Annotated in this window: 123 protein-coding genes, 1 tRNA gene, 2 rRNA genes, 1 other RNA gene, 1 CRISPR repeat array, 1 riboswitch and 1 other annotated feature (2 of these 130 only partly in view); of the genes, 21 read left to right on the plus strand and 106 right to left on the minus strand. The window is 29.3% G+C overall.

What is annotated here, in order from left to right; genetic code table 11:
- The 55 genes from ACTG44_RS14590 to ACTG44_RS14860 form a co-directional block, all read right to left on the minus strand.
- Positions 1 to 524: the 5' portion of a C40 family peptidase gene (locus tag ACTG44_RS14590; RefSeq protein ID WP_479920698.1), read on the minus strand. Its footprint begins 1,447 nt before the window's first position; the window shows 524 of its 1,971 coding nt (coding positions 1-524); it begins with the start codon at positions 522 to 524; its stop codon lies off the left edge, out of view.
- Positions 517 to 1,212 carry a LysM peptidoglycan-binding domain-containing protein gene (locus tag ACTG44_RS14595; protein WP_479920699.1) on the minus strand — a complete coding sequence of 232 codons (696 nt, stop codon included), beginning with the start codon at positions 1,210 to 1,212 and terminating at the stop codon, positions 517 to 519. Before ACTG44_RS14595 ends, ACTG44_RS14590 begins: the two co-directional genes overlap by 8 nt.
- Before the next feature lie 17 nt (positions 1,213 to 1,229).
- A complete protein-coding gene (locus tag ACTG44_RS14600; protein ID WP_479920700.1) occupies positions 1,230 to 3,623 on the minus strand; it encodes a tape measure protein in 2,394 nt (797 codons plus the stop codon).
- 86 nt (positions 3,624 to 3,709) lie between these two features.
- Entirely contained in the window at positions 3,710 to 4,228 is a 519-nt protein-coding gene (locus ACTG44_RS14605) for a zinc ribbon domain-containing protein (protein ID WP_479920701.1), read from the minus strand.
- A gap of 125 nt (positions 4,229 to 4,353) precedes the next feature.
- Positions 4,354 to 5,298: direct repeats of the CRISPR family, unit length 29 nt; unit sequence CTTTACATACCACATAGTTAATATAAAAT.
- 237 nt (positions 5,299 to 5,535) lie between these two features.
- On the minus strand, positions 5,536 to 5,694 hold the full coding sequence (locus ACTG44_RS14610; RefSeq protein WP_227851781.1) for a hypothetical protein: 159 nt from the start codon (positions 5,692 to 5,694) through the stop codon (positions 5,536 to 5,538).
- Between the two features lie 54 nt (positions 5,695 to 5,748).
- Positions 5,749 to 6,567, minus strand: coding sequence for a BRO-N domain-containing protein (locus tag ACTG44_RS14615; RefSeq protein WP_479920702.1), 819 nt, complete (start codon positions 6,565 to 6,567; stop codon positions 5,749 to 5,751).
- A 121-nt stretch (positions 6,568 to 6,688) separates the two neighbouring features.
- On the minus strand, positions 6,689 to 6,871 hold the full coding sequence (locus tag ACTG44_RS14620) for a hypothetical protein (protein ID WP_021394946.1): 183 nt from the start codon (positions 6,869 to 6,871) through the stop codon (positions 6,689 to 6,691).
- 177 nt (positions 6,872 to 7,048) lie between these two features.
- Positions 7,049 to 7,678, minus strand: a complete 630-nt coding sequence (locus ACTG44_RS14625) for a hypothetical protein (protein WP_479920703.1) — start codon at positions 7,676 to 7,678, stop codon at positions 7,049 to 7,051.
- Positions 7,679 to 7,875: 197 nt separating this feature from the next.
- Positions 7,876 to 8,724: an SHOCT domain-containing protein gene (locus tag ACTG44_RS14630; RefSeq protein WP_479920704.1), complete on the minus strand. Its 849-nt coding sequence runs from the start codon at positions 8,722 to 8,724 to the stop codon at positions 7,876 to 7,878.
- Positions 8,725 to 9,462: 738 nt separating this feature from the next.
- Positions 9,463 to 9,903: a phage tail assembly chaperone gene (locus tag ACTG44_RS14635; protein WP_479920705.1), complete on the minus strand. Its 441-nt coding sequence runs from the start codon at positions 9,901 to 9,903 to the stop codon at positions 9,463 to 9,465.
- 70 nt (positions 9,904 to 9,973) lie between these two features.
- Positions 9,974 to 10,447 (minus strand): phage tail tube protein, encoded by a 474-nt coding sequence (locus ACTG44_RS14640; protein WP_223195609.1) that lies wholly within the window; start codon positions 10,445 to 10,447, stop codon positions 9,974 to 9,976.
- A gap of 16 nt (positions 10,448 to 10,463) precedes the next feature.
- Complete coding sequence (locus tag ACTG44_RS14645) at positions 10,464 to 11,774, minus strand: phage tail sheath family protein (protein ID WP_479920706.1); 1,311 nt, start codon at positions 11,772 to 11,774, stop codon at positions 10,464 to 10,466.
- A 1-nt stretch (position 11,775) separates the two neighbouring features.
- Positions 11,776 to 11,961 (minus strand): hypothetical protein, encoded by a 186-nt coding sequence (locus ACTG44_RS14650; protein ID WP_479920707.1) that lies wholly within the window; start codon positions 11,959 to 11,961, stop codon positions 11,776 to 11,778.
- Positions 11,945 to 12,382, minus strand: a complete 438-nt coding sequence (locus ACTG44_RS14655; RefSeq protein ID WP_479920708.1) for a phage tail terminator family protein — start codon at positions 12,380 to 12,382, stop codon at positions 11,945 to 11,947. The genes ACTG44_RS14650 and ACTG44_RS14655 overlap by 17 nt, the downstream gene beginning before the upstream one ends.
- The gene (locus ACTG44_RS14660) at positions 12,375 to 12,800 is read right to left on the minus strand and encodes an HK97 gp10 family phage protein (protein WP_021385813.1); all 426 of its coding nucleotides are present in this window, start codon (positions 12,798 to 12,800) and stop codon (positions 12,375 to 12,377) included. Before ACTG44_RS14660 ends, ACTG44_RS14655 begins: the two co-directional genes overlap by 8 nt.
- A complete protein-coding gene (locus ACTG44_RS14665) occupies positions 12,800 to 13,162 on the minus strand; it encodes a hypothetical protein (RefSeq protein ID WP_479920709.1) in 363 nt (120 codons plus the stop codon). Before ACTG44_RS14665 ends, ACTG44_RS14660 begins: the two co-directional genes overlap by 1 nt.
- Positions 13,156 to 13,557, minus strand: a complete 402-nt coding sequence (locus ACTG44_RS14670) for a hypothetical protein (RefSeq protein ID WP_479920710.1) — start codon at positions 13,555 to 13,557, stop codon at positions 13,156 to 13,158. Before ACTG44_RS14670 ends, ACTG44_RS14665 begins: the two co-directional genes overlap by 7 nt.
- Positions 13,558 to 13,566: 9 nt before the next feature.
- Positions 13,567 to 13,800 carry a hypothetical protein gene (locus ACTG44_RS14675; protein ID WP_254481872.1) on the minus strand — a complete coding sequence of 78 codons (234 nt, stop codon included), beginning with the start codon at positions 13,798 to 13,800 and terminating at the stop codon, positions 13,567 to 13,569.
- Positions 13,800 to 14,699 (minus strand): capsid protein, encoded by a 900-nt coding sequence (locus ACTG44_RS14680; RefSeq protein ID WP_479920711.1) that lies wholly within the window; start codon positions 14,697 to 14,699, stop codon positions 13,800 to 13,802. The genes ACTG44_RS14675 and ACTG44_RS14680 overlap by 1 nt, the downstream gene beginning before the upstream one ends.
- Before the next feature lie 11 nt (positions 14,700 to 14,710).
- Positions 14,711 to 15,274, minus strand: coding sequence for a phage scaffolding protein (locus ACTG44_RS14685; RefSeq protein ID WP_479920712.1), 564 nt, complete (start codon positions 15,272 to 15,274; stop codon positions 14,711 to 14,713).
- Between the two features lie 63 nt (positions 15,275 to 15,337).
- A complete protein-coding gene (locus tag ACTG44_RS14690) occupies positions 15,338 to 15,634 on the minus strand; it encodes a hypothetical protein (protein ID WP_479920713.1) in 297 nt (98 codons plus the stop codon).
- Positions 15,635 to 15,653: 19 nt separating this feature from the next.
- Entirely contained in the window at positions 15,654 to 16,142 is a 489-nt protein-coding gene (locus ACTG44_RS14695; RefSeq protein ID WP_479920714.1) for a hypothetical protein, read from the minus strand.
- Positions 16,143 to 16,322: a hypothetical protein gene (locus ACTG44_RS14700; RefSeq protein ID WP_479920715.1), complete on the minus strand. Its 180-nt coding sequence runs from the start codon at positions 16,320 to 16,322 to the stop codon at positions 16,143 to 16,145. It abuts the gene before it with no gap.
- Between the two features lie 73 nt (positions 16,323 to 16,395).
- Positions 16,396 to 16,644 carry a hypothetical protein gene (locus ACTG44_RS14705; RefSeq protein ID WP_021395626.1) on the minus strand — a complete coding sequence of 83 codons (249 nt, stop codon included), beginning with the start codon at positions 16,642 to 16,644 and terminating at the stop codon, positions 16,396 to 16,398.
- 1 nt (position 16,645) lies between these two features.
- Entirely contained in the window at positions 16,646 to 18,181 is a 1,536-nt protein-coding gene (locus ACTG44_RS14710; RefSeq protein WP_479920716.1) for a minor capsid protein, read from the minus strand.
- Positions 18,171 to 19,613 carry a phage portal protein gene (locus ACTG44_RS14715; protein ID WP_479920717.1) on the minus strand — a complete coding sequence of 481 codons (1,443 nt, stop codon included), beginning with the start codon at positions 19,611 to 19,613 and terminating at the stop codon, positions 18,171 to 18,173. Before ACTG44_RS14715 ends, ACTG44_RS14710 begins: the two co-directional genes overlap by 11 nt.
- A gap of 5 nt (positions 19,614 to 19,618) precedes the next feature.
- Positions 19,619 to 20,896 (minus strand): PBSX family phage terminase large subunit, encoded by a 1,278-nt coding sequence (locus ACTG44_RS14720; protein ID WP_479920718.1) that lies wholly within the window; start codon positions 20,894 to 20,896, stop codon positions 19,619 to 19,621.
- Positions 20,883 to 21,635, minus strand: a complete 753-nt coding sequence (gene terS / locus ACTG44_RS14725; RefSeq protein ID WP_479920719.1) for a phage terminase small subunit — start codon at positions 21,633 to 21,635, stop codon at positions 20,883 to 20,885. Before terS ends, ACTG44_RS14720 begins: the two co-directional genes overlap by 14 nt.
- A 60-nt stretch (positions 21,636 to 21,695) precedes the next feature.
- A complete protein-coding gene (locus ACTG44_RS14730; RefSeq protein ID WP_407815318.1) occupies positions 21,696 to 22,346 on the minus strand; it encodes a hypothetical protein in 651 nt (216 codons plus the stop codon).
- A 156-nt stretch (positions 22,347 to 22,502) separates the two neighbouring features.
- Complete coding sequence (locus ACTG44_RS14735; protein ID WP_021384859.1) at positions 22,503 to 22,778, minus strand: heavy metal-binding domain-containing protein; 276 nt, start codon at positions 22,776 to 22,778, stop codon at positions 22,503 to 22,505.
- 514 nt (positions 22,779 to 23,292) lie between these two features.
- The gene (locus ACTG44_RS14740) at positions 23,293 to 23,775 is read right to left on the minus strand and encodes a hypothetical protein (protein WP_479920720.1); all 483 of its coding nucleotides are present in this window, start codon (positions 23,773 to 23,775) and stop codon (positions 23,293 to 23,295) included.
- Between the two features lie 102 nt (positions 23,776 to 23,877).
- Complete coding sequence (locus ACTG44_RS14745; protein ID WP_479920721.1) at positions 23,878 to 24,603, minus strand: antA/AntB antirepressor family protein; 726 nt, start codon at positions 24,601 to 24,603, stop codon at positions 23,878 to 23,880.
- Between the two features lie 13 nt (positions 24,604 to 24,616).
- Positions 24,617 to 25,024, minus strand: coding sequence for a RusA family crossover junction endodeoxyribonuclease (locus ACTG44_RS14750; RefSeq protein ID WP_479920722.1), 408 nt, complete (start codon positions 25,022 to 25,024; stop codon positions 24,617 to 24,619).
- Positions 25,014 to 25,268: a hypothetical protein gene (locus ACTG44_RS14755; RefSeq protein ID WP_223195876.1), complete on the minus strand. Its 255-nt coding sequence runs from the start codon at positions 25,266 to 25,268 to the stop codon at positions 25,014 to 25,016. Before ACTG44_RS14755 ends, ACTG44_RS14750 begins: the two co-directional genes overlap by 11 nt.
- Before the next feature lie 21 nt (positions 25,269 to 25,289).
- On the minus strand, positions 25,290 to 25,505 hold the full coding sequence (locus ACTG44_RS14760; protein ID WP_479920723.1) for a DUF3850 domain-containing protein: 216 nt from the start codon (positions 25,503 to 25,505) through the stop codon (positions 25,290 to 25,292).
- Between the two features lie 84 nt (positions 25,506 to 25,589).
- Entirely contained in the window at positions 25,590 to 25,913 is a 324-nt protein-coding gene (locus ACTG44_RS14765) for a DUF1827 family protein (protein WP_479920724.1), read from the minus strand.
- Between the two features lie 17 nt (positions 25,914 to 25,930).
- A complete protein-coding gene (locus tag ACTG44_RS14770; RefSeq protein ID WP_479920725.1) occupies positions 25,931 to 26,104 on the minus strand; it encodes a hypothetical protein in 174 nt (57 codons plus the stop codon).
- Positions 26,101 to 26,826, minus strand: a complete 726-nt coding sequence (locus ACTG44_RS14775) for a phosphoadenosine phosphosulfate reductase family protein (RefSeq protein ID WP_479920726.1) — start codon at positions 26,824 to 26,826, stop codon at positions 26,101 to 26,103. The genes ACTG44_RS14770 and ACTG44_RS14775 overlap by 4 nt, the downstream gene beginning before the upstream one ends.
- Positions 26,827 to 26,830: 4 nt before the next feature.
- A complete protein-coding gene (locus ACTG44_RS14780) occupies positions 26,831 to 27,700 on the minus strand; it encodes a radical SAM protein (protein WP_479920727.1) in 870 nt (289 codons plus the stop codon).
- Between the two features lie 8 nt (positions 27,701 to 27,708).
- Entirely contained in the window at positions 27,709 to 28,707 is a 999-nt protein-coding gene (locus ACTG44_RS14785; RefSeq protein ID WP_479920728.1) for a nucleoid-associated protein, read from the minus strand.
- Between the two features lie 17 nt (positions 28,708 to 28,724).
- Positions 28,725 to 29,129, minus strand: a complete 405-nt coding sequence (locus tag ACTG44_RS14790; RefSeq protein WP_227845418.1) for a hypothetical protein — start codon at positions 29,127 to 29,129, stop codon at positions 28,725 to 28,727.
- Between the two features lie 387 nt (positions 29,130 to 29,516).
- The gene (locus tag ACTG44_RS14795) at positions 29,517 to 29,810 is read right to left on the minus strand and encodes a hypothetical protein (RefSeq protein ID WP_479920729.1); all 294 of its coding nucleotides are present in this window, start codon (positions 29,808 to 29,810) and stop codon (positions 29,517 to 29,519) included.
- Between the two features lie 120 nt (positions 29,811 to 29,930).
- Positions 29,931 to 30,164, minus strand: a complete 234-nt coding sequence (locus ACTG44_RS14800) for a hypothetical protein (protein ID WP_479920730.1) — start codon at positions 30,162 to 30,164, stop codon at positions 29,931 to 29,933.
- Positions 30,161 to 30,301 carry a hypothetical protein gene (locus ACTG44_RS14805; RefSeq protein ID WP_021359694.1) on the minus strand — a complete coding sequence of 47 codons (141 nt, stop codon included), beginning with the start codon at positions 30,299 to 30,301 and terminating at the stop codon, positions 30,161 to 30,163. The genes ACTG44_RS14800 and ACTG44_RS14805 overlap by 4 nt, the downstream gene beginning before the upstream one ends.
- Positions 30,270 to 30,650 carry an NUMOD1 domain-containing DNA-binding protein gene (locus tag ACTG44_RS14810; RefSeq protein ID WP_479920731.1) on the minus strand — a complete coding sequence of 127 codons (381 nt, stop codon included), beginning with the start codon at positions 30,648 to 30,650 and terminating at the stop codon, positions 30,270 to 30,272. Before ACTG44_RS14810 ends, ACTG44_RS14805 begins: the two co-directional genes overlap by 32 nt.
- 15 nt (positions 30,651 to 30,665) lie before the next feature.
- Positions 30,666 to 30,923 carry a hypothetical protein gene (locus tag ACTG44_RS14815; RefSeq protein ID WP_479920732.1) on the minus strand — a complete coding sequence of 86 codons (258 nt, stop codon included), beginning with the start codon at positions 30,921 to 30,923 and terminating at the stop codon, positions 30,666 to 30,668.
- 67 nt (positions 30,924 to 30,990) lie between these two features.
- A complete protein-coding gene (locus tag ACTG44_RS14820; protein WP_479920733.1) occupies positions 30,991 to 31,782 on the minus strand; it encodes a hypothetical protein in 792 nt (263 codons plus the stop codon).
- Positions 31,783 to 31,812: 30 nt separating this feature from the next.
- The gene (locus ACTG44_RS14825; protein ID WP_479920734.1) at positions 31,813 to 32,523 is read right to left on the minus strand and encodes an MBL fold metallo-hydrolase; all 711 of its coding nucleotides are present in this window, start codon (positions 32,521 to 32,523) and stop codon (positions 31,813 to 31,815) included.
- A 2-nt stretch (positions 32,524 to 32,525) separates the two neighbouring features.
- On the minus strand, positions 32,526 to 33,398 hold the full coding sequence (locus tag ACTG44_RS14830) for a recombinase RecT (RefSeq protein ID WP_479920735.1): 873 nt from the start codon (positions 33,396 to 33,398) through the stop codon (positions 32,526 to 32,528).
- Positions 33,399 to 33,400: 2 nt separating this feature from the next.
- A complete protein-coding gene (locus tag ACTG44_RS14835) occupies positions 33,401 to 35,353 on the minus strand; it encodes an AAA family ATPase (protein ID WP_479920736.1) in 1,953 nt (650 codons plus the stop codon).
- An 81-nt stretch (positions 35,354 to 35,434) separates the two neighbouring features.
- A complete protein-coding gene (locus ACTG44_RS14840; protein ID WP_227834412.1) occupies positions 35,435 to 35,605 on the minus strand; it encodes a hypothetical protein in 171 nt (56 codons plus the stop codon).
- A gap of 12 nt (positions 35,606 to 35,617) precedes the next feature.
- Complete coding sequence (locus tag ACTG44_RS14845) at positions 35,618 to 35,833, minus strand: hypothetical protein (RefSeq protein WP_227483521.1); 216 nt, start codon at positions 35,831 to 35,833, stop codon at positions 35,618 to 35,620.
- 11 nt (positions 35,834 to 35,844) lie between these two features.
- Positions 35,845 to 36,033, minus strand: coding sequence for a hypothetical protein (locus ACTG44_RS14850; RefSeq protein WP_479920737.1), 189 nt, complete (start codon positions 36,031 to 36,033; stop codon positions 35,845 to 35,847).
- 100 nt (positions 36,034 to 36,133) lie between these two features.
- Complete coding sequence (locus tag ACTG44_RS14855; protein WP_479920738.1) at positions 36,134 to 36,463, minus strand: helix-turn-helix domain-containing protein; 330 nt, start codon at positions 36,461 to 36,463, stop codon at positions 36,134 to 36,136.
- 140 nt (positions 36,464 to 36,603) lie between these two features.
- Complete coding sequence (locus tag ACTG44_RS14860; protein WP_479920739.1) at positions 36,604 to 36,801, minus strand: helix-turn-helix domain-containing protein; 198 nt, start codon at positions 36,799 to 36,801, stop codon at positions 36,604 to 36,606.
- 58 nt (positions 36,802 to 36,859) lie between these two features.
- Here ACTG44_RS14860 and ACTG44_RS14865 point away from each other — a divergent pair, with 58 nt between their 5' ends.
- Positions 36,860 to 37,012 (plus strand): hypothetical protein, encoded by a 153-nt coding sequence (locus ACTG44_RS14865; RefSeq protein ID WP_015984878.1) that lies wholly within the window; start codon positions 36,860 to 36,862, stop codon positions 37,010 to 37,012.
- Here the strand turns inward: ACTG44_RS14865 and ACTG44_RS14870 are convergent.
- The 3 genes from ACTG44_RS14870 to ACTG44_RS14880 are packed head-to-tail and all read right to left on the minus strand — an operon-like array spanning position 37,002 to position 38,168.
- Positions 37,002 to 37,187 carry a hypothetical protein gene (locus ACTG44_RS14870; RefSeq protein ID WP_479920740.1) on the minus strand — a complete coding sequence of 62 codons (186 nt, stop codon included), beginning with the start codon at positions 37,185 to 37,187 and terminating at the stop codon, positions 37,002 to 37,004. The genes ACTG44_RS14865 and ACTG44_RS14870 overlap by 11 nt on opposite strands.
- Before the next feature lie 56 nt (positions 37,188 to 37,243).
- Positions 37,244 to 37,996 (minus strand): BRO-N domain-containing protein, encoded by a 753-nt coding sequence (locus tag ACTG44_RS14875; protein WP_479920741.1) that lies wholly within the window; start codon positions 37,994 to 37,996, stop codon positions 37,244 to 37,246.
- The gene (locus tag ACTG44_RS14880; RefSeq protein ID WP_227841850.1) at positions 37,989 to 38,168 is read right to left on the minus strand and encodes a hypothetical protein; all 180 of its coding nucleotides are present in this window, start codon (positions 38,166 to 38,168) and stop codon (positions 37,989 to 37,991) included. Before ACTG44_RS14880 ends, ACTG44_RS14875 begins: the two co-directional genes overlap by 8 nt.
- 135 nt (positions 38,169 to 38,303) lie before the next feature.
- On the opposite strand from ACTG44_RS14880, the gene ACTG44_RS14885 reads away from it, so the two are divergent.
- Positions 38,304 to 38,483, plus strand: a complete 180-nt coding sequence (locus ACTG44_RS14885; protein ID WP_074438730.1) for an Arc family DNA-binding protein — start codon at positions 38,304 to 38,306, stop codon at positions 38,481 to 38,483.
- Positions 38,484 to 38,486: 3 nt separating this feature from the next.
- Here the strand turns inward: ACTG44_RS14885 and ACTG44_RS14890 are convergent, their stop codons facing one another.
- Complete coding sequence (locus ACTG44_RS14890) at positions 38,487 to 38,615, minus strand: hypothetical protein (protein WP_479920742.1); 129 nt, start codon at positions 38,613 to 38,615, stop codon at positions 38,487 to 38,489.
- Between the two features lie 102 nt (positions 38,616 to 38,717).
- On the opposite strand from ACTG44_RS14890, the gene ACTG44_RS14895 reads away from it, so the two are divergent.
- A complete protein-coding gene (locus tag ACTG44_RS14895; protein ID WP_479920743.1) occupies positions 38,718 to 38,912 on the plus strand; it encodes a hypothetical protein in 195 nt (64 codons plus the stop codon).
- A gap of 82 nt (positions 38,913 to 38,994) precedes the next feature.
- Here the strand turns inward: ACTG44_RS14895 and ACTG44_RS14900 are convergent, their stop codons facing one another.
- Complete coding sequence (locus ACTG44_RS14900) at positions 38,995 to 39,786, minus strand: ORF6N domain-containing protein (protein ID WP_479920744.1); 792 nt, start codon at positions 39,784 to 39,786, stop codon at positions 38,995 to 38,997.
- A gap of 36 nt (positions 39,787 to 39,822) precedes the next feature.
- Complete coding sequence (locus ACTG44_RS14905; RefSeq protein WP_479920745.1) at positions 39,823 to 40,032, minus strand: hypothetical protein; 210 nt, start codon at positions 40,030 to 40,032, stop codon at positions 39,823 to 39,825.
- A 175-nt stretch (positions 40,033 to 40,207) separates the two neighbouring features.
- On the opposite strand from ACTG44_RS14905, the gene ACTG44_RS14910 reads away from it, so the two are divergent.
- Positions 40,208 to 40,603, plus strand: coding sequence for a helix-turn-helix domain-containing protein (locus ACTG44_RS14910; RefSeq protein ID WP_479920746.1), 396 nt, complete (start codon positions 40,208 to 40,210; stop codon positions 40,601 to 40,603).
- On the opposite strand, the gene ACTG44_RS14915 is transcribed toward ACTG44_RS14910, so the two are convergent.
- Positions 40,600 to 40,737, minus strand: a complete 138-nt coding sequence (locus ACTG44_RS14915; protein WP_021385638.1) for a hypothetical protein — start codon at positions 40,735 to 40,737, stop codon at positions 40,600 to 40,602. The two genes, ACTG44_RS14910 and ACTG44_RS14915, sit on opposite strands and share 4 nt — an antisense overlap.
- A 463-nt stretch (positions 40,738 to 41,200) precedes the next feature.
- Here ACTG44_RS14915 and ACTG44_RS14920 point away from each other — a divergent pair, with 463 nt between their 5' ends.
- The 3 genes from ACTG44_RS14920 (at position 41,201) to ACTG44_RS14930 (ending at position 43,026) form a co-directional block, all read left to right on the plus strand.
- On the plus strand, positions 41,201 to 41,398 hold the full coding sequence (locus ACTG44_RS14920; RefSeq protein ID WP_479920747.1) for a type II toxin-antitoxin system HicA family toxin: 198 nt from the start codon (positions 41,201 to 41,203) through the stop codon (positions 41,396 to 41,398).
- A 40-nt stretch (positions 41,399 to 41,438) separates the two neighbouring features.
- Positions 41,439 to 41,840 (plus strand): type II toxin-antitoxin system HicB family antitoxin, encoded by a 402-nt coding sequence (locus ACTG44_RS14925; RefSeq protein WP_479920748.1) that lies wholly within the window; start codon positions 41,439 to 41,441, stop codon positions 41,838 to 41,840.
- A 67-nt stretch (positions 41,841 to 41,907) separates the two neighbouring features.
- Positions 41,908 to 43,026 (plus strand): site-specific integrase, encoded by a 1,119-nt coding sequence (locus ACTG44_RS14930; RefSeq protein WP_479920749.1) that lies wholly within the window; start codon positions 41,908 to 41,910, stop codon positions 43,024 to 43,026.
- Positions 43,027 to 43,192: 166 nt separating this feature from the next.
- Here the strand turns inward: ACTG44_RS14930 and ACTG44_RS14935 are convergent, their stop codons facing one another.
- The 6 genes from ACTG44_RS14935 to ACTG44_RS14960 form a co-directional block, all read right to left on the minus strand.
- On the minus strand, positions 43,193 to 43,582 hold the full coding sequence (locus ACTG44_RS14935; protein WP_479917292.1) for a YkvA family protein: 390 nt from the start codon (positions 43,580 to 43,582) through the stop codon (positions 43,193 to 43,195).
- A 103-nt stretch (positions 43,583 to 43,685) separates the two neighbouring features.
- Complete coding sequence (gene asnA, locus ACTG44_RS14940) at positions 43,686 to 44,687, minus strand: aspartate--ammonia ligase (RefSeq protein ID WP_021385601.1); 1,002 nt, start codon at positions 44,685 to 44,687, stop codon at positions 43,686 to 43,688.
- 58 nt (positions 44,688 to 44,745) lie between these two features.
- Positions 44,746 to 45,001 (minus strand) — a binding site (T-box leader).
- Between the two features lie 131 nt (positions 45,002 to 45,132).
- Complete coding sequence (locus ACTG44_RS14945) at positions 45,133 to 46,323, minus strand: MalY/PatB family protein (protein WP_479917293.1); 1,191 nt, start codon at positions 46,321 to 46,323, stop codon at positions 45,133 to 45,135.
- Between the two features lie 270 nt (positions 46,324 to 46,593).
- The gene (locus tag ACTG44_RS14950) at positions 46,594 to 47,721 is read right to left on the minus strand and encodes a M20 peptidase aminoacylase family protein (protein WP_479917294.1); all 1,128 of its coding nucleotides are present in this window, start codon (positions 47,719 to 47,721) and stop codon (positions 46,594 to 46,596) included.
- Positions 47,722 to 47,781: 60 nt separating this feature from the next.
- Positions 47,782 to 48,267, minus strand: coding sequence for a YjiG family protein (locus ACTG44_RS14955; protein ID WP_021385587.1), 486 nt, complete (start codon positions 48,265 to 48,267; stop codon positions 47,782 to 47,784).
- Between the two features lies 1 nt (position 48,268).
- Positions 48,269 to 48,937 carry a nucleoside recognition domain-containing protein gene (locus ACTG44_RS14960; protein WP_021385630.1) on the minus strand — a complete coding sequence of 223 codons (669 nt, stop codon included), beginning with the start codon at positions 48,935 to 48,937 and terminating at the stop codon, positions 48,269 to 48,271.
- A gap of 385 nt (positions 48,938 to 49,322) precedes the next feature.
- Between ACTG44_RS14960 and ACTG44_RS14965 the strand changes: the two genes are divergently transcribed.
- On the plus strand, positions 49,323 to 51,347 hold the full coding sequence (locus tag ACTG44_RS14965; protein ID WP_021385602.1) for a sigma-54 interaction domain-containing protein: 2,025 nt from the start codon (positions 49,323 to 49,325) through the stop codon (positions 51,345 to 51,347).
- 151 nt (positions 51,348 to 51,498) lie between these two features.
- Here the strand turns inward: ACTG44_RS14965 and ACTG44_RS14970 are convergent, their stop codons facing one another.
- The 3 genes from ACTG44_RS14970 to ACTG44_RS14980 form a co-directional block, all read right to left on the minus strand.
- A complete protein-coding gene (locus tag ACTG44_RS14970) occupies positions 51,499 to 52,686 on the minus strand; it encodes a DUF3798 domain-containing protein (protein ID WP_479917295.1) in 1,188 nt (395 codons plus the stop codon).
- 202 nt (positions 52,687 to 52,888) lie between these two features.
- A complete protein-coding gene (brnQ, locus tag ACTG44_RS14975; protein WP_479918802.1) occupies positions 52,889 to 54,160 on the minus strand; it encodes a branched-chain amino acid transport system II carrier protein in 1,272 nt (423 codons plus the stop codon).
- 140 nt (positions 54,161 to 54,300) lie between these two features.
- On the minus strand, positions 54,301 to 54,954 hold the full coding sequence (locus ACTG44_RS14980; protein ID WP_021385622.1) for a pentapeptide repeat-containing protein: 654 nt from the start codon (positions 54,952 to 54,954) through the stop codon (positions 54,301 to 54,303).
- A 328-nt stretch (positions 54,955 to 55,282) separates the two neighbouring features.
- Positions 55,283 to 55,384, plus strand: a riboswitch (purine riboswitch).
- A 71-nt stretch (positions 55,385 to 55,455) separates the two neighbouring features.
- On the opposite strand from ACTG44_RS14980, the gene ACTG44_RS14985 reads away from it, so the two are divergent.
- Together ACTG44_RS14985 and ACTG44_RS14990 are read left to right on the plus strand one after the other, a co-directional pair.
- The gene (locus ACTG44_RS14985) at positions 55,456 to 56,799 is read left to right on the plus strand and encodes an NCS2 family permease (protein WP_021385637.1); all 1,344 of its coding nucleotides are present in this window, start codon (positions 55,456 to 55,458) and stop codon (positions 56,797 to 56,799) included.
- Between the two features lie 156 nt (positions 56,800 to 56,955).
- Positions 56,956 to 58,320 carry an amidohydrolase gene (locus tag ACTG44_RS14990; RefSeq protein WP_479920750.1) on the plus strand — a complete coding sequence of 455 codons (1,365 nt, stop codon included), beginning with the start codon at positions 56,956 to 56,958 and terminating at the stop codon, positions 58,318 to 58,320.
- Positions 58,321 to 58,450: 130 nt separating this feature from the next.
- Here ACTG44_RS14990 and ACTG44_RS14995 read toward each other — a convergent pair whose 3' ends face one another.
- The 7 genes from ACTG44_RS14995 to ACTG44_RS15025 all read right to left on the minus strand — a co-directional run bounded on the left by ACTG44_RS14995 (position 58,451) and on the right by ACTG44_RS15025 (position 70,112).
- The gene (locus tag ACTG44_RS14995; RefSeq protein ID WP_479917297.1) at positions 58,451 to 61,795 is read right to left on the minus strand and encodes a diguanylate cyclase domain-containing protein; all 3,345 of its coding nucleotides are present in this window, start codon (positions 61,793 to 61,795) and stop codon (positions 58,451 to 58,453) included.
- Between the two features lie 236 nt (positions 61,796 to 62,031).
- The gene (locus ACTG44_RS15000) at positions 62,032 to 63,897 is read right to left on the minus strand and encodes an HIRAN domain-containing protein (protein WP_479917298.1); all 1,866 of its coding nucleotides are present in this window, start codon (positions 63,895 to 63,897) and stop codon (positions 62,032 to 62,034) included.
- A gap of 215 nt (positions 63,898 to 64,112) precedes the next feature.
- Positions 64,113 to 64,895, minus strand: coding sequence for a shikimate kinase (locus ACTG44_RS15005; RefSeq protein WP_479920751.1), 783 nt, complete (start codon positions 64,893 to 64,895; stop codon positions 64,113 to 64,115).
- A gap of 63 nt (positions 64,896 to 64,958) precedes the next feature.
- Positions 64,959 to 66,176, minus strand: a complete 1,218-nt coding sequence (locus ACTG44_RS15010) for an MFS transporter (protein WP_479920752.1) — start codon at positions 66,174 to 66,176, stop codon at positions 64,959 to 64,961.
- 143 nt (positions 66,177 to 66,319) lie between these two features.
- Positions 66,320 to 67,183: a shikimate dehydrogenase gene (aroE, locus tag ACTG44_RS15015; protein ID WP_479920753.1), complete on the minus strand. Its 864-nt coding sequence runs from the start codon at positions 67,181 to 67,183 to the stop codon at positions 66,320 to 66,322.
- A gap of 80 nt (positions 67,184 to 67,263) precedes the next feature.
- On the minus strand, positions 67,264 to 69,186 hold the full coding sequence (locus tag ACTG44_RS15020; protein WP_021385605.1) for an oxidoreductase: 1,923 nt from the start codon (positions 69,184 to 69,186) through the stop codon (positions 67,264 to 67,266).
- 77 nt (positions 69,187 to 69,263) lie between these two features.
- Positions 69,264 to 70,112 carry a sugar phosphate isomerase/epimerase family protein gene (locus tag ACTG44_RS15025; RefSeq protein WP_479920754.1) on the minus strand — a complete coding sequence of 283 codons (849 nt, stop codon included), beginning with the start codon at positions 70,110 to 70,112 and terminating at the stop codon, positions 69,264 to 69,266.
- Between the two features lie 413 nt (positions 70,113 to 70,525).
- Between ACTG44_RS15025 and ACTG44_RS15030 the strand changes: the two genes are divergently transcribed.
- Positions 70,526 to 71,407: a LysR family transcriptional regulator gene (locus ACTG44_RS15030; RefSeq protein ID WP_021385590.1), complete on the plus strand. Its 882-nt coding sequence runs from the start codon at positions 70,526 to 70,528 to the stop codon at positions 71,405 to 71,407.
- A gap of 208 nt (positions 71,408 to 71,615) precedes the next feature.
- On the opposite strand, the gene ACTG44_RS15035 is transcribed toward ACTG44_RS15030, so the two are convergent.
- The 8 genes from ACTG44_RS15035 to rnpB form a co-directional block, all read right to left on the minus strand.
- Complete coding sequence (locus ACTG44_RS15035) at positions 71,616 to 72,479, minus strand: DUF3800 domain-containing protein (protein ID WP_021385641.1); 864 nt, start codon at positions 72,477 to 72,479, stop codon at positions 71,616 to 71,618.
- A gap of 156 nt (positions 72,480 to 72,635) precedes the next feature.
- The gene (locus tag ACTG44_RS15040) at positions 72,636 to 74,570 is read right to left on the minus strand and encodes a cell wall-binding repeat-containing protein (protein ID WP_021385607.1); all 1,935 of its coding nucleotides are present in this window, start codon (positions 74,568 to 74,570) and stop codon (positions 72,636 to 72,638) included.
- 109 nt (positions 74,571 to 74,679) lie between these two features.
- Entirely contained in the window at positions 74,680 to 75,693 is a 1,014-nt protein-coding gene (gene galE, locus ACTG44_RS15045; protein ID WP_021385580.1) for a UDP-glucose 4-epimerase GalE, read from the minus strand.
- Positions 75,694 to 75,716: 23 nt separating this feature from the next.
- Positions 75,717 to 76,592, minus strand: coding sequence for a UTP--glucose-1-phosphate uridylyltransferase GalU (galU, locus tag ACTG44_RS15050; protein ID WP_044213845.1), 876 nt, complete (start codon positions 76,590 to 76,592; stop codon positions 75,717 to 75,719).
- Between the two features lie 191 nt (positions 76,593 to 76,783).
- A complete protein-coding gene (locus ACTG44_RS15055) occupies positions 76,784 to 77,104 on the minus strand; it encodes a hypothetical protein (RefSeq protein ID WP_479917302.1) in 321 nt (106 codons plus the stop codon).
- Positions 77,094 to 79,085: a hypothetical protein gene (locus ACTG44_RS15060; RefSeq protein WP_021385583.1), complete on the minus strand. Its 1,992-nt coding sequence runs from the start codon at positions 79,083 to 79,085 to the stop codon at positions 77,094 to 77,096. The genes ACTG44_RS15055 and ACTG44_RS15060 overlap by 11 nt, the downstream gene beginning before the upstream one ends.
- A 123-nt stretch (positions 79,086 to 79,208) precedes the next feature.
- Complete coding sequence (locus ACTG44_RS15065; protein WP_479920755.1) at positions 79,209 to 81,797, minus strand: SPOR domain-containing protein; 2,589 nt, start codon at positions 81,795 to 81,797, stop codon at positions 79,209 to 79,211.
- A 276-nt stretch (positions 81,798 to 82,073) separates the two neighbouring features.
- An RNA gene (rnpB, locus tag ACTG44_RS15070) (RNase P RNA component class A) lies at positions 82,074 to 82,409 on the minus strand.
- 130 nt (positions 82,410 to 82,539) lie between these two features.
- Between rnpB and srtB the strand changes: the two genes are divergently transcribed.
- Positions 82,540 to 83,223 carry a class B sortase gene (gene srtB / locus ACTG44_RS15075; RefSeq protein WP_479920756.1) on the plus strand — a complete coding sequence of 228 codons (684 nt, stop codon included), beginning with the start codon at positions 82,540 to 82,542 and terminating at the stop codon, positions 83,221 to 83,223.
- Between the two features lie 195 nt (positions 83,224 to 83,418).
- Here the strand turns inward: srtB and ACTG44_RS15080 are convergent.
- The 3 genes from ACTG44_RS15080 to ACTG44_RS15090 form a co-directional block, all read right to left on the minus strand.
- Positions 83,419 to 83,493, minus strand: a tRNA-Thr gene (locus ACTG44_RS15080).
- 82 nt (positions 83,494 to 83,575) lie between these two features.
- A 23S ribosomal RNA gene (locus ACTG44_RS15085) occupies positions 83,576 to 86,473 on the minus strand.
- A gap of 220 nt (positions 86,474 to 86,693) precedes the next feature.
- Positions 86,694 to 88,196: ribosomal RNA gene (locus ACTG44_RS15090) — 16S ribosomal RNA — on the minus strand.
- The 16S and 23S rRNA genes sit together here with 1 tRNA gene alongside, the layout of an rRNA operon.
- A 363-nt stretch (positions 88,197 to 88,559) precedes the next feature.
- Here ACTG44_RS15090 and pdaA point away from each other — a divergent pair.
- Complete coding sequence (pdaA, locus tag ACTG44_RS15095) at positions 88,560 to 89,501, plus strand: delta-lactam-biosynthetic de-N-acetylase (protein WP_479920757.1); 942 nt, start codon at positions 88,560 to 88,562, stop codon at positions 89,499 to 89,501.
- 237 nt (positions 89,502 to 89,738) lie between these two features.
- Here the strand turns inward: pdaA and ACTG44_RS15100 are convergent, their stop codons facing one another.
- The 7 genes from ACTG44_RS15100 to ACTG44_RS15130 all read right to left on the minus strand — a co-directional run bounded on the left by ACTG44_RS15100 (position 89,739) and on the right by ACTG44_RS15130 (position 97,770).
- Complete coding sequence (locus tag ACTG44_RS15100) at positions 89,739 to 91,112, minus strand: hypothetical protein (RefSeq protein WP_479920758.1); 1,374 nt, start codon at positions 91,110 to 91,112, stop codon at positions 89,739 to 89,741.
- Positions 91,113 to 91,223: 111 nt separating this feature from the next.
- Complete coding sequence (gene hexK, locus ACTG44_RS15105; protein ID WP_021385711.1) at positions 91,224 to 92,546, minus strand: sensor histidine kinase HexK; 1,323 nt, start codon at positions 92,544 to 92,546, stop codon at positions 91,224 to 91,226.
- The gene (gene hexR, locus ACTG44_RS15110) at positions 92,539 to 93,243 is read right to left on the minus strand and encodes a response regulator transcription factor HexR (RefSeq protein WP_021385681.1); all 705 of its coding nucleotides are present in this window, start codon (positions 93,241 to 93,243) and stop codon (positions 92,539 to 92,541) included. Before hexR ends, hexK begins: the two co-directional genes overlap by 8 nt.
- A 181-nt stretch (positions 93,244 to 93,424) precedes the next feature.
- Positions 93,425 to 94,489 carry an aminohexosyl-hexosyldiradylglycerol biosynthesis protein HexF gene (gene hexF, locus ACTG44_RS15115; RefSeq protein ID WP_021385730.1) on the minus strand — a complete coding sequence of 355 codons (1,065 nt, stop codon included), beginning with the start codon at positions 94,487 to 94,489 and terminating at the stop codon, positions 93,425 to 93,427.
- A gap of 2 nt (positions 94,490 to 94,491) precedes the next feature.
- Complete coding sequence (gene hexD / locus ACTG44_RS15120) at positions 94,492 to 95,190, minus strand: polysaccharide deacetylase HexD (protein WP_479920759.1); 699 nt, start codon at positions 95,188 to 95,190, stop codon at positions 94,492 to 94,494.
- Complete coding sequence (gene hexS, locus ACTG44_RS15125) at positions 95,181 to 96,278, minus strand: monogalactosyldiacylglycerol synthase HexS (protein WP_479920760.1); 1,098 nt, start codon at positions 96,276 to 96,278, stop codon at positions 95,181 to 95,183. The genes hexD and hexS overlap by 10 nt, the downstream gene beginning before the upstream one ends.
- A 247-nt stretch (positions 96,279 to 96,525) precedes the next feature.
- Positions 96,526 to 97,770: a serine hydroxymethyltransferase gene (locus ACTG44_RS15130; RefSeq protein WP_044213851.1), complete on the minus strand. Its 1,245-nt coding sequence runs from the start codon at positions 97,768 to 97,770 to the stop codon at positions 96,526 to 96,528.
- A gap of 325 nt (positions 97,771 to 98,095) precedes the next feature.
- Here ACTG44_RS15130 and ACTG44_RS15135 point away from each other — a divergent pair, with 325 nt between their 5' ends.
- Together ACTG44_RS15135 and ACTG44_RS15140 are read left to right on the plus strand one after the other, a co-directional pair.
- Complete coding sequence (locus ACTG44_RS15135) at positions 98,096 to 98,884, plus strand: threonine/serine exporter family protein (protein WP_054271303.1); 789 nt, start codon at positions 98,096 to 98,098, stop codon at positions 98,882 to 98,884.
- Positions 98,884 to 99,357 (plus strand): threonine/serine exporter family protein, encoded by a 474-nt coding sequence (locus ACTG44_RS15140; protein ID WP_021385661.1) that lies wholly within the window; start codon positions 98,884 to 98,886, stop codon positions 99,355 to 99,357. The genes ACTG44_RS15135 and ACTG44_RS15140 overlap by 1 nt, the downstream gene beginning before the upstream one ends.
- Before the next feature lie 90 nt (positions 99,358 to 99,447).
- On the opposite strand, the gene ACTG44_RS15145 is transcribed toward ACTG44_RS15140, so the two are convergent.
- From ACTG44_RS15145 to ACTG44_RS15155, 3 genes are read right to left on the minus strand one after another with little or no spacing between them, the layout of a single operon-like run.
- Complete coding sequence (locus ACTG44_RS15145; protein WP_021385684.1) at positions 99,448 to 99,888, minus strand: SoxR reducing system RseC family protein; 441 nt, start codon at positions 99,886 to 99,888, stop codon at positions 99,448 to 99,450.
- A gap of 14 nt (positions 99,889 to 99,902) precedes the next feature.
- Positions 99,903 to 100,196: a metal-sensitive transcriptional regulator gene (locus ACTG44_RS15150; protein ID WP_021385716.1), complete on the minus strand. Its 294-nt coding sequence runs from the start codon at positions 100,194 to 100,196 to the stop codon at positions 99,903 to 99,905.
- Between the two features lie 42 nt (positions 100,197 to 100,238).
- On the minus strand, positions 100,239 to 100,640 hold the full coding sequence (locus tag ACTG44_RS15155) for a hypothetical protein (RefSeq protein WP_021385692.1): 402 nt from the start codon (positions 100,638 to 100,640) through the stop codon (positions 100,239 to 100,241).
- A 233-nt stretch (positions 100,641 to 100,873) separates the two neighbouring features.
- Between ACTG44_RS15155 and ACTG44_RS15160 the strand changes: the two genes are divergently transcribed.
- The 4 genes from ACTG44_RS15160 to ACTG44_RS15175 all read left to right on the plus strand — a co-directional run bounded on the left by ACTG44_RS15160 (position 100,874) and on the right by ACTG44_RS15175 (position 106,125).
- A complete protein-coding gene (locus ACTG44_RS15160) occupies positions 100,874 to 102,994 on the plus strand; it encodes a sigma-54 interaction domain-containing protein (RefSeq protein ID WP_479920761.1) in 2,121 nt (706 codons plus the stop codon).
- A gap of 225 nt (positions 102,995 to 103,219) precedes the next feature.
- Positions 103,220 to 104,386, plus strand: a complete 1,167-nt coding sequence (locus ACTG44_RS15165) for a MalY/PatB family protein (protein ID WP_479920762.1) — start codon at positions 103,220 to 103,222, stop codon at positions 104,384 to 104,386.
- A 24-nt stretch (positions 104,387 to 104,410) separates the two neighbouring features.
- Positions 104,411 to 105,853, plus strand: coding sequence for a Na+/H+ antiporter NhaC (nhaC, locus tag ACTG44_RS15170; RefSeq protein ID WP_479919286.1), 1,443 nt, complete (start codon positions 104,411 to 104,413; stop codon positions 105,851 to 105,853).
- Between the two features lie 2 nt (positions 105,854 to 105,855).
- Positions 105,856 to 106,125, plus strand: coding sequence for a hypothetical protein (locus ACTG44_RS15175; RefSeq protein ID WP_479917309.1), 270 nt, complete (start codon positions 105,856 to 105,858; stop codon positions 106,123 to 106,125).
- Between the two features lie 168 nt (positions 106,126 to 106,293).
- Here the strand turns inward: ACTG44_RS15175 and ACTG44_RS15180 are convergent, their stop codons facing one another.
- Positions 106,294 to 107,721 carry a cell wall-binding protein Cwp14 gene (locus ACTG44_RS15180; protein WP_479920763.1) on the minus strand — a complete coding sequence of 476 codons (1,428 nt, stop codon included), beginning with the start codon at positions 107,719 to 107,721 and terminating at the stop codon, positions 106,294 to 106,296.
- A gap of 404 nt (positions 107,722 to 108,125) precedes the next feature.
- Here ACTG44_RS15180 and ACTG44_RS15185 point away from each other — a divergent pair, with 404 nt between their 5' ends.
- Together ACTG44_RS15185 and ACTG44_RS15190 are read left to right on the plus strand one after the other, a co-directional pair.
- Positions 108,126 to 108,995: a LysR family transcriptional regulator gene (locus ACTG44_RS15185; RefSeq protein ID WP_021385714.1), complete on the plus strand. Its 870-nt coding sequence runs from the start codon at positions 108,126 to 108,128 to the stop codon at positions 108,993 to 108,995.
- A gap of 62 nt (positions 108,996 to 109,057) precedes the next feature.
- Positions 109,058 to 109,324, plus strand: a complete 267-nt coding sequence (locus ACTG44_RS15190; RefSeq protein WP_479919288.1) for a TIGR04076 family protein — start codon at positions 109,058 to 109,060, stop codon at positions 109,322 to 109,324.
- 70 nt (positions 109,325 to 109,394) lie between these two features.
- On the opposite strand, the gene aspS is transcribed toward ACTG44_RS15190, so the two are convergent.
- From aspS to ACTG44_RS15220, 6 genes are all read right to left on the minus strand, one after another.
- On the minus strand, positions 109,395 to 111,182 hold the full coding sequence (gene aspS / locus ACTG44_RS15195) for an aspartate--tRNA ligase (RefSeq protein ID WP_479920764.1): 1,788 nt from the start codon (positions 111,180 to 111,182) through the stop codon (positions 109,395 to 109,397).
- A 73-nt stretch (positions 111,183 to 111,255) separates the two neighbouring features.
- Positions 111,256 to 112,518: a histidine--tRNA ligase gene (gene hisS / locus ACTG44_RS15200; RefSeq protein WP_479920765.1), complete on the minus strand. Its 1,263-nt coding sequence runs from the start codon at positions 112,516 to 112,518 to the stop codon at positions 111,256 to 111,258.
- The gene (locus ACTG44_RS15205; protein ID WP_479920766.1) at positions 112,508 to 114,067 is read right to left on the minus strand and encodes a coproporphyrinogen III oxidase; all 1,560 of its coding nucleotides are present in this window, start codon (positions 114,065 to 114,067) and stop codon (positions 112,508 to 112,510) included. Before ACTG44_RS15205 ends, hisS begins: the two co-directional genes overlap by 11 nt.
- Positions 114,068 to 114,157: 90 nt before the next feature.
- Positions 114,158 to 114,772 carry an MBL fold metallo-hydrolase gene (locus ACTG44_RS15210; RefSeq protein ID WP_021385725.1) on the minus strand — a complete coding sequence of 205 codons (615 nt, stop codon included), beginning with the start codon at positions 114,770 to 114,772 and terminating at the stop codon, positions 114,158 to 114,160.
- Positions 114,773 to 114,786: 14 nt separating this feature from the next.
- On the minus strand, positions 114,787 to 115,236 hold the full coding sequence (dtd, locus tag ACTG44_RS15215) for a D-aminoacyl-tRNA deacylase (RefSeq protein WP_021385652.1): 450 nt from the start codon (positions 115,234 to 115,236) through the stop codon (positions 114,787 to 114,789).
- Positions 115,237 to 115,260: 24 nt separating this feature from the next.
- Positions 115,261 to 115,343, minus strand: partial view of a RelA/SpoT family protein gene (locus ACTG44_RS15220; protein WP_021385682.1) — the final stretch only. Its footprint extends 2,125 nt past the window's final position; 83 of the gene's 2,208 nt are visible here — the last part of the coding sequence; the start codon falls outside the window, past its right edge — the gene reads right to left on this strand; it ends in the stop codon at positions 115,261 to 115,263.

Here is a 115,343-nt window from a genome sequence, read left to right on the forward strand (position 1 = left end):
GTTATTCTTCCAAAATCATCATACAAGGTATACATTTCCTTTTTCTCTCTTAAAGTATCATCTAGTGCTGTTAGTATCATGTCAAAGAGTGTTTTATTTTCTTCTATCCTAGATATTTTATATTTTGTATCTTCTATGACATTGTATTTCAAGTTAAAATCTTTAGCTAACATTTTTACAAGTTCACTCGCTGTTTTATTATTATACACATAAGTATCTTTATTCTTAAAATATCTTAGCTGGTCATAGGCAACTATCTTGATATGATTTTCTTTATCTCTTTTCTTTTGAAATATATATCCATAAAATATTCCAACACCCTTGTAATATAGTCTTACAGAGTTTCCCTCGCAAAACTGTAGTATATCATCCATAACTATTGTAAATTCTAGCTTTGAAGGTGTACCTCGTCTTTCAATTTCCCATGTGATTCCATCTAAAACGGCAGGTTCATAGAAATCTTCCCAATGTGCTATTACTAGTCTTACATCTCTATCATTCGCCAAAACTAAATCATCAGCCAAGTTTTAACACCTGCCCTTTATAGATAGTGTATTTACTTAAGTTTTTGCCCTTATTAGCTTTATCCATCATTGATTTATTTAACTCATATACTTTCTTATATAGCGACCCATTTCCAAGTTGTTTTTGACAGATTGACCAAAGACTATCACCACTTTTTACTGTGTACGTCTTAGAGTTTGGTGCATTGACTGAATCAACTCGTTTTGGCTCTATCTTTACGCTTGGTCTACCAGTCTCATTAGTTTTTTTAGGTGGAGCAGGAACTAACTTTTTAGTTGAATAATCTCTATATTGTTTTAATTTTATTGCAACTTTTGTATCTGAACCATTCTCTGCATCTTCTACTATGTTATATTCCTCAAGTGATACTTTCATATTAGTATTAAATAGGACCTTATTACCCATTTCCCTTGAAACAATAAATTGAAATGGCTTACAATCTGTTTTTAGTAGTTCTAGTTTACTTAAAAAGAATTGAACATCCCTAAATGCTCCACGATAGAATGGCAACTTATTGTGTGTAAATTCTGCTTCAAAACTTATTTCAGATAGCCCTTCTTTTTTTAATATGTTTACTTCTCCAGTATTTATTAGGTCTACTGTCTTATTCTTATTTGTTACTTTAATCTCTAATTTTGCAGGAGGTATTGGTAATTGCACTCCATCTAAATAAAAGTCATAAGCCACGGCTACACACCTCCTTCCTAAACTATACCTTCTGCTGATACAACCATAGCGTCATTCAGTTTCTCAGTTAAGACATTAACTATACCGTCAACATCTGTATCACTATTTATGTTGTTTGTATTGTTCATGTCAATTTTAATATTTACTCCTGTGTACCTATTGATTACTTCCTGTTCTGCAATATCTCTAAGATATTTAAGGTCTTCTTGACTTTTATCCATTGTTTTAGCCATTTTAGCAGTATTGCCTGCGGTATCTTTTGCACTTTTCCCTAAATCACTTGAACCTATGCCATTATCTAACCCATACTTATTTTTATCCCATAAATCTTTTAATCCTAATTTATCTTTTGCATCTTCTAGCATCTTGTTAATGTCAAAAGTATCTTTTAATTTATTAGTTATAGCATTTTGCCATTTAGTTCCAAGTGCATTTCCTTTTTGAAATTCTGCTCCAATATCTTTGTATCCCATTCTCTCTAATGTTATTTTTTCTGGTGCATTTCCTACCCATTTGTTTAAATCTGCAATTTGTTTTTTAATTGTGCTATTATCTGCCTTGACTGGTGTGAATGTTGCTTCTCCTACTTTCCCAATGTCTACTCCAGGAATTTTGTTTAGTAAATCAACAAGCTTATTTACTCCTCTGATTGCTATATTTGCCCCGTCTATAAAGGCTTTTCCAAGTGCATTTCCTGCACTATTTACAGAATCATTTAGAGATGCCATTTTTTCTATTATGAATATTACACCTTTTGCAATTGCTTGTTTCATAAAATATATACACTGATTCCAACCATTCGCAATAGCTTCATTTACAAATATACAACCATTGAGAAGCCCAATCATTATATTTTGTATTGTTGCAACTGCTGCAAATACTGCACCTACAATTGCTCCTAGTACAGTCAGACTTGTTCCTGCGAATTTATTTACTGCTGCTACTGCAACAAAAACTACTACTACAAATGCTATAATACCTGCTATTATCCAAAAAATTGGACAAGATAATAATGCTGCATTAAATCCCCATTGTGCTGCTGTTGCTTGTGCTGTTACCAAAGCTTCCATAGTTTGTGCAGATATTTTTCCAAATATCGCAAATTCTTGTGCTGCTAAAGCTGCACAAGCTTTATACGCAGCTACTGCATACAATGAATTTACAAAAGATGCTACTGTAGTGGCAATTGTACTTGCAAGTAATACTCCTTTATATATCGCAATTGCTGCCACCACTCCATAAATAATTGGCTTTATTATGCCCCAATTCTGAGCAAAGACATTAGCAACATTTAGTGCAGCATTAGTAATCCATCCCAATCCTTGTATTATCAGTACAGTTCCTGTTGTAATTCCTTGTACAAAACCTGAGAAAAAATCACTATTTAAAATATTTTTTATAATATTCAGCGTATCATAAAGATTTGAAGATATTGCAATCATAACGTTCCGCATAGATACAACAATCTCACTAAACCTAACGCTTTGCAAAGCTCCACTTATCTTTCCTAATGTCTCAGAGAAAATCATATAGGCATCATTTTTCATCATTGTAAGAGCTTGAGAAAAAGTTATTGGCATGCTTGCGAATTTCTTTTCTATTTCAGCACTTGCTTTAAATAGTGCCTTTCTCACTACATCTGCCGTTATAGCTCCTGTCCGAGATAAATCTTTTAGTGCTTCTTTACCCTTACCCATAGATTCAGCTATTTTAGTAGCTAGAAGTGGAGCATTTTCCATAATAGACCTAAATTCGTCACCTTGAAGCTTTCCTGCCGCCATCGCTTGTGTAAGTTGATACATTGCTGCACTCGCTTCTGATGCTGACGTTCCTCCTATTACAAATGATTTATTCATTAATTCTGCAAATTTTACAACTTCTGCACTACTTCCAAAAGCTTCTCCTGCTAATATTCCCAATTTACTGACTTGTGCTGCTGTATCTGCATAACTAGCTCTTGCACTTTGAGCAGATAAATAAATCATTTTATTAAGTTGTTCTGTTGTCTGTAACCCATCATTCATTAAAGCCAATCTTGCTTTTGTACTTGCAATTGTATCTGCCGCTTTTGTAATACTTTCTATTCCTTTTATTCCAATATATACTCCCGCTATACTTCTAAGTTTAGCAACTAATACGGAGCTTGCTTCACTTCCTTGCTTTATCTTATTATTAAAGTTTTCCTGTTCATTTGTATTTCTTCCAATTTTCTGTTCTATCCTAGTTAATATGTTTTCAATATTGTTTAAACTTTGTTGAGATGCTTGTATACCACCAGCATTGAGTGGATTATTCAATCTCCCTTGTAGCCTTTCAAGACTATTAATCGTTGTGTTAATAGATGTAGTCATATTCCTAAATGCGGGTGTCATTCCGTCGAAAATTCGGATTGATGTTTGTATTGTTGCCATTTTATCACTTTCCTTTCTTTTTAAGCATAATAAAAGCACCTACTTTTTAGTATGTGCTTCATAATTTAAAACTTATCTTTTATTATTTATGCCCAAAATTGTTTACCACAATTTAAACAAGTAACTCTAACTTTCTTTGCACCTAAGTTGCCCGCTACTAGACCAATACCTCCTGCTATAGTCGCTCCTGCTACAGCTTTTCCTATACCAAAACCTTTTTTATGTGCAGATAACGAAACAGAACCACACTTAGGGCAATGTGCAACATTATCATCTTCAAGTATATTAATTTGTTTATACTTGTCTTCTCTTAATTCATCTTTTTTCTCTTCAATATTTATTTTTTTATTTAATTCTTCAAAGGCTGGATATACAAGTTTTTTACACTCTTTTATATTTAATTCTGATAGTTCCATCACAATATCAAGAGCTAAAACTTTATCGCCATTGGTTTTTTTATAAATATCGTTCATATTTATTTTTTTTTCATCAATACTTACAAATAAATCACCATTATCAACTGTATCTGCTAATGCAGGTGTACCACAATTTGAGCAAAATTTGCCTGCGCCAATTATCTCATAACCACAGTTTGAACAAAACACAACAATCACCCCACAGAATATTTTATAGCATTATTATACTATATTCATAAAATTTTTACATTATCATCACATCCTTTCAATTAAAAAAACACCTACTATTCAAGTAAGTGTTTTTGGTACTTTTAATTTTAAGCCCACATAGTTAATATAAAATCATTAAACTTAATTCCCGGTGTAAATATAAAAACTATCTTTACATACCACATAGTTAATATAAAATGAGTGACATGCCTAAGTTGTGGCAAACAGTTTTGGGCATTTACATACCACTTAGTTAATATAAAACTAATTTATAATACACTTGCAAGCTTGGCTGAGTTTACTTTACATACCACATAGTTAATATAAAATTATGTATATGCAGTTGGCTAATACCAAGTGTTTAGTCTTTACATACCACATAGTTAATATAAAATTATAATTAGTATTAAAAAAATTCTTAATTCTATACACTTTACATACCACATAGTTAATATAAAATGTGTTATTTCAAAACCTTCTTTATTACCAAACATGTCTTTACATACCACATAGTTAATATAAAATTAGTTCGCAAGATGATAAGTTATTTACATAGTACCAGTTCTTTACATACCACATAGTTAATATAAAATGTGTCTAAGTAAGATGCACGAGACCTTTCAGCAGATCTTTACATACCACATAGTTAATATAAAATTATGTCTTTATAGTTTATGTTATTTAATTTTTCTATCTTTACATACCACATAGTTAATATAAAATTTTATTATATAATTTATAAATAGAAGAATTTTTTCGCTTTACATACCACATAGTTAATATAAAATTCTTACTCTAATCATAGTATCTTTTACACTTTCTGTCTTTACATACCACATAGTTAATATAAAATCTAAATTGTCGTGTGCGTATCTGTCACAGTATACATCTTTACATACCACATAGTTAATATAAAATAAAATGTCAACGACGTTTTCTTGTCACCGCAAAACACCTTTACATACCACATAGTTAATATAAAATTCGCGTTTCCCTGTTTCGGCGGTTCCTGTCATTACGCTTTACATACCACATAGTTAATATAAAATCCCAAAATAAACTTAGCATTTTCAATACTTACACATATACAACTCTCTCAAATTTGCAGTGAGCGGCTAGTAGTGCAATTGATAACACTTATCATATGTTCTCAATGCCTTGTATTTCAATTGTTAAACCATACTTAAACATAAAAATCGAACACTGCAAAACTCTTACCTCTATTATACCATTTTTTAACAGACAAAGCACTTGAAACAACATAATATCCAAGTGCTTTATCTATGTTATTTATTCTCTTTCTCTTCTGATTTCCTACCTTCTTCTTTCACTAAATTTACAAATCTATAAAATCTTTCTGGATTTTCATTTTTCATCTTTTCAAAGATACTTCCAAGTTCTTTAATAAGTTCTATCCTATCCATATCAAGTAAATTCTCATACATTGCATTAATCCCCCTCAAAACTAAAATAAACTAAATTATTTAATACAATATCATTTACTCAATTTTGTATACCACATGATAATTCTTCTTTTCACCTTGTATCTTAGCAGGCTTATTATTATCATCTATCCAACACTTAACCTTATCTATTACACTCTTTGTATATTTATTTACAGTACCAGTCCAAGAGCCATTTGTTTCCCAAACTCCCTTAACTTCACTATCTTCTAAATCAATCTTTTTAATAATCTCACAAACAGCCATCTGTGCTGGTTTATTACTCTTAGAATATATTTTCAGTTTAGATGCTATTTGCTTTGTATCAAAATAATGTTCTTCTTCATCTATCTCAATTGGTAAATCAATTCCCGCTTTTTTGTACAATGTCTTTGCTGTTAGCAACTTAGATTTATTGTCAAAGCCCGCATCATCTAATAGTTCTTTTAACATAGATGTACTATTATAAGCCAGTTGTAACTTTTCAATCTCACTTGCTTTTTCTCTCAACTTATCTGGATTAGCATTGTTAGTTATGTATGCACCATGTTGTCGAATTTGAGGTAGTACTTCATCACTTATCCAGTCTTGAAACTTTTCTGCTTCTTCTTTCTGAGATTTAAATATTAACTTATATACTCCACTTTCAGTTAAGAACTTTTCACCCGTATTATGTAACTTTCTAAAGTCCTTATCTAGGACATTAGAATTTTTTAATAATACAGCTTGAGTATCATTCATTTTAGATAAATGATTTCTTATTGCACTATCACTTAACTCTAAACATTTTCCACAATCATATGGATTAAATAAAACTTGCCCATTATATTCAAATATCTCAATCTCTTTTCCTTCAAAATTCATTAATTCATTCATAGTAAAATCCTCCTTGAAATTTAATTGTAAGAAGTCCCTTACTATGATAGAATATATTTCATAGAAGGTAACTTCTTTGGGAAACAGTCGCAAGTGCTTTGGTCGGTGCAGCGGCTGTTTTTTATTTGTTTTTGTCAAGCTTCTCTTTCACCAATTCAATTCCTCTAATTACAACATCTGTTTTAGATATTTTAAGATTTTCAGCACACTCATTTAATATATCAGCTTGTTCTTGATTAAGTCTAACTTCAAATCTCAGTTTTTTAGAGTCTTTTTTTGGTGGTCTGCCTAATTTACTGGACATCTAATCACCTCTCTTTTTATTGTCCGTACTTAAATTATATTATAGTACGTACGATAAATCAAGAGTTTTTACTAATTTTTTCTAATTATTTTACTCAATCGACCAAATTTGAGCAAAACAAAAGCACCTACCATAAAAGTAAGTGCCTAATTTTTGTTTCAAAACCACATTAAATCTTTATTCAAATTTTATTGTCCCTAACTCTATCCAGTTTTCTTTGTAAAGTTCTGGATATCTCTTTTTTGAATCTTCTTCAGATGCTCCATTATCCCCATAATTTATTGCTTCTTCTAAATTCGTATAATTTGTTAAATTATATTTTAATACGATTTCTTTGACATTCATCTTCTTCTCAGTTAATATTTTAACTTGTGCATCAAATTTATCATGTGCTGGAACTTCTTTATTATCTAACTTATCAGTCACTTTTATATCTTTAATTTTTTTATCCCAATCTGTACCATCTTTATTCCATCCAGCTTCAAACAGTTTTACAGGTCTATCTGTTGTATTCTCTACAGTTATATTTACAACCTTATATTCATAATCAGCAGCCTTTTTTGCATCTGACCCTACACCAAAATATTCTCCATTTTTATTAGGAGTTCCATCTTTATCATAATCGCCTTTCATTTCTTCTTTTGAAACACCTTTAACTGTAATTCTAATTCCATCTATTTCATTTGGATTAGACTTTTTTTCTATCTTAGGTACATCATCGTAGTCTTCTTCATCATCATTTGAGGAACATGCAACTACTCCTATACTTAGTAAACATAATATGATTAATAAAAAAAATCTTTTCATTTCCTAAATCCTCCATATTTTTTTATTTTATAATATATTTCAACATAAAATATGGGTTTACCTTTATTTTCATTAAATATCTAATTAATCATAATACATGTACTTAAATATATCTAATAGTACAATGTTAATATAATCTCCTCTACTTTATTGAATAACAAAAGCACCTACATATTTGTAAGTGCTTACTATATCATCTATTCTAATAATTCCTTTTTCTTTTTATTATATTCTTCCTGTGTAATTGCGCCTGAGTCTAACAACTCTTTTAGTTTCTTTATTCTATCTAGTGGGTCAATTCCACTACTTTGAATGTAATTATTGTAATTGTTTTTTTCTTGTTCTATTTTTTCTTGTTCTTGCTTCTCTTCTTGTTCAGTTTTAAGTTCAAATTCATTGAATTCTAAATTTTCAACATTATCTACATTATTTTGTATGTTTCTAAAATAATCAATATAAACAGAATTATATATACCACCATCATCTTTTGAATGAAATTCAAAGTTGGCCTTAGCTATTTTAATTTTTTTAAGAGCATTAGCAATTTCTTTTACAAACTTTTTACATTCTTCAGAATTGCTAAATTTTTCATTTTGCACAGTTAAATCAAAATACATACGATATCTTTTAAATTTTCCTACTTTTAATTCATATTTCTTTCCCTTGTATTCTTGAGGTACTAAAGCCTCTAGCTTAACTTTTAAATCCTTTTCTGATATTTCCATTCCATATTTTTCAATATATCTTTCTTTGTCTACTTCTTCTTGTATTCTTCTTCTTTCCATTTCCTTTTCTCTTTCTACAATTTCCCTTTGTACTTTAACAGTCTCAACTTTATTATCTGCTATCAAGGTTTTATCTTCCCAAGTTGCACAAAGATAAATTGAATAAGTGAAAAAAAGAACAGATACAAAACCCATAACTATTTTCTTTTCTATAAAAGAATATATAATCAACAAAAAAGCTATCATAACTAAAATATATTGCATAGAAGAAATAGCTATTATAAGTAATGCTATTGTTATTATTGGTACTAATATCCACATTGTAAAATTCCCCCACAAATTACTCATCTCACTCAATATTATAGCATAATTTGGCAAAACAAAAGCACCTACCATTTAAGTAAGTGCTTTCTTATTTACAGTTTTTACAATTAGATTTATTCATTAATTTAGATTCATTATCATTGTTTATAAAAATTAACATTAATTATTGTCAAAACTGACAATAATTAATGTTAAAATTTTTTTATTGTGGTATAATAAAAGCAAGGAAATAATAATTTACTTTATACAAGAGTAGTTATTTCCAATTCAGATTAAAAATTAATTACTTTTTTAAACCACTCTTATTGGCGTTTGAGTGGTTTTTTATTTTATCATACATGAAAGCTGATATAACACCAGCTAGTATACTCAATAAAAAATTTATCACCATATTGTTCCACCTCCTTCCGTTATGGAATTTGGCGTTTAAATATGGAAATAGCCACTCTTAGCACTTTTCAATTATTATTTTCCTTGCTACAATTATTATAACATATAACTCTTACATATTTTACCTATTATACATTTATTTTATATTTTTCTACCTTCTTCGCCCTCTCTTTTTCTCTCTTTCAGCTTCTTTCATTGCTTCTTCTTCATCTTCTATTTTAACAAGTATTGAGGCGGCTGCTAATGCTCTCTCATTAACTTCTAAATTCAAGTATTCACTAGGTTTCCACTTTAGTTTTTGAATACAATAATGAGTAATACTTGCATCAAAATCGCCACCTCTGATTAGTTTTTTGCTTCTTCTACTTTATCTTCAAATGTTGTATCAAATCCATTGACTTCATTTACTTTTACAGTGTAATTTACATACTCACCTGCTGTAAGCATTGTTTTTAATAGCTGAGCTTCTCCCATTACTCCATAACTATTTTGTAACTCAACGTCTTTCAAATCAGGAAATACAGTAGATGCTACACATAATTCAGCTACATAACTGTTATAGTCAATTTCACTAGTGTATTGACCAGTATGTTTCCCATTATTACCAATTACTTTCACTCTTTTAGTACAATCTCTTCTTAATACTTCATCTTCCTCAGAAGATAAAACTCTTAATTCCCATTCAACTGGTTTTCCTTCTTCATCTAAAAATCTATCACTTGCCACATACATTACATTCTCATTTTTTATTGCATTTTGACTTAAAAAAGCACTTAAATTACTCATATTATTCTAATCTCCTCTTATTTTATTTTTTACATAAAAAATACACATCCATAATTTATAAATGTGTATCTTACTCCATACCTAATAATATTTTAAATTCCTCTGGCATATCAAAATCATCAAAAGTAAAATCTATATCTTCCTCTAAATATTCACTATCAGCATCAAATGTAGCTAATATTCCCCCATCCATATTACATTCTTTTAATATAATGGTTTGTCTTCCAACACTTGATGTGGGGTCTTCATTAGTAATTTGCATATCAAAATATACATCTTCTCCAGTTTCCTTATATCTAAGCATAAGTTTTCTAAAGATAGAAGTATTATAATGAATGGTTGCACTTCCAGTTCCTTTCCAACCAGTAGTCTTATTTCCTTTTCCTGTTCTTCCTAAGATTGGTATTTCACTTTTAGTTTTTTCAAACTTTGCTTCTACCTTTATACATTGCATAAGATGGTATCTCTTACCTTCTATTGTTACAAAACACTCTGCTAATGATGCACTTATTGCATCTTTTGAATTCATAGTAATATTACTCATTTTTTAACACTCTCCTCTAACTAACTGAAACAGTCATATAAAGCTTACTCATAGCATTTATAACCTTAACTGCATCACTTACTATAACTGTTTTCTTATAGTTTCCAAGCTCCACCAAAACATCATCAGTTTTAAAATCTTCTATTGCTCTAATATTTTCTAATTCTTTGTGATGCTTAACAACATCATTCCAAAAACTTATTCTTCCTGCTGCATCATTCGGAACTTTACCTAAATACTTTTCATTAAATAAAGTTGCAATATCATTAGCTATTTGGTCTAACACTCTAATAGATTGATTACTTGAAAAATCGTCATTCTTATCATCTGTAAAACTAACAAAAGTGTTTATATCCTCTAATACATGGACTTCATCTCCAACTTTATGAAATATAAACTTACCAGTTTTTAAAGCTTCCTCTAACTGTATTTGAGTATAATTAACATCAACATCAAACTCGCCAGCATACTTTTTGTTAGTATTAGATTTATTTATGTCACATCCAGCTATAGCTCCAGTAGCCCAATAAATTAAGTTAGATTCTAGTAATCCAGTATCTTTAATTTTATTTTCTACAGATACTACACCTTCATAATCTGCATCACTTTTCTTATATAATACAGTTTGAAACTTAGCTCCTACCTTATCTCTCATTCTTTTTGTAAACTCTACAAACAAACTTTTAATCTCTGTTGTTGTAGCCAAACATCCTAGTGCATTAAATGAGTAACTTTCTATTTTATCTAAGAAAGCTTGATATTCTGTCCCTGTAACTGCTTCTCCATTAGTCCCACCAGTAAATACTAACCCTGCACTTGCTTCTAGTGTTGCATCCTTTTTCCAAGCAATATAGTCATTATCTTCCAAATCTGTAATAACTTTTGCTATTTGTGTATCAACTTTCTTATTATCCAAAAGTGTTACAACATCAAATTTAGTGTTATCATCAACATTGGTTGTTACTATTACCTTTAAGTCGTTACCTCTTATTCCACTATATTTAGCTATAGCAATGGTGCAACTAGCTTTAACACCTTTATTTAATTTATAGAAATAACCTAATCTTATATTTTTAAATAAATCTCTAAGACCTTTTAACTTCTCATGAGTGTAATCATATCCAAAATACTTCGTTGAATACTTTTCAAAATCATCACTACTTACTTGAAATACTTCTTCATCAATACCCCAATCAAGTTCAATTGGCATTGCAACAATCCCTCTATCACTAAGAGAACTTGTTGCCCTCTTAGCTGAGATAAAATTTATATAAGTGCCTGGAAGTATTTTATTTTGTGTTACGAATGTTCCTCCACCTAAAGCCATATTAACTCACTCCTTTCATAAAGCTATTTATTCTATCCTCTACTTCTAAGAAGGAATATAATTCATCTTCTTTTAAAATTGCATTTAATAAGTCTTTTCTGTTTACATATTTTTTAGAATTAACTATCTGCTCCTTAGTGAACTTGTAGCTATCTTCTTTACTTAATGTTTTACTCAAGTTTATCACCTCTCTTTAATCCACCAAATAATTCAACATCACTCATCTTATCCGTATTATTACTTTTTATAGTGAAGTAGTTGTAATCAACAAAGAAATGTAGTACATTATCCACGACTTCAAAGTTCATATTTGTACCCCTAACTAAATTTTCATTAATTTCTATATACTCTAATTCCTCCAGTAACATCTCAGCTATCTCATTTATTTCAAAATCCTTATCTTTTGAACGGGGTAAGTAATATACATCAAATGAATTTTTCTTCAACTCTCTGCCATTTGGATATGATGTTTTACTTGAATTTATAGGAACAATAAAAAAACAAGGTTCATTTATACCTTGCTCTACATCTTCACTATAAATTGTATAACTCTCTCCAAACGATTTGTCTAATTTTACTGATATTCCATCAATTATATTATTAAGCATCAAATACCTTCTTTAATAAATTTATTAATTTCTTTTCTATTATTACATCTACTTGACCTCTTAATTCTTGCACTGAAATAGTCATCATATATCTACCTTTAACCCAACCTTTATGATTTCTAGTTCTATGACCATATTCAATAAAACTGGCATATTTGATGGGGTTAATAATTTCTATAATGTAAGTATCTCCAGCTTTAATGACTGGAAGTGACCTTGCATAAGCTACACCATTCCAACCTTGTCGTAACACTCCTGTGTCAACTGGCGTACGTTTTATAGCTTTGCCAATTAATCTTGCTGCTAACTCTTTTGCACAGTCTCTGCAAAACTTATCGAGTTGACTCTCTTCCAACCTTTGTAAATTTCTTTGTAACTTCTTTAGTTCTTTAAAATCAACACTTCCACCTCTACCCATTATGCTTTATCCTTAAATAATTCAAGTATTACCTCTTGATGGTTTGGGTATATCGCAGATTCACCACTTCTTACATACTCTTTTGTAACATTATTTTGATTAGTTATAATAAGCTTAGAACCTGCTTTAATGCTTATATTTGGAGATATAAAGAGTTTAATTGTTTGCTCTAGCTTAGCTACTTTCCCTTCTGTAGCAGAAACTATATTTTTATATGAAATCTTACATGGTTGATTTTCTAATATGACTACTTCTTTATTGCTAGTCCTTTTACTTACAGGGTCTTTAATTGGTTGATATTCTACTATAGTGCATTTATCTCTATATAATATTTCTATTGCTTTCCTTGATTTGTTTACCATCTCAAACACCTAAAAGTTAATATTTTATCTTTACCATAAGTAGTAAGGTATGCTATAAGACTATCAAATCGTTGTTCAGGTGTTTGTGAGCCACTTCCTATAGCAAAGTCTATCTTTGTATCACCTTCTGATATAGACTTTTCTACAACTTCAAAATTGAGACTTTCTATATCTAATTGACCCATATTTTTCTTAGTAAATAGAAATTCTCCAACTATCATATCTATTTCAATATTTTTTAATTCTTTTGGAATTTCATTTATGTTACAATCTAGTTTAATGATATTCTCTATCTTTTCTTTAACAAAACCTATTAACCACTTATCTCCATCTTTTAATGTATATCCAAAGCTTTCAAGTCTTTTTTCTATATCATCAATTATATTATTTTCCATAACTCTCACCTACTTTTTAGTAAGCTTATTTTTCTCTTTAAGCTGCTTATTTTCTTCTTCTAAAGATTCAACCTTATTTCTTAAAATATTATTTTCAGCTACCAAATCTTTTATATTTAATGACTTACCATACTTTATTGCCTTACCAGTTTCATCTATTAAGTCATATCCCATTTCTAAGAAATCATCTATCCTACATTCTTCTATAGTTAATATTCTATTTAATTTCCTTACTTGTGCCATTATGCTCCAGCTCCTTCAACAACAAATTGTATTGCATCAGCTTTTTTATTTAATATAAATACATCCTCAAAACTTTCTTCAAAGTACAAGTATTTTCCTTCTGTAACTGCTCTTGGTTCGTCTAAAGTAGCGAACTGATAAGAAACTGGTGTAATTACTGCAGATGGATGTATTAAAGACATATTTATTTGTTTAGCTCCTGCTCCTGCTTTCCATCCAGTTGTAAAATCATATGCAGTTTTCATAAGTGCTGATGGAATTTTAATTATCTTTACTGTATCTATATCAGTTGTTTGACGATTAAGAGAAGTCCCTCCATCTTTTATATTTACTGTTCTTTGTATCTCTTTAGCATTTTTAATAATAGTGTTTATTACTGGTGTAACATACAATATTCTTCCATTTTCTGGGACCCTAGCTTCTGTCATCCTTTCCATCATCATGTCAAATATTTCTAAGACATTTGCAGTTGTAATAACTGTTGTATCTGCTACTTTGCCTAGTGATGTCCAATCAGCATATATTTTAGATATACAATAAGCGTCCATTTCAGGGAACTTTTGTTCTTCATTATATACTTGAGTTATATTACCTATTGAAGCTACATGGTTAGTTTGGTCAACATCCGCTGGATGAACTAATGTTGACCATTTCCTTTGGTTAGTTAATACTTTAGGTTCCCAAGCATTATCATAGTTTCTTTGAGCTACTGCAATTGTATCCCTATTTGAATCAACTCTCCCAGTTGTAGATATAGTTGGTATTTCTATTGTTTTAGACCCAGTCCATCTATATCTCCCATTATTTTCTGTTGCATACAAATCCCCGAAGTTTAAAGTATAAGGATATGCTTGTGCTAAAACATTTGAATATTCTTTTGCATAATTTAGTGCTGCCATTTTATTTCCTCCTATTTATTATTATTTTCATGAGGTCTTACCCCAGTAAAATTAAAACCAAAATCAGTTATTTTAGGTTCTTGACCTGGTGTTATAGTGTTTGTTTTAGGTTCTCCACCTTCTAGTGTTGCATTAAACAAATAATCTTTATCCACTTTTAAAGGGTTTATCTGTTCTTCAAAAGCCTTTTGTCTATCCTTGCTATTTCTTAGTGCTTCCATATCCAAATGAGCTTTTAATGCTATTTCATCCCTACATTTAACAGATTTAAAAGCATCCCCCAACCAGTAATTAAAGTCTTTTTCTTCAATTTCTTTTTTGTGAGTTTCTTCTAAAGTTTTCTTATCAGTTTCATAAGTTGTTTTTAAATTCTCTACATCTTCTTTTGTCATACCTCCTTCAAACTTTTTAATAGTTTCATTAGCTGTATTAAGTTGTGTTTCAAGATTCATATAATCTTCTTGAGTAACTGTAGTCTCTTTTATTTTATTTTCTATAGACTTTTGAAGAGAAGCTATATCAATCTTGTTATCCTCAATTTTTATTCCTTCTAGTAGTTCTTTTAACCAATCCATTTTTAATATCTCCTTTCATTTTTTTGCAAAATAAAAAAGCCTCTTAAAAGACTTTTAAATAACTTATTTACTACCAATAAAAATACCTGTTAATGATAATACAAAACAGATTATTCTTCCTACTAAATAACCTGCTATCATGCCTGCTAAATTAAAAACAAGCTTCATACAAGTAAACGTGTTAGCATCTATCATATTAGCTACATCTAATACATTTGATATAATTATACTTAAACCTACAATAAAACCCAAAGCTATCCCAACAATTATAATAAGAACTGATATAATATCTCTAACACTTGATTTATTTGGCTTTCCAATGTGTCTTTTTATATATCCTCTTGTATCTTTTTTAAACATATTTCCATCCCCCAAAAACTTATTCAATGCCTTCTCTTAGGTGTTTCACTAACTGTTTTACAATCTTATCTACATCAACTTTACAAGCATATTTATTCATTTTTTCTGTTAGTTTATCAATTTTATTATCTGCTTTTTCTAAAGTTACTATAAAAATCTCTAATTCCTTTGTGGCATTTTTAATATTTTCTTGAAAGTTTGTTGAATCTAAAGTTATCTCTGTTGATAATTTATTTTTTTCCCTATATTCAACTTTTTGATATGTCATTTCAAATATATCTGCTTTACATGGATATATTTCTCCTTTTACACCTTGTATAATATAATCCCCTTTATTAGCTCTCATAGTACCTTCTAATGTTTCTAAGTCACAACTCACATTACCACCAATACATTTTTCTTGTATAAAATTATAAGCTCTATCATTCTCAATAAACCATTTTGGTTCTACATCATAACCTAGTTTAAAAGCTTCTACTTCAACTGCTTTCTTCACAAACTTAGCCATTTATTTCTCCTCCTCAATTCTTATAAGTCTAATTTTATTTTCACTATTCTTTAATTTTATATCCTCACATGCTATATACCTTGGATACTGTAAATCCTCAATAATAGCAAATTTTATTTCTTTTTCATCTTTTATTCTATTTAATGACTTCTTTTTTTCTTTTATACAGAATTTAGTCATATTTCAAATCACTCTCTCAACTAAATTTTCACATAATAAAAGCACCTACCAATTAATCATTTAGCAAGTGCTTTTACATATTTACTATCTGTATATCTTTCCATAAATCCTTTAGTAATTTACCATCAATGTTGTAATTATCAACCATATCCTTACCATTTTTATAATACTTTGTATCTCCATCAGGACAAAGAGTAATAAATCTTGTATCATCATCTCCGATAGATATATTATATGGTTTGCTATATAAGTCAAATTCTATATCTAATCCTAAATCAATAGAATTAATTAAATGTTGCAAATTCTTAAATTTATTATCCATTTTATTCTCCTTTCAAAATATCTTTGTTAGCTATTTTATGAGCCTTTGTAAGCTCCATATCCTTCTCTCTTTTTACCCTGTCATGGTTATTTTCATCAGCTAACCAATCATGTTTATGAGGTACAATTTTGTGTTGCTTTGGGTTTCTATGGTCAGTTAAATCTAAATCTAATCTAGGTTTTCCTGTATTACCATAGTATCTTCTTTGAATTAATTTACCATCTTTGTAATTATCAAATACACTATTTGGTTTTGATTCAAATGGCACTGAATGAACACTTCCACTAGTTAAATTCCTCTGATTTTTAACTTGCCAATTTACATCTTTATAAAGCTTTTTAACTTCTTCATACCTTATAGTATCATTATACTTCATATGTTGATATTCATCAAATTTAGAAGGTATTTCATTTCCTAATACTTTTTTATATTCCTTAAATTGTTTTCTATCTTTACTCTCATTTAGTTGCATTTTTCTAAGAGTATCAGCTTTTTCTTTTCCAAGTCTATCCTCAATATGTTTCTTATACCACTCATTATATTTCATACTAGATGGTACATAATAAGTTTTACCATTTTCATCTCTTGCTGCTCTATAACCTTCTTCGTCCTCAAACCAAGGAGCTATTGTTGTCCGACAACGGCAATGAAATGGTGGAGCTGTTATCCCAACTTGATAATCTTTCATATCAAATACTTTACCATCTAATTCTCTACATATATTTGAGGTTCTTAAATCTAATGTGGCAACTATCTCATATTTTTCTACATCTAAATCGTTGAAACAATCTTTCCTAGAAGCTGATGCAAAGAAAGCTGATTCAGTCATTATTAAATTCTTAGCTTGAGATTTAGATACATTAAATCTCTTAGCAAAGTCATTTACTAGATTCTTTGGATTTTCACCTCTAATAATCGATTGAGTTAATTTAGTGTGTAGTTCATTTACTAAAGCAGGTCTATGTTTACCCCAAATTCTTTCTGAGAAATTTAACCCATCGCTGGTCCAAGGCTTAGAAATAACTTTATTTATTCTGTTAGTATCAAGACTCATTAAACTCCAACCAACGTTTAATCCTTGTTGAACATTAAAAGCTGTATGATAGTATCCACTTGTATAAATATCTTTCATTAACCTATCAATGCTATCAAGTTCATTTCCATAAAGTACTTCCACTTGTTGTTGTATTTGCAGTTTTAAAGCTTCAAGCCTCGTTATATGAACCCTTGCACTAGCATTTTCTAACTCTTTCATCCACTTTTGATTAATAGCATTTTCTTTGCCATATTTAATATATTCCTCAACACTCCACTTAAACTCTTCCAACTCTCTTGTGTTAAGTAGTTTCTTAGCTTCTAACAAAGAAATACCTTCATTTTCAGCAAATCTGTTATACCATGATAATATATCTTTTTCTATACTATTCATAGCTAATTTGTATTGCTTTTCCAATTCAAGATAATATTTTACACTTTTATTGTTTTGAGCTTCTTCTAATTGTTCAAATCTTTTCCTCCAATAATCTTTATGTTTCATCTATAACACCCTCTTGATTATTAGTAGGAATTAAATCATCATATTCTTTTTGGGTTTCTTCCTGTTTTTTAAGTCTTTCAAGTTCGTCATTAACATCTTCAACCCAAGGATGATTACTAACAATAGTTTCATCTGATATAATTCCAATTGATTTAGCTGCCATATCTATCTTTTCAGCTTCATTTATTATCATAGAATGGTTAAATGTTATTTGAACTGATTTATAATCATAGCTCTTACTGCTACTTATCTTTAAATACTCACATACAAACCATAAAAGCTCTCTAATTGCTTTTTTAAACTTCTTTTCAGTCTTAGAACATTTAAGGTCCAGTAATGAATATAAAAATTTAAGTGCTACACCCGATTTATCACCTGTATTTTGGCTTTCGGGATTGACGCCTTGACCAAAGATAATTATATTCTTTTCTAATCTGTCAAGAAGCTCCTTTTTAGCTTCGATTGGTATGCTTATCTCTAGCTTGTCAACTCCTCCTCCACCATCTACTTTAATTGATTTATAGTATCTTATATTATCTATAAACTCTTGTAGACTTGTTCCTGGATATTCTTTTAATACATAAATAACCTCTTGCATTTCATCTAAATTGTCTGCAAGTGTAGAAATGTTATTATCATATATATCAATTAAAGACTTATAGAAAGTTAAATCAGATACACACTTTTCATTATTTTTAAAAGGTATAAAAGGCACTTTACCCCATCCTTGTTCTTTGTTATTTATTCTAAAATGACCTTCTTGTATATCGGTCATTTTTCCATATTCATCATATAAAAGCTCTTGAACAAAACTATTACCTCTTTCAATAAAGTAAGTCACATCATTTTCTGTATAATATTCAACTCTTTTTATCTTGTTACCATCTATATCCTCAATGTAGTAAAACCTAATAAATGCGACTAATTCCTTCTGCCTTTTACTGTCCCAAATAGGAATAGCTTCCTCAGCAGGTATTATTACATATTTAAACTCACCTTTTCTATTAATGTATGGATGTAGCCATTCAATGCCTTTATTACTAGCATTAAGGTATAGTTCTGTTATTGTATCGTCAAATTCTTCCCCTAGCAGGTCATTTAAAAGCTTAGTGAAATTGTCATCATCTGCATTAAATACTATTGGATTTCCAACACTATAGCCCACCTTTTGGTCAACTAAAAGCTTATGGTAGTTATTAATTGCCTTATTATTAACCTTAGTAAAATCATCAACCTTAGCTCCATCTAAGAAATAATATCTTCTCTTATTGTTTATATCAGTATTACCATAATAGTATTCTTCTCCTTGTTTGTATTTCTCTGGTCTATGCTTTAAAATATAATGTTCTATAACTCTTGCTAGATTAAAAGTACTCTCTTTTTTTAGTTGAGCTTTTATCAAATCTGTTTCACTTATATAAATATTCAACACCTCCTTTACTTCAAGAAGCTTATTCCTTTTCCTCCAAATAATACTGTATGGACAAAATATCTAATAGCATCCATTGCATGGTCCATTGCTTTAACTGGTTTATCTTCTCCATACTCTAAAGCTTTTTCATCCCAAACATAAGAAAAGAACTCCTTAAATACATTAGAGCAACAATCATTAAATTTAATCATTTCTCTATTTAAAGCAGTTCCAACATTTCTTATTCCATTTAATACATCATTATTACCTTTTTTAACTCTATACTTCCCTTTATCTCTGATTAAAGTTATAAAAGAAGCTGCACTTGGGTCTATTATTATAGCTTTGGGATGTATATTGCCTAAAAAATTTACTAGTTCAGTATAATATTTATTGTCTGAATTTTGCTTTCCTTCTTTTCTTCCGTCGTAATAATACTCTTTTACTGCATACCAAACATCCTTACATTTGCCCCATAATATAAATACTGTAGCATTTTGAGTACCATAATCACATGATACATAATACTCTGTGTATTCTCTAATTCTAGTTAATACCTTGTGTATCTTTTCATTAAACATATCATAGATAACACCCTCAGCTTGACACCAAAGACCTAGAATATACCTCTTATAAAAGACACCTGTAAACATCCTTTTGAACTTATTTTTAACTTTTTCAGATAGAGATAAATTATCATCCATTGTGAAATGTAAATAACATATTAACTTTTCTTTCACTTTATCTATAAATTCAGTTTTAATAAAATGATATGGACCAGCAGGATTACAGTTCATGAATATCTTAGAACCATCAACAGAACATCTACCAATCATTTGGTCAACAAAGTTTTTAGGAAATAAAGCTACTTCATCAGCTAAAGCTCCTGCTGCTGTCAGACCTTGTAATTTATCTTGGGAAGATTCGTTATTAGCATCATACATATAATATGTGTTACTACCAATTACTAAAAAGTTTTCTGAACGATTATATTCAAATCTCCAGCCCCACGCATTGAGTATCTGTTTCATTGGTTCGATAACATTTTTCTTTAGTGAGCCAATAGTCTTTCCTGCAATTATGAAGTTTTCCCCTTCAAAATTAGTTTGTGTAAACATTAAGAAGCTGCAAATCATTGCTATAGTTTTACCACTTCTTATTGCTCCATCAGCTATTATGATGTCATGGTCCTTATATTTAGAACCTTCTCTCCACCAGTTAATAAGTTTTAGTTGTTTTCTTGAAAAAGGCTTGAACTCAAATCGTTTTTCTTGTCTTTTTTGTTTTCTTCTAAGTAGAGCCATTTTTGACCTCTCCTTCTTCTTCAAACAAAGCTTTTATACCTTCTTCACTCATAGAAGTAGCTTCTAAGAAGCTTTGTATAGCTTCTGAATTATCGTCTTTATCATCACCAAACAACTTAATTTTCTCAAGTTCTACTTTAGTTCTCATTGTGTCTATTCTTGTCTTTTGCTCCTCTGTAGCCAAATTCCAATCCTTATGAATCATTTCATCATACTGCTTTATAAGACTTCTAAGTTCACTCATAGCTCTACTCTGTGCATTAAGAAAAGATGCTTGCCTATCCCATGCAAATTGAAATTCATATTGTATTTCTTCTCCAGATTCTGTTGTTTTTTCTTTTTTAACTTCCTTTATCATTTCTTCCTTATCTTTAACATACATTATCTTTTGTGCTCTTATTATTGCTGCATATTGAATTGTTATCTGTTCCCAAAGAATATCAAATTTATCTTTATTCTTTATCTCATTAATTAGGTCTTGAGTTTCTTCGGGTAAGTATTTTGAGAAGAAACCAAATTTTTCAGCATTCTTATTACCAGGTGGACCAGTAGCATTTTTATTACCTATGGGTGCACCCCTTTTATTTTTAGGTGCACTCTTCTTTTTCTCACTAGCCCAGTTGTATCTCTTAATCCATGACTTTAAAGTATTTAAACTAATGTCATACTTTGCTGATATTTCCTTTTGTTTCATACCTTTTAGGTAATCTTGTTTTACCTTTTCTTTGACATCTTGCACATCACCACCTCGTTTGTTTGTCGTTTTGGGAATTAAAAAAAGAACTCTGGTTAGAGTTCTTTAGCTTATATAAAATCTATCATGACTTTTATCATAATCTTTTTCTCTTTTTTGTATATTTTTCATTATGTCTTTATTCTTTATAGAGTAATCATCATTAATATGCTTAAAAATATTTACTGAAAGATAGAAGAAAAAAATTGTTAAACTTATATATCCAATAAAACGCTTTATATCCTCAAAAGTCATAGTTTTGAACATAACAATCTTAGATATAAATAAATACCCTGATGCTAAAGCTCCATATGTATATAGAATACTCAGAAAAAATAGCAGCATTATAGATAGAAAATCAGTTATATCAGATATATTATCCATGACTTTGTATATATTTTTTCTTTTAGATGGATGTATTTCCCAATAATCTGCAACTAAAATTTTATGTAACAAACAAAAGTTATTTTCATCTACCAAGTAAAAAATATATTTAGGTATATAATAATCTTCTAGAGTGTACCTACTCTTTATATAATCAACTGCATTTATATTATCGTTATTTTTATATACATTAATATAAGGAACTAATAATTTATTAAAATAAGTATCTGTATGAGTTTCTATTATTTTTTGATTTTTACTAAAAAGTGTAATAAAAGTTGTTATAGTAGCTATTATTGTGCTTAAACAACTTAGAAATAAATTATCCTTCATTTTATCCCTTCCAAAGTATAAAATTCAACTTTAAAGGTCAATATCCTTCAAAAACCATTCGACAACTACAAAATAATTCTAAATAATACTCTTATTTAATTTATGGTATAAAAAAAGACCATCTATTAAGATGACCTTTTAGATTAATCTCTATTTTTACAAAGTTTTTACAGCTGTTCCATATGCAAATATTTCAACAACTTGTTTTTTGCTTGCAAAACCATCTGCCACAGCAATACGATATTCAAATTGACAATTGATTACAGCATTTCCACCTAATTGTTCACATTTTTTCTTTAATTGTTCTTTTACTCCTTTAAATGCTGAGTTTGGGTCTGCACCTCTAAATATGCCTTCCTTATGAGAGTCTATTGCAAATATAGCATCTATAACCCCATACTCCTCTTTAATATCTCCAGTACTTATAATCATGTCTATATCCTCCAATACCTTTTTCTTTAATAGTAGTCCAAGTTATATGGTATTTCAACAAAAACAATTATACTTTTATAGTACTTTTAAAATCAAAAGACTAAGTTTGTCATAACCTAGTCTTTTCAAATGGGAGATACATATTATTTAAGGGAGCAAGTTCTAGGAATCGAACCTAGATTAAACACCAGCACTCACATGGTGAGTGAGGTTACCAAGCCCCACTCGATTTTTAGACCTCTGAATTAAGATAAAATTGTATGAGATTTTAATCTCAATTCAAATACTTAATATAGTGTATCAATAGATTTTGAACATAGTTAGAATTGAACTAACAGCATCCTCATGCCCTGCCTAGTCTGTTCACATAAGCTAGAGTAATCCCTTAACCCTAGCTTAATATATATTTAGTTTTGAGAGGGAAATATTTCATTTCCACAATATTATTATCTCACGTTTTTGCCAATAAAAAGTCTCACGATAGTCTCCAAAAAGTCTCAAAATAGTCTCATTTTTAAGCTTTCCATGAAAAAATGGGCAATTCAAACTCTTTTATTTTCGGATATAACATATCCATGATTTTACAAACTATTCTTTTTCTTATTCTAAAGCAATGACTTCTATCTATGTGCATAGCATTAGACATATAATCCATGTTTATCTTTTCATTATTCATATACATTTCATTGAAGAACTCTGTTTCAAAGCTATTTAGACTTGTTAATGCACATTCTATAGTTTCTTTTTCAATCTCTAGTGTTTTCTTATCTTCTTTTAATCTATTTAAATCATCTTCTCTTTTAATAACTTCATTTTCCACACTTGAACTTATATTATAAGTAGGTCCTGTTTTTTCTTCATAACTTTGAGCCTTACATCCACAAAACTCGTTTTCTAACTTTTTAATATATATATCTTTTATTCTTATTTGACTTTCTAATTTTTTATAGTTATATAATCTACCTTCAACCTCTTGAAATAGTGTCTTTTTATTCATACTTCCACGCTCCTATCAATTATTTATGTTATAATATTTATTAAGGATAATAATTCTATATTTTTGACAAGTGGAGTGTGAAAGCACTCCTTTTTTCTTTAATTAACAGAAATTATCTTTTTCAAAGAAACTAATTTGATTTGTTTTTCTTTCAGATTTTATAATTCTTATTGACTCATCTATCAAATTTAATGAATTAAGTAACACATCCTTCGGTATATCCTCCCATTTATCAGCACCTAATACCAATAAAGTTCTTTTCTTAACAAGTTCAAATTCTTCATTAACTTTTGATATCCCTAATCTTTCTTTTATATAAGAAGATATATCGTATTTAGTTTTAGATGTTGGTCTATAGTATTCTGAACACTCTTTTTTAAGTTGCTCCATTTGTATATTATGTTTAACTTCCATTTTAAGCAATGATTCATTCACAATAGTATTAATTTGACTAAGTTGTGAATTTGACAAGGTTCTATTGAGTAACTTCTCTAATCTTATAAAGTATCTTCTTATTTCCCTTCCTTTATGATTGTTTTGTACCATAGCAAGTTCTTTTGCTACATCAAGCTTTAATACATATTCCTTAGATGGTCTACCACCATTTGAGTTTTTCACATTTTTATGAAAAACTGAATAATCCTCATTTTCCTTAAATCCATATTGTTTAATCCTATCTTCAATCCAGTCTATAAACTGTCTCTTAACTTCTAAGTTACTATGTAGCTCTCTAGCAAAAACTATTTTCTCTCCTGTATCAGTTTCATAAACTGTAACCAAATCATCTGCTACAACTCTTAAATTTTCATTTATCATAATATCGTTCATATTTATACTCCTCCTATAATATTTCTTCTAACTCAATCTCGATTCTTGGTCTATCACTATAATATTTACTAGCTACAACCTCAACTATCTGTGTATCATCCTTATAAGCTATCTCATTAAGTGCATCAGCTACAATCTTAACAACATTGTCAATATCGGGTTTCTTACTAGGTCTTAATACATTATTTCTTTTCTGCTCTTTAACTTTTTTACTGTTACTTTTAGCTATAGAATAATAGCATCTTAAAGTCATTTTTATGTATCCATCAAAATAGTATCTAACTTTAGATTGATACAGATATTTTATATAATCCTCATAATTTTTAGTTTTATTAGGTGTATAGGTCCTTTTAGCGTAAGTATTCATTCTTGGTCTTTCTTTTCCAATTGGTTCTCCATCTATTGTAAAATTAACTTTCAAAATTATCTCCCTTGAAATTAAGGCTATCTAAAAAGTTTTCTAACTTAAGTTTTTTTAATTGTTCATTTGTTTCTTTCATAGAAATTAACTTTATCATACAGTCATGTACTTCAAATATTTGCAAATAATCTAAATTCTGTACTTTATCATACAATAAATCTTCATCTACACATTTAAATTTATTATTAGTTTTTTTTAATTCTTCAAGCATTGAATTCTTCATCAAATTCATTAATTCTAACATTTACTCTTCCTCCTTAAATTTTTATTTTATTCCCAGCTCAACATACCCATTTCCCAATTTAATAAGATACTCAACCTCTTTGTTTACTTCAATTCCTGTAAATTTTTTATTTTTAAATGACTGTAATATAACTGTATCTCCTGCTTTAAAATCTACTGTATGCTCTACTTCAATTTGTTTTTTATTCTTAATTACATCTTTAAAAGTGCTAGAAGCTATCTGTAATTCATGTATCATACAATCACCTCTTTATAAGTCAAAGTAAGTCTATAGACTTCTAGTTTCATTCACAAACTTACCTTGACTATTTATTTTTACAAATTATTTACTTGGAACTGCATTATCCTCTATTTCCCAAAGATGAAAGCAATTTTCATGTAAATTTATATATTCTTGTTTTGGTGGCAATATCTGTACTATAGTCTTATTTGGTTTCATTAATTTATATCTAACATACTTAATTTCATTCCAATTAGGAAATCTTTTTTCATTTGATATAGTTAGATGCTCTTTTCCATTTTCAACTGAATATATAACATTGCTCCCAGTATCCATATTATATATTTTCACATCTTTAGCCCCTAATCTTTCAAGCGATTCTTTTGCAAGAATGGACCTATCATTTTTATTCTCAACTAATAACATTTTATTCCCTCCAAATTTTATAAATAATTTTCTGCTTCCTTCTTCAACCATATTTTATGTGCTGTATCACAATCTTCACTTTTACAATCTCTCTTAGTATTTTTGCAACTACCACAAATCTCTTTACTAAATCGCTTATAACTTTCTTTCTCTGTGATATTCTTTGACTTGCACATTTCTTTATTAGTCATATACTCACCTTCTCTGTTTGAAAGAAACTTATCTGTCTTTCATTTTCTATATCTTCATTACTAAATCGTCTTTCTAGGTCATGTACTGTTGTTCCATCAGCTTTGAAAGGTATTGGACTATCTTTATCCAACTTAAGCATACCCCCCCACAAATCAGGGTAATATTTTCTTAAAGTTCTAAGACTCTCCAAACTCTGTTTAGGACATAAGTAACAACCTGTTCGTTTGAATCTGTGATGTATTTCATAATAGAACCCTTTTTCTTCTAAATACTTCAAGCAATCTTTTTCAGTCATTTTTGCTTCGTAAAGCGGTGCTATGCAGTTTTTTTCTAGCCTTCTGTATCTGCTAGGTTCATCAAAAGCGATTCCGATATATCGCTTGTGTTCTCCAACTGAATTGAAATATTTATTAGCAGGAGCAAGTTTTAATCTACTATTGCACCATGCCCCTAAAAGATAAGGAAAGCCCCATATTTGACCTTTACGTTTTCCTTTTCCATTTACTGTATAAAAGTATTCTTCAAAAGTTTTTTCTGCTTTAATTCTTGTTATTTTAAAGTTTATTCTTTTTTCAAAATCATCTATTATATCATAAATTTCTTTAAACTCTAGTCCTGTATCTATGAAAACAATCTCGTTTAATGGAAGTCCTTTTTCTAATATTAGAAGTAGCATTGCAGCTGAATCTTTTCCTCCGCTAAAACTCGCTATATACTTCACATTCTCACCCCTTATAATCTTCAAATTTATCTACACTTCTGAAAATAATCTTATTATTAACCCATCTTTGCAACCTTCTATACTCATGATGGCATTTCCATTTTTCAAATATCATTATATAAGGGTCATAATCTAACTCTTTTAATTTATAAACACGCTCTAAATCTTCCTCAAAAGTAGTATTGAAATTAGTAAGAACATAAACACCTAGTTTTTGTTTTTTAAAGTTCAATTTACTTCTAAATTCTTTCAGCTTGTCATATGTATTAAACTCATAATTGTCCCATGCAAAATGAATCCTTTTTATTTTAATTCTATTAATCATTTCTGCCTTTTTCTCTGTCATAAGCCTTATATCAAGCCCTTGAGTGAAATCAACCCAAGCTTTGCTATTTATAAGTTGCTTTAAGAGTTCTTCCCACTTACTACAAGCTAAAATATTAGGGTCTAATAGCTTAATCTCTTTTTCTCCCCTCCAAAACTGGTTTAAATCGGCTACTTTATAGCTTTTGCTACCTTCCTTTTCTTGTACAATACAAAACTCACAACCTCTAGGACATCCTCTTGTTAAGTAGCCATAAGCAATATTTTTAATATCATATAAATCATAATCGGGATACATAAATTCAATCTGTGATGGCAATTTATTCTGTAAATCATATCCTGTGCCACCCTTTATGACTTCCTTAGCATTTATAACTGTGTAATCATCATCTGAGAAAGTAAATACTTTGGTTTTATATACTTTGTCATATTTTTTAAAGAAATTTACAAATTCCACTTTATCACCTAATTCTTTGTGGTATGCTGATATTTTCATAAGTGCTAAATTAGGAAAGTTATGCCCATCAACATCTATTAACCCTACTTTCATATGAGCACCTACTTTTCATTATAAAAACTTACATTTTTAATAATTATATCTACAGTTCCATTCCCATTATGTCTAATACCATATTTCATAAAATCCTCAAAATCATCCATTTTGCCTTTTATCTCAATCCCTGTATCTGTTTTTATATGTCTATTTTTTAGATTTTTCTCAACCCATTTTTTATCAATATTAAAACTTCCATCAAGACCTTTTTCTTCTACATGGTACTTAAAACTATCTTTTAAATCTTCCTTTATTGCTATTTCAGTAAACTCATTTATATCAAGTTTTTGCTTTTCTCTTAGCATGTAAAGTAAGATACTTCTTACGTCTTCGCCCTGCTTCATATCACTATATAAATTCTCTATAAAAGCATCTACCAAGCCTTTAAACACCTTAGTTTTATACTTATCATCTTTAATTTTAGTAGTATTTAAAAACTCTGTAACAAACTTAGAATTAGTTTCTTCCTTTTCTGCATCTTTATCTAAAACACTTAGATGATACTCATCATTAACTCCACTCAAACCAATAATTGCCCCTATTTTAATTGCTTTAGTCTCTTGTATGTTAACTTCATTAGTTGACATCTGTATATTAAATTTATCATTTTCAAACTCAATAGAATGAGTATACGACTTGTTGTAATCAAGTCTTAATATAGCAATTCCTTTTTCATCTTTTTCAGTATATAAGCATATTGCTAAGTCACAAGATTCTAATGTAGCATTCACTTTCATAATCTCAAACAAGTAAGATGCAATCTCTTTAGAGTTACTTAAAAATGAATTTTCATCATATATTATCTGTTCACAACATTTCTTAATCAGATTGTTACTATAGTCATTAAATACTGCTTTTCTGATGTCATTATCTCTTAATACTTTGTTGATTTTCTTTTGAAAGAATATGTCCATATCTTGGCTAACTTTACCTTCAAAATCATTTAGTATTGGAGTATCGCTATTCTTATCCAAAACATGTATTATAAATTTGTGTATTATCATAATTCCACCCCTTCTTTTTATGCAATCTCAAAATGTTTTTCAACTATTTCTTTTATCCTTTCATGAAAATGATGTTTTGAAATAGCCTTAGTCACGTCTTTTTTTATGTAACCTTTATACATTCTTAGCGAATCCATTTTAAATTCTTCTGATACGCATTTTAAATAATTAGCATACTCAGAGTTAATTACATATAAATCTCCTGCATCATTTATATTGTATCTTTGTCTTATTTCATCGCTCTTGCAGTAACCAAAGTCGCCTATATTTATTTCCCTTTTATCCTCTTCATTTCTTTTATACTGATACAATTCTTCTACAAAAGCTGAAAACTTATCTATAAAATTATCTTCTTCAAATTTAACAATAAAAGTATGATATGAATTATAATACTGAGATACTATTAACGAATATTTATACATTTTATTCCCCTCTCTTTTCGTTTTTGAGAGTCGCAAAACACTTCAATAGCAATTTATATTAAGATACATTTTGCAACTCTCTAAACTGTTTTAATTAGATATTTTCACTTATATTTTTTCCAACATTTCCTCAAGTTTATTTTTAATATTTCTAAATGCACAATACATTTCTTTTTTTATAAAGTGTTCTTCATCATCATCAGAACTTAAATTCAATCTGCATAATGGACAATCATTAAAATCAAATTTTATTTGTAATTATCAGAATCTAATTTTTCTAGCACTTCCTCAATAGTTTGTTTACACTTTGATATTTTTTCAAATTCTTTAGTTCTTTTTGAAGCTACCTCATATTCTTCATATTTCATAATCTATTCCTCCCTTAAATTATCTTGTTATAATAAAATTCGCACACATTTTTAATCTTTCATTCAGATTTTTAATTTCATTTTTTACATACTCATTCCATGTTTTTATTGCCTGTTCTTTATCATCTGAAATTATATAAGCCCTAAAAACATTTTCTTTGCTTAATATTTTTCTTAACTCAGCTTTATCTATCTTAAAGAACTCTGTATCTCTAAAAAGCATTCTATTGTCTTTGTATAGTTCAATAAACTTATCAGTTATATTGTAAATTTCAATTTCTTCTAACCCTTGCGAGCTGCATATATAAAGCATTATTCTTTTACCTCCACACATTGTTATCGCAATTTTCACACTCTTTTAGATTCAATCTATACTCATAAATCCTACCAGCTATAAAACTTCCTATTATAAACATTGCAACAGCTAATATATTCATTTTTTAACGTCTCCTCGATTAAATTCAAAATAAGGTTTTTTGTTTCCAGTTTCATGGTCAATCAATTTTAGAATATACTCTTTAGTCAACTTACTATTTTTACTTTTTTCAATAATACATTTTGTGAATGCTTCTTTATATTCATTGCTATATACATAGTTTGGTAAGTCATTCCACTCAAATATTGTTTTAAAAAACAAGTTTAAACCTTCTTCGACGCTGATATTCATTTTTCTAACATCCCTTCATATTCATACTTACTAAGTATTTTTATAGCTATATCAATAGCTTTATTTACAGAACACTTTTTCTTATTTAATATCTTTTCAGCTAATTTAATTACTTGCTCCACATTTGCTAATACCATCTGACACCTCTTGAATATATTCAGCTTTCCAACCTTCTCTAGTTACTCTATTTTCTCTAGCTAAACAACTAGCATAATCTCCACTAATTTTTAAGTATTTACTTGCATCCTTTGCACTTTTGAATATCCTAATTTCTCCAGTTTCAATATTAAAAACTTTTATAGCTTTGCTCTTTGTATCATTAATTGGTTTTTTTCTTAATTTTTTAAATTTCGATTCATTAATTTTAAGCTTTATTTTCTTACTTTCATTTGCTTCTCTTATTTTTCTTAAATTAAGCTCAAATAGGTCTTCCAAATCTATAGTTTTACTCAAAAACTCTCCTGCATCCATCCAAACTTTAGCCATCTTATTACCTCTCCCTTATTTTGAAATACCTAGCATTTTATATCGCATTATTTTTGCTATAACTACTGATAAATACAATATTTTAAGCCACAACATATCTTTTTTTAAACACTCATTTACAGATATAATCTCAAAAGTCCCTTTCCCTGTTAATGGTTCATATTTATCAGTTTTTCTATTACTTAACTTGATTTTTTCTGTTGAATTATTCTGTATAAATTCAAATCTTTCACCATCACACTCTAAAAAGATTTTTCCATGCTCTTCTTTCATATTTCCTCCAATATATTTTTAACTTCTAGGAAGTAATATTGTATAATTACTCCCTAGATTATTTAACTTAACTGAACTTCTCCTTCTGACTTTTCTTAATAATGTCGTCTAATTCATCGCTGGTGTACTTAGTAAATGTTTCATTAAAATTATGAAACTTAGTCTTTTTTGTCTCTGAGATATTTTTACTTTTATTTTTTCTAAAGTTATCATCATTGCTATAGACTGTTTTCAGATATTTAAAACTTTTACCATCACATTCTTTGTATATTTCTATAGCTACTAAAAGCCTTTCTATATCCCAATCTTTAATTGTATTACACATATTTTTACTTATTTTTAATTGTGTCATTTCTTCAATTATTTTCTTCTTTTCCTCCACCTCACTGGTTTGGTTACAAGGTATAGTAGAAGGATATAGTGGATGGGTTTTTCGTTCCGGATTTTTATCCGTTTGGGTCGGATTTTTATCCGTTTGGGTCGGATTTTTATCCGAGCAGTCGGATTTATTTCCGACCTGTTGATAACTATCACTAATCAACTCTATGTACCTATATCCTAATTTATAGTAACTCCATGTACCACCTTGCTTTAATGTAGCATGTTCTAATATACCTATTTTATCTAGCTTTTTGAGTACTCTATAAATAGTGTCATGCTTCTCTGTATAAAGAATTGGTAGCTCTTTAATAACCCCAGAATAATCAACCCAATAATATTCAATTCCATTAATAAGTTTTCTTGCCATCCTGCCACTACCTAGAAAATCTACAAACCATCTCAATATAAGTAAATCCTTTGTATTTAATCCTAATTCTACTGCCTTTTTCTGACTGAATCCTAATATTGTATATTTCAAGGTTTCACCTACTTAATTAACTTCTATCCTTTATAAATAAATTTCTAATCCTTTTTCAGCTACCATTACTGGTATTCCTACATTCTTTTCTATCTCTTTTATAAATAAATTCTTATCACTATTATCTTCACTTAGATGTAGCAAAGTAATTGTTTTTATATTGCTTAAATCATTAGCTTTTAAAAAATTAATTACATTACTTAACTCAAAGTGACTTTTAACTATTCTATTTCTCAAATAAATCTTATTTTTGTTGCTGTCTAATAAATCTTTACTATAGTTACATTCAATCATGATGTGATTTAAATTCTTAAAGTTATATTCACAATAGTAACTATCTGTGATGAAAAGTAGATTACCAATATCTTTATGATTTATTAAAAATCCTAATGGTTCTACTGCATCATGTTTGGTTGAGAAAGGCATTATATTAAAATTGCCTATCTTAAATAATTTCTCGCTTTCTATAACTTTAGTTCTATGATTTTCTATTCCTAAAGCTTCTAATGTTCCTTTGCTAGTAAATACATCTATTCCACTACTTGTAAGCTCTACAATCGCTTTTGAGTGGTCTTTATGTTCATGTGTGACTAAACACCCAATAACACTTTCTAAATTGAAATCTAAGCCTTTTAGTATGTCTTTGTAGTTAATTCCGCACTCGAGTATTAATGTCTCATTTTCCAGCTGGAGCAAGTAACAATTACCTCTGCTACTGCTCCCTAATACTTTAATTTTCATCTTTAAAATGGTGGTGCTTCAAATTCCTGTTGTTTTACTTCTTCTGACTTAGATTCTTTAATTTCAATAGCTTTTTCTTTTTCTTCTTCTGCCAAAATATCTATAGTTTTTTTATTAGCATTTTCCTCGATTTCTTCTTCTACTTGTCTGTCCACATACTCAACTGAATTATCATCTTTTATTACTGCTTGGTCAGTTTCAAGTGCCTTTTGCATTTCTATACTTAATATTCCATATTTAGATAACAATCTTTTAAGTACTGTTTTAACTGCCATTGAATCAAAGTCAGTTGTCCAAAGACTTGATTTTACAACGTAATCCTTGTTACTTTTGTATGTTTGACTATATCTTTTAGCGTATTTCTCCATATCCTCTTTACTCATATATAGAGTTTTTTCAAATCCATTTAACAATTTAAAATATGCTATATATCCAACAACAATCTCTTTGTCTATTTCATCTTCATTTTCATTAAACTCTATCTCTCCAGTCAGCCTATTAACGCTTTTAATCTCACCCTCATAGATTTCTATTGCATTGATTGTTTTATACTGTCCAGTCCTCATAGCTAGTTGTATAAACCCTTTATATCCAATTTGAAATTGAGCTTCTTTAACTCCTTTATTTGTAAAAGGCACTAGATAAGAGAAACCTAAATTTGGGTCTATTGGTAAATCTAATGTTGCTGCAACCATTGCAGATTTTAAAATTGAATTAGGTTCTGCATCTTTTAAACTTGGTAAGTTGGATACATTAACGACTGATGCCATAAATGTATTAGCCTTGTCTTTTAAAACCTCTTTAAATCTTTTCTTATAAGCTTCTGTAGATAGTAAATTCTTAACACTTACTTGTCTTTGTATTTCATTTGCCATTTTTAGTTCACTCCTTCTATTTTTAATGGATTATCATTACTTACGACCAAATTTATTATTTGACTATCAATATCAATCAAAGTATTCACGCTTTCCCTATTATCAATAAAGATTGGCATCTTAACTTCAAAATGATTAGACAAAGTATTTATTATATCTAGTCCTCCGTTTATCTGCCCTGCTGTGTTTACATTGCTGAAAGGTACACCATTTATTAAAGCTTCACAGGTTTCCTCAATTCCACCGTTTATTTGTTCTTTAAATAGTTTAAATGTTACATTTTTAAATTTACTACTTATATTACTTTCTAATAAACTAACTTTAGTCTTTATAAATAACTCACATAGGTTGAGTATTTTTTCTTGATGAGCTAGTTCTATACCTAACGCTTTTTCTTTTTCTAACAACTGTTCTTTTCTATCTAATAGCTCTTTGTTAATATCTCTTTTAGCTAGTTCTTTATTAAGTGACTCAATTTCAACCATCAGTTTTTTCTTATTTTCTTTTAGTTCATCTATGTTTTTATCAGCATCTTTATTGTTTATTTTTTCTTCTAGCTCTTTTATTTCTACACTAATTTGTGTTAATCTATTTTCTTCTTCTACTGAATATATCTCTGTAGATTTTGTATTTTCTAATTCTTTTTTTATCTTATCTATTAATACTGCTTTTTCTTGTATCTCTTTTAAAGCTTCCTTTTCATCTAACTGTAGTTGCTCAATCTCTGTGTTAAGCTTTTCTACTTCTTCGCCCTTAGATTTACCTAATGTTCCTATCTCTTTTAATACTTTTGCTTTATTTAAATTAAAGTTATCTAACATTTCTTTTTTCTTTGCTTCTATATCATCAACTTCTAAAGGTCTTTTGCAAGTTGGGCACTCTGTTTGCACAGTACTTAAATTTAACATTGTTTGACTTTCTTTAGACCATTCATTTCTAAGGCTATTTGTTTCTTCAACTAATTTATCTCTCGAATTTTCTTTTAGTTTTCTATCGCTTTCTAAATACACAAGGTTATTTCTTAGCGTTTGAACATTATAATTTAGACCTTCTTTTTCACTTATTAACTCATTTCTCTTCTTATTTCCTCTTTCACTCGCCGATTGTTTAATACTTTGTATCTCTTGTTTTAGTTCAAATACCTTTTCTTTGTCTTTTAAAATCTGTTCATTTGCTTTTGTACCACTTAACAACATATCCTCAATACTTTCTAAATCAGCTTTTTTAGCATTAAGTTGAGTTTCTATCCCCTCAAAATCTATGTCATATAGGCTCTTATCACATTCATTTATACGAACTGGTATTTCTTCTTTTTCTTTAGATAGATTATTCTTAGTAGCTTTTCTATTCTTAATAATCTTATCTATGTTATTTTCCTTTTCAAATTCTGTAATAAGTGGAGTTAGCTCCTGTTTAGCTTCTATAATTTGTTCTGTTGTTATATCTCCACATACATTTAAAATCACTTCTCTAGCTTTTTTCCAATTAAGTTCATTTGAGAAATAATAGGGATTAGTAAGTAATTTAAACTGGTCCTCGTCTGCTATTTCTGCTATCTCTTTTACATATTCACTCTTTTTTATTGGAGTATCATTTATCATGTAAGTTGTTTCATTTTTAGTAAAAGTTGCTTCTGATTCTCCTCTTTTTCTAGTCCACTTTTCTTCATATTTCTTAGTTAGCTTTATCTCTTTATTATTAACTTCTAATACTGCTGTAACAGTCGTCACAAGCCCTCTAATGACTTTATTTTGCTTATCCAAAGGCTTTATCTCAAATACACTTCTATTCTTGCTATCTTTATCAAACATTACCCATGTGAAAGCATCAAATATTGAAGTCTTGCCAGTTGCATTTTCTCCAAATATATTAGTTACATTTTCAAAATCTATATGAAGTTCTTTTACTCCTTTAAAATTCTCTATATCTAAACTTTTTAATAAAATTGCTTTCATTTTAGTTCCCCCTTGTGCTATAATATAGCTACATAAATTTGATTTACCTTTTGATTAGAGCCAATCGCAATGGCTCTTTTCTTATGCTTTATTTTCTATTTCTAAAAACTCTAGTATATTCTCACTAGCTTGTTTTACACCTTCCCACCAGCTTAGAGTGTCTTTGTCATAATCCTCTTTTGCTTTTAATTCTTTTATGCTTTTCTTTGCTTGTTTAATTTGACTTGTTGCAACTGATATAGCTAATTCCATTAAATACACCCCCTAATTTAAAAATACAATCTCATAATCACCATATCTAACATCTTCTACTATTAGTGCTTGATACTCCATACATCCTCTTTCTTTGTCATAGTAAGCTAAATTTAGCTCATTTTCTGTTGCTACTACTACTATGCAGTCGATTTCAAAACCAAGTCTTTTACAATTTACTTTTACTGCATTTCCTACTTCAACTTTCTTTAAATCGAATTTATTCATAATTACCTCCTTTATTTATTTTTTAAATTTGATGGTAAATACAAGTTAACTACATTTATATCTCTTGTTAATGCACTTCTTTTAACTTTTTTATCTTTATTAAACGTCTTGTTACTTCTCTGCTCGTCATAGTATGTAATCTTATATAACTCTTTGTCCTGCTCTATCTTATAGATTTTATTTTTATAGATTGTTTTCATGCGATTATCTCCTTGTTGTATTTTTAAGACCTTCAAAACTCGCTTTCTTATTATATTGCTTACAAAGTTGTACATAAGCTATTAGCACCTTTGCACTCAACTAAATCACCCCCTTTCTCTTTTTCATTACATCTTTATCCTTCATTACGTTTTTCATTACATATTCTTCAAAAGAAATCAAATCTATTCTATAACATCCTGCGATTTTGATAACTGTATATAGATTTTGTGCTTCTGCTTCCTTTACCATATTTCTTGCTGTTACATCTGATACTTTCAAATACTCTTTAAACTCTTTTAATGTGACTAACTTCATTTGCTTAATTCCTTCTCTATCTAAAAACATCTTAATGATGTCTGTTGTATCATCTCTTTGCATTAATTCTTGCACTAAGTCTTTTGTGTCTATGAATTGTAATGCTGTGCTCATTTTTATCTCACCCTTTCTGTATATGTAGACTTATTATTTAAAGAAAACTTTGCTAAATTCAATTCCTAAAAAGTAGAAAATTAAAATTAGAACTGCTCTAAGTAATAATGCTTTTTCTTTATTTTTCATTTTTATCATTCCTATCTTCCAACTAATTCATCTAATGCAACGTCTAAATAGTTAGCTATTTTTATCAATGTATCTATAGTTGGATTTTTATTTTCTCCTCTTAAAATTGAATATAAATTTCCTGAATCTACTCCTATTTCTTTTGCTAATTTCCACGCTTTTAAATTTCTATCTCTTAAAATTTTATTTATGTTGTCATTAATTGCCATTATTTTCCTCCTTTGATATAATTTATTTATAGGATATATCCTATAAATACATTTAAAGGTGGTGATACCTATAGCTAAAAACACTAAACAAACAAGTAAAACTGTTGCTTCTAAGGCTAGTAAGATTCTTAAAGACGGAAGATATAGTGCTGCTTCCAAATCAGTTGCTGGTAGTGCTCTGTCACAAACTAAGAAAGGACCTAAAAAGTAGTCTTTCTTTTGACTTCTAACGATAATATGAATTCTTTATTTATTAGAAGTTCCTGCTTACCATCAATAATCTTTACCATATTTGATGGTAAGCATTTTTCTTTATTTTTAAATTCTCTAAGCTCTATATCCTCAAATTCTTCTCCTGTTGCTAGTACTAATTTTTTAATTTTCATTTAATCACTTCCTTTTCAAAATATTCTGTATTTATTTTTCAAAGTGTTAGTTTTATCTAGTTATCAAAGCTAATTAAAGCTTTTTTTATAATAGGTATCACATTTTCATAATATCTAAAAGTTGTAACTTGTTTATTTGAATGTTTAGCCTTATCCCAAACCTTAATGCCATATTCATCTGTTTTCAAATTATAAGCATTTGCTAAACTTCCAACTTTATTAGCTGAAACTCCTAATATTTTACCTATTTCTGTAGCTGAATAAGTTTTTTTATTTGCTACAGGTAATGGTATTAATGCTTCTCCATATAGTTCTTCTGTTGCTTTAGAATACATAATCTGTTTATATTCTTTTATATCTACATTTTCTGCTATCTCTAGATATATCTTTGCTTCCCTTGCCCTTGCATTTTTTAATCTTGCTTGAGCATTCATGTATTTTATTTCTGATTCGTTCTTAATATCTTTGGATTTTTTACTATTGTATGTGCCTGTTTCTCTTATGTTTGGAAGCACTTCATCAAATACCCAACTCTCAAATTTTTCTGCATTTGGTAATTCACTATTAGAAATAAGCCTATACATATCGCCTTCTGGTATAATATTTACCTTCAAAACTTTAGAATTACTTTGTGGATGAGGTATGTCGCATTTCGCTACCCACTTACAATGTTTCTTAACTGCATCTCTAGTGTTAGAGTAACCAAGAGCTTTTGCTATATCTGTTGCTACAAAATACGGTTTACCATCAATTTCAATAGTTCTTATCTCACCAAAATTGCAATTTTTAAATATTTGTAAATTATTCATACTTTCCATCCTCCTTATGACTATTTTTATATTCAGATAAATCAAACTCTTTCCATAAAATATCTATTATAAATGAGTTTTTGGTTAATCCTAAGTATTTTGATTTTCTTGTTATTTCTTCATTTAATTTTTCGGGCATCCTAACAGTTATTCTCTTCTTATTTGAGTTCATTTTGCCGTCAACTCCTTTCTTGTTTTAATAATATCACGCCGTCTTTATGCCGTCAATATATTTTATAGATTTTCTATGAATTATTTTTATGATATAATAATGACATCATTTAGACTTTAAAAAGGAGGTATTATTATGTCAACTTCATTGCCTAAATACACTTTGCGTATAAATAAAATTTTACTTGAAAAAATTAAGTATATTGCAGAAAGTGAAGGTCGTTCTGCTAATAAAGAAATTGAACAATTAATAAAGAAGCATGTTGAAAATTATGAACAAACAAAAGGAGAAATAAAAGTTAATATTGAAGAATAACGTTTATAAAGCTTTGCTAATCACTGATAGTATGTATTCATTTACTGACATACCTCTTTGATTAGCTTTTTCTTTGCATTTAACATATAATTCTTCTGTAATACTCAGGGTATATTTCTTTTTATCATTCAATCTATCTCACCTCTTTCAAATACTCTGTATCTATTTCTTAGCACATTATCTCAATACACCATGTTATAATTAACTTAAATTCTAATGAAAGCTGGTGTTATCATGAAATTTGTTTATGTTAAGATATTTAGTAACTGGATTGATATAACTGATATTGGCACTATAAATGGTTGTAATGTAGTAGAATATATTAATGGGAACCTTGATAAGATGTACTCTAGTAATTATGTTTCTGTAGATTACAAAGATAAAAACTATTGCATTCATCCATCATGTATTCAAATAGTTACAAAATAAAGTGTTTATCTCTCTTTAAAAAACTTTTAAGGGAGATATTTTTATTCTATATTTAATTTTCAAAGTGCTAGTTCAATTTAAACTAATTCTTATTTAAATCACTTGATATTCCATATTTTAAAGCCATATCTTTTACAATAGCCACATAACCTTCTATAAGTTTCTTATCATCTTGTATTACATCTAAATTGTTGATTTTCTCTCTTTTAGATTCAGATACTCCTTCTTCTGCCATCTTTCTTCTTTTATTGATTAATCTTCGATTTAAGTCAACTCCAAACCTATTGTTTAGTAACTCGTAACTTTCTCTTCTAAGCATGTTTATATGTTCAAAACTACCTTGCTGTTTTGCTATTCTTGCAATTAGTTGTTGTGTATCCTTTCTCCAGTCTGTAGCATTTAATGAAACAACTTCTTTTATTGTTTTAACTTCTGTTTTTGCTTCTAATGCTATGTTGTTAGCTTGATTAACTTGAAATCTTAAATCTTTCATTTCTTTTAAACTTTCTATTAATACATCTTCTATACAAGTTGCTTTCTGTTGCTTAACTTTGAAGTATGTTTCCTCTAAGTTATCAAACTGTTCCCAAGCCTTATCTGTATCTAGGATTTTACAATGTCTATTTGCTCCTCTTTCGGTCCAAAGATAAAGTTTGTTTACATTAGGTGCAATTCCTATATCATATGAACCGCGTTTAAATATCCTTAAATCATCACCTTGTAGACAAAAATAATGTTTACCTTCGATAAATCTCTCTTTATTATTATTAAAATTGTTACTTATATTTCTTACATCTGTTTCATATACATCTGCTAGTTGCTGTGTAGTTAAAACTCTTTTGTTGTTTCTTTCTATTGCTTGTAAGTTGTTCATGCATTTCAGCCTCGCTTTCCTTTAGTTTTCATTTTGTTAACTTTCTTTGTAAAAAAGTTCCTCTATAGTTATTCCTGGTACTCTTTTTTTTATGTAACAATATATATTGAACATTTCCCTCTGAGTGAACTCTCTGGTTCCCTTTTCTTTCATATAATATGATGTCAGACACATATTAGCTATAGTAGCCATTTCTTTTTGTGACATTTCCATAAACTTTCTATATCTAGCAAGATTGTTAATCATTTTGTCACCTCTCTTTGTTTTCATTTTGTTAACTTAATTATAGTTAACATTCTGCTAACTGTCAATACATTTTTATGAATTTTTTAATAAAAATATACATTTTGTTAACAACAGTTATCATTTTGCTAATAACATGTTATCATTTAGTTAATTATTAAAACGGAAGGTGAATATTATGGCTAATACATTTGGAAACAGGTTGAAAAATTTAAGAAGTGAAAAAAGAATAACAGGCGAAGAATTCGGAAAAATATTAAATGTTACAAAAGTAGCTGTAAGCAACTGGGAAAGTGATAGAAGATTTCCTGACCAAGATACATTAAAAAATATTGCTGACTATTTTGATGTATCAATAGATTATTTACTATGCAGAAGTAATACAAGAAACATAATTAATGATGAAGTTAATACAACTACTACAGCTTTTGATATAATCGAAAATTCAGATACTAATAAAAAAGTTAAAGAACTTATGAAAAAAATATACTCTCTCAATGATGATGATAGAAGTGCTATAGAAAAAATAATTGATAATGCTTATATAATAAAAACAAAGGAAGAAGAGAATTAAAACTCTTCTTCTCTTTCTATTTTTTTTAATAAACTTTCAAAAAACTCAACATCCAATTCTAATAATAACTCTAATTCTTCCATGGTCTTTTTAATGCGTTCTTCTTCATTAATACTTTCATTTGACTTATACATATATATCCCCCTATCATAAGAACTTATGTTCTTATTTTTAGTTAAAAACTCCCAACAATTTTTAATAAAGTTTATGTAATTATACCCTTTTATTTCTAGAAATATTTTTAGATTATTCAGAATTGTCTTTGATAATTATCTTACTTACATAATAATACTTTTGATTTGTTAATGCAATAAAAAAAGCGTAATTGTAATAAAAAAATCGAAATTTGTAGACAGTTGGAAGTTTTTTCCAATTCAATATATTATTAATCGAGTTTTTTATTATATTTTTTTATAAAAACCTATTTTTATAATATATTTTAAAATATTTTATTTGTTTATATTCACTTTAAAATATTTGTCAATTAAAAAAGCATATTTTAAAGCTTCAACTTTCTAATTTAAATTTGTATTTTAGCTTCCTTTTCTGTTTACACGTATATAAATACGTGTTATAATATAATTGTAAGGAGGGAATATGAAATCTTATTCTTCAAGAGAAATTTTAAAAATACTTAATGCAGATGGATGGTATGAAGTAAATTGTGTTGGTGACCACCATCAATTTAAACATCCTACCAAAAAAGGTAAGGTTACAGTACCACACCCAAACAAGGATTTGCCTATCAGAACTGTAAAAAGCATTTTTAAACAAGCTGGGATTAATATTAGTTAATCCCTTCTCTCCTCACAAAACCTTTAAAGGAGTTGATAAAATGAAAAAAGATATATATGTGTATCCTGCTATACTAAGCTATGATGAGGATGGTATATCAGTAGAATTTCCTGATTTACCAGGTTGCATTACATGCGGAGATACAACAGAAGAAGCTTTAAAAATGGCAAAAGAAGCATTAGGGCTACATCTGTATGGCATGGAAGAAGATAATGACATAATACCGAATCCAACGACTATAGATAAATTAAACTTAGAGAAAAATCAAATACCAACTTTAATAGAGATATATATGCCTATTCACAGAAAAGCTATAGAGAATTATTCTGTTAAAAAAACTCTTACTATACCACAATGGCTTAATAGAGAAGCTGAAAGAAATAAGGTTAATTTTTCTCAGATACTTCAAGAAGCTTTAAAAAACCATCTTAATATTCATTAGATATAATTAGAGCAGTCTAACTGCTCTTTTATATAAATTTTATAAAACTTATAAAGGGAGTGTACATATGAACATCAAATCAGCTTTTATAAGAAAAAGAAATGAAAAATTTCATGTATATGTGGAGTATGTGGAAGAAGAAACTGGGAAAAAGAAACAAAAAAGTTATGGAAGTTATGAAAAGAAAAAAGATGCTGAAAAACATTTAATTGAAATAAAATCGACTATAAACAATAATAAGTTTGTTGCTCCAAGTGGTGTAACTCTTTTAGAAAGGTGTTATAGATATTTGGAAGAAAGGAAAGATGATTTTTCGCCTTATACTTTGAGAAATAGAAAAAGTGTAATTAGAAATCACATTGAACCTTTTTTTGGAGATATAAAATTAATTGATATTAGTCCAAACATTTTACAAACATATGTTAATAAGATATATAAAAAATATTCTTTAAATTCTGCTAAAAATTCAATCAGTTTTTTAACTGCTCTATTACATGAAGCCTATAGACTCAGAGAAATACAAGAAGATGTTACTAAGTTTGTAATAACTCCAAATAAAGAAGATGTTTCTGAAACTAATTTTTATACTAAAGAAGAGGCTCAGATGCTGTTAGAAAAGTGTCTTGATACTAATTTAGCTATACCTATTTATTTTATGCTAGGACTTGGTCTACGCTTTGGTGAAGCTGTAGGAGTTAGATGGTCTGATGTTCAACTTAATGAAGGAGTCATAAATATAAAGCAAACAATGGTACATGTCGATGGAAAAGTAACTTTTAAATCCCCTAAAACAACTAAATCTAAGAGAAGGTTAACAGCACCAACAGAGTTGATAGTACTATTAAAAGAAGAAAAGTTAAGACAAAATAAATTAAAATTACAAGGTATACTAAAAAACGAATTAGATTTAATATGCTTAAATAAAAAATTTCAACCTTGGACACAACAAAAATTTTTCAAACCTTTTAAAAGATTATTAGAGAGTAACAATCTTAGATACATAAAATTGCACGAGCTTAGACATACAAATGCAACTTTAATGTTGCTTTCTGGAACTAATATAAAAACTATATCAGAAAGATTGGGGCATACAGATATAAAAATAACTATGAATAAATACTCTCATGTTTTAGAAGAAATGGACAAAGAAGCTTCTGATAATTTAAGTAAAATTTTATTTAAATAATGGTCAGTTTTATGTCAGTAAGATGTCAGTTAATCATATATTTTTTTATTTGTCAGTTAGATGTCAGTTAAGTGTTTATTACTAGATAGTAGCAAAAGCTAGTATTTAACTACTATCTAGTAGCACTTAATATCGTATAATATCTAAGCATAACACATATAAATTGTTATTCTTCTTCATCTTTTATAGAAAATTCTACATTTTCAATTATATTTGAATGTTTATCTTTTTTTGTAATATTTCTATATCTATTAATTTCTTCATTCACAATACCTATACTCCAAATTAATACTATAATATCGTCTATAAATCCAAATGCTCCAGTAAGCATCTCCGGGATTATATCAACTCCAGATACAAAGTATGATATAGTGAAAATCAAAACAGAAACTACTTTTACTTTATAAACTATATTGATTCTTTTATCAGTCATAAAATCAGGTAGTTTGAGTAAATCAAATATAAAAAGTAAACCAAATTTAGCATTTTTAAATCTCACTAAAATTTTTTTTAAAAAATCTAAAATTATATTAACGACTCTTTTTAGAGATTCCATATTTACCACCTCTTATAATTATAGGTTATTCTACATTATAACCGATATAATTAATTTGATGAGTATATTAGCTATAAATTTTATCAATTAGTATATATTTAAATTATAATAATTCAATTCCTGCACTACTACAATTTTTAATCATATCTTGTGGCCATACTCCAACTTGTACTTCTCCTATATGAGCTTTTTGTAAGAAATACATACATATTCTTGACTGACCAATACCTCCACCAATTGTATATGGAAGTTCACCATTTAAAAGCATCTTATGATAATCAAACTCTTTTCTTTCTTCACATTCAGCCAGTTTCAATTGTCTATCAAGAGACTCTTCATCAACCCTAATTCCCATTGAAGATAGTTCTAATGCAGAATCTAAAACAGGGTTATAAAATAATATATCTCCATTCAATTCCCAATCATCGTAGTCAGGGCTTCTTCCATCATGCTTTTCTCCTGACATTAGTGTCTTTCCTATTTGAGTTATAAATACAGCTTTCTTATCTTTTACAATTTTATCTTCTCTTTCCTTTGGAGATAGTTCTGGATACATATCTTCTAACTCTTGTGATGTTATAAATGTTATTTCTTCTGGCAATATTTCTTTTATACCTTCATACATGCTACATACAAATATTTCAGTATCTTTAAATACTCCATACAATCTTTTTACAATATCTTTCAAAGTTTTTTCATTTCTGCTACTTTTATCTATCACCAATTCCCAGTCCCATTGGTCTACATAAAGAGAATGTATGTTATCTAATTCTTCATTTTTTCTTATCGCATTCATATCTGTATATAAACCACTACCAACTTCAAAGCCATATTTTTTAAGAGCTAATCTCTTCCATTTTGCAAGTGATTGAACAATTTCTGCATTTTTATTCATAAATGGTATATCAAAACTTACAGCCTTTTCTCCATTTAAATTATCATTTGCACCTGTTTCAGGTAATACAAATAATGGAGAAGAAACTCTTATTAGATTTAGCTCATTACTTAATCTCATTTCAAAAAAATCTTTTAATTTTTTTATAGCTACTTGTGTATCAATTACATTCAAACTACTTTTATAATCCTTTGGTATTATTGTACTCATATTATTCACTCCCTAGATTTATATATTTTTCCATTAAAAAAACCTCTCATCCCTATATAAAAGGGACGAAAGGTTATCTTTCCGCGGTACCACCCTGATTAGTTTAAAATAAATTTAAACCCAGCTCATAATGTACAGATATTACTCGATACATCCCAATATGATAACGGTTTGGTTCCGACTAAGCCTACTATTTTAAAATTTCGGTTAGCAACTCCAGGATGTTCTTCATTATAGACTTCATATTGGTCTCACACCATCACCAACTCGCTTTAACTACATTCTATAACTACTCTTCCTTTCAAAGTCTTTAAGAATTTAATCTAATAAAATTTAACTCTCTTATGTTTTCTATTTATTCATAATAGTATGATAAGTGATTAGTTAAAATTTGTCAAGTTTAATATTTTTTATTTCTATACATCCTATAAATTTTTACATATACTTATAAATTTTCAAATGTAGCCTTTAATCTATCCATACATTCTTTTAATAAAGACTGTGGGCATGCTACATTTATTCTTTCAAATCCTATTCCTTGTTTTCCAAATATATAGCCTTCATCAAATAATACATTAGCTTTCTTAAACATTAAATCTTCAAGTTCTATTTCATTCAATCCATATGCAGTAAAATCTAACCATGCTAAATACGTTCCTTCTGGATAAACAAGTTTTACTTTTGGTAAATTTTCTTTTAAGTATTCATCAATAAATTTTATATTACTATCTAAATATTCATTCAATTCATTAAGCCAACCTTCACTTTCATTATATGCTGCTATAGTAGCCACAATAGCAAAAGGATTTGGTGAAGTTCCAACTCCAACAGCTGTGACCTCTTCTTGATATTTCTTTTTTAATTCATTATTATTCACTATTATATTAGATAGTTGCATTCCAGCCAAATTAAACGTTTTACTTGGTGCTATACATGTAACTATTTTATCTTTATATTCTGGGCATAATGATTGTAAAGGAGTATGTTTAAATCCTTTTCTAATTAAGTCAGAATGTATCTCATCAGCTATTATCCATAAGTCATATTTTTTGCATATTTCTACAACTTTTTTTAATTCATCTTCCCTCCATACTCTGCCCACAGGGTTATGAGGACTACAAAGTATAAGTACTTTATTTTTACTACACTTAGCCTTTTCTTCTAAATCAACATAATCCATTCTATATGTGCCATTCTCATATATCAGAGGATTGTTTACAACTTCTCTATTATTACTTTTTATCTTAGCTTCAAATGGATAATACACTGGTTTTTGAACTATTACACCTTCATTAGAATCGGTTAATATTCTTACTAAAATAGCAACAGCTGGTACAACTCCTGGGCTAAAAATAATATCTTCTCTGTTTATCTCCCAGTTAAATCTTCTTTTATACCAACCACAAACTGCATTAAAGTATCTCTCGCTGTCATTAGAACTGTATCCAAATATTTTGTGGTCAACTTTTTTATGTAATGCTTCTATTATTGGCTCTGCACATTCAAAATCCATATCTGCAATCCAAAAAGGTAAACCATCTTTTTGTGCTTTTGGTGAACAATTAGTTCTAAAGTCCCATTTTACACAATCTGTCCCCACTCTATCTATTACTCGGTCAAAATTATATTTACTCATTTTACTCCTCCTAAAAATATAAATTTTATAATTATTACGTATATTACTAGATGTAATTTGGTGTCATTTTACAATTCTACATATTATAATAGTAACACTTTTTTGTCCAATAGATTAAAAATATACTTATTTTTATTGTCATAGTTTTTTTCAATGTTGCAAAAATAATTTCACCATATCAAAATAAGATTGCTCATATTAATTACATTTCAACTAATATAAGCAATCTTTTTCTACAATTTTTAAAATTCTAAATGTGGAATCATTAATTTATATATTACCCAATCTCTTTTCAACTAATCTACACCATATATCAACGCCATATTCTAAAGCTTTTGTATCGAATGTCACATTTGGATTATGAAATCCTGGTGTAGCATCAGCTCCCAATCCAATATATGTAGTTTTACATTTTAGTTTTTGTGTATAATAGTGAAAATCTTCTCCACCAGAATTTTTAAATATACCTATAGACGCATCTTCTCCCAATACATCTTTTATAGTTTCTTCAGCTAAGTTTACAAGCTCTTCGTCAAACTCTGCTGCTGGAACTCCATCTTTTGAAAGCAACACAGCTTCTGCATTTATAGAATTGGCAGAAGTTTTTACAGCATGTATTGCTTTTTCTTTTAATTCTTCTATTATCTCATTACTTTCTGCTCTTATATCTAAAGCCATAAATGCTTCATCTGGTATATTATTATATGTTTCTCCTTTAACCGATACATTTGTTACTTTTATAGAATTTGGTACAGCTGGATTTACTCTTATTGCATTTATTGCATTCACTGCTAAGCAAACGGCATCTACTGCATTTACTCCTAGATGCGGTTTAGAACCATGACAAGTAACACCTTTAATCGTAAATTCCATTATACAACTAGCACAATGATACATTGCAGGTATTGCCTTTCCCAATCTACAATCTTGTCCAGGTCTTAAGTGCATACCTACCATTTCTTCCACATCATCCAATAAACCAGAATCAATTACTCTTAATGCACCATATAACTTTTCTTCTCCTGGTTGAAAAAGTATTTTTAGAATTCCTCTCTTTACTAAATTTCTTTCTTTTATTAACTTTGCAGCTGTTAAAAGCATAGAAGTATGACCATCATGACCACAAGCATGTATCATTTTCTTTTCTCCATCTATTATAAATTCCAACGCATCCATATCTGCTCTTATAGCAAATACTGGTCCTTCTTTTTTAGAATCTATAGTTACTATAATACCAGTTCCTGCAATACCTTTACTAATATTTTCAAAACCCATTTTTTCAAGTTCTTTTAAAACAAACTCAGATGTCTTGTATTCTTCAAACCCTTTTTCTGGTATAGTGTGTAAATAATCATACACTCTATGTACATATTCAATATAATTTTTATTAGTTTCCATAATATAACTCCTCCTTAGAATGTAAATCTTCTATTTATATTAAACTTTTCTTATAATTACCTACACCACGAAATAATTCATTATAAGCATTGCAATACAACCATTTAAAGTTGCTATAACAAACATATGTGGATAATATTTTGTCTTTAATTCAGCAGTCCCTAAGAGTCTACCCATAAATTGTATCTGAGCTCCTGAAAGCAATAACATTGGTAAAAGAATTGCAACATGTGCTTGGCTTATCTGACCTGCTGTAAATAGACCTGCTATTACTCCAGATGCACCTCCCATTGATATAAATATTGTCATTATTGCAGTTGCTGCAACACCTGGAAGTCCAAATATACTCATTACAGGCGTAAATATTGTCCCTATTAAATCCAAAAGACCTGTTAAATTAAATATAGAAATTATAGCAAAACCGAATATAACATTTGGAGCCATTGAATTTGTACTTATTTGAAATCCATTTCTAGCTCCTCCAATAAATGCGTCTATTACATTCCCTTTCTTAGCTTTTACTTCTTTTTTTGCTACCTCACTCATATTAAACTTCCTCCTTGTCAAATTTATTTAAATATAGTCTAAGTAAGTTTGCTCCAACAAACTTCATAATTAATATTAAAGCAAGTGGTATAAATATTGGAACATCTCCGATAAATGGAAACAATGCTGCTCCAGAAGCAAAGAAGTTCGTGATTGCAGATGCACCTGAAAATTGAAATGCACAAAATACAGCTTTTTGTTTATCATCTATATATCCATCATCTTTAAGTTCTTTAGTCATAGATGCAGCTGCATCAGTAGATTGTAAACTAGCTATTAAAGTTAACCCTGCAAATCCAGGCAATCCTAGTAATGGTTTTAATAGAGGACTAAGAAGTTTTTGAGCTGCCTTCATTCCATCTAAATGGTCTATAACTCTAACTATTCCAAGTGCAAACATAACTGATGGTATCAGTGTCAATGCGTATAACCACCCATCTCTAGGACCAGTACCTCCATCTCCTCTAAAATTTGCAGCTAATGTACCTACACCATCATTAACTGTTCCTAATGTTCCAAAAGAACCCAATACATTGTTAAAATCCAATACTTTTAATGGCCCTGATGCATCTTTAAATATTCCTGAAAAGAATAATGCACCCAAGATTAATGCTACATACCCATACCATTTTACCTCTACTTTTTCTGTTGTTGATTCTAATTTGCTCATTTAAATTCTCCCTCCTGTTTAAATAAAATTTATTAGTATATCTCTTCAATAAGCAAAATTTATGCCAATAACTTAATAATAATGTTTTTGTATATATCTTTTTATTGTAAATTTATTCCATTCAGTAAATTGCTTATAATTACTAACTTCTAAAGTCTACAAATACCTTATTTTTTTTACTGCCTATTAAAACATACTTATTTAAATAAAAACACACATTATTTATTTCTTAAAAAATATTTATAAATAGGTTTTTATAGGATAAAAACCTACAAAAACCTTTTTTTGATTGAATTTCTAAATTTATCATCTTATTTGTTGTATAATATAACTTACCTTATACTTTAAAAAATAAAATAAATACTACTTTGTTAGGAGAAATAAAATGGATAAAAAGAAATTAATCCTTATAACATACGATAAATTGAATAGTAATCATTACAAAGAAGAGTTAATAAACTTTTTTGGAGATGAGATAATAATAGAAACACAAAATATACTCGATGGTATAAAAGAAAATTTAGAAGGAGACGTTGTACTTTCTCTATCACCTTTAACTAGTAATTTTTTAATAAAACATTTTAAAGAAGATATTGAAATTATCCATGGAACAAAAGCACTTTCAAAGCTTGGTTATGAAAAAATGATGCAACTACCTCCTGGTACAAAATCATTGCTTATGACAACTAATAAAACATCCGCATTTGAAATGGCTACCTACCTATATAAAATTGGGATAAATCATATAGATTTTGTACCAACATATCCAGATTGTAACGAAATATATGATTTAGATACAGCTATAACGCCAGGACAAATTAGATTTATACCAAAATACATAAAAAATATAGTTGATTTAGGATGGAGAAAAATTTCATTAGATACATATATGTCATTACTAGTGGTATTAAAATTAAAAAATGAAAAATTTATAGAAAGATTATACAAATTATCCAAGGAAACACTCAGTCATGACTTTTTAAATACATCATTAGATAATATATCTAAATTAAAAACTATACTTTACATGACTATTGATGAAATAGGGGATGGTTTAATATTTTTTAACACCTTCAACAAAGTTACCTTTGTAAATAAGTCTTTACTTAACATGTTGGAACTAGATGAAAAGCTTATAAAATCTCCATCTTTAATGGATTATCTACCAAAGAGTTTTTTGCATAAAATTACGAAGAATTTAAACATAGATAATATGATTATATACATAGATGAAATAGATAAAAAATTCATACTTTCTAAAAAACCATTTTATCTTTATAAAAATATAGAAGGTTGCTTAGTTACCTTAAAAGATGTAAACGATATAGAGATATTAGAACAGAAAATAAGAAGTGATTCTGTTAAAAGAGGTTATGTAGCTAAATATAAATTTAATAATATTATTGGAAATAGTGTGGTTATAAAAGATTGTATTGAAAAAGCAAAGAAAATGGCCCTTACAGACAATCCTATATTAATAACAGGTGAAACAGGAACAGGTAAAGAAGCCTTCATTCAATCAATACATAACCATTCAAATAGAAAAAATAAACCTTTTGTAGCCATAAATTGTGCTTCATTACCAAGTGAGCTGCTTGAAAGTGAGCTATTCGGATATGAAGATGGCTCTTTTACTGGTGCAAAAAAGGGTGGAAAAAAAGGATTATTTGAATTAGCTCATACTGGTACTATATTTTTAGATGAAATAGGAGATATGCCACATAATTTACAAGTTAAACTTCTGAGAGTTTTACAAGAAAAAGAAATCAGAAAAATTGGTGGTACAAGCATCATTCCAATTGATGTAAGGATATTAGCTGCCACAAATAAAGACTTAGAAAAATTAATCATAGAAAATAAATTTAGGATGGATTTATTTTATAGAATAAGTATGTTTACCTTGGACTTACCTCCTCTTAGAAAGAGATTAGAAGATATCCCACTTCTTTTAGAATCATTTTTAAAAGAACTTCCCTATAAAAATGTCAAACTAGATAAATATCTTTTAGAGACTTTAAATTCCTACACTTGGATGGGTAATATTAGGGAATTAAGAAATTGTATTGAATATATGGCTTACATGGGTTCTAATTATCTTACAATAAATGATTTACCTCAAAATATATCTTCAAAATTAAATAATCATCATGTATCAAATAATATCTCTATATTTCATGAATTAAGTCAATATGACAAAAACATATGTATTTCTATTTTAAAATCATTATATATGAAACCCATGGGAAGGACAAAACTAATGAAATTTATGGAATATAATGTCACAGAATATGAAGTAAGAAATATGCTAGAATATTTGACACACAATGGATACTTATCTTCTAGTAAAGGAAGAAAAGGTTCCACTTTAACCGAAAAAGGCATAAAAATAATAGAAAATAATATAATTTAAATCTATAGTAATTCATATTTACTTTATCAAGTTTTATATATCTATAAGATTTTATTTTTTTATAAGTTTTTATATAAAATAATAAAACTCATTTATTATCAGAAAAAGCTATGAAATTAGTATTTTATTACTAATCTCATAGCTTTTAATATTAATAGATTAATTGATTTAAAATTACTAATTGATAATTATAAAGTACATCTGTTAAAGGTGCAAATTCAGCACCAATTCCAAATTTTAATTCTGTAAATGCCTCTAAATAATCTGGTTCACTTACATCTTCTTGTGTCAAGTCACCCTTTACCATTTCACTAGCAAGATAGATTGCTAATGATGGTATAAAAGCATCCATTGGCATAGGATATCCGCCAAGTCTATTTGACATACCAGCAACCTTAGCTTTTTCACTTATCATATCGTTTATTTTATCATAATTTTGAGCATCTTTTTTAGATATTTTTAATCCCATAACCTCAGGATATGTTTGTGTTGGTGATGGATTACTTTGCTCTGCAACTATATACTTTAACTCTAAAGCCTTCGTTAATATAACTTCGTCCATATACTCATTTACACCAAATACATTTATGTCTTTTCCATATTTTTTAACTTGTTTTTCAATATCTTCATTTAAAAATTGCTTGACTTTATTTTTATCTTCTTCAGTATTCATGTTTGGTGTATCCACTTGTACAAATTGCAATCCTATATTTTTACAAGCCTCTTTAATCTTCTCTAGTCTTTTGGCTATATTAGCATCTTTTAAGTCATCTTTAGAAGCATAATGAATAAAAGCCTTTGCTCCCATTTCTTTTGAATGTTCTGCTAACAACTTTCCTCTTTCCTCTATATTAATTCCTAAATTCACATCAACATACTGGCTTAATTGATTCTTGTCATCTCCCATAGGTGCAGAAATAGTTATTATTTCTGAACGCTTTTCCTTTACCTTTTGTAAAGCTGGTAAAAGACCTGCTTGATCTGTAGATACTACAATTGCCTGAATTTCTTTATCATCAGCCAATTTTACTATTTGATTTATAGCGTTATCTATATTAGAAGTAAAGTTTTCTGGTAATACAACATGCTTTATAGTTTGTTTAACTTTAGCTTTACCATCTTTGTCTTTATCAATTTTATTCTCTTCTTCATACTCTTTTGCCAACTCTTCTACTATATTATACTGTACTTTGTTTTCAGATAATGGTTGAGTCACTACTGCAACTTTAAAGTCATCTATAATTTCCTTTTTATCTTTCTTGCCTGTAAGCAAACTACAGCCTGTAAGTCCAATAATTAAACATATGGATAGCATAAATGCTGTTATTTTTCTAAGCATTAGTTAAAACCTCCTAAATTTGTACTTTCTTATCACTATTACTAATTTTATCATACTTCAAAGAAAAATTATATTATAAAAAATTATATACACATTATTGTACTTCAATCTAAAAAGTACTATGGGTAGATTAGGTTTTGATTAAACCTACCCATAGTACTAAAAAAATTATATATTATAAAATTAAATTAATTACAAATTATTATGCTACTTGTTTGTTGCTTTTTATGAAGTTACCAACTATTCCACCCAATATAGCTGGTATTACCCAGTTAAAGCCCAAACCTGCAAGTGGTAAGCTTTGTATAAATGGAACAGCTCCTGTCATTCCATTTACAGCAGATAATAAACTAACCACTAATGTAACATATGCTGCACCTTTAAATGCGTTATCATTCTTTATATTTTTACCAGCCAACTCCATGATAACTATTGCTAATAAAACAGGATATATAGTTTGTAGGATTGGAACTGATATAGCTATTATAGAATCAACACCTAAATTTGATATAAGCATACTAGCTATACATATCCCTATAACTAGTTGTTTGTAAGTTGCCTTGCTTATTCCTTCAAAATAAGTTGATATTGATGCTGTTAAACCTGTAGAAGTAGTAAGACAGGCAAGTGCTACAATTATACCTAAAATTACCTTTCCTACTTGACCATATAATAGTATACTAGTTATTTCAACTAATAAAGATGCTTGAGGAACACTAGTATCATATATTGTTGAAACTGTTGCACCTAAATAAGTAAGACCTCCATATACTAATGCTAGAAATACACAAGCTACAAAACCAGCTTTAATAGTCATTCCTATTTGGTCTTTATCTGATGTATATCCTTTACCTACTATAGACATCAACATTATAGTTGCCATAGATGCTGCTCCTAGAGCATCCATTGTCTGATAACCTTGTGATATACCTTCACCAAATAGATTTCTATCTATCATATGCTCTGGACTCATAGGTCCTGCTGGTGAAATTATACCTTTTACTATTAAAACAAATAATACTAATAATAACGCTGGAGTTAAATACTTACCTATTATGTCTATAACCTTAGAAGACCTAATTGTAAATGCTAAAGTCAATCCAAAGAAGATTACTGAAAATATTGCTTTAGCTACTGGTCCATGGTCTCCAAATATTGGTATAATACCCATTTCATATGTTGTTGCGCAAGTTCTTGGTATAACAAGAAGTGCCAAACATGCTAGAGCAGCTACACTCATTACTCTTGCTAATCCTTTACCAGCTCTCCTAAGTACATCATCCATGCTTCCCTTACATCTTGCTGTTGCTATAATAACAAGCATTGCTATACCAGCATCTGCAACAACAAAGCCAACAAGAGGAATTAACCAGTCTTTGCCGGATTCCATTCCTAAAAATGGAGGGAACATAAGATTTCCTGCGCCAAAGAACATAGAAAATAAAGCAAAACCAACTATAAAAATATCTCTCATCTGCTTACTCACACTAAACTACCCCCTTTGAAAATATTTTGAATATTAAGATAATCTTACTTTATTTTCATAAAAATGTCAATCTGGTAAAAATTCACACATTGTTAACGTTTTCCCAATTTATTTCATGAATATTTTTTTCATTTTATGATAATTCCCATCAATTTCGTTAAATCAATTGCTTGTGATACATCAAAGATAGCTCCTCTAATATCGTTTATTCCAACCTCAATTCCTTCAATATTATTAGTAGTAAAATCTACACCAGAAAGTCTAGCTCCATTAAAATTTGCTTTTCTAAGATTTGTATACTCGAATACCAAGTTATCATTTTTTACTTCTTGAAAGACAGAATTTTCAAAATTTGAATCTAAAATAGAAACTATCTTAAATTTAGAGAATGAAAAGTTAGAATACTTACCTAAAACATCCTTGAACAAAACGTTTTTAAGTATACAATCATCAAATCTAACTCCTATCAATTTACTGTCTTTAAATTCAACTCTATATATACTTCCTTCATCAAAAAATGTATTTGATAAATTACAATTTTCAAACACCACATCCAGTAAATCAATCTTTTTTAAGTTACAATTTTCAAAAGATACATTTCTAAATATACAAGACTCAAAGCTAACTCTTACAGCATCTAAATCACTTATAATTTCATTTTCTATAATTTTATTAAATATTTTTTCATCATTAAGTATATCATCAAGTATATTTTCAAAATTTTCAATAGTTTCTAATTCCCCTGTAAATTTAGGCTTTTGTACTTTAATAATTTTAGTCATTTTCCCCTCCACTATAAATTATATTCTTTTTATCATTGTTTTATTTAATATATTAACTTAATATATATATTTAATATATTAAAAAGTTTTTACGAAATATTCTTGTATTCAGTACATTTATAATTATATCACAAACTTAACTATAATAAACTTCCATTAATAGTATAAGGTATATAGGTATAGCTTGTTCTATTCTCATACGTATTTTATTATTGAAGATAATAATTTTTAATAATAATAACCTTAATTTTTTATAAAATCGACAAAAAAAACGAATAATTTCATTAAATTTATTGTAAATAATACAATATTACGATATAATACAACAGAAAAACAAATAGAAAATGTTCATATAATATTAGTAATATGGTCTAATAGTTTCTACAAACTCACCTTAAATGAGTTTTCTATGAATAGAATGTCAACTTTGAATATATATTCTATTCTATCTATATGAATATATATTTTTTTGTTTATATCTTAAGTTTTTTGGAGGTAAAAATGGTACCAAACACTAACAATGTACAACCAGATGGAAATAATTCATCACTAAGCTTTTTAGACAAAATGTTTAAATTCAGCGAACGTGGCTCTAATCTTAAAACAGAAGTGATAGGTGGAGTTACTACATTCTTAACAATGGCATATATAGTTTTCGTAAATCCAGCAATATTATCTGAAGCTGGTATGGATAAAGCCGCACTTATAACTGTTACTATATTAGCTACAGCCATTGGTACACTTATATTTGCACTTTTAGGAAATGCTCCATTTGCTCTAGCACCTGGTATGGGATTAAATGCATTTTTCACATACTCTCTGGTTATAGGAGCAGGAATTCCGTGGCAAACAGGTCTTGGGGTAGTCTTTTTATCTGGATGTGTATTCTTTACACTCGCAGTAACTGGTCTTCGAAAGACCATTGCAGACGCGATTCCTAGAGAATTAGCAGTAGCATCTTCAGCAGGTATAGGTCTTTTCCTTGCTTTTGTTGGTTTAAAAAATATGGGTGTTATAATAGCAAATCCAGACACTATAGTTTCACTTGCAGATTTTACACCAACAGTTTTAATAGCTCTTTTTGCTCTTATCTTAATGGCAATATTAGAATATAAGAAAGTTAAAGGTGGAATATTAATAAGTATCGTTGTTGCAACAATAATATCTATTATATTTGGATTTGTAGAATTACCAACAGCAATAATTTCAAAACCACCTAGTATAGCACCAATTGCTTTTAAATTAGATATTGTAGGAGCATTGAAATTCTCATTAATTGGACCTATATTCTCTTTTATGTTTATAGATATGTTTGATTCATTAGCATTTCTTATTACTTGCTGTAAACAAATGGGTCTTGAAGATGAAAATGGCGAAATAAAAGATTTAGGAAAAATGTTATATGCAGATGTTTCTTCTACTTTAATAGGTTCATTCTTAGGAACTAGTACAGTTACAACATTTGGAGAATCTGCTTCTGGTATAGCAGCAGGTGCAAGAACTGGTCTTGCTTCAATAGTAACAGCAGCATTATTCTTAGCTACACTTATATTTACACCATTACTTGGTGTAGTTCCTACTTATGCTGCAGCACCTGCACTTGTAATGGTTGGTGTGTTCATGTTTGAAAGCATAAAACAAATTGATTTTGCTGATAGTAAAATAGCAGTACCTGCTTTTGTCACAGTTTTATTAATGCCTTTGACTTATAGTATAAGTATTGGTTTATGCTTTGGATTTATTTCATATATAATAATGCATGTTGTAGCTAAAGAAACTAATAAAATCAGTATTACACTTTGGGTTATAGGTTTACTTGCAGTTGTAAACTTAGTTCTAAGTTAATATTTTAAAATATATAAAATAAAATCTTATTTATTTTAAATTTTATGAATAGCAAAATCAATTTTATATATAAATTGATTTTGCTATTAACTTTGTATAGAAAATTTATTATCATAATATGTAGATACAAAAATATATAGAAAAGGAAGGATACTTATGTCACAATTACTTATAAAAAATGCATATCTAATTACTATGAATGCAGATAGAGAAGTATACGAGAATGGAAGTATACTTATTGAAAATAACATTATAAAAAAGGTTGGTAAGTTTGATAGTAATATTGCTGATAAAGATGCCGAGATATACGATGCTAAAGGAAAAATATTAATGCCAGGATTAGTAAATACACATGTTCATTTATCTCAACAATTAGAACGTGGTCTTGCAGATGATGTTGTACTTTTAACTTGGCTTAGAGAAAGAATCTGGCCATTTGAAAGTAGCTTTAATTATGAAGATTCATTAATTTCATCCACTGCATGTTGTATTGAGTTGATAAAATCTGGTGTTACTACATTTTTAGAATCTGGTGGTCAATATGTAGACGCTATGGTTGAAGCGGTTGACAAAACTGGACTTAGAGCATGTTTAGCTAAATCGGTTATGGATACAGGAGATGGGCTTCCTGAGGCATGGCAAAAAACTACTGATGAAGAAATCAATACTCAATTAGATTTATTCCACAAATTTAATAATACATCTAATGAGAGAATTAAAATATGGTTTGCATTAAGAACTATTTTTAATACAACAGACGAATTACTTGTTAGGACTAAACAACTAGCTGATAAGTACGATACAGGTATACATATGCATATTGCTGAAATAGCTGATGAGATTTCATTTGTAAAACAAAATAATGGAGTTGGAACAGTTGAGTATCTTGATAAGTTGGGTGTGTTAGGTCCAAACCTTTTAGCTGCTCATACAGTTTGGCTTACTCATAAAGAAATTGATTTATTTAGATTACATGATGTAAAAGTTTCTCATAATCCAGCTGCAGCTATGAAAGTAGTTCTAGGGTTTGCATCAATTCCTGAAATGTTGGAAAAAGGAATACCAGTTTCAATTGGTACTGATGGCGCACCTTCAAATAATAGAATGGACCTTATGAGAGATATGTATTTAACTTCATTAATACATAAAGGTAGAACTTTAAATCCAACAGTCATTCCTGCTGAAGAGGTATTAGAAATGGCTACTCTAAATGGAGCAAAATGTGCTCTATTGGAAAAAGAAATTGGTAGTCTTGAAGTAGGAAAAAAAGCTGACATGATTATTCTAAATCCAGATACAATTCATAGTTTACCAATGCATAATCCAATTGGAAATATAGTTTATTCTATGACTAGTGAAAATGTAGACTCTACAATTTGTGATGGTAAATGGCTAATGAAAGAAAGAAAAGTATTAGTTGTAAATGAATCTGAATTGTTAAATAAGGTTAAAGAACAAGCTTCTAAAATAAAAGAAAAGGCGGAAGTTACAATTCCTTCTAAATTTAAAATCATAAAATAATACAAATTTCAATTGTTTTGTAAATATGAATATATAATTCTAATTATACATCATATATACAAAACAATTGTTTTTTTAAGAAAATAATTTAGTCATATATTCGTTTTATCTAACAACAAGAAAAAATATATTAAACTTTACATTTATTACCTTTATACTTAGTTATATCATTACAACACATTAGACAAGCTCCTTTTTCTTCATTCCATTCTATATATGAAGCATTTGCACTACTCCAAACATTAAGATTGTCATTATACATCTCAATTGTACAAGACCTTTTTTCTTCATTAAGTTCATTCATTGGACAAATTTCACATGGCTCATCTCTACCCCAAAATGCCTTGTAGCATAGTTGATTTATCTTTGCATTTGGAGCAATACTTAATGTCTTTTGGTTTATGAATAATAGTTCATAAGTATTTTTGTTTATTACATAAGTCCATGAATTAAGATTATCCATAATCACTTTTGTAGTCTCATAAGATTTTATTAATTTATCTTGTTTATGCTTGTTAATCAAAAATACACTTAAGATTTCTGATATAAATGTCAATGATTCTATTTCTTCCTTGGTCCAAAATCTATTTCCATTACATTCATCAAATCCTACATATCCACTAAATTCGCCTTCATCTAAGATTGCACACTGCAACATAGATACAATACCCTGTGCTTTCAATATTTCATATAATCCACCTTTAAGTGTAGATATATCTTTACAATAAAAAATCCCTCTCTCATTAAAATATTGCTTATAATCTCCAATTACACTGTAGTATACTTCTCTAAGATTATCTATTTCTGGTTTAATACCATCATTACACCATTCAAATGTATTGCTACAATAAGTATTATCATCTGAATTTTCAAATACATATGCACGACTTACATTATAAGACCTACCAACTAATTCCAATATAAAATTTACTGCTGTATCAACATCTTTAGATTCATATAAAATTCTAAATATATACTCAGAAAGATTTTGTTTAAATGTAGATTTGCTCTTGTACACATCATCAATATCTTCTTCTCCACCTAACACAGAAGTAAAATTTTTAGCTCTTATTCTTTTACTATCTATGGTTTGACTATTATTTTCACATATCCAATAGCAATCTTTACCCTTATCTTTTGCAACATATAGTGAATTGTCTGCACTTTTAAAAAGTTCATTAAAGTTTTTACCATGTTGAGGATAAATAGCAATCCCTATGCTTCCAGAAATTTTATAATCTTTATTTTTTCCTGTAAATGAACGTCTAAATAAATTCATTAAATCATCTGCTTTTTGCTTTAGTATTTCTTCTGAATTCAAGTTTTTTAGAAGAATTAAAAACTCATCTCCTCCTATACGTCCAATAATATCACTTTCTCTAAAAATATTTATAAATTTAGATGCTATATCATTTAAAACTGCATCTCCAAATAAATGCCCTAGATTATCATTAATTCTCTTGAAATCATCAATATCTATTATAAATAATGCACTACTACATTCTCTACCTTCATTTTCTAAATAATTTCTAACTAAATCTTCTGTTGTAATTTTATTATATAATCCTGTAAGTAAGTCTCTCTGTGCTCTATTTTTAAGTTCGTCATTATTTCTTTTTTCTTTATCTATATCTACAACAATACCTATAACACGTGTACATTGATTGTGCTTATCAATAATACTAGATAATCTAACTTTACACCAAATATATTCATTTTTTCCTTTTCTAAATCTAAGTTCTGTTTCATTATATGCATTATTGCCTTCCATAGCACTAGTGAAAAGGTCTATATATTTTGATATATCATCTTTGTATATCATTTCCCTTTCTAACATATTTTCAATTAGATTATTTCTCACTGGTTTGTATCCAAATTTCTTCTCCCATTTGTCAGAAATGTTTACTGTATCTGTATTTAGGTTCCACTCAAAGACAATGTTATTCTCTTGGTCCATAACAATTCTATAGCACTCTTCACTTACATCTAATTGTTCTTGTGCTGACTTACTTGATGTAATATCAATCACAACACAATACACCCATGAATCTCCATATTTATCTTTTACTATTTGTCCTTTATCTAATAACCAACGTATCTCTCCATCTGAATGAACTACTCTATATTCAACTTCAAGTATATTGCCATTTTTTAGTTGCCTTTCTAGTTCATTTTTAACTATTTCACGGTCATCTTCATATATAACATTTAACAATTTGTTATCGAAAAATGATTCAATCTCTTCTTTTGTATATCCCAATAAATTTTGATATCCTTCATTAACAAAATTAAATATGTAGTTTCCATCACAACTATATTTATATACTCCTCCAGGAATGTTTGAAGTCAACACTTTTAAGTCATCATTTATTCTTTTTAGCTCTTCAGAATTATTGACCATAGTATCAATCAAATTATTGAAAGCTTTGGTAATTTTAGCATATTCATTATTTTTATCAAGATTAAATCTTATACTCGTATCTCCATCTCTTATTTTTTCTATGACTTCAATTAACTTACCTATAGGATTTAAAAAGTGTTTTTTTACATATACAGAGATTAAACATATAAAAAATATAATCAAAACCATAAAAAGTAATACAACAAATATAGCCCTATCAATTGGCTTCATTATCTCTGACTCTTCTACACTACTTAATATAAACCATCCATCTGATACTTCAGAATAATACCCAATATTTTTGATATTATCTTCAGAGTAACTTATAAACCCATCTGGATTATTTTTTAAATTTGTAGATTTCCATTCATTAAAAAAACTTTCATCGTCTATTATATTTTTATATTTATATTTACCATCATTAGAAACTACATTTCCTATAGAATCAATCACAATCATTTTACCTGTATCAAAAGAAGGTATATCATTTATTGTACTTTTAATATAGTCTGTATCTACAATAAAGGACACAAAACCTTGATATTCATTGTTGAGCCAAATTGGATATCCCATTACAAAGTTTCTTTTACTTATATAAAAACTCTTTTTATTATTTATGTTAGAGATTTTAAAACTATCTTGTGGTAAACCTTTAAACTCTGACCCTGACATTAGTGCCTTTTTATTAATAATATTTTCATCACTTGATGCAACTACTACATCATTTTTATCAATAAGCGACATTCTAAGCAAAAACTTTTCCTTACTATTAATATCTCTTAATATACTATTTATATTTTCTTGTTTTAATCTATCATCTATAATTCTCCTATTTTCATTATATAGATATTCTTGAATTAAAGAAATTTGAGAAGTTGTTTTTAATGTAACTTCTTTTTGGCTAAAATAACTCTTTAATCGCTTTGATTCTATTATTGTGGCTGTTTTAATGTTATTTTTCATCAATTCATTAGAATTATTAGTAAACTTATGTATACAAATTCCAGCAATAATTATTGATGGAATTATTGAAACTAATATAAGAATAATAAATATTTTTTTTTGTATCTTCATAAGTTCTCCCCCTATTTTTAATAAACAATATAAATATAAATTTCTTTAAATATTTACTATTCATTTATTTGACTTATAAAACTTATGTATTTATTCCCCAAAATTAAAACTATATTTACAGATTTCAAATCAAAATTATTTATATATTCATTGTATTTTAAATTTTTCTACATTTCAACTATATAATACTAAATATTATTGTTTATAATCCAATTCTTAATTAATATATAGAATTATTAGTTTATAATTTTTACTTTGCTCCTATCCAATACCATTTTTAGAGAATTTTCAACTGTTTCAATTACATCCTTATAACTTAAGTATACATTTGCATAAATATAATCTTCATATAAATTGTATTCTGTTACTCTGCAATATAATAGCTTTCCTCCATCTATTAGATTGCTTAAAATATAATTATCTTTTCTTGGAACATAGCCTATTACATAACCTGTTTCTCCAACTATTTTAATAGCATTTTCATCATACAAATTATCTTTCTCTCTATTTAGATAATATATTTTACTCTTCTCTAATTCTTTTTCAAGGCATTCTCTATTTCTGAATCTTGAACCAGCAACAGCTACTGAAGTTAAATAGATATCCTTACCATGTTCATCCACTTTTATTTTTTCGATATTTATAAATTCTTTCTTCAAATTATTACTCTCATATAATAGTCTTCTCAATTCATCCTTCAACCTTAGGTTTTTTTCTTTTTCATAAGCTTCTTTAACTATTTTCAATTCTCCAAGAGATAATTTTTCTCTGTATCTTTTTAAAATATTTATGGACTCTTTTCTTACTTCATTTATATTTCCAAATATACCTTTTAAAGATATGCTTTTTCCTTCAGGGTATAATGAATTACTTCCTTTAATAACAATAAAAAATAACATATCATCATAATATTCTTGAGTTAATCTATCTTTCTCTATATCTTCCATTTTTCCAATTAAGTCATCTATGTTAAATGTCTTTTCAAAAAAGTTTAATAACTTTAATCTAGAATCTGTACTTCCTTTTTTAGATATATGCCAATACACCTCAAAATCTCTAATATCTCTATCCAAGTACGGCAATAAATCATCAAAAGATAAATTCATAGCATAAATTTCTGACATTTTTATCATATCTTCTGTTTTTCCACTTGCATTTCTTAATGCTTTAAAATATATATTCTTCCACTTTTCACTAAGTAGGACAGCATTCATTTCTTTCTCAAATTCAACCTTATCACATTCTACAGTTTCATCTTTCAATACATTTATAGCTATTAAGAAAATTGAATATAAACTTTCAAATGTGGTTCCATAATTGACTACAATTGGTAAAAATTGATTTACTAATTGTACTTTATTCCCTATGTATTTAAAATCTACACTTAATAAGTAGTTACATATTAGATGTGCTAAGTTATCTATCTTTTCTCTATCTAAATCTCTTCTTTCAAGATATTCACTCAAATCAATAATAGAAATAATATAATTCATTAATAATCGTTCATATTTTGTATCCTTATACCCCTCTTCAATTAGGTAGGAATTTATTTTAAAGTCCAAAATTTCCATGTTAACAATAGCAAATACTTTTATTGAACCTGTAGCCTTTTTAGATAAATTAAATAAATATGTATTGTAAAATTCTAGTTTCTTGATAGTATTGCTCAAGTAAAACACGTATTCTCCAGATTTAGAAAATGTATCTACAACTTCTCTTATATTTTCTTTCTCTAAATATTTTTCACTTAAAATTAATCCAAGTTTTACATACTCAGCCTTTTTACTTTTATATATTAATTCTTTAGTTAGCTTATATAACCACTTTTCATCAATCATCATTTCTTTTACTAAAGTATTTATCTTTTTTATAAAAACTTCAAAATAGCAAATTAGAGGTTTGGAATTATTATTCTCCAATAGATAGATTTCATTAGATTCACTTTTATACATATTTAAAATTCCATCTACTAGATTATTTGCAAGTTCTACTTGCTCTCTTAAAGGTATATTTTCATATATACATAGATAATTCATTTCAAATGATTCTTTATATCCATCATAACCCTTAACTTCCTGCAATTGTTTAAAAATATTACCCATTAAATTATCCTCCTTTACATGATATAATTTATATTGATTATACTACTTATTTCGGTAAGTTTACATTTCTACGCAAAAAAATATTACTAGAATTTGAAATTCTAGTAATATTAGTAAAATTGATTATGTAAATACCTTATCTTCTAACAGTAAATGATGTCATTATTAGTTTAAATTTTAATTCCTCTTAATATAAATCTACTATAACGTTAAATTTATCTATCAAATTCAGTTAACTTTACAATCATCTCTTCACAAATTTCTTTTATTGTCTTATTATCTGTATTGATAATAATATCTGCACATGCCATGTATTTTGCTTCTCGTTTTTTCATCAGGTCAGATATAAATTCTACATTCATATTATTATTAAGTATCGGTCTTTCATCACTATGTTTAACACGCTGAAAAATAGTTTCTGGACTTGCTGTCAACAAAACAATCCTTCCGCTTTTTTTCATATATTCTACATTTTTATCTTTAAGTACAATTCCTCCCCCACAGGAAACAACAATACCTTTCTTTTGTTGCAGATTTATTAGTGTTTGGCTTTCAAGATTTCTAAAATACTCCTCCCCCATTTTTTCAAATATTTCAGAAATACTCATACCTTGTTGTTTTACTATATATGAATCTGTTTCTACTCGTTCCATCTCTAATAAATGACTTAAGTATGATGATATAGTACTTTTACCTACACCCATAAATCCAACAAGCATTATATTGTAAGAAAATAAATTTTTAGCTTGTATTTTCTTACTTGTTTTAACCATATATCTAAAAATATCTATAATTTCATTTTCAAACTTATTACCTTTTAATTTATTAATCAATGCCACTTCTTTTTTATTTTCATAATCTGATTGTAAAATAGGTAGACCTTTTTCTTTCTTAATATCTATAATATCTTTTATACATTCCATTCTTTTTTCAAGCAATTTTATAAACTCATCATCATATAAATCTATTTTTGCTCTTATATTTTCTATATTTTTCATAGTGACACCTCAACTTTCAAACTGGACAAAATTTAAAAACTTTACAATTATATTATACTGATATTAAACCTCATAATCACACACTTTTTCTTTTCCATATCTCATATTTACAAATAAAGCAAGTAAAATTCCAACAAAAGTTATAGCTACGTTAAATAATACAACATATTTTGGTCCATTCACTCCACCTGATTTTGTGATAATACCTGCTATATTTAAAATAACATAGTTCGCTATACTAGATGCAATCATAACTATAGATGTTATTTTTCCTTTATTAGTTGGAAACATTTCATTTGCTGTTGATGTTGTTAATTGGAGAACACCACCTGCTGCTGAATAGCCTATTACAAATCCCCCTAACATACAAATAGTTGGAGTTTGAACAAAATATACGACTAATAGCATAATCAAAGCAATTATAGGATATATAACTAGTATTCTGATTGGCTTAATATATTTTTTAATAAGTACAGAAGTTATTAATACTGCACATATTACTCCCATTGAATAGAAAGACTGAATTTTTGTAGGGTCAGCCATACCATATAATTTTCCCAATTCCTGATTACAATTTAACCATAATACAAACGTTGATGTACATGTAAATCCAATACAAACAAGAGCTATACTTGTTGGTGTAAATTTCATTTTTTCTGATTTAACTGTTTTTCCTTTATTATCAGTAACATTATTAGCTGGTGGAAATGGTAATACAGCTATCAAAATTGCGTCTATGATAATAAGAATAGCTGTTACTATAAAAATAACTTTAAATGATATTGAATTTGCTGCGACAAAACCAATTACAAAAGGAAGTAAAAATTGTGCTAAAGCTATTGTAAATTTAGTAAACATATTTGCTATTGTTCCTAAACTAGCAAATATCTCCATACAAGAAGGAGTTACACACGTATCTAAAAACGAGTTAGCAGCTCCTCCAATTATTGCAAATACATATGCTACATAAAAGTTTGGTGAAAATACAATTCCAATGAAGAAAATTGCATGCAGAAAATTTCCTATAAGACCACTTACTTTTCTTCCATACTTATCTGAAATAGGTCCTGCAAATGGATATGATATAAGTCTACCCAACCCTAATGCGGCAATAACAGCCAAAACAATACTTACATCTAATGTCCCATCTGATAGTGTTTTAGCCCCCCACATTGATGAAAATTCTGGTTTATATTGTCCTAAAATTGAAATTCCGATACCAAGTAAAAAATATGAAAAATACAACGCTATTGCAGTAGGATAATATTTTTTATTGTTCATAGTTCTTCTCCTATTCTTGTTAATTTATTAACATTTTTATGTACAATAAACTTATCACCATAATGGGTTTAAAGTATAGTCAGTTAAACCTTTAAATTTAACTAGACTACAATACAAAACCCACCATGACAATTTGTAAATTATTATTTAAAACATAACCCATTTACCTCTTCTACAGGCATTTCTAATCCAGTATATAAATTAAAAGCTTCTGCTCCTTGGTATAATAACATTCCTAATCCACCAATAGCCTTACATCCATTAGCTTCAGCATCTTCAATCATTTTTGTTTTCTTTGGATTATAGACCACATCTGTTACTACTAATTCTTTTCTTAAAACACTAACATCTTTTATATTAGTTTCATTATCATGAGGTTTCATACCGATAAGAGTTGCATTCGTCAATATGTCACTTGATGCTATCTCTTCATAAAGTTTTTCTGTATCTTCTAAATCATATAGATTAACAACACATTCTGGAACTTCTTTTTTGATGTTCTCAACTGTTTGTTCTGCTCTTTTATAAAAATCATCCTTAGCATTGAAGATAGAGATTTCTCTTGCTCCATCTAATGCACACTGTACTTGTATAGCAGTCGCTGCTCCACCAGCACCCATAATCGTAATCTTTTTACCTTTAACTTCTACTCCATTTTCTTTTAAATTACGAACATAACCTACTCCATCTGTTATATGACCAATTAACTTTCCATCTTCATTTACAATTGTGTTACATGCTCCAATTATACGAGCTGCTGGAGAAAGTTCATCCATATATCCTGTAACAGCAGATTTACATGGCATAGTTACATTAGCTCCCTTTATATTAAAAGTTTTTATTGCTGAAAGTGCATCTTTTACCTTGTCTACTGTAATATCAAAAGCTAAATATCTATAATCTAAATCTAATTTTTCAAAACTATAGTTATACATCACTGGCGATTTAGAATGACCAACTGGTGTACCTATTAATGCAAACAAACCTGTTCTACCTGAAATTTCCATAACTATCATTTCCTCCCGATATTATCATTTTCTTTGCAAATAATCTACTCAATTATTTGCAAAGAAAAATTTATTTATTTTTATATATTTAATGCTACCTCAAAGGCTTCTTTTGTTGCATCTAATGCTCTACGTGCTTTTACTGCATCCCCAACAACATAAGTTTCTTTTACAAATTGTTTTACAGATTCACTTAATGGGTCATAATTACGAGAACCCATAGCAAGCACTACTGAGTCAAATCCTTTTAAATCGTGTTCTGTACCATCTGCAAGTAAATAGTCGACACCATCATTATAAAATTTAGCAACTTTTGCACCAGTAACAGTATGTATATTATAATTTTCAAAATCATTCATAAGGAACTTACGGTGCTCTGAAATCACGTCTGCACCAACTTCTTCTCTAAGCTCAATAACAGTAACCTCATGCTCTTGTTCTCCAAGGAAAGCTGCCACTTCACAACCAACCATTCCACCACCAACAACAAGTACTTTTTTCCCACAAGATTTATTACCATCAAGAAGGTCTACAGCATGTATCAATCCTGAATCATTAATTCCTGGTATAGGAAGTACAAGTGGAGTTGCTCCAGTAGCTATAATAACTGCATTAGGTGATTTTTCTTTTATAAGTTCTACTGTAGCTTCTGTGTTAGTACATATTTTCACACCATATTGATTACATTTTGAAATGTAACTTCTAACTAAATTAGTGATATCTCCCTTACCTGGAGGATATGCAGCTAAACGCATTTGACCACCTAGAACTTCAGACTTTTCAACTAAAGTTACATTATGCCCTCTTTTAGCACATACCCATGCTGCAAGCATACCTCCAACGCCTCCACCAACAACCAACACTTCTTTACTAGTTTCAGCTGGTTTAAGTTCTGCCTCATGACCTAATATAGGATTTGCAAGACAGGCTATAGGTTTACCTTGGAACATATTTGGTACACATCCTTGTAAGCAGGCAATACATGGTATCATTTCATCTAACTTTCCATTTTTAGCCTTATTAGGCATTTCTGGGTCAGCCAAACTTTGTCTACCAAATGCTACTAAATCACATCTACCTTGTTTAACCATTAACTCAGCAAATTGTGGTTCTGTGTAACGTCCAACTGTTATTACTGGTATACTAACAGCTTTTTTTATTTCTGTGACTAATTCTGCACTGAATCCAGCATGTAAAACTGTAGGAGCCCACATATATTCATCATGTATATGTATACTACGAGAAACATGAAGTCCATCTACTCCACAGTCTTCTAGATATGCTGCTATTACTGAACTATCATGTACATCTATTCCACCTAAAATATCATCTGTACTATTTATACGACATAATATTGCTAGAGAATCTCCTACTTTTTTACGTATATTTTCAATAATAAGACGAGCTAATCTCATTCTATTTTCAAAACATCCACCAAACTCATCTACACGCTTATTTGTTCTTGGTGATATAAAACTACTAACTAAATATCCATGAGCACAGTGAACTTCAACAGCATCTGCACCAGCTTTTTGTGCACGTAATGCAGCATCTCCATAAGATTCTATAAGTTCATATATTTCTTCAGTTGTTATTGCTAATGGTGTGTTACGACCATTCGATGCAGGGATTGCAGATGCAGCTTTTAATGGATGACCTGCTATTTTTTCATTCCCTTCAGAACCAGCATGTTGTAATTGTATAGATACCTTTGAACCTGCATTATGACAAGCATCTATTACATTTTTAAAACTATCTATTGTACTATCATCATATAAACAAGGTTTACGAGGGCCTCCTTTTGCTTTTTTGTCTACAACACTAGATTCTATAGTTATCAATCCAAAACCACCTAAAGCACGTTCAAGATAATAAGCTTTAGAAGTTTCACTTAAAGTCCCGTCTGTATTTGCAAAATTATTTCCCATAGGAGGAACTACAAAACGATTTGGAACTGTCATCGAACCAATTTTTATAGGTGTAAACATAGAACTAATCTTCATAAGGTTTTCCTTCCTTTCAAGTTTTGATTTAAAATTTTCATATTATAATACTTTGTATATTTTTCTATTTTATAGATTTATTTTGGAGATACTTCAGGCCATGCTTTATCTAAAACTTTTTTAGTTGCATTAAATACAGTTTCAGCAGCAGTTGACAATCCCTTAGATATTAAAGCGTCAGATATTACTTCTGCTCCTATGACTCTTGGTGATATATTGTGTTCTTTTATTGTTTTCACAAATTCTTCTGTATTTCCATATCCCTCACCTGGAACTACACGGTCATGTAGTGATTCATCTCTAAGTTTTTCATAAGGAGTTTCTAAAACATCACATACTTGAATTGATACTATCTTGTCTGCTGGAACAGGTGCAAGGTCTTTTGCTGTCTGTTTTGCTCTAGCCCAGTGCCAAGTATCTAATATAAGCATTGCGTTTTCACGATTACATCCCTTAACAACACGCCATGCAGTAGCTAAGTCTGGCACACCACTATATGGCATAAACTCAAGACCTATAATAAGTTCTCCTGCTCTATCACATAATTGTCCCAATGCTGTTATAATTTGTTCTTCAGGTATCATTTCTAGCAAACCACAATTTATATGTTTAACATTAAATAAACGAGCCATATGATAAACATTTTGCTCTTTTTCTCTTTGAGCTTCGCTTCTATCTTCTTCTGTTCCCCATTGAGTTATATATTCTACTTCTGTAACTTTCATATTATATTCATCAAGAATTGCAAGCATTTCTTCATCTGTAACTCCAGCGTTTTTTGCATCTACATAATTTTCAGCTCGTAATCCAATACCATCAAAACCAGCTTCTTTCGCAATACGCACTCTATCACGGAATGAAACTTCTGTACCTAGTGTATAAGAACTAATTGTAATTGGAATATTAAGATTTTTTTGATTATTCATGAGTTAAATTTGCCCCCTTTATTTTCTTTAAAAACAATAGTATTTTTGATTTTATATTTTTATTTATCCTACTAGTAGTATTATTTAACTTTAAAAACAAAAGTATTTTTTGATTTATCTTTATCTAGATTTTATAAATTTATTGTACCATGAGACTTTACTAATAACAAATTGATAATTTCCTATCAATTCATAGATTTTGTTTATAGATTTTATTTATAGGATAATTATTTTACTTTTCTAGTGCATAATATAAATGTCTTTATCATATATTTCAGACAAAAAACGATAAATTTCTTTAAAAGCTTTTATTCTTACTGCATAATCATATATAATAAAAATGTGAAAAATATCTTAAAGGTCAACTTCTCCAAATATATAAATAAAAATACTCAGGAAAGGATGAACAAAAATTGAATTTATATCACCTACGCTATTTTGTTACATTGGCACATTTAGAACACTATACAAAAGCAGCAGAAAATTTATCTATAACACAACCAAGCTTAAGTCATGCTATATCTTTGCTAGAAAGTGAACTTGGAGTGGCTCTATTTGAAAAGGAAGGTAGAAACATAGTACTTACTAAATATGGAAAAATATTTTTAAAAGACGTGGAGAAATCATTAGAAATTTTAGATTCAAGTGTAAAATCATTAAAAATAACTGGTACTGGTGAAGGACAAATAGACCTAGCTTTCCTTAGAACCTTAGGTACTGACTTTATCCCTGATATAGTGCATAAATTTTTAAAATCTAATCCTGATAAATCAATAGATTTTAAATTTCATACTGGTGTAACGACTGACATTATTCAAGGTCTTAAAGAAAGAAAATACGATATTGCTTTTTGTTCGAAACTTGAAAAGGAAAAGGGAATTGAATTTATACCTGTTGCTAAACAAGATTTAGTATTAATTGTACCATATAGCCATCCATTAGCTGCAAAGGATACTATAGACTTAAAAGAAACCATACCTTATCCTCAAATAGTATTTAATCAGAGAAGTGGGCTTAGATATATAATTGATGATATGTTTAAAAAAATAAATCAACAACCTAACATAGTCTATGAAGTGGAAGAAGACCAAGTAATTGCTGGATTAGTTGCAAAAAATTTTGGAATTGCTGTAGTACCAAATATGAATATGCTCAGCTTTACAAAAGTGAAAGTAATTCAGATTGTTCACCCAAGTTGGGAAAGAAATTTCTACTTAGCAGTTATAAAAGATAGATATTTACCTCCTGCAATTAAAAACTTTAAAAACTTCGTCATTAAAAACGCTCAACTATAATTTATTAATAAAGGGGTTATTTTTAAATACCCTCTTTTATTATTTTTATAAAATAAAAAAATCTATACTTTTAAAAGTATAGATTCCTAACTGACAGTCGGCATCCGAGTCTCAGTAATTATCGTTATACAACAGCAACTGAATTTCAGTTCCTGAATAACTAGGTTATTTACATTATATCAAACTTTATAGCACTTGTCAATGCTACCTACCTCATTTTTTCGAGCCATGGTCCAACAGGCTCTACAATAGGAACCTCTTTGAATCCCCAATTTCTTATATCATTTACACTAGTTGGAGTATATATTTTATTTCTTACAGATTTAAATATTTTATTTTTTTCTCCATATTGCATGCATTTTGGATTAGCTTCTATTAAGCCTCTTCTTGCTCTGCTAAGAGGATTACATAAAATATCTGCTATCTCCAAACCTTCTCTATAATCTACATCTTCCTTTTTAGCAATTATAAAACCTTTAACCTTATCTCTTAATTCCTCATCTATGTCTAAATATATTGTTCCATTATTAAAAACATCAAAAAATGCCTTTTGTACTTTTAGATTTGATACGTCGTCTCTTGATTCGATAACTATTCTTGCAGATTCCACAGTTTCATCATTTACGAACGAATAAAAGTTCTGAAGTACATGTATAAAAGCCACTACATAAGGTTCCTTTGAAGGTGCATAATATTTTTTTAATCTAGCTTTATCTACTGTTACTGATATTATAGTACACTCTAATCTAGATAGAAATAAAGGTAATTCATCATAAAAAAACTTAATTTGTGAATCATCAAACTTCTCAAATGCTCTTGATTTTCTTGATATATCTGTCAAATGTATTCCTATATTACTAGTACCAAAGCACTGTTCTTTAAATACATCCATTTCTTTCCTTAAAGAACAGACATAATCTCCTTGACTCACTGCATATTTATATTCAAAAATTACTCCTGTTAATGTAAATGGGTCTTCATGATTTATATCGGCCCTTCCACTTTCATCAATAAACATTATATATTTTTTCTTTGTAATCTCACTCACCCTCTTAACATATGATGATAGCATCTATATCCATTTTATATGAGTTTTAAAAATATTCCAAGATTTTTATATAACTTAAATTTAATTTTACACTAAAAAATTGAGATGTAAAAACAATCAACGCTTTTGACGATTGAATTTCACATCTCAATTATAGTTATTTCTTAATGTATAGGTTTATTATTTTCCAATAATATCCATTAATTTGTCCATTACTATATAAGATACTCCTCCTCCAATTTGATAAGGAGTTTCAACTTTTTTATTTGCAAATACTCTTTGTTGTTCTGATGATAATCCTGAATTATCCACTAGAACTATTGGTGAATGTAATTTTACAGCTAATGGTCCAGCTGATAAAGCATCCACTAAAGTATCTGATTTACTAACTAATATAGCTTGTAAATCAACATCTCCATAGAATTTCTCTATTACTTTAGCATTAGTATCTACTCTGCTATTTCCATATATTCTATTTCCTGAAACATCTTCAGTAGTTATCTCATTCATTTTTGCTATTGCTGAATCACTAATTGCACTTGGTCCACCTATAAAGTATGCATTTTCTAATTTTCTTTCTGTTAGCCATGCATAAGATTCTTCAGTAATTCCATCTTTTTTAAGCAATATTATAGGTTGCTTTTCTTCTCCAGCTTTAGAAGCTATAGATAGTGCATCTGCTTCTCCACTTCCAGAAACCATATAAGCTGTTTTTATTTCTTCTCTACTTCCAAGTTCTGTAGCTATTTTTGTAGCAGTTTGGTATCTGTCTTGACCTGCTATTCTCTTTGTTTCTGTATTAAAAGTAGTTTTTATTTCTTGTTCTAATTTAGAGCTTATTGCATTTTCTCCACCTATCAATATTACTGTTTTAGGTGCTAATAAATTCATTTGTTCAATAGTCTCAGATGGTAATTTATCTGTATTAGTAAGTAATATTGTTGAATTATAACTACTTGCTAAAGGAGTAGCTGTTATACCATCAGCTATTGCATTACCATTTACTAATATTACAGTATCTGAACTCTCAGCATTCCAGTTTCCAACTGAACTTATCTTCTTAGCTGTATCAAATCTATTTGCGCCTATAACTGTATCCCATGTAGGATTTATAGTTCCATCTTCATTGAAAGTATAATCTTTTCCATCTATTTTTTGAGTACCAGTTAGCATTTTACCATCTTTATCTAAATAGTAAGATTTTCCTTCTATTTGTTGCCATCCTGTCTGCATTACTCCTGTTTTGTCAAAGTAATATTTGTTACCATCTATTTCTTGCCAGCCTGTAACTGATAATCCATCAGCATCTAGATAGTATTTCTTTCCATCTATTTCTTGCCAGCCTGTTTGCATTACTCCATCTGCATTAAAGTAATAAGTCTTTCCATCAATTACTTTCCATCCAGATACTCTTACTCCATCAGTTCCTAAGTAATATTTTTTGTTGTTAATTGTTTTCCATCCTGTTTGCATTACTCCTGAAGCATCAAAATAATACATTTTTCCATTTACTTTTAACCAACTATTTTTTTGGTATGTTCCATCAGATTTTACATAATACTTCTTACCATTTTCTGTTTTCCATCCTGTTTGGTTTAAATTTATCTTATATTTTGCTGCTATTTTTATATAACTGTCATTGCTATAATCTATAATTACATCTGAACCCACTGGAACTTGGTCAAATAACCATCTAACTTCTTTATTATGCATTCTTATACATCCACCAGAAATATGCTTTCCTATAGAACTCTCATCATTATTTCCATGTATTCCATATGTATCTCCATAAGTTCCTTTTAATGCAAGTCCCATCCATCTATCTCCTAATGGATTTCTTGGGCTTCCTCCAGGTATATTACCTTTATAATATGGTCTGTTTTTTATCTTATTAACTACTTTTGTCTTCCCTGTTGGTGTCTCTGAACCTTTTTTCCCTGTTGCAATTTTAAACTCTTTTACAAGTTTACTATTTACAAAGTATCCTAGAGTATTTTTTCTTGAGTTTACTATAATCACATGTTTGCTGGCTGCACTTGATTCTGGTACCCCACATGCGAATACTAAAACTAAAGTCAGTGCTAGTACTAAATACTTTTTTAGACTTTTTTTCACTATAACTTCCCCCTCTTTTAGAAACATTACTACATGTGTCTAATTATAACATAAAATTACCAATCCCTTATATTTACAAATTTGTTACATTTATACATTTGATTATATTCTATTCCTCGTATCCATTTGGATTCATACTTTGCCATCTCCAAGAATCTTGACACATTTCTTCAAGTTCATATTTAGCTTTCCATCCAAGCTCTTTTTCTGCCTTAGAAGAATCTGCATAACACATAGCTACATCTCCAGCTCTTCTTCCTACAATTTTGTATGGTATTTCTTTTCCACTTGCTTTAGAAAATGCTTTGACTAAATCGAGAACACTATAGCCCTTCCCAGTTCCTAAATTATAAACAACAAGACCTGGATTTTCTTCTAGTTTTTGTAATGCTTTCACATGACCAGCAGCTAAATCTAATACATGTATATAGTCTCTAACCCCTGTTCCATCATGTGTTGGATAATCATTTCCATACACACTTAATTCTTTTAATTTACCTACTGCTATTTTTGTTATATAAGGCATTAAATTACTTGGAACTCCATTTGGCTCTTCACCTATTCTACCACTCTTATGAGCACCTACTGGATTAAAGTATCTTAAAAGTGCTATATCTAATGATTCATCTGCTTTTGATATATCTACTAACATCTGCTCTATCATAAGCTTAGTTCTTCCATATGGGTTAGTTACAGAAAGTGGAAAATCTTCTAATATAGGACAAGTATGTGGGTCTCCATATACAGTAGCTGAAGAACTAAATACAAACTTTTTAACACCATATTCTCTCATTAATTCAAATAAATTTAAAGTACTTATTAGATTATTGCTATAATATTCAATCGGCTTTTCTACTGATTCACCAACAGCCTTTAAAGCTGCAAAATGTATAATTGATTCAATATTATTTTCTTTAAATACAACATGCATTTCATTTTTATTTCTGATATCAATATTATAAAATTTTATTGGTTTTCCAGATAACTCTTTAATTCTATCAACTACTATTGAACTACTATTACTTAAGTTATCAACTATAACAACTTCATAACCTGATTCTAAAAGTTCTATTGCTGTATGGCTTCCTATATATCCTGCTCCCCCAGCTACTAAAACTGCCATAGTAATTACCTCTTTTCTAATATTTATTTTTCACTTACTTTTTTTCTCATATAATCCATTAAATCGTCTTTTAGATTTTCTCTTTTTAATGCAAAGTCTATCGTCGCCTCTAGAAAACCAATTTTATCTCCCACATCATATCTTTTACCTTCAAAATTATACGCATAAATGGCCTCTTGTTTTCCAAGAGTCTGAAGCGCATCTGTCAGTTGTATCTCTCCACCTTTACCAGGCGTTTGCTTCTCTAATATATCAAATATTGCAGGAGTTATTATATATCTTCCAAGTATAGCTATGTCTGATGGTGCTTCTTCAATTGCAGGTTTTTCAACCATATCCTTAACTTTGTATACTCTATCTTCTATATGTTTTACATCCAATATACCATATTTATTAGTATCTTCTTTAGCTATCTTTTGTACACCTAGAACAGTTGTTTTATACTCATTATAAGTATCTATTAATTGTTTTAGACAAGGAACATTTGAATCTACTATATCATCACCTAACAATACAGCAAATGGTTCATCACCTATAAAGCTTTTTGCACAGTAAATTGCATGCCCAAGACCTTTTGGCTCTTTTTGTCTTATATAATGAATATTTACCATATTCGATATATCTCTTACCATTTCTAACATCTCTGTCTTACCTTTTTGCTCTAATTCTAACTCTAATTCAACTGATTTATCAAAATGGTCTTCTATAGATTTTTTATTTCTACCTGTTATTATAAGAATTTCTTCAATTCCTGATTCTATAGCTTCTTCTATTATATACTGTAAAGTTGGTTTATCTACTATAGGAAGCATTTCTTTGGGCTGTGATTTTGTTGCTGGTAAAAACCTAGTTCCTAGCCCTGCTGCTGGTATTATCGCTTTTTTAACTGTCATCTGCATCTTTTCACCCTTCTTCATAAATTTTCTCTTGTACCAAATTAATATACCATATTTATACTTTTTCTTCAAACTCTATATTATCCCAATAATTAATGCCTTAAGACCATATAAGGTAGATGAAATTTCATCTACCTTTAATTTTATAAGTTAATATATTATTGTTTATATTTTATCTGAAACTTATATCGGCACTAAATTTCATCTAAGATACCTTTAATATCGCTATCTATATCATCATCCAAATAAGAATCTAAATCTTCCAAATCAACTTCTAATTCTTGATATGTCATATCAACACTTACATCTTCGTCTATATCCATCTCCGATATCAATTCTCCTAAAATGCTATTTCCATCAGCATCTAAATCTCCATCTATATCTTCACCTATATAATTTTCATTTAAAATTTCATCTAAATCAATCTCATAATAAACTTCATTATTTTTTTCATCTCCTGAGTTTAATCCTAAAAACTCATAGTTAAAATTCCAAACATTGTATTTACTTGACATACTTTATTCCTCCTGTGAAAAACATATTTTCATCTAGTTTATTTGCTCCATAATCAACAGAATTATATATTTTTTCAATTATGTCTTTTCTTCTTTCATTTGTACCATTATTTAATGTCAATTGTCTAAATACATATGTATTTGTTATTCTCTCGAATAATATTTCTTTTATACTATCATCATTGATATTTTTATAGCTTTTCCATAAAATTTCAAATAACTTAAATATTTCTCTACTAGTTTCGTCCACATAATAAGGATACATATTTTCTACCAAATGATTTAATCTTGATATGGCTTGTTTTAAAAATACATCAAGACTTGCACTTTCGCTTTCCTTTAGCATCCTATAATTGTACTTCTTCTTATCTTCTCCTGAGATTACAAATATAATGTTATCTAGGCTTTTTTCAACTTCATCTAAATAACTACTGATATTATATGATAAATCGAATAATAGGTTTTTAATCTGCTTAAATACCTGTATATCAAGTTTAGCATTATATTTTTCAAATAACTCTATCTCTTGATTTTCTAATATTCTTGGCATATAGGCTGATAATAAGTCTAAATTGTTTCTTTGTTCCTGTACTTGCTTATAAAGTTCATTTATAACTTCTATTCTTATTTCATCATTTAATTCTTTTTTTAGAACCTTATCAAACTCATATTTCATATAATAAATATTTCCAAAGAAATTAAATATTATCATATCATTCATAGCTTTAGACCAATTCTTATATAAAACTTCAATAGAGGTATCTTTAAGTAGGGGTTGTTTTGCATATATAAAAACATCTTGCATAAGTTTTTGAACCATACTTTTACTTAGATTCAAAGTTAGTTTTTGATTATTAAACTTTATTTCTGTCTCTACAAAATTAGAATTTTCACTTTCAAGCTCCTTATTAATTACAATATCTTTTACATCACTATTTTTTATAGATATGATTTCTTTTTGGAAAGACTTTAGAATAGTCAAACTATCGAAATCTTCTTGAATAAAAAATGGAGCATGTTTTAATGTATATCCTACTATTTCATTTTCTATATCATTTAAATCATCTATCTGCATAATTGCTTTATTTTTATCATTTATGTGTAAGTTGAATACATTTTTACTGTCGTATAATATAATGTCTTCTCCAAAATTCAACTTTGAACAATTATCTTTTGCTGATTTTACAATAGTCTTCTTAGACTTCTTATTTATAAAAATTAATTGGTCTTGATATTTTACTAGAAGCATATTTGTGTTTTTGTAATCAAATCCATCTATATTTCCTGATATCTTACAAAAGACTATATCGCAATCTTTAGGAAGGTTTCCTATTTTTTTATTATCTTTAACTCTTTCATTTAAATCAGATGGAACTATATTCTCTATGTTGTTATTGAATATAGATACAGACCTTACTATGATACCTTCTCTTTCCATATGAAAATATCCCTTTAAAGAGACTCTTTTGTCTTCTAAAATATATCTTTCTATATCATCAAAGTTTATTTCAAATCTGTTTTTCCCACTGATAAATATGAACTTCTCATTATCCTTATTGATTCCACCCATATAAAACTTATTATCATCTAAACTTAATATAGTCATATTGTCCTTTATATAAAATATAAATTCTCTTTGACTTTTACAGATTAAATCATATTCATCTACAGTTATTTTCATAGTCAGGTTTGCTGTAACATTCTTACTTGAATTTTCACTTTTTATATAAAAAGGCAAGTTATTTCCATAGACAATTATTTGAGAACCTTCTAAAACTGCTTCTAATTTTTCTTTATTGTCTGAAAAACTATATATATATTTTACCCCTGTATCATCATTAACTTCATCTGGTTTACTAATTATTATATTACCTAAATTTGTTATATGAAGTTTTTTATATTCTTTTGAGTATCTACTGATACCATTAAGCTCAAAGCCATCTGAAAGCTCATATATGATTTTTTCTCCTAATTTCAACATACCTTCACCACCTAAACAAAATTATAAGTATTCTCTAAAGGTGAACAAAATGCCTCAAGATAAATAATATCTTTTAATATTATTTATTCTGAGACATAATTTCTCCTTATTTTTTATAATATCCTAAGCACCTTCAACTATTTCTTCATAAAGTTTATCTAAATGTCTAACATATTCACTATATCCAGATTTATTTCTTAATTCACTTCTTAAATCTTCATATTTTTGTCTAAGTTCTTCAGCACTCAATGAAGGAGCTGATTCTTTTAAATCCTCTAATTTATAATCATAGTACTTATCATACATCGCTATATATGTATCAATAGATTTCTTAGCTAGCTCATTACATTTTTCTTGTGCTTCCCCATATTGAGAATAATCGCCTATTTTTATTTTATAGTATCCATTTTCTTGAATTATTGTTGAAGAGATACCTTTAGCTTCATATTCTTTTGCTGTTTCTTTTGCTGTTTTTTCAACTTTAAGTGAACCAGCATAAACAGTATAATACACACCTTTACCATCTTTATATGCTTCCATTTCTGCTGCTTTCTTTTCAGCTTTTGCCTTCTCTTCTGCTTCTTTTTCAGCCTTTGCTTTTTCTTCTGCTTCCTTTTTCTCTTTCTCAGCTTTTGCTTTTTTCTCTTCCTCTGTTAGTTTGTTATTAGCTTGTTGCTGAGTTGATGTTTTTGGAGTAACAGCTTTCTCATTTTTCTTGTTATTACCTACTGTTATAAAGTAACCCACACCAACAATTGCTACTATAACTACTGCTATAATAGTTTCTTTTACTCTGCTCTTCTTAGAGCCAACTTCTTCATCTTCTATATAATCGTCTTTAGAATCATCTTTATTTGATTCATACTTTTTCATTTCTACCTTATTTTCTCTAGATTTATTATTAGAAGAATGTTTTGATTTTTTATTGCCTCTTTCTTTCTTATTAATAGGTATTATTACCGACTTTTCACTTTCTGCTTTTTCATTTTGTAATTTTTCTTCTTTTATTTCTTTTGGTATTTCCTCTTCTAAATCTTTACTTTCTTTTTTAGGTTTAGATTCACTATTTAAAGATATTTTTTCATCTAAGTCATTATTTATTGGTTTTTCTATTTTTACACTACGTTCTTCTTCTAGGTCTTGTTTTACTTCTTCTACTTCTTCTTGCTCGACTTCTTTTAACTCTTCTTGATTATTTTCAATAGGTTTATCTAAAATTACATCAGAAGAAATGTCATCTAAATTATTTTCTTTCTGCTCAACTTCTTCTTGATCAATTTCTTGGTCAATTTTTTCTTCTTTATTTTCTTTTTTCATGAATCCAAATAATTTAGATTTCTTTTTACTCTTTTTATTTTCTGATTCGGTTATATCTTCTTTATCAATATTGTCTTCTTTGTCTGTATTCTCTTTTTCTTCTACAATATCACTTATATTTTCATCATGATTATCTACTTCTTCTTTAGTCTCTTCTTTAACATCATCTTCTATAGAAATACTACTTCTAAAGCAAATATCTTTATCTGCATTTTTTATCATATAAATATATTCTTCAATGTCGATATCTTTATTTTTTCTAGTTCTTTTTGATGCAATCTCATGATTTTCTAATTCATTATAGTTATCTTTTATCAGATTATGAGCTTCATTCCATACATCTTCACTAATTTCTGTTTTATTTTTAATTACATAGTCTACAAATTCTTTAAAGTTTTCAGCACCAAATTCTCCAATTATAGTTAGTCTCATTGCACCTTCTACAAGGTCTCTATGTCTTCTCTTTAAAAATTCTAATGCAATTGTTGCACAAGCAAAATCTTTAATAGCATCTTTACCAAAGCCATATCCTTCAACAGAATGAAGTTCTTCTAATCCACACAACTTTTTATATTCATTGTATATTGTTTGTGATATGCTTTCATCATTTAAACTATGTAATTTATCCATAAACTTTGAGTTTATATCATTTGTCTTTGATTCTTGTTCCACTCTTGATTTTTTAACTTCATTTAATAATGAATCATTTTCTGAATTATCTTTACCTAATTGCAAATCTTCAATTTCTGTAGCTTTTATTTCAACTCTATCTTGTTCATTATTTTCTTCCACATTCTTAGCTACTACATCTTTATTACTAGCTAATATCTTATTTACACAGAATATAATCTCTCTTTTTAATTCTCTTTTAGCATCAGCTTGATTTTTAAGAAATAAACTTCCACATTCTTTCTTTTCTAAACTTATTTTTCTAAGCGATATGTTAAGAAGGTCTTTATATAAGTTTAAAACCTTATAATCCTTTTCTAAACGTCTTCTTCTCTCTGATAGCTCCATTTTATCATATGCTAGAAAACTATTTAAATCATTGGCTTTTAGAGAGTCTAAACCTTCTTTCATCGCATTATTTACATACTTTCTACATTTGGCTGTAGTTAATTCTAAATCCTTTTCTAATTCATCTATCTCAGGTATGTACTTATCTACTATCCATTTGCCAATAAGTGGCTCTGTATTTCTTGCTAATGTCTTATAAAACAATATATTAAATTTTAAAAGCTCAGCATATTTTGCTTCATTAAATTCTACTTTTTCAAATTTCTTTTCCAAAACACCATCTAATTTTTCATTTATTTTAGACTCTTGTTTTAAAAAACTTGCTGTGACATTTAAAACAGTGTTTCTTATTATATTATTTTCACTCAAAACCTTCACTCCTTAAATCAATTATTTTATTGTAATATTTACATTGTGCAAAGTTACTAATTTGATTATGATATTTAAATAATTATTTATTAAATTTGCTACATCTTATATCATATCATATTATTTACATCATTTTACTTTTTCTTTTTATATCTATCTTATATTATACCATTTTTAATATCTGTACTAACTTATATTACAATATTCCTCAAAATTTTAAAAGTAAATTAGACAAATTTACAAATAAAAAAACACCAGTTTAAACTGATGTTTTGACTATCAAAATAATTAAGCAAGTCTATAAGCGGAGTTCTGTATTAGATAATCATCTTTCTAGGCTTATCGTCACCAATAAGCTCAAGCGACCTACCTACCGGAGAGTACGAGCAGCACTCTTCATTCCTATCTTGGTCTTGCTCCAGGTGGGGTTTACATAGCCAGCTAGTCTCCTAGCTGCTGGTGAGCTCTTACCTCGCCTTTCCATCCTTACCACACAAGGTGGCGGTTTATTTCTGTTGCACTATCCTTAGGATCGCTCCCACTAGGCGTTACCTAGCACCCTGCTCTATGGAGCTCCGACTTTCCTCATGTAAAACTACATGCGATTATCTGGCTTACTTAATATTTATTTCACTTAGTTATGTTAACATAAATTTTTCAATATGTCAAAGACATATTATACTAAAAATTTAAATTTCTTCAAAAATAGTGTAATATAAGTATATAAACTATTTTGACTTGAGGTGAAATATTGAAAAAATCATATAAAACAATAATTAACATTATATTAATATTAGTTATAATTTACAGCGGATTTAATATATACTCAAAACTTACCAAATACAATCATGATACTAAGACATCTTCTGAACTTCAAAAAAAAGAAGATAAAAAAGAAGACTTATCAGAAATAAATAGTGATTTTAAGTTTTGGATTTCTGTTAAGAATACAAATATAAATTATCCAGTTGTACAATCTAAAGATAATTCTTATTATCTAGACAAAGACTTTTATAAAAAAGATTCTATTTCAGGGACATTATTTATGGATTATAGAAATAAATCTCTTGATGACCAAAATGTCATAATATATGGACATAATATGAAAAATAAAACTATGTTTAATAATCTAAATAAGTTTAAAGATGAAACATTTTTTAAAGAAAATAATCAAATAAAAATTATCCTTAATGGGAAAGAGTTTTTATATGATGTCTTTTCTGCTTACATTGTAGAATCAGATTATGACTATTTAAAAACAAGTTTTAATAGTGAATCAGATTATCAAAATTACATAAAGGATATTACTTCTAAGTCATTGCACAAATCTCCTATTAATGTAAATAATAATGATAAAATAGTTACACTTTCTACCTGTACTTATGAATTTGATGATGCCAGAATGGTGATTCATGGTAAATTAGTTTCAAATTAGAGATATCTTTTATAGGTATTTGAACTTTTTTATTTAAAAACTTCTATATTCAAAACTTCTAGACACAGTTTAAAATAAGAATTTTAGACTGTGTCATTCTATATGTGAATAACTCATAAATTACTAAAAATATGTACTATAAAATAATATATATTAAACAATAAAAAAAGACTATGCCTTTAACATAGTCTTTACTGGAGCTGGTGATAGGAATCGAACCTACAACCTGCTGATTACAAGTCAGCTGCTCTACCGTTGAGCCACACCAGCAAACTTATTATATAGTAAAACTAATTTTTAATTAACACTCTAAAAACTACATATATATTTTACTGAATGAACATCAAATAATTTGGTCAAGTCCTCGACCTATTAGTATCGATAAGCTAAATACATTGCTGCACTTACACCTTCGACCTATCAACCAGATAGTCTTTCTGGGGTCTTACCCTTGCGGTGGGAAATCTTATCTTGAAGTTGGCTTCGCGCTTAGATGCTTTCAGCGCTTATCCATTCCGTACATAGCTACCCAGCCATGCCCTTGGCAGAACAACTGGTACACCAGAGGTACGTCCATCCCGGTCCTCTCGTACTAAGGACAGGTCTTCTCAAATTTCCTACGCCTGCGACGGATAGGGACCGAACTGTCTCACGACGTTCTGAACCCAGCTCGCGTACCACTTTAATGGGCGAACAGCCCAACCCTTGGGACCTACTACAGCCCCAGGATGTGATGAGCCGACATCGAGGTGCCAAACCTCCCCGTCGATGTGGACTCTTGGGGGAGATAAGCCTGTTATCCCCAGGGTAGCTTTTATCCGTTGAGCGATGGCCCTTCCACGCAGAACCACCGGATCACTAAGTCCGATTTTCATCCTTGCTCGACCTGTATGTCTTGCAATCAAGCTCTCTTTTGCCTTTACACTCTACGTACGATTTCCGACCGTACTGAGAGAACCTTTGAGCGCCTCCGTTACCTTTTGGGAGGCGACCGCCCCAGTCAAACTGCCCACCTGACAGTGTCCCAAGACCAGATTCATGGCCTATGGTTAGAGTCCCAGTACTACAAGGGTGGTATCCCAAGGATGGCTCCGCCAAAACTGGCGTCCTGGTTTCAAAGCCTCCCACCTATCCTGTACATGTAGTACCAAGACCCAATGTCAAGCTACAGTAAAGCTCCATGGGGTCTTTCCGTCCTGTCGCAGGTATCCGGCATCTTCACCGGAATTACAATTTCACCGAGTCTGTTGTTGAGACAGTGCCCAAATCGTTACGCCTTTCGTGCGGGTCGGAACTTACCCGACAAGGAATTTCGCTACCTTAGGACCGTTATAGTTACGGCCGCCGTTTACTGGGGCTTAAGTTCACTGCTTCGATTACTCTAACAGATCCCCTTAACCTTCCAGCACCGGGCAGGCGTCAGCTCCTATACATCGTCTTGCGACTTAGCAGAAACCTATGTTTTTGGTAAACAGTCGCTTGGGCCTATTCTCTGCGGCCACCGGATGGTGGCACCCCTTATCCCTAAGTTACGGGGTCATTTTGCCGAGTTCCTTAACAACAGTTCTCTCGCGGGCCTTAGGATACTCTCCTCACCCACCTGTGTCGGTTTGCGGTACGGGTACCTTTAACCTCGATAGAGACTTTTCTTGACAGTGTGAAATCAGCTACTTCGCTACTAAATTTCGCTCCCCATCACATCCCAGCATTATCAAAGCGGATTTACCTACTCTGACTGCCTCAATGCTTGGGCACACATAACCAACAGTGTGCTTAGCTTATCCTACTGTGTCATCCCATCTCTCAAACAGTTATCGGTAGTACAGGAATATCAACCTGTTGTCCATCACCTACGCCTTTCGGCCTCAGCTTAGGTCCCGACTAACCCAGGGCGGACGAACCTTCCCCTGGAAACCTTGGGTTTACGGCCTGTGGGATTCTCACCCACATCTCGCTACTCATGCCAACATTCTCACTCCCATACTGTCCACATGTCCTTACGGTCATGCTTCAACCCGTATGGGAAGCTCCCCTACCCATCATTACTGATGCCGTAGCTTCGGTAGTAAGTTTTAGCCCCGGAAATCTTCGGCGCAGGATCACTCGACCAGTGAGCTATTACGCACTCTTTGAATGAGTGGCTGCTTCTAAGCCAACATCCTGGTTGTCTGTGCAATCCCACATCCTTTACCACTTAACTTACATTTAGGGACCTTAGCTGACGATCTGGGCTGTTGCCCTTTCGACTATGAATCTTATCACCCACAGTCTGACTCCCAAGTATAAGATGACGGCATTCGGAGTTTGATAGTCTTCGGTAGGTGCAATACCCCCTAGGACATTCAGTGCTCTACCTCCGTATCTCTCACCTTGAGGCTAGCCCTAAAGCTATTTCGGGGAGAACCAGCTATCTCCGGGCTCGATTGGAATTTCACCGCTACCCACAAGTCATCCCCGAGCTTTTCAACGCTCGTGGGTTCGGACCTCCACGAAATTTTACTTTCGCTTCATCCTGCTCATGGGTAGGTCGCCCGGTTTCGGGTCTACGTCAAGTAACTGAACGCTCAGTTAAAACTCGCTTTCGCTACGGCTCCACACCTTAAGTGCTTAACCTTGCTACTTAACGTAACTCGTTGGCCCGTTCTACAAAAAGTACGCGGTCACACAAGAAATGTGCTTCCACAGCTTGTAAGTGCAGGGTTTCAGGTTCTATTTCACTCCCCTCCCGGGGTTCTTTTCACCTTTCCCTCACGGTACTATACGCTATCGGTCACTAGGTAGTATTTAGCCTTGGAGGGTGGTCCCTCCTGCTTCCCACAGGGTTTCACGTGTCCCGTGGTACTCTGGATCATATCTGAAGTCTTCTCGTTTAACATACAGGACTATTACCTTCTGTGGTGGGTCTTTCCAAACCTCTTCAATTACGATACCTCTTCGTTATGATATGTCCGCAACCCCAATAAAGAAAACTTTATTGGTTTGGGCTATTCCGCGTTCGCTCGCCGCTACTTACGGAATCGAATTTCTTTCTCTTCCTTCAGGTACTTAGATGTTTCAGTTCCCTGAGTTCCCCTCATTAAGCTATGTATTCACTTAATGATACTTAGACATTACTCTAAGTGAGTTTCCTCATTCGGAAATCTTCGGATCAAAGTTTACGTGCAACTCCCCGAAGCTTATCGCAGCTTATCACGTCCTTCATCGGCTCCTAGTGCCAAGGCATCCGCCCTGCACCCTTAATAACTTGACCAGTTAAAAAGGTTTGATAGATTAAAGTCTATCAACTTGATAATTTTTAAAAGTTATCAGCTTTATATATTACAAATTAGATGTCATATCACTAAATATATATGCAGTTTTCAAAGTGCTAGCGCACATCGCCAACGTATAAATCCCGTTGCTTTAAGTGCTAGTTTTGAGTATTCGTAAAAACGAACCCTCAAAATTAAACAGTAGGTAATTCTCCTTAGAAAGGAGGTGATCCAGCCGCACCTTCCGATACGGCTACCTTGTTACGACTTCACCCCAGTTATTGATTCCACCTTCGACGACTTCTTCCAAAAGGTTAGATAATCGGCTTCGGGCGTCTCCAACTCCCGTGGTGTGACGGGCGGTGTGTACAAGACCCGGGAACGCATTCACCGCAGCATTCTGATCTGCGATTACTAGTAACTCCAGCTTCATGTAGGCGAGTTTCAGCCTACAATCCGAACTGAGAGTAGCTTTAAGGGATTAGCTCCACCTTACGGCTTGGCAACCCTCTGTACTACCCATTGTAGCACGTGTGTAGCCCTAAGCATAAGGGGCATGATGATTTGACGTCATCCCCACCTTCCTCCAGGTTATCCCTGGCAGTCTCTCTAGAGTGCCCAACTTAATGATGGCAACTAAAGACAAGGGTTGCGCTCGTTGCGGGACTTAACCCAACATCTCACGACACGAGCTGACGACAACCATGCACCACCTGTCACCAATGTCCCCGAAGGGAACTCTCCGATTAAGGAGATGTCATTGGGATGTCAAGCTTAGGTAAGGTTCTTCGCGTTGCTTCGAATTAAACCACATGCTCCGCTACTTGTGCGGGTCCCCGTCAATTCCTTTGAGTTTCACTCTTGCGAGCGTACTTCCCAGGCGGAGTACTTAATGCGTTAGCTGCGGCACCGAGGGGGGTAACCCCCGACACCTAGTACTCATCGTTTACAGCGTGGACTACCAGGGTATCTAATCCTGTTTGCTCCCCACGCTTTCGTGCCTCAGCGTCAGTTACAGTCCAGAGAGCCGCCTTCGCAACTGGTGTTCCTCCTAATATCTACGCATTTCACCGCTACACTAGGAATTCCACTCTCCTCTCCTGCACTCAAGTCTCCCAGTTTCAAGAGCTTACTACGGTTGAGCCGTAGCCTTTCACTCCTGACTTGAAAGACCGCCTACGCACCCTTTACGCCCAGTAAATCCGGATAACGCTAGCCCCCTACGTATTACCGCGGCTGCTGGCACGTAGTTAGCCGGGGCTTCCTCCTCAAGTACCGTCATTATCTTCCTTGAGGACAGAGTTTTACGACCCGAAGGCCTTCATCACTCACGCGGCGTTGCTGCATCAGGCTTTCGCCCATTGTGCAATATTCCCCACTGCTGCCTCCCGTAGGAGTTTGGACCGTGTCTCAGTTCCAATGTGGCCGATCACCCTCTCAGGTCGGCTACTGATCGTCGCCTTGGTAAGCCGTTACCTTACCAACTAGCTAATCAGACGCGGGTCCATCCTGTACTGGCTCACCTTTGATATTTAAGAGATGCCTCTCAAATATATTATCCCGTATTAGCATACCTTTCGGTATGTTATCCGTGTGTACAGGGTAGGTTACCCACGCGTTACTCACCCGTCCGCCGCTCTTTACCGAAGTAAATCGCTCAACTTGCATGTGTTAGGCACGCCGCCAGCGTTCATCCTGAGCCAGGATCAAACTCTCAAATAAAAGTTTATCAGGCTCAGATACTATTGTTATCAAAATATCTGGCTTTATGGTTTGTTTCTTGTTTTATAAATTAACCTACTGTTTAATTTTCAAAGTTCATTTCATTTCATTAACTTATTTGTGCTTGTTATTTCTTTACTTCTTGTTGAGCACATTTATTATAATAACATCTTATCATAGTATGGTCAACTACTTTTTTCATTTTTTCTTAAATTTATCAATTATTCATCTTTTGTAATACAATTGTGACTTTATTTTCAAAGATGTAACTATTATTAATAACAATTTACAATTATAATAATACTATATACAATTATAATAATACTATATACAATTGTTGTTAATTTAGAAAGGAGCTTCAAAATGTTTAGAAAGGTATTATATTTTTTAACACTACTTTCTATATCTGTTTTTTTTATTGTTGGATGTTCAAATTCACAGAACAAACAGAATACAAGCCAAAATAAAGAAACACAATCGCAAGAAGATACTAAAAAAGTAGATAGTGATAAGGATACTTCCAATGTTGTCGTTTCAGATGGAACAGATAAACCACCAAAACAAGATACTACTGATAATGATAGTGACAAGCTAGATGTATCCTCTTTAGATAACACCACTCTTGATTGGTTTTACATACCAAACACTAAACACAAGACCCCAGAAGTAAATACTGACATTGACTTTAAATTTTCTGACTATGATGCCCTATACAATGGACTTAAAAAAGATGGTCAGAAAACTTTATACCTTACATTTGATGAGGGTTATGAAAATGGATATACATCAAAGATACTAGACAATTTAAAACAAAATCAGGTTAAAGCAGTTTTTTTTGTTACATCTCCATACATAAAAGAAAATAAAGACTTAGTTAAAAGAATGGTGTCTGAAGGACATATAGTTGGAAATCACAGTAAATCTCATCCGTCTATGCCAACAAAAACAAGTAATCTAAAAAGCTTTAATGATGAGTTCTCTGATGTTGAAAGACTTTACAAGGATGTGACTGGAAAGGATATGATTAAATTTTTCAGACCTCCTATGGGCAAATACTCAGAGAAAAGCTTAGCAATGACTAAAAATTTAGGATACAAGACTATATTTTGGAGTTTTGCATACAGAGATTGGGATACTGAAAAACAACCATCACATGAAGAAGCAAGCAAAAAAATAATGGATAATTTACACGATGGTTCTATTTTACTATTACATGCAGTTTCCAAAACTAGTACAGAAATTTTAAATGATTTTATATCAGATGCAAGAAAGCTAGGATATGAGTTTGAGCTTTTAAAGTATTAATACTTTAAATTACATCCAAAGAATGTAAATTACCATAGCGTATTAAGCATTATAAAATATAGCATAAAAATATTCTTCTTATTAAATGATTTTAATAGAAGAATATCAATAAAAAATAGATGTATAGCTTAATGTTAGTAAAATCATTATTATAAATTATAGTTATACATCTATTTTTAATTTGTATATAATCAATGTTTGTTTTAATTTGCATATAATTAGCACTTATTTAATTGACTAAATAATAAACATTGCTACTATAGTTGTTATAATCAGTCCTGTTATAACTGGTACAAAATTTCGTTTTGCCAACTCTATTGGACTAACTCCACAAATTGCTGCTGCTGAGATAAGCCCCCAAGGAACTAGACATCCTCCACCTACCCAGATACCACTAATTTGACCTAATGCAGCTAATGCACCAACACTTGCATTGATAGCTGTTCCAAATACAGAAGCAAGTGAACCTACTAATGAAATTCCAGAAAATCCAGAACCATCAAGTCCAGTTATTGCTCCTACTATAGTTTCTATACCCGATACAGCAAATTTATTAAGTGGTATTGTTTGAGAAAGAGCTATCCCTATATCTGATAATAAACCTTGTGAACCTGGTGCTAACACTTTTCCAAATACACCTGTTAAAGGTGCAACTTCACCCATATAAAAGAATGCTGCTATTGGTATAATTGCTCCAAATATTTTTATACCAAATACAAAACCATCTATTATATTCTCGCAGACATTTTCAAGACTGTCTTTGCCAAAATTTATGGTATTTATAATGATTATTAAAAATACTGCTGTCCCACCTAAAAGAGCTGAGGCATCTCCTCCTTTTAGGTCAAATACATACATTGCAATTATATCCGCAAGAAATCCTAAAGCTACTAAAATAGTTGCTATTTTAGATTTCCCATTAAATTCTTCTACTTCTTCACTTTCAAAATCTTTTAGTTCTTCTCTAAACATTCCCTTATTAATGTCTCTTTTCAATGTATAAAATGCCATAGATATTGTTACAATTCCCATTACCCAAAATAGAATCATACCATCATTTATTACATATGATACAGCAACTCCTGCTGCACCAGCTGTTATACTTGGAGCCCCTTGAATGACAAAGTCTGTAGATAAAGCAAGACCATGACCAAATAAATTTAATGCCACTGCAACACCAATTGCTGGTAACCCAGCTCTCATAGCAACAGGTAAAAAAACAGCCCCAACTAAAGCAACAGCTGGAGTCGGCCAGAAAAACCAAGAAAGAATTAACATAACAAATCCAGTTACAAAAAATGCAGTATTAGAATTTTTTATAACTTTTGAAAATGGTCTTACCATATACTGTATAGCATTATTAGCTTCTAATGCTTTAGATAAAGCAACCATAATAGCTATAATTAAAATAATTGGTCCCAACTCATTTAAAGATATAATAAACGAGTTAAACACTGCTGTTATTGCACCAAATATATTTTTTTCAAAGAACAATCCCATGAAAAAAACACCCAATATACATGGTACTATTGTATCCTTTTTCATAATCATAGTAATTAATATAATTACCATAAATATAATGTAAATATAATGCGCTCCTGTCAAAACCATATTATTATGTCCCCTTTTTTTAAGATAATAATATTATATGGTCTTGTAAGTGAACTTGTTACTTGCTCACAGGTATGTAATAACCAATCCTCCAATATGCAATTTAAATTTTTATAATTCTTTTACTGGAATAGATATTTCAATAGAAAACTCTTTATCATCTGAGTTTACACTTATACTTCCATTATGATGAGCAATTATTTTCTCACAATTCTTTATACCTATCCCAAAACTTTCTACATTTTTAGAGAAATTACTCACTCTATTTTTTTGTATGATTAATAATTTAGAATCTTCAACTTTAATGAAAAATACTACTGGTTTATCTCTCCTAGCGTATTTTATTATATTGGAACATAAGTTATCAAATATTCTCCTAAATTGTGTTACATCTACATAAATATGATACTGATTATAAAGTTCATTCTCTATTGTTATATGAAATCCCTTTTCTTCCAATGTATATGAACTATCCAAAAGCAATTGAAAAATAAATTCATTTGCATTTATTTTTTCGTATTCTTTTGAAACTTCCTCTCCAGAATTTACAAAATGGGTAAAAAGGTCATCAGTTAAATCTTTTATTTGATATGCTTTAGACCTTACATTTTTTATGTACTGCTCTAATTGCTCAGGGCTATTATATTTATGGTCTTTAATCAAATCTAGATAGCATATTACTGATGTTAATGGAGTTCTGACATCATGTGATATTGAAGTTACTATGTCTTTATTTTTATTCTTCATTTCTCTTTCTTTTATAAGTTGATTCTCTAATGTTTGACTCATCTCATTAATACTAGATGCAAGTGATGATAATTCATCATTCCCTTTGACTGGAATTCTGTATTTTAAACTACCACTCTCCACTATTTTTATACCCATCTCTATTTTTCTTAGGTATTTTATCTTTCTACTCAATAACAGTAAGAATGTTATAATAAATGTAAGTGCCATGAAGGTAATAGAAATTGCATCTATAAAATTTTGAAATCGGAATCTAAATAAAGCTATTACAACTATATCAGCTTTAACATTAGAAAATTGTATCTCATAATGTCTAGCCATAGAATTGCTATAAAATTCATTTTCCTCACTTTTATCAGGCACTTCATTAGGATAGTATAATGTATCATAAAAAACCTTATTTCCTTTGTATATTTTCATAGAAACAAACCAATTATCACCATTCCATTCTGCTATAGCATCTCCATTATTTGAATTTACTCTATTATCATTAACATAAATTTGAAAATCATCCATCAATTGGTCTACTTCTCTTTTAAAGTATACTTTTCCTTCTGATACATCTTTTACTATAGATTCAACAGCAGAGTAAAATGGTATATTTAAAATAAAAGCCATTGCAGCTGAGATTACTACATATATCAATAGTATAACACCCAACTTTGATGGCTTAATTTTGCTAATCAATATAATACCCCTTTCCCCATGCAGTTTTTATGTATTGTGGATTTTTTTGGTCTTTTTCTAGTTTTTTTCTTAAATTTCTAATATGCACCATTATTGTATTATTTGCTGTATAAAAATATTGTTCATCCCAAATAGTTTCATATATATTCTCAGATGAAAAAACTTTTTTTCTATTTTTCAACATAAGAACTAAAATACTATATTCTATAGTTGTCAAAAACACAGGTTCGCCATTCAATGTAACATCTTGAGTGTCTAAATTGACATATAATTCTTTTGTCTGTAATATGTTTGGCTCTCTTTCCTTTTCCTTTCCTTGATATATATAATAACGTCTAAGTAATGACTTAACTCTTGAAATTAATTCAGAATATGAAAAAGGCTTTGACAAATAGTCATCTCCTCCTGCTGAAAAGCCAATAACTTTATCAGAATCTTGAGTTTTTGCAGTTAAAAATAATATTGGGGCTGTTGTTTTTTCTCTAATTTCATTACATGCAACAAACCCCGTCTTTACAGGCATGACAACATCCAAAATAATCAAATCAATCGTACTATCTACTAAGTTTACAGCTTCTTCTCCGTTTGTTGCCATAACAACCTCATAACCTTCACCAGTTAAAAGTATTTCCACGATTTCTCTAATCTCAGGATTATCGTCAGCTACTAAAATTTTTTTTGGAATCTCTTTATTCATCACTAAACTCCTTTCTTTGCTATATTTCTTAAATATTTCAAACTATATAAAATATTATACTTTATTAGCAAAAGCTTAGCAATGTCACACGTTTTAATACTTTCTACTACTGTAAACACCTTTAAGATTCAATTAACATGTATACATAAATTGACATCTTTATAAAATGCTCTATATAATATTATCTTGCATAAATAACTTTTTTTACTGATTTCACTTTTTCAGAAGATTTTACATGTACTATAATACATATCAAACCACTTATAGCTACAAATGCATAGAAACTTATACCTCTACTAAGTAACATTGCTGGAACTAGTAGATGACCTGGGAAAAATATCTTAAACAATGTCATAAAACTGTTTTCAGAAGCTCCAACAGCCCCTGGTAATGGTAATGATGAAACAGCAATATTCAGTAGTGATTGTATTGCCAATATCTCAAATACAGTATATGTTGATAAATGAAAAGCTTTGTATACAAAGAATGGTACTAAAAACATAGCTGTTATTTGTACAATAGTTACGGCTAAAATTTGTATTACAAGCTTTGGATTCTGTTTGATATACTGAGCACCTTTAACATATTCTTCAATCTGAGAAGTTATAACTTTTCTTGAGCCCTCAACATCTTTTATTATTCTCAGCTTCCCTAATAAGTTTGTTATTAATATTATAAAATTGTTGACCAATTTTTTTGAAAATATAATTGCGATTACTCCAACTACAAGGGCTACATTTGTTATTACACCATATATTAGTAAAATATTCATACCACTTACGTTATTTAGTATAAATTCACGTTCCATAATGAACATTATTCCACTATATGCTAATACAACTACTTGATGGATGACAACAATCACTAATAATATAAGTGAAGAATAAGAGATATTTATATCATCTTTCTTCATATAATAAACCTGTGCTGGTTGACCTCCTGATGCTGAAGGTGTAATTGAACTAAAATAAAACCCAATAAAAGCATACCCCATACATTTTAAAAGAGTAGTTTTTTGTTTTAAAGCTTTTATACCTAAATATATATTTATACCTTCACAGGCAACGTATATAATCATCATCATAAATCCAATTAGTATAAACACAGGGCTTGCACCTTTTAATGATTTTATTAACGATTCAATTGATTGTCCTCTAAAAACAAAATATCCTGTTATGCCCATTAGTAAAACTAAAAAAGCGACACTACCTAGGCATTTATTTTTCTTTTCAGTTTTACTTATCATAGCTACATCCTTTCTGGTGCTACAAATTTAAAACCACTATCTTTAAGTTTTGGAATGGCTATCTTCAAAGCTTCAATAGTACGTTCAGGTGCACCTACTGCACCACCTGAATTTTCACCTGCATCATGCAAGCAAATTATAGAATTTTCTTTTGTTCTATTCATTAACTTATTTATAATAATCTCTACTGTACTATCTTTACTCCAATCTTCCGCCATTACATCCCATAAGGTCATTTTCAAATTATATTTTTTAACAAATAAATTTGAAAATAGATTAGTATGACCCCATGGTGGACGATAATAGTTTATATCTACACCTAAATTTTTCATTATATTTACACTTTCCATAAAATCTTTTTTAACATAATTATAACTGTAAAGCCATGCATTCTTATGTTCTAGTGAATGTAAACCAACTACGTGATTTTCTCTTAACATCCTTTTTATAATTTCAGGCTCTTTTTCAGCATTCTTTGCAACTACAAAAAACATAGCTTGTATATCATTTTCTTTTAACACATCTAATAATTTTTCTGTATATCTCTTATCTGGACCATCATCAAATGTCAGCGCAATTTCATTTTCTCCAGTCATATTTTTTAACACATCTTTATTTAATAGTTTGTTATAATATGTAGGCATAATTGAATGGATTAAAAAAATCAATGCAACAACTATAATTAAACCTACTACATACATTCTCTACACGCTCCTTGTTCATCAAATGAAAATAAAATATTTTCTAATGTATTATTATCAAACTGTTTTTTTAATTCTTTCATATTTTTACTCATTTCTTTAAGAGTAGCATCATCATAAATTAAATCTTTTATTTCATCTACATAGTACTTTTTATTTTTATCAAGTATTCTCCCGATTCCATTATTTAATATAAAGTCAGCATTATTTATCTCTTGTTGTAAAAACGGATTAAATGCTAATATTGGAAGCTCTGAATAAATCGTTTCAAATAATGTTATTCCACCTGGTTTAGAAATAATAAGGTCAGCATTTTTCATATATCTATATACTTCATTAGTATAACCTACTACCTCTATATTTTCATATCTACCAGATAACTTATAGTACATTTTCTTATTATTACCAGTTATTACAGTAGTTTTTACTCCTTCTAAACTATTTAATTCACTGTAAAATTGTTCTGATTTAGGTAGTAATCCTAATCCTCCACCCATTATAAGTATATTTTTTTTATTTGAATGTTTTATATGTTCTATTTTTTTAAATTCTTTTTTTACTGGAATACCATTAACTTTAACTTTTTCTTCATCTATTCCTTTAAAAATAAGTTCTTCTTTAGTAGATTTACTAGCTACTAAATAACAGTCTGTATTTTTACTAATCCATTCTGAGTGACTACTTATATCTGTTATACATGTTATCAAAGGAAGATTTGAATTATACTTTTCCTTATATCTTGATACTAATTGTGAACAAAATGGAAAAGTTGAGATGACCACTGTTGGTTGTATTTCATTAAGTAACTTGTCTAATTTAGTTAAAAAATAATCTGAAAAAGTAAATTTTATATCTTTCTTTCCATTTTCTGTACATTTGTAAAATAAATTATAAAGACTACTTCCCCGATTTACAAGAATAGAAAATGTCTTGTACATTTTATCTGAATAGTTTGGCATAATGTATTCAAATATATCTTTAATTATTATTTCTGAATTATTAAATTTTGTTTTTATATCTTCACTTAAAGAGTTTGATGCTGAGTAATGACCCATCCCAAATTTTCCTGTAAGAATTAATACTTTCATAAGATTCCCTCCTCATTAAAGTCTTTCTTTTCCTCTAATTACTATATTTATAAGTATAGACTTTAAATCTTTAGAAAAACCTAGTATAATTCTTAAGAAATCTTAAAGTTTTAATTAAAAAATACAAAACCCAATTAATATAGAAGATTATCTCCTATACCAATTGGGCTTTATATCTACATATATTCAAATACATACACAATCATTATAATTATTTAAACATATTTTATTTAATTATTCTTTATAATTAATCCATAATATTATATTCTTCATATAAAGGATACTTTTCAGTTAATCCAACAACTAATGTTCTAGCCTTAGATTCTTCATCATAAGTTAAACATAAGTCTATGGCCTCAGCGATTACCGCCATATCTTCTTCTTTCATACCTCTAGTAGTTACAGCTGGAGTACCAAGTCTTATTCCACTTGTAACAAGAGCACCATTTGGGTCAAATGGAATTGTATTCTTATTAGCTGTTATATAAGCATCATCCAATCTTTTTTCTGCAGCTTTACCAGTTATATTTTTATTAGTTAAATCTAATAGTATTAAATGATTATCTGTACCTCCAGAAATTAATTTAAAGTTTCTTTTAATAAGTTCTTCAGCTAGAGCTTTTGCGTTTTTAGCAACTTGTACTTGATACTCTTTAAACTCATCACTTAATGCTTCTTTAAAACAAACTGCCTTAGATGCAATTATATGCTCAAGAGGTCCTCCTTGAATTCCAGGGAATATTGCTTTATCTATAGCTTTAGCATACTTTTCTTTACATAAAATAACTCCTCCACGAGGTCCTCTTAAAGTTTTGTGCGTTGTTGTTGTAACAAAGTCAGCCACTTCACATGGATTTTGGTGAAGACCAGCAGCCACAAGACCTGCTATATGAGCCATATCTACCATTAGTAATGCTCCAACTTCATCAGCTATCTCTCTAAACTTTTTAAAATCTATTTCTCTAGGATATGCACTTGCTCCTGCAACTATCATTTTAGGTTTTACTTCATGTGCTATTTTTCTAACTTCGTCAAAATCTATAAGTCCACTATCTTTGTCTATACCATATTCATAAAATTTATAATATTGACCAGAAATATTAACTGGAGCACCATGAGTTAAATGCCCACCTTGAGATAAATTCATTCCCATAACAACATCACCTGGTTTTAACATAGCAAAATATACACCAATATTTGCATTTGCTCCAGAGTGAGGTTGAACATTAGCATGTTCTGCTCCAAATATTTTTTTAATTCTATCTATTGCAAGAGTTTCAACTTCATCTATGTACTCACATCCACCATAATATCTTTTGCCTGAGTAACCTTCTGCATACTTATTTGTAAGATGACTTCCCATAGTTTCCATTACTGGAACTGATACTATGTTTTCAGATGCTATTAATTCAATATTTCTTTGTTGTCTTTTTAACTCTCTTTTCATACTTTCATAAATCTCAGGGTCCGCTTTTTTCAAGTTCTCAAACATATTACTCCTCCTAGTTATTATTTAATTTTTATTTTTACAGACATTTCTTAATTTTCGTTTTTATCAATATGATAATTTATTATTATAGTCCTTTACAAATTAATAGTCAAGTGTTTTGCCATTTTTCCATATTTAACATAGTTACTTTCTTTATTTTTAAGTTAAAATATAATAAATAATATTGTCTAATTCTTTTAATTGGATATAATTTAAATGTGACTATTTTGAAATAAAAAAAGATAATATAATTTATATATATTAAAGAATATTGCTTAAAAATTTGGTATAATTTCAATATTACGGTTTTTAATTTGGAGGTGTATTTATGAATCAAAATGAGGAGCTTGAATATAAGAAAAATATTCTAAAATTAGCTCTATTTGTAGGGGAACTTATGATAAAAAATGGAGCTGAAACATCTAGGGTTGAAGACAGTGTCCTTAGAATATGCAGGTCAAGAGGATTTTATCATGTAAATATTTTTACAACTCCTACAGTAATAATTATTTCTGATGAAAAATTTGATGGCTTTTCATTTATGAAAACGATTCAATCAAGAGGTATAAACTTAAATAAGATTTCTTTATTAAATAGTTTTTCTCGAGAATTTGTAAGCGACAAAGAATATGATATTGATAATGCCATTGCACGACTTTATGAAATCCAAGATGTAAAACCGTATCCTTTATGGTTATTTTACTCTTGTACAGGAATTGCATCTGCTTGTTTTGCTTGTTTGCTTGGAGGGAATTATGTATTAAATTTTATACTTACGTTTATAATAGCAATATTTGCAGCAATTACTTATGATAAAACTATGAAGATAAGTGCAATATCTGCGTTTTCCTGTTTAGTATCTTCTTTTTTAATTGCACTTTCAGGAGTTCTGCTAGTTGAAATAGGCATTTTAAATGACCCTAAAATGCTTATAGTTGGTGCCATAATGCCACTACTCCCAGGAGTTGCTTTTATAAAAGCTATTAGAGATTTAATATCAGGTAATTTAATATCAGGAATTTCTCGTGCTTTTGATGCAGCTATGATTATTATTGCAATTGCTTCTGGAGTTGGTTTTGTTCTTGATACATGGTATAGAATAGGAGGTCCTTTCTAATGACTGATATGTCAATGATTTTACATTTTTTATTTTCAGGAATTGCAACTGCTGGATTTGCTGTTTTCTTTAATGCACCACCTTATCTACTTCTTCCAGCTGGAATAACTGGTGGAATTGGTTGGATTGTATATGTTTATTTATTTAACTTTACTACAAATGCAGTTTTTGCAGGTTTTATAGCTGCTGCTTTAGTATCAGCATGTAGTGAAACTTTGGCTAGAAAACTAAAGCAACCAGCTATTGTATTTGTAATTCCAGGTATTCTTCCTTTAATACCAGGAATTGGATTGTACAATACAATGTTATCTTTGATTCAAAAAAATTATTCTTTGGCCATGTCAAAAGGTACAGATGCGCTGTTTCTAAGTGCCGCGATAGCACTAGGTGTATTAGTTGTAACTTCTTTTGTAAGAACATTGAATCTTTTAAAAATCAGAAAAAACTTTATTCCTTACAGAAAATCAAAATAAAAACATAAAAATAGCAATGTACTAAAAGTTTACAAATACACATCGAGTATTTATTTAAAAAGTACATTGCTATTTTTAATTATAATTATTTTAAAGGTCAATTAATATTCTTGTTATTACTGGTATAAACTCTCTACTATCTCTGAATTTTTTGTCATTCTTCTTTAAATACAAATAACAAAGTATTGTAAGACAAATTCCAACTAGTCCACTTATGGCTTCAACACCAGATGTTATCCCTACTGCACCTAATATATAATAAGTCCCTATTGTTCCAACAAGAAGTGCTATAAGTGGTATTATATAAGCCATTACAGCTGCTTTTAATACATTCATATTATCCATACTTACTTCTACATGGTCTCCAACTTTTGCACCAATTGTGTTATCTACTTCTACTAATATTTCCTTTGACTCTGCCGAATCTGTAGTAGCACACTTTCCACAAGCAGCACAAGCTGAATGTCTTTGCATTTTTAATTTTGCAGTTCTATCATCAACAATTTCCATAATAAATCCTTGTTGATTCATAACTAACCGCCTCCTTATTTTGTAAATTTATTTATAGTATCCATAAGTTCTTTTATCATCTCTTCAGTTTGCTCACCATCATCATGTTTGATGCTTTCTGCTACACATCCTTTTATATGGTTCTCCAATATAATCGTGCCTACTCTATTTATAGCAGACCTTATAGCAGATATTTGAACCAATATATCAACACAATAACGTTCTTGCTCTACCATTTTTTGTATACCCTTAACTTGACCTTCTATTCTTTTTAATCTTTTTATAAGAGCTTCTCTCTCATTGTTTGGTGCTAATTTTCTTTCTTCCATAAACTCACCTCATACTCTAATGATGTCTTATATAATTATGCTCTACTTACCAACTTGTTTAAAATATAATACCGTTATTACTACTATAAATGCTAAAATTGATATTGCGATAGACCTACTTTGATTCTTAGTTTGTTCCATACTTAACTTTCCATTCATCTTAAACCCTGCTAACGGAAATAAAAATATAACCAATGCATCAATTCCAAGTACAATCTGGGCTGCAATAGTCCATTTACTCAAAAAACAGAATATTCCACCCACACCTAAAAGAACCTCTAATATATTTATAAACTTATACGTAGGTTTTTTTGCTATATATTCTTCAATTTTTTCCTTACATTCTGCACGACATGGATATATATTTGTATTGTCATCATATTGTATAGCTAATTTATTATTTGGCGACTTTATATCCCTATTACAGTAAAGACATTTTTTCATGTTATATTCTCCTCTAGTATTCCTCTTTAAAAATTTTGCCTAAATTATTATATGCTTTAATACTATTATACCAAATAGATACAAAAAACAAAAATAAAAGGAACAATTTTAGCGATTTCTTTTATTTCAATGTGTAATATAATAAATTTATAATAACAATTAAACAAAATTATTTATATCTAGTTTAATTGTTATATAATCTAAAATAAGTCAAATTTGTATGAGAGGTTAAAATGAAACAAATGGAATTAGCTATTGTAAGTTTGAAAAAAGATGCTGGAGAAATTTATGAAGACCAAATAAGACAATTTTTAGGTGACAATATAAAAATAAATTTATACTCATTTGAAGAAGGAAATTTAAAATTTTTCAAAGAAAATTTGATACTTCTATCTGCTTATTTAAAGTATGATGAGATAGTAAAATTGTCTCATTATGATGCTCAAATTATTGTACCTAAGTTAACATTTGAAAAGAACAGTATAGATATGATATCAAAATTAGAAAAAGATAAAACTATTTATGTATATAATCTAAGTAAGGATATGGCAATAGAGACAATATCTTTAATACATAGATTAGGAATAGACAATATCAATGTCCTACCTTGCTATCCAGAGATAGAGTTTACCCCTACAGATGCTATAATTCTAACTCCTGGTGAAAAAATCTTACCTAAAATTAAAAATTGTGAAGTCATAGACTTAAAGTATAGAATAATAGATTTAAGTTGTATTGTTGAAATTGCTACAAAAACTAAGTTAAAACATCTAATAAAGGATGACTTAATAAAAAAATATGTGGAGAAGATAATTCCTACAAGCTATAGTACAGGTGAATTATTATTAGATGCAAATAAATTTGAAAGACAATTTGATTTATTATTATCCATAATTGATGATGGAATCATATGTACTAATAATGATGGGATAATTCAATTCTACAATCATATGGCTAGAAAAATTTTATCTATAAATGCAAATGAAATGATTTATGCATTTGTTGGTGATTGCATAAAAGAAATCAATTTCCAAAATATATTAAGCAATAAAGCTCCATTTTATGAAAAGTTAATTAAAATAAACCATGTCGATATAAATTTAGAGATTAAACATATACAATTAAATGTATTTGATGGATTTATATTAAAAATGACCAAATTCTCACAACTAGAAAAAAAGCAAGCTAAGCTAAGAGCGCAGTTAGTAAATTCTGGTAATATCAGTAAATATACATTTGATGATATATTAGGTTCCAGTATACAAACCATTAATACAAAAAAAATTGCCAATAATATGGCCCAATCAAACTCCTCTATTTTAATAATTGGTGAAAGTGGTACTGGTAAGGAATTATTTGCTCAATCAATTCATAGTGCCTCTCGAAGAAAAGATGGACCTTTTGTAGCGGTAAATTGCAGTACTTTTCAAGAAAATTTATTGCAAAGCGAACTATTTGGCTATGATGAAGGTGCTTTTACTGGTGCTAAAAAAGGTGGGAAAATGGGTTTATTTGAATTGGCTAATAATGGAACAATCTTTTTAGATGAAATTGGAGAAATGGATTTAAATTCACAATCCAAATTACTTAGAGTTATACAAGAAAAACAAGTAAGACGTATTGGCTCTAATAATGTCATTGATATTGATGTAAGAATAATTGCAGCTACTAATAGAAATTTAAAAGAACTTGTATCTAAAGACATGTTTAGAAGAGATTTATATTTTAGATTAAACGTTCTTCCTCTTAAAATACACCCTCTTAGAGAAAGACCTGTTGATATATTTGAGATTTTTAACTCTCTAAAATACGATATTCCATGCAATTTTATTCTAAGTGAAGAAGTAAAAGAAATCTTCAAAGTGTATAGGTGGGAAGGAAATGTGAGAGAATTAAGAAACTTAGGAGAATACTTCTGCTACTTAGGAAAAGATGTTATAGAGATATGTGATTTACCTGAATACATATTGAATACTATAGATTCAAACTATAGCAGAAATGTCTGTAATAAAGTAACCGATAAAATAGGAAAGCATCAACTAAACATTAACAAAGATAAAAACTCAATAAAACATGATTATAATTTTAAAAGACCTCTAGATGAATACTTATTTATATTGGATAACTTAAAAAAGGCTTATAATTTAAAAGAAAGAATTGGCAGAAAAAGTCTATACAAAATAGCTTTAGATGAAAATAGATTTTTGACAGAGCAACAGATTAGAAATATACTTTTAGAATTACAAGACTTTGGACTTGTAAACATACTGGTTGGTCGTGGCGGTTCAGTTATAACATCAAAAGGATTTGAATTTCTAAAAAACATAAATAGGTCTAATAAGTTAAACAGTTAAACCACTTAAACCAATTCATTTATATTTTCATACATATGAAACCTTATTAGAAATAACCTTTTCCATAAATCTCTAAATATAATTAATATTTTTAGCTACCTTACACTTTGAAATCACTTAATATCACATATTAACTTATAGTTAAATACTTTTTATTATATATCTTGGCATGTTGTTTGCTTAATATTATTAACATAAATTTAAAAATTACTGGAGGTTTTTACAATGAATTATAATTTTAATGAAATTGTTAATAGGAGCAATAATTTTTCGTCTAAATGGTCAGAGATGGATAAAAAGTATGGAAGCAATGATTTACTTCCTATGTGGGTAGCTGATATGGATTTTAAAGCTGCTCCTTGCATAATTGATGCTTTAAAAAATAGACTAGAACAAGAGATTTATGGTTACACAACAAGACCAGATTCTTACAATGAATCTATAGTAAATTGGATAGATAAAAGACATAATTGGAAAATAAAAAGTGAATGGTTAGTTTATAGCCCAGGTGTTATACCAGCCATAAGTCTTTTAATAAATGAACTTACAAAAGAAAACGATAAAATAATGATACAGGAGCCAGTTTATAGTCCTTTTAATAGTGTTGTAAAAAATAACAATAGAGAACTAGTTATAAGCCCATTACAAAAATTAGAAGATGGAAATTATGTAATGAATTATGAAGACATTGAGAGAAATATTAAAGATGTAAAATTATTCATACTTTGTAATCCTCATAATCCAGTTGGTAGAGTATGGACAAAGGAAGAATTAAAGAAATTAGGAGACATTTGCCTTAAACATAATGTAAAAGTAATATCTGATGAAATACATAGTGATATCATATTAAAAAAACATAAACATATCCCTATGGCATCTATTTCTAAGGAATATGAAAAAAATACGATTACTTGTATGGCTCCAACAAAAACTTTTAATATAGCTGGGCTTCAATCATCTTATGTGATACTACCTGATAAAAAAGACTATAAATCATTAGATGATGCTTTTACTAGAATTGATATAAAAAGAAATAACTGCTTTAGCTTAGTTGCAACAGAGGCTTCATATAATAATGGTGAACCTTGGTTAGAATCATTCTTGGAATATTTAGAATCTAATGTAGATTTTGCTATAAACTATATACATGAAAATATGCCAAAACTTAAAGTTAGAAAACCAGAAGGTACTTATTTATTATGGGTAGACTTTAGTGAACTTGGATTAAGTGATGATGAGCTAGAAAATATACTTGTAAATAAAGGCAAAGTTGCTTTAAATCAAGGAAACAGCTTTGGTATTGGAGGCAGTCAACATCAAAGAATAAACTTAGCATGTCCACAAAGTATGCTTGAAGAAGCTCTTACAAGAATAAAAAATGCAATTAACTAAAAAGATTTAAGGAGAATTTTCACTATGAAAATAGATACAGAAAGAAAAAGACCTTCATTTAGATATTCCTTGTTAGTAATGCTTGCAATAATAGCTTTAACATCAGTTGGCATAGTTGTATTTAATGCTTCTATAACTACAATGTTTTTACTTTCATGGCTTATAGTAGTTCCTGCAGCTATGAAACTTGGTTATACTAATGATGAAATAGAAGCCTTTGGATTTGAAGTTGGTAAGGATGCATTTCAGTCAAATTTGATTATACTTTCTGTTGGCGTACTAATAGCAGCTTGGATAGCTGCTGGTACGATACCAACAGTAGTGTATAGTGGTCTAACAATAATAACCCCTAAATATTTTTTACTTACAACATTAATAGTCTGTTCACTTACTTCTGTCGCTACTGGTACATCTTGGGGAACTCTTGGAACTTCTGGTATAGCAATGATGAGTATTGGTACTAGCATGGGTATTCCTCTTGGCTTAACAGCTGGTGCAGTGATTTCTGGTGCTTTCTTTGGAGATAAAATGTCTCCCCTATCAGATTCTACAAACTTAGCTGCAGCAGTTTGTAAGACAGATGTGATTACACACATGAAACACATGATTTACACAACAGGACCTGCATATGTAATATGTATAGTTCTATATACAGTAATTGGATTAAAATATTCAAATAACACTATCGACTATGTTCAAATAAACCAAATTAAAGATGTATTAAATTCAAACTTTCATATTGGTTTAGTAGCAATGATTCCAATAATATTTTTATTATTACTTTTATTGTTGCAAAAACCTCCTATTATATCTATACTAAGTTCAGCTGTAATGGGACTTATTATAGCTGTATTTCAAGAAGGAGAAAAAATAGGTGATATTTTAAATTATATGTTATCAGGTTTTACTATAGATACTGGATTTGTTTATGCTGACAAACTATTAAATCGTGGAGGAATAATGAGTATGGCTGAAACCGTTTTACTAGTATTTGTAGTTTTCGTTATTGCTGGTATTCTCCAAAAAACTGGTTTCTTAGAGGTACTACTTCAACCTATGATAACTAAAATAGGAAATTCTAGAACCAAATTAGTTGGGTCTACTTTTATAGTAAGCTACTTTGCAAATGCATTTAGTTCGTCAATGATGTTTACTTCAGTGTTTGTTGGAACTTTAATGTCTCCAATATACAAAGAATTTAGATTAAAACCACAGAATCTATCTAGAATTATAGAAGATACAGCCACACTTGGTGGACCACTAATACCATGGAATTCAAATGCTGTTTTCTGTGCTCAAACTCTTGGTGTGAGTCCACTGGAATTTATACCATATTGTTTCTTAAGTTGGATTACTCCTATAATTTCATTTATTTATGGTGTAACTGGTTTTACTATGCTTACATATACAGATGATGAAATTGAAGAGTTAGAGATATTTGACACTGTTCAGAGAAGAGTTGATTAAGTATGAAATTTGAATACTACTACTTAATTCAGGACATTACAGGTATATTATTGGCATTTGTAGGACTTAGAATGTCCATCCTAGGATTTAGAATACTTTCTATAAAAGGACTTTCTATAAATACACTTTTAATTCTAATTAAATATTGCTTATTTGCTATAGCAGGATTGAATTTATTAATATCTAACTTTGGAATTATTCACTGGATTTTGAGTTTTTGTATGATAGTAATATCCATAATAATAAACCCTAGAATTAAGGTATCAAAATAGAAATAACCATCAAACTCAAAGTTTTATAAAAAAGGAAGTGTCTCAAAATGAACTTTTTAGTTCATGAGGCGCTCTTTTTTGTATGAAATCATATATATTTTCATCATTTCAACAATGAAAAGAGGCTCATCTCTATTTTGAGATAGCCCCTTTAATCATTACTTATAATTAAATAACTGGTGTATCAGATAAGTAATCATTACTTACATAACCATATCCACCACTATATTTTATTTTTACCCATCCAGTAGCAAACATTTCTATTGTTTCTACTTTGCTACCATATGGAAGATGTCCTATTTTTTCATCTTCTGTACTTGGCCCTTTTCTAACATTCAGACCATCTTTTTCTTTTACATACTTTATTTTTACATTTTCATTACTACTATCAGGCTTATTATTTGTTAAATAAGACCCACTAACATATCCAATATCTTCATTGTATTTTATTTTTACCCATCCAGTTTTTAACACTTCTAAAACTTCTACTTCATCACCATTATTTAGATATCCTATAACAGAAGCTTCTATTGTAGCATCACTTCTTATATTTACCTTATCCGTGTTAGTTACATACATTACTTTCTTATCAGTATTATTTGCCTGTAAATCTTTTAATTCTTTAAATGCACTTTCATTTCCGCCACTGCCAACTTGAGTTATAGAAGTAGCACTTTTATTAGAAAATACACTCTTTTGTGTTGTACTTAATTGTTCTCCTACTATAAGTACAGGAGAGTCTTCTTTTGATGCTAGTACTCCTACTGCTAGAGCATCTATAAGTTGATTTTGCTTTTTCATTCCATCTTTGGCTACAAATACATTATTTAATTTATTAGACGTATAAAACTTTTCTATTACTTTACCATTAGTTTCATTTCTATCTGCTCCACCTATTCTTTCTGAATTAGGCAAACTTTGTTTTATTTTATCTGATACAGCATTAGTAGACCCTATTATGTATGATTTACTTATATTCTTAGATTCTATAAAATCTTTAAAGCTAGATATTCCAGATGCATCAGACACTGGAAGTATAACCATTCCATTAGTAGCTGCTACAGAAGCTATACTAACTGCGTCTGCAAGACCTGTATATCCATTTACTACAGCTATTTCTGATATATCTTTTAATCCTTCTATTTTTTTAGCTATACTCAAGGCTGTTTGGTATCTATCACTACCACCAACTCTATCAGTAGTTAAACTATTGGATTCTAACTGTTTTTGTACATCATTTGATACAGAGCTAGATAGTCCAATTATATAAACTTTTTTAACTCCTAATCTTTTTAATTCTTTCTCAGTTTGTGAATTTAGATTATTTTTTTCTGTCAATAATATAGGAGCATTTTTTAATTTAGCAAATGGTGTTACAGCCAATGCATCTACAATAGATTCACTATTTACAATTACAGCCTCATTTGCACTACTCCATCCTTTTTTGCTTACCTCAACAGCAGTTTGGTATCTATCCTGACCTACTAAAGTATTCTCCACTGCTGTTCTGCTTATTTCATTTGCATGTGCTACTGGTGATAGACTTAAAACTAGAGATAAACACAATATTGATGATATTGATTTAGTTAACTTCATCTTAATTCCCCCTAAAATTATAGTATCTAGATTTTTACTATTTAAAATAGTATAACATAATAATTTAGCTAATATCATTACTCTAAGATATTAAATAATATAAATAGAATTTTATTTTTAGTATATCTTAACTTCTGTAATAATTTTTTTACCTTACTTGATATACGATTTATTTCTCAGATATATTTTTATATAATTAAAGTTTTTAGCATTATTTATTTAATTAATTATATATCGAACTCACTTTTTTTAATTAGATTATGTATAATATATAAATAACTATATGATTAACTTTTTAAGATACTATAGTTTATTATACAAGCTTTATATTATAATGTATAATATATAGTTAATTATCAAACTGATATAACTTAAGTCATATTAAAAGAGGTGTATTTTATATTATGGATTTATTGCATCTTAAGTACTTTCAAACGGTTGCTAGAATGGAGCATATAACAAAAGCATCACAAAAACTAAATATAGCACAACCAGCTTTAAGTAAAACCATATCTTCTTTGGAAAGAGAACTTGGAGTCAAGTTATTCGATAGAAAAGGAAGATATATTGTATTAAATGAATATGGAAAATTATTTCTAAAAAGAGTGGACAGTATTTTAGATTTGGTAGAGATGTCAAAAAAGGAATTACGAGATACTTCTTTAGAGAACTCAGGGGAAGTAAAAATATTAGCCACTGCGGCAGCTAATGTACTGCCTTCACTTTTAAGTAATTTTAGAAAACTATATCCTAACATTACTTTTAATGTCTCACATACTTTACCATCTTCTTACAAGAAAAGTGATTTTGATTTGTATATATCTTCTTCGTTTACAAAAATAAATTCAGAAAATAATATAACTTTAACTTGTGAAGAGATATTATTGGGTATTTCAATTAATCACAACTTATCTTTAAAAGATGAAGTATACTTAAGTGAAGTTTCAGATGAAAACTTCATAGTTATAACTAAAGGTGAAAACTACAGAGAAATAATAGATATACTATGTGAATCTGCTAATTTCAAACCAAAAATAGCCTTTGAATGCGATTCACCATATACAATCTATGCACTAATAAAATCACTCCAAGGTGTTGGATTCATATGTGGAAAGTCATGGGGGTTATCTAAAGACCCCGAGATTAAACTATTACATATAAAAGATATTGAATTTAAAAGATATTTAAATCTATCATGGTTTAATGAAAATTACACATCTAAAGCTGTATTACTATTTAAAGATTTCCTTATTAGCTATTTTAAAAACCTTTAAATAAAAGCTGTAAATATAGTCTTTTTATATTAAATAAAAATAAAAGGGGGATATATAAAAATATGGCTAGAAGACCAAAGATAAAGATAACCTTAATAGACAAAAAAGAAAAAGGTGCTTGTCATTATGGACATAAGATTGGAGATTCATTTGATTTTGATACAGAAAGAGGAAGATTGTGCCCAATGGCATTACATGTAGCTTTTCCTTATATTGACATACTACGATATGGTGGAAGCATACCTGGTGAAGAAAATAAAAATGAATGTGTATTTTGTTGCCCAGATGCTAAAATTATAAATATATTTAAAATAGAAAAAATAGATTAACATAAAAAGTCTGAATATAAACATGCTTTATATCCAGACTTTTTACATTTTAAGTTCTTATAACTATCTATTATTCGTTGTCTTTTATATCAACCTTTATACTTAATTCTTCTAATTGCTCATCTTCTGCTACTGTTGGAGCATTTGTCATAGGACAAACAGCATTTTGATTTTTAGGGAAAGCAATAACCTCTCTTATATTGTCAGCTCCTGCAAGTAACATAACAAGTCTATCAAGACCAAAAGCTAAACCAGCATGAGGAGGAGTTCCATATTTAAATGCTTCTAATAAGTATCCAAACTTCTCATTAGCTCTTTCTTCTGTGAAACCAAGTGCTTTAAACATTTTTGATTGGACATCAGAATTTGATATTCTAACACTTCCTCCACCTATTTCATAACCATTCAATACAATATCATAAGCTTTTGCTCTTAAAGATGATTTATCACCTTCTTCTAACTTATCTAAATCTTCATCCATAGGTGATGTAAATGGGTGATGCATTGCTGAGAACTTGCCTGTTTCTTCATCTTCTTCAAAAACTGGGAATTCAGTTACCCATAACAGATTATATACATTTTTATCTAACATATTAAGTCTATTAGCTACTTCAAGTCTAACTTGTCCTAAAGCATCAAATACTACTGAGTTTTTATCAGCTACAAATAAAAGTAAATCTCCTGCTTCAGCATTCATTCTTGTAAGTATAGCATTCATTTCTTCTTCATTAAAGAATTTTGCTATTGGAGAAGTTACTCCTTCTTGTCCTACTTTCATCCAAGCAAGACCTTTTGCTCTATATGTCTTAGCATGTTCTTCTAATGATGATATTTGCTTTCTAGTAAAATCATCAGCTTTGCCTTTTACATTTATACCTCTAACACTTTTTCCTGGCTGTGTAGCATCCGCAAACACTTTGAACCCACAGTTACAAACAACATCAGATATATCTGTTAATTCATATCCAAATCTAGTATCTGGCTTATCTGAACCATATCTAGACATAGCTTCTGCATAAGTCATCTTAGGAAGTGGAAGTGTCAACTCTACATTTAAAACTTCTTTAAATATAGCTTCAAGCAATCCTTCAATCATATTCATAACATCTTCTTGCTCAACAAAAGACATTTCACAGTCTATTTGTGTAAACTCTGGTTGTCTATCTGCTCTTAAATCTTCATCTCTAAAACATTTAACTATTTGGAAATATCTATCCATACCACTTACCATTAATAACTGTTTATATAATTGTGGTGATTGTGGTAATGCATAAAATTTCCCTGGATTAACCCTACTTGGTACAAGGTAATCTCTTGCGCCTTCTGGAGTTGGTGCAATTAAAAATGGTGTTTCTATTTCGCAAAATCTATTATTTGATAAGTAATTTCTCGTAATATTCATTACTTTGTGTCTTAATTTTAAGTTTCTCTGCATAGATGCTTTTCTTAAATCTAAGTATCTATATTTTAATCTTAGTGCTTCTGAAACATCATCATCATCTTTTATATAAATAGGTGGAGTTTCTGACTTATTTAAGATTCTAAGTTCAGTGGCAAATATTTCTATATCTCCAGTTGGCATATTAGGATTTTTAGATTGTCTTTCGCATACTTTTCCTTTTGCAGCTATTACAAATTCAGCCCCTAATTTTTCAGCTTTTTCAAAAGCTTCTTTATCTACATCTGTATCAAAAACTATTTGACACAATCCGCTTGTATCTCTTAAATCAACAAATACAAGACCACCTAAGTTTCTTTTTTTCTGTACCCATCCCATAAGTACAACTTCTTCATTTATGTTTTTTTCTCTCAACTCTCCACAGTAGTGAGTTCTCTTTAAACCCTTTAAAGTTTCCAAGATACTACCTCCATTTTATTTAATTTTAATGCTATATTATTATCTAATATGCAAAACATCATACTTTCTTATTTTACAGCTTTTGTTTTAATTCTTCAACTAATGTACTTAATTTTACAGTAGTTTGCTCTGATGTTTTCATATTTTTTAATGTTGCAGTATCATTTTTAAGCTCATCATCGCCAATTACTATTGTAAATTTAGAATTTATTTTATCTGAATATTTAAATTGTGCTTTGACACTTCTCTCTATATGGTCTTTATCTGCACTTATATGATTTTTTCTCAATTCTTTTAAGTGTTTAAAGCTTTTTGTATTTGCTTCTTCTCCTATTGTTACTATAAATATGTCTGTAGACTGTGGATTTTCTATTTCAATTCCATTATTTTCAAGTGTAAGTAAAAGTCTTTCAATTCCTAATCCAAAACCAATTCCACTTATACCTTTTGGTCCTCCTAGTTGCTCAACAAGGCCATCATATCTACCTCCACCACATACAGTACTTTGTGCTCCTATATCATTAGATATAATTTCAAAGGCAGTTTTTCTGTAATAATCTAATCCTCTAACTATTGTTTTATCAACTACAAAGTTTATATCCATTTCATTTAAGTATTCTTGTAATTTCGTAAAGTGAGTTTTACAATCATCACATAAATGGTCTGCAATAAATGGTATATCCTTAATATTTTCTTTACATGTAGGGTTTTTACAATCTATAACCCTCATTGGATTTTTTTCTCTTCTTTCATTACAAGTCTCGCATAATACATCTGCTTTTGAATCAAGATATTCTTTTAATAAAGCATTGTATTCTTTTCTACAAACTGGACAACCAACTGAATTTATGCTTACTATTAAATCCTTTAGTCCAACTTCATTGAAAAATTGAACAGCTAATGCTATTATTTCAGCATCCATTGAAGGAGTATCACTTCCAAGTGCTTCTATACCAAATTGATGAAATTGTCTTTGTCTTCCAGCTTGTGGTCTTTCATATCTAAAGCAAGGTGTAACATAAAATAACTTAGTTGGTTGAGTATCTGCATACAATTTATTTTCTATAAATGCTCTTACTACACCCGCTGTTCCTTCTGGCTTTAATGTGATTTCTCTGTCACCTTTATCTTTAAAAGAATACATTTCTTTTTGAACTATATCTGTAGTATCTCCAACACTTCTTTTAAAAAGTTCTGTATGTTCAAATATAGGTGTTACCATTTCTTCATATCCATATAAAGCGCATATTTCTCTAAATTTATTTTCTACATAACTCCATTTATAAGCCTCTTTTGGAGTTATGTCTTTAGTTCCTCTAGGAGCTTTAGTCAACATTTTTATATACCTCTTCTTTCTTTCTTTTTATCATTTCATCTACTCTTGCAATGTATTGTTCAACGTTTTTTACATTTTCTACTCTTTCAATTCTATCTTCATCTACATAAACAAATTTTGATATAGCACCTGCACCTAATGCATAGTTACTTTGCTTTTCTTCCATAATTTGTATATTATAAATACACTCGTATCCTTCTTTAGCATAACCTATATTTTCTAAATTTCCTAACATATGTTTTTGTCTGTACATATAATATGGATTTAATCCCATATCTTTTGCGTATTTCATTGATAAATCTATCATTTTTACCATTTCTTCATACTGTGTTAGGTGTTCTTTATACATATCCATATTTATATTTAGGTTAGATGCTCTCTTTATAGCTAATGTATGAACTGTAAGACTTTCTGGAGAAAGTTTTTTTATTTCTTCTAATGTATTCTTCACCATATCTAAATCCTCATCTATAAGACCTAAAATTATATCCATGTTTATATTATCAAATCCCATTCTACGGGCCATATTAAAACAGTCTACTAAATCAGAAACTTTATGTTCTCTACCAATTTTAACTAAAGTCTCATCATTCATAGTTTGAGGATTTATACTAATTCTAGTTACATTGTGTTTTTTCAATACTTTTAGTTTTTGCTCTGTAATAGTATCTGGTCTACCTGCTTCTACAGTAAATTCCTTAATTTTAGTTAAATCTAATTCATTAAATAATGAATTTATAAGCAAGTCCAACTCTTCCTCATCCAATGTAGTAGGAGTTCCTCCACCAATATATAAAGTTTCAATTTCTTTGTTAGTATCCTTGATAAGCTTGGCAAAACCCCTAATTTCTTCAATCAATTTATAAACATATTCTCTTTTTAAATGCCCAAATTGCTTTAATGAATTTGAAGGAAATGAACAATATACACATCTAGTTGGACAAAATGGAATACTTACATAAAGAGAAATTTTATTTTTATCTATAGGATACATAAATACTCGCTCTCTTTTGGCGATTTCCAGAGCTAAATCTATTTTCTCATCTATTATAAAATAATTATCTTTTAGAATGGTTCTTATGTTATTATCATCTAACTTTTTATCCATTAGATTGTGGACAATTTTGACTGGTCTAATACCAGTCAAAATTCCCCATGGAACATAAGAATTAAACATTTGTTTAAGCACTATAAACATGCTTTTTTTGATACTTTCTTTACATAACTTTTTAAAGTTTCTCTTACTTTCATTATCTAACTTATTCAAAAAACCTTCAATTGATTTGCTATTGTCAAATCCATTTAAAAATTCAAGATTCATATTTTCTATATTTTGTATTGATTCATACTTTAAGTTTCCATCTTCATAACACTCAGTACTTGAAGACAATACACCATTTTCATAAATCAATCTATTTGTTAAATACATTGACTCCATATTATTACTACATTTATCAGAGTCAGTAAACTTAAATTCATTAGTAAACAATTTTATAAGTTCTGCTACTTCATACTTATAATCGTGTCCTTTTAAAAAAACATATAACATCAACTTAACTCCTTCTATTTAACAGTAGAAGAACCCAATCTCTAATACAGTTATTAAATATTTGATACATTATTTAATACTACTATAAAATTACATATAAGGATTTGTCTTCTTTTCAACCCCTAGAGTACTAGTTGGACCATGTCCTGGATATACTCTAACAGCATCTTCATATTTACATAATTTCTTAAGTGATTTTTCCATTTGATGAAAATCTCCACTATACAAGTCAGTTCTACCAATGCTTCCAGCAAATAAAGTATCTCCTGTGAACAATTCATCTTCAACTCTTATACACATACATCCTTGTGTATGTCCTGGAGTATGCAAGAAAGTCATTTTTAATTCACCAAGTTCAAGCTTGTCTTTATCATTTACATATATATCTGCATCAAACTCCTGTGCTCCACATCTCATTGTATAGCTTAGATTTTTATTTTTATCATTTAATAATTCTTTTTCATCAATATGTGCAACTACCTTAGCACCAGTTTTATCTTTAATATCTTTAACATATCCTATATGGTCTCCATGCCCATGAGTAAGAATTATATATTCGATATTTAATTCATTTTCTTTTACAAAACTTAGAGTATCTACCAAACTTCCACCTGGGTCTATAACTGCACATTTTTTAGTTTTTTCATCACCTAATACATAAGTATTTACTCCAAAATAACTATCTACAAATTTTTTTATAACCATTAAAGTTTTCCCCCTTAAAAAGATTTACTTGAATCTAATAGTATTGTTACTGGACCATCGTTAGTTAATTCTACCATCATATGAGCCGCAAATTGTCCTGTACCAACTGTTACACCTTTATCTTTTGCCTTTTTTATAAACTCTTCGTACAGATTATTTGCAAGTTCTGGTTTAGCAGCATTACTAAATCCAGGTCTTCTTCCTTTTCTACAATCTCCATATAAAGTAAATTGAGATACTACTAAAAGCTCTCCACCTATATCCATTAGAGATAAATTCATTTTGTCATCTTCATCTTCAAAAATTCTCAGATTCAATATTTTGTCAATCATATAATCTACATCACTTGATTTATCATCATGAGTCACTCCTAATAATACTAGTAACCCTTTATTTATTTGACCTATAGTGTTTTCATCTACTGTAACTTTAGATGAAGATACTCTCTGTACTACTGCTCTCATAGTTTCCTCCCTATTATTTTAACTCTAATTTGTCATTCTATAAATACTTTCTACACCAGGAATTGCTTTTAATTTTTTCATTAGAATTTTTAATTCGTCTGTGTCAT

This window comes from Clostridioides sp. LIBA-2809 (genome assembly GCF_056688965.1).

Excerpts from the sequence above, each read along its gene's own strand:
- ACTG44_RS14845 (WP_227483521.1), bottom strand. The coding sequence starts at position 35,833 with ATGAATAAATTCGATTTAAAGAAAGTTGAAGTAGGAAATGCAGTAAAA.
- hisS (WP_479920765.1), bottom strand. The coding sequence starts at position 112,518 with ATGTTGACTAAAGCTCCTAGAGGAACTAAAGACATAACTCCAAAAGAG.
- ACTG44_RS14850 (WP_479920737.1), bottom strand. The coding sequence starts at position 36,033 with ATGAAAACAATCTATAAAAATAAAATCTATAAGATAGAGCAGGACAAA.
- ACTG44_RS14680 (WP_479920711.1), bottom strand. The coding sequence starts at position 14,699 with ATGGCAGCACTAAATTATGCAAAAGAATATTCAAATGTTTTAGCACAA.
- ACTG44_RS14730 (WP_407815318.1), bottom strand. The coding sequence starts at position 22,346 with ATGAAGGATAATTTATTTCTAAGTTGTTTAAGCACAATAATAGCTACT.
- galE (WP_021385580.1), bottom strand. The coding sequence starts at position 75,693 with ATGGCAGTTTTAGTAGCTGGGGGAGCAGGATATATAGGAAGCCATACA.
- ACTG44_RS14655 (WP_479920708.1), bottom strand. The coding sequence starts at position 12,382 with ATGCTTAATAATATAATTGATGGAATATCAGTAAAATTAGACAAATCG.
- pdaA (WP_479920757.1), top strand. The coding sequence starts at position 88,560 with ATGTTTAGAAAGGTATTATATTTTTTAACACTACTTTCTATATCTGTT.
- ACTG44_RS14760 (WP_479920723.1), bottom strand. The coding sequence starts at position 25,505 with ATGATACATGAATTACAGATAGCTTCTAGCACTTTTAAAGATGTAATT.
- ACTG44_RS14905 (WP_479920745.1), bottom strand. The coding sequence starts at position 40,032 with ATGATTAACAATCTTGCTAGATATAGAAAGTTTATGGAAATGTCACAA.
- ACTG44_RS14810 (WP_479920731.1), bottom strand. The coding sequence starts at position 30,650 with ATGGCTAAAGTTTGGATGGATGCAGGAGAGTTTTTGAGTAAAACTATA.
- ACTG44_RS15205 (WP_479920766.1), bottom strand. The coding sequence starts at position 114,067 with ATGTTATATGTTTTTTTAAAAGGACACGATTATAAGTATGAAGTAGCA.
- ACTG44_RS15060 (WP_021385583.1), bottom strand. The coding sequence starts at position 79,085 with ATGTTGAAATTAGGAGAAAAAATCATATATGAGCTTTCAGATGGCTTT.
- ACTG44_RS14860 (WP_479920739.1), bottom strand. The coding sequence starts at position 36,801 with ATGGCAATTAATGACAACATAAATAAAATTTTAAGAGATAGAAATTTA.
- ACTG44_RS15150 (WP_021385716.1), bottom strand. The coding sequence starts at position 100,196 with ATGGAAGAAAGAAAATTAGCACCAAACAATGAGAGAGAAGCTCTTATA.
- ACTG44_RS14705 (WP_021395626.1), bottom strand. The coding sequence starts at position 16,644 with ATGGATAATAAATTTAAGAATTTGCAACATTTAATTAATTCTATTGAT.
- ACTG44_RS15055 (WP_479917302.1), bottom strand. The coding sequence starts at position 77,104 with ATGTCAAGTAAATACAATGTTTGGAATTTTAACTATGAGTTTTTAGGA.
- ACTG44_RS15155 (WP_021385692.1), bottom strand. The coding sequence starts at position 100,640 with ATGAAAAAATGTCTTTACTGTAATAGGGATATAAAGTCGCCAAATAAT.
- ACTG44_RS14970 (WP_479917295.1), bottom strand. The coding sequence starts at position 52,686 with ATGCTTAGAAAAATAACAGCATTTATGCTATCCATATGTTTAATTATT.
- ACTG44_RS14755 (WP_223195876.1), bottom strand. The coding sequence starts at position 25,268 with ATGTTAGAATTAATGAATTTGATGAAGAATTCAATGCTTGAAGAATTA.
- ACTG44_RS14830 (WP_479920735.1), bottom strand. The coding sequence starts at position 33,398 with ATGGCAAATGAAATACAAAGACAAGTAAGTGTTAAGAATTTACTATCT.
- ACTG44_RS14835 (WP_479920736.1), bottom strand. The coding sequence starts at position 35,353 with ATGAAAGCAATTTTATTAAAAAGTTTAGATATAGAGAATTTTAAAGGA.
- ACTG44_RS15175 (WP_479917309.1), top strand. The coding sequence starts at position 105,856 with ATGAAATTTGAATACTACTACTTAATTCAGGACATTACAGGTATATTA.
- ACTG44_RS15210 (WP_021385725.1), bottom strand. The coding sequence starts at position 114,772 with ATGGTTATAAAAAAATTTGTAGATAGTTATTTTGGAGTAAATACTTAT.
- ACTG44_RS15160 (WP_479920761.1), top strand. The coding sequence starts at position 100,874 with ATGAAACAAATGGAATTAGCTATTGTAAGTTTGAAAAAAGATGCTGGA.
- ACTG44_RS14815 (WP_479920732.1), bottom strand. The coding sequence starts at position 30,923 with ATGAAAGAAGAGCATGGAAAAATCTTTTTAGAGTGTGATGGTGAAAGA.
- ACTG44_RS14770 (WP_479920725.1), bottom strand. The coding sequence starts at position 26,104 with ATGACTAATAAAGAAATGTGCAAGTCAAAGAATATCACAGAGAAAGAA.
- ACTG44_RS14785 (WP_479920728.1), bottom strand. The coding sequence starts at position 28,707 with ATGATAATACACAAATTTATAATACATGTTTTGGATAAGAATAGCGAT.
- ACTG44_RS14780 (WP_479920727.1), bottom strand. The coding sequence starts at position 27,700 with ATGAAAGTAGGGTTAATAGATGTTGATGGGCATAACTTTCCTAATTTA.
- ACTG44_RS14685 (WP_479920712.1), bottom strand. The coding sequence starts at position 15,274 with ATGGATTGGTTAAAAGAACTACTAGAAGGAATAAAAATTGAGGATAAC.
- dtd (WP_021385652.1), bottom strand. The coding sequence starts at position 115,236 with ATGAGAGCAGTAGTACAGAGAGTATCTTCATCTAAAGTTACAGTAGAT.
- hexS (WP_479920760.1), bottom strand. The coding sequence starts at position 96,278 with ATGAAAGTATTAATTCTTACAGGAAAATTTGGGATGGGTCATTACTCA.
- ACTG44_RS15165 (WP_479920762.1), top strand. The coding sequence starts at position 103,220 with ATGAATTATAATTTTAATGAAATTGTTAATAGGAGCAATAATTTTTCG.
- ACTG44_RS14660 (WP_021385813.1), bottom strand. The coding sequence starts at position 12,800 with ATGGGTAGAGGTGGAAGTGTTGATTTTAAAGAACTAAAGAAGTTACAA.
- ACTG44_RS14855 (WP_479920738.1), bottom strand. The coding sequence starts at position 36,463 with ATGAGCACAGCATTACAATTCATAGACACAAAAGACTTAGTGCAAGAA.
- ACTG44_RS14950 (WP_479917294.1), bottom strand. The coding sequence starts at position 47,721 with ATGGAAACTAATAAAAATTATATTGAATATGTACATAGAGTGTATGAT.
- ACTG44_RS14880 (WP_227841850.1), bottom strand. The coding sequence starts at position 38,168 with ATGAACTCAAATAAGAAGAGAATAACTGTTAGGATGCCCGAAAAATTA.
- ACTG44_RS14635 (WP_479920705.1), bottom strand. The coding sequence starts at position 9,903 with ATGAGTAATTTAAGTGCTTTTTTAAGTCAAAATGCAATAAAAAATGAG.
- brnQ (WP_479918802.1), bottom strand. The coding sequence starts at position 54,160 with ATGAGAGATATTTTTATAGTTGGTTTTGCTTTATTTTCTATGTTCTTT.
- ACTG44_RS14805 (WP_021359694.1), bottom strand. The coding sequence starts at position 30,301 with ATGGTATTAGCAAATGTGGAGCAAGTAATTAAATTAGCTGAAAAGATA.
- ACTG44_RS14955 (WP_021385587.1), bottom strand. The coding sequence starts at position 48,267 with ATGAGTGAGGTAGCAAAAAAAGAAGTAAAAGCTAAGAAAGGGAATGTA.
- ACTG44_RS15010 (WP_479920752.1), bottom strand. The coding sequence starts at position 66,176 with ATGAACAATAAAAAATATTATCCTACTGCAATAGCGTTGTATTTTTCA.
- ACTG44_RS15185 (WP_021385714.1), top strand. The coding sequence starts at position 108,126 with ATGGATTTATTGCATCTTAAGTACTTTCAAACGGTTGCTAGAATGGAG.
- ACTG44_RS15000 (WP_479917298.1), bottom strand. The coding sequence starts at position 63,897 with ATGGGTAATATTTTTAAACAATTGCAGGAAGTTAAGGGTTATGATGGA.
- ACTG44_RS14920 (WP_479920747.1), top strand. The coding sequence starts at position 41,201 with ATGAAATCTTATTCTTCAAGAGAAATTTTAAAAATACTTAATGCAGAT.
- ACTG44_RS14690 (WP_479920713.1), bottom strand. The coding sequence starts at position 15,634 with ATGTTTAAAAAAGATACAAGAGGATATATAAAAAGACACATTGGAAAG.
- ACTG44_RS14790 (WP_227845418.1), bottom strand. The coding sequence starts at position 29,129 with ATGTATAAATATTCGTTAATAGTATCTCAGTATTATAATTCATATCAT.
- ACTG44_RS14735 (WP_021384859.1), bottom strand. The coding sequence starts at position 22,778 with ATGATTATAAGTACTGGAGATATTAAAGAGGAGTATGGGGTTATAGAT.
- ACTG44_RS15020 (WP_021385605.1), bottom strand. The coding sequence starts at position 69,186 with ATGAAGATTAGTTCTATGTTTACACCTATAAAAATTGGTTCGATGACA.
- ACTG44_RS14885 (WP_074438730.1), top strand. The coding sequence starts at position 38,304 with ATGTCAACTTCATTGCCTAAATACACTTTGCGTATAAATAAAATTTTA.
- ACTG44_RS14795 (WP_479920729.1), bottom strand. The coding sequence starts at position 29,810 with ATGCTTTATATATGCAGCTCGCAAGGGTTAGAAGAAATTGAAATTTAC.
- ACTG44_RS14960 (WP_021385630.1), bottom strand. The coding sequence starts at position 48,937 with ATGAGCAAATTAGAATCAACAACAGAAAAAGTAGAGGTAAAATGGTAT.
- ACTG44_RS14990 (WP_479920750.1), top strand. The coding sequence starts at position 56,956 with ATGTCACAATTACTTATAAAAAATGCATATCTAATTACTATGAATGCA.
- ACTG44_RS15005 (WP_479920751.1), bottom strand. The coding sequence starts at position 64,895 with ATGAAAAATATAGAAAATATAAGAGCAAAAATAGATTTATATGATGAT.
- ACTG44_RS15145 (WP_021385684.1), bottom strand. The coding sequence starts at position 99,888 with ATGAATCAACAAGGATTTATTATGGAAATTGTTGATGATAGAACTGCA.
- ACTG44_RS14800 (WP_479920730.1), bottom strand. The coding sequence starts at position 30,164 with ATGAATATCAGCGTCGAAGAAGGTTTAAACTTGTTTTTTAAAACAATA.
- ACTG44_RS14765 (WP_479920724.1), bottom strand. The coding sequence starts at position 25,913 with ATGTTATTAGTTGAGAATAAAAATGATAGGTCCATTCTTGCAAAAGAA.
- ACTG44_RS15135 (WP_054271303.1), top strand. The coding sequence starts at position 98,096 with ATGAATCAAAATGAGGAGCTTGAATATAAGAAAAATATTCTAAAATTA.
- ACTG44_RS14740 (WP_479920720.1), bottom strand. The coding sequence starts at position 23,775 with ATGAATAAAAAGACACTATTTCAAGAGGTTGAAGGTAGATTATATAAC.
- ACTG44_RS14615 (WP_479920702.1), bottom strand. The coding sequence starts at position 6,567 with ATGAATGAATTAATGAATTTTGAAGGAAAAGAGATTGAGATATTTGAA.
- ACTG44_RS15180 (WP_479920763.1), bottom strand. The coding sequence starts at position 107,721 with ATGAAGTTAACTAAATCAATATCATCAATATTGTGTTTATCTCTAGTT.
- ACTG44_RS14910 (WP_479920746.1), top strand. The coding sequence starts at position 40,208 with ATGGCTAATACATTTGGAAACAGGTTGAAAAATTTAAGAAGTGAAAAA.
- ACTG44_RS14675 (WP_254481872.1), bottom strand. The coding sequence starts at position 13,800 with ATGGCACAAGTAAGGAAATTAAATAGAATATTAACTATAGAAGAATGT.
- hexR (WP_021385681.1), bottom strand. The coding sequence starts at position 93,243 with ATGAATAAAGAGATTCCAAAAAAAATTTTAGTAGCTGACGATAATCCT.
- ACTG44_RS14870 (WP_479920740.1), bottom strand. The coding sequence starts at position 37,187 with ATGAAAATTAAAAAATTAGTACTAGCAACAGGAGAAGAATTTGAGGAT.
- hexD (WP_479920759.1), bottom strand. The coding sequence starts at position 95,190 with ATGTATGTAGTAGGTTTAATTATAGTTGTTGCATTGATTTTTTTAATC.
- ACTG44_RS14670 (WP_479920710.1), bottom strand. The coding sequence starts at position 13,557 with ATGGAAAATAATATAATTGATGATATAGAAAAAAGACTTGAAAGCTTT.
- ACTG44_RS15035 (WP_021385641.1), bottom strand. The coding sequence starts at position 72,479 with ATGCTATCATCATATGTTAAGAGGGTGAGTGAGATTACAAAGAAAAAA.
- ACTG44_RS15190 (WP_479919288.1), top strand. The coding sequence starts at position 109,058 with ATGGCTAGAAGACCAAAGATAAAGATAACCTTAATAGACAAAAAAGAA.
- ACTG44_RS14720 (WP_479920718.1), bottom strand. The coding sequence starts at position 20,896 with ATGGCTCTACTTAGAAGAAAACAAAAAAGACAAGAAAAACGATTTGAG.
- ACTG44_RS14900 (WP_479920744.1), bottom strand. The coding sequence starts at position 39,786 with ATGAACAACTTACAAGCAATAGAAAGAAACAACAAAAGAGTTTTAACT.
- ACTG44_RS14995 (WP_479917297.1), bottom strand. The coding sequence starts at position 61,795 with ATGAAGATACAAAAAAAAATATTTATTATTCTTATATTAGTTTCAATA.
- nhaC (WP_479919286.1), top strand. The coding sequence starts at position 104,411 with ATGAAAATAGATACAGAAAGAAAAAGACCTTCATTTAGATATTCCTTG.
- ACTG44_RS14645 (WP_479920706.1), bottom strand. The coding sequence starts at position 11,774 with ATGGCTTTAGGTGGAGGAACATTCGTAACACAAAATAAAATACTTCCA.
- ACTG44_RS14600 (WP_479920700.1), bottom strand. The coding sequence starts at position 3,623 with ATGGCAACAATACAAACATCAATCCGAATTTTCGACGGAATGACACCC.
- asnA (WP_021385601.1), bottom strand. The coding sequence starts at position 44,687 with ATGAGTACAATAATACCAAAGGATTATAAAAGTAGTTTGAATGTAATT.
- ACTG44_RS14915 (WP_021385638.1), bottom strand. The coding sequence starts at position 40,737 with ATGTATAAGTCAAATGAAAGTATTAATGAAGAAGAACGCATTAAAAAG.
- ACTG44_RS14985 (WP_021385637.1), top strand. The coding sequence starts at position 55,456 with ATGGTACCAAACACTAACAATGTACAACCAGATGGAAATAATTCATCA.
- ACTG44_RS14840 (WP_227834412.1), bottom strand. The coding sequence starts at position 35,605 with ATGGAATTAGCTATATCAGTTGCAACAAGTCAAATTAAACAAGCAAAG.
- ACTG44_RS14945 (WP_479917293.1), bottom strand. The coding sequence starts at position 46,323 with ATGAGTAAATATAATTTTGACCGAGTAATAGATAGAGTGGGGACAGAT.
- ACTG44_RS14665 (WP_479920709.1), bottom strand. The coding sequence starts at position 13,162 with ATGGTAAACAAATCAAGGAAAGCAATAGAAATATTATATAGAGATAAA.
- ACTG44_RS14980 (WP_021385622.1), bottom strand. The coding sequence starts at position 54,954 with ATGACTAAAATTATTAAAGTACAAAAGCCTAAATTTACAGGGGAATTA.
- ACTG44_RS14640 (WP_223195609.1), bottom strand. The coding sequence starts at position 10,447 with ATGAGTAATATTACTATGAATTCAAAAGATGCAATAAGTGCATCATTA.
- ACTG44_RS14625 (WP_479920703.1), bottom strand. The coding sequence starts at position 7,678 with ATGAAAAGATTTTTTTTATTAATCATATTATGTTTACTAAGTATAGGA.
- ACTG44_RS15025 (WP_479920754.1), bottom strand. The coding sequence starts at position 70,112 with ATGAATAATCAAAAAAATCTTAATATTCCAATTACAATTAGTTCTTAT.
- ACTG44_RS14700 (WP_479920715.1), bottom strand. The coding sequence starts at position 16,322 with ATGACTAAATTCTGTATAAAAGAAAAAAAGAAGTCATTAAATAGAATA.
- ACTG44_RS14710 (WP_479920716.1), bottom strand. The coding sequence starts at position 18,181 with ATGAAACATAAAGATTATTGGAGGAAAAGATTTGAACAATTAGAAGAA.
- ACTG44_RS14875 (WP_479920741.1), bottom strand. The coding sequence starts at position 37,996 with ATGAATAATTTACAAATATTTAAAAATTGCAATTTTGGTGAGATAAGA.
- ACTG44_RS14630 (WP_479920704.1), bottom strand. The coding sequence starts at position 8,724 with ATGTGGATATTAGTACCAATAATAACAATAGCATTACTTATAATAGCT.
- ACTG44_RS14895 (WP_479920743.1), top strand. The coding sequence starts at position 38,718 with ATGAAATTTGTTTATGTTAAGATATTTAGTAACTGGATTGATATAACT.
- ACTG44_RS14965 (WP_021385602.1), top strand. The coding sequence starts at position 49,323 with ATGGATAAAAAGAAATTAATCCTTATAACATACGATAAATTGAATAGT.
- ACTG44_RS14925 (WP_479920748.1), top strand. The coding sequence starts at position 41,439 with ATGAAAAAAGATATATATGTGTATCCTGCTATACTAAGCTATGATGAG.
- ACTG44_RS14935 (WP_479917292.1), bottom strand. The coding sequence starts at position 43,582 with ATGGAATCTCTAAAAAGAGTCGTTAATATAATTTTAGATTTTTTAAAA.
- ACTG44_RS14610 (WP_227851781.1), bottom strand. The coding sequence starts at position 5,694 with ATGTATGAGAATTTACTTGATATGGATAGGATAGAACTTATTAAAGAA.
- ACTG44_RS14695 (WP_479920714.1), bottom strand. The coding sequence starts at position 16,142 with ATGGCTAAGTTTGTGAAGAAAGCAGTTGAAGTAGAAGCTTTTAAACTA.
- ACTG44_RS15130 (WP_044213851.1), bottom strand. The coding sequence starts at position 97,770 with ATGTTTGAGAACTTGAAAAAAGCGGACCCTGAGATTTATGAAAGTATG.
- ACTG44_RS15140 (WP_021385661.1), top strand. The coding sequence starts at position 98,884 with ATGACTGATATGTCAATGATTTTACATTTTTTATTTTCAGGAATTGCA.
- galU (WP_044213845.1), bottom strand. The coding sequence starts at position 76,592 with ATGCAGATGACAGTTAAAAAAGCGATAATACCAGCAGCAGGGCTAGGA.
- hexF (WP_021385730.1), bottom strand. The coding sequence starts at position 94,489 with ATGATAAGTAAAACTGAAAAGAAAAATAAATGCCTAGGTAGTGTCGCT.
- ACTG44_RS14825 (WP_479920734.1), bottom strand. The coding sequence starts at position 32,523 with ATGAAAATTAAAGTATTAGGGAGCAGTAGCAGAGGTAATTGTTACTTG.
- ACTG44_RS14745 (WP_479920721.1), bottom strand. The coding sequence starts at position 24,603 with ATGAACGATATTATGATAAATGAAAATTTAAGAGTTGTAGCAGATGAT.
- ACTG44_RS14620 (WP_021394946.1), bottom strand. The coding sequence starts at position 6,871 with ATGTCCAGTAAATTAGGCAGACCACCAAAAAAAGACTCTAAAAAACTG.
- ACTG44_RS15100 (WP_479920758.1), bottom strand. The coding sequence starts at position 91,112 with ATGGTTTTGACAGGAGCGCATTATATTTACATTATATTTATGGTAATT.
- ACTG44_RS14930 (WP_479920749.1), top strand. The coding sequence starts at position 41,908 with ATGAACATCAAATCAGCTTTTATAAGAAAAAGAAATGAAAAATTTCAT.
- aroE (WP_479920753.1), bottom strand. The coding sequence starts at position 67,183 with ATGGAAATTTCAGGTAGAACAGGTTTGTTTGCATTAATAGGTACACCA.